Here is a 112,945-nt window from a genome sequence, read left to right on the forward strand (position 1 = left end):
CCGAGCAGCAGTTGCAGCGGCCGCCGCGCCGATTGTGCGATCGCGGTCCATGCGCACAGGCCGAGGGCGGCGACGAACGGCGCCTGATAGCCGAGTTCGTAGGCAAGGTGGTTGCGCTCCGCGGTCCAGATCGACATGCGCAGCGCAGTGCCCACCAGCCCGATAGCGGCAATCGCGCCCCAGTAGGGTCGCCGCCGCTCGAACGCCGACAAGGCGGCCGACATGACGAGGAAGGCGACCAGCAGCGTCAGCGGACTGAGCACCATGAGCGGCTCGAGCGGCGCGCCCCAGTGGATGGCGAGTTCGCAGAGTGGCGTGAGCATGCCGATGAAATAGCTGATGCCGAAGGCGATCACCGGGCGCTGGCCGCGCCCGACCACGGCAATCAGCACATAGGAGACAGCAAACAACCCGGCCACCGCCGTATTGACGATCAACAGGACGACGGTGCCGTTCAACGCGCTCTCCCCCCAAAGGCAGGCCGACCGTGCGACGCGCGAGGGCCCAGGGACGAGGGCGTCGCAGCGTCTGCGGTCATTTCGGATGCCTTCTATCAGCCCGCCGGATGCGTCCGCGAGCCCCACCGCCGCCGCCGGCATGCGATTTGGTGCAAGACTTCCGCCATGCCAATGTCGCGGTGCCATCGTGGCTGTCGGGAAGGGGCTCGGGTGAGACGTTCTGTTCTGTTCGGCGGCGTCGCCGTCGCGGTTCTCGCCATCGCGGGCATCGGTGCCGGCGTGGTGCTGCCCCACATCGCGCAGTCGACGCTCGAGCGCGACATCGCCACGTTCCGGGCCAGCCTGCCACCGGGCGCCAGCCTGACCTATACCCGGGCGACGCCGCATGCGTTCAGCCGTTCGGCGAGCCTCGATGCGGTCGAACTGCGTGAATCCAACGGCAGCACCCTCGCCGCCGGGCATGTGGACCTCGCGCCCGACGGCCCGCACCGTCTGCGCCACCTGCATGCGACGGCAGTGAGCCTGCATGTCGCCTCGGCCACGAAAGACATCACGCTGACCGCCGCCACGCTCGACGGGAGTGACCTGCGCGACGACGCCACCCCGCTGACACTGACGCCTGCATCGTCCGCGACGGTGACCGAGGGGCCGACACCGGCCATGCGCGCCGCCGCCGTCGCGCAGCACCTCTCCGCCGGCACGCTGCGCCTGGACGACGTGCGGGCGACGATCGCGGCGACGGCTGCCGCCACGGACGGCCCGCAGCCGCAGGTGATCACCGCCCGATCGGCCCGACTGACCGCGTTCGGCCCGCAGCAGAGCTCCGATGTGACGATCGACGGGCTGGCCGTCACCGGGCTGAGCTACACCGTGCCTGCCACGCCGCAGCAACTCGGTCCGCAGTTCCAGGTGACGCGCACCGCCTCGCTCAGCCTCGACTCCGCCTCGCTCGAGCACGTCCGGCTGGCCGACGAGGCCACCTATCTGGCCGCCGGACGCAGCGACGGGCCACGCCGGCTCAGCCAGCCCTCCACACTGCATCTGGTCCGGCTGGTGGCCTCGGTGGAGGGCGGCAGGCCGCAAGCACCTCCGGCATCCGGCGAGCTGCGCTTCGGCGACATCCGGCTCATGGAACACGACACCGCCCCGAAAACGCGCAGCGATCTCGATGTCGACGGCATCGACCTGCCGGCCGGGCACCTGCCGGCGCTGATGCCCGGCACGTTCGACGACGGACGCGTGCATGGCGCGCTGATCGCGCGCGGCAGCGGCGACAATGCCACCGGCGTGTTCGACCTGCGGGCCGTCCAGATCTCGTTCGACCATGTCGGCACGCTACGGCTGTCGATGCAGGGGCGCATCGACCCGCACGATCTCGATGCCGGCCTGCCGCCGCACGAGCTGCTGGCCGGCGCGGTCTTCTCCGCCGCCACGCTCGCCATCGCCGATGGCGGCCTGCGCGACGCGCTGCTCAAACGCAGCGCCGCCGCCTCGGGCAGCACGCCGGAGGCCGTCGCCACCCTGCTCTCGGCCCGCGTGCAGGCGATGCTGGCCCCGCTCGGCCAGGCCGGCGCGCGTCTCGCCCCCGGGCTGAGCGCCTTCCTGGCCCAGGGCGGCGCCCTGACGATCGCGGCGCGCCCGGCCCAGCCGATCGCGCTGAGCGCGCTCAATACCGGCTCGATGGACGCGACGATCGGCCTGCTGAACACGCTCGATCTCGACGCCACCCGCACCCCGACCCTGCCGCCACTGCCGCAGTAGCCCCCTATCCCAGCCTCGCTGCGAGAAAATCGACGAACACCCGCACCCTGGCCGGCAGGTTCTGGCCGCCGACGAACACGGCGTGGATGAGCTCGACATCGCCCGGATTGAACGCCTCCAACAGCGGCACCAGGCGGCCAGCGCCGATCTCGGCCTCGACCGAAAAGACACCGACGCGGGCGATGCCGAGCCCGGCCAGCGCGCACTGGCCGAGGGTCTCGCCGTTATTCGCCTCGATGCTGCCATGCACGGCGAGCGCGAAGTCGCGCCCGTCGCGCCTGAACGGCCAGCTCGGTTCGGCGCGGCGGAAATTGAAGTTCAGACAGTCATGCGCAAGCAGGTCCTCCGGCACCAGCGGCGTGCCGCGACGGGCCAGGTAGTCCGGCGAAGCGACGATCACGCGCCGGGTCTCGCCGAGCCGGCGCGCGGTCAGCGTGCTGTCCGGCAGCGGGCCGAAGCGGATCGCCACATCCGCCTCCCCGGCGGCGATGTCGACCACGCGGTCGGTGGTGCCGAGATCGAGCCGGATATGCGGATAGGCCGAGATGAACGCGCCCAGCAGCGGCACCACGGCCAGGCGGCCATGCGCCAGCGCCATGCTGACCCGCAGGCGCCCGCGCGGGGCGCCACGATCGGCAATCGCCTGCTCGGCCTCGTCGAGATCGGCGAGGATGCGTCGGGCGACGCCCAGATACGATCGCCCCTCCGCCGTGGGCGACAGTGCGCGCGTGCTGCGCAGCAGCAGCCGCACGCCGAGCCGTGCCTCGATGCGGTCCACGGCGCGCGCGACGGCGGAGGGGGTGAGGCCCAGCGCGCGGCCGGCGGCGGAGAAGCTGCCGTGATCGATCACGGCAGCGAACAGGCTCAGCGCGCGCGCCCGGTCGGTTCCGTTCACCTTTGCGTCTGGTTCAAAGATGCTTCGCATCGTTTCGGTCTAATCCGGACCGGATGGCCCGTCCATCTTTGCGGACGACATTCATCGACATCGCAAAGGCCGCGTGCATGAAGACCCCTCCCGCGCTCTTCGCCCTCGCCCTCGGAGCCTTCGGCATCGGCATGACCGAATTCACGCCGATGGGGCTCCTGCCGCAGATCGCCGCCAGCCTCGACGTATCGATCCCTCGCGCGGGGATGCTGGTCAGCGCCTATGCGCTCGGTGTCATGATCGGCGCACCGGTCATGACGCTGGGCACCGGCCGCGTCGCGCGTCGCACCCTGCTCATCGGCCTGGCGCTGCTGTTCACCCTCGGCAACGGGCTCGCCGCCCTGAGCCATTCGTATGGTTTGCTGCTGGCCGCACGGGTGATCACCTCGTTCAACCACGGCGCGTTCTTCGGTGTCGGCGCGGTGGTCGCCGCCTCGCTGGTGCCGGCCGAGCGCAGCGCCGGCGCAGTGGCGACGATGTTCATGGGCCTCACCCTGGCCACGGTCGCCGGGGTGCCGCTGGCCACCTGGATCGGCGAGCGGTTCGGCTGGCACGCCACCTTCGGGGTGATCGCGGCGCTCGGCATGGCCATCGTGGCGGCCCTCGCCCTCACCCTGCCCCGGCAGCCCGCGCCGGCGCACGGCAGTGCGCGGGCCGAACTGCGCGTGCTGATGCGTGGCGAGGTGCTGGCGGCGCTGGGGCTGACAGTGCTGGGCTCGACGGCGATGTTCACCGTATTCACCTATATCGTGCCGATCCTGCAACGCGGCAGCCACGCCTCGTTCGGCTTCGTCGCCGCGATGCTGTCGCTATGGGGCGTGGGGCTGTCGGTCGGCAACTGGATCGGCGGCCGCTATGCAGACCGCTCGGTCAACGGCACGCTGATCGCCACGCTGACCGGCCTGGCATTGGTGCTGGTGGCCTTCGCGGTGCTGCTGCCGCATGAGCAGGCGGTGGCGGTGCTGGTGTTCCTGTGGGGGGTGGCGAGCTTCGCGCTGGTCCCACCCCTGCAGATGCAGGTGATGCGTGCAGCCGCCGACGCGCCCAACCTCGCCTCCTCGGTCAATATCGGCGCGTTCAATCTCGGCAACGCGCTCGGCGCCGCACTCGGCGGGGCGATGCTGTCGGCGGGGTTCAGCTATGGCGCGATCCCGCTCGCTGGCGCGGTCACGTCGCTGCTCGGTCTGGGCTGGGTGCTGCTGGGGACGCGACGCCGGGTGGCGGTCTCGTGAGCGGCGTTATCCGATCACCCGGGCGATCGTCGCGACCACCGCTTCCGGCGTGATCAGCCGGGCGCGCTCGAACTGGCGCGGCGTGTCCTTGTGACGGGGGGTGGCCTGTCCCGGACTGTCACGCAGCGTGGCGGAGGTCGGCGTCGACGCTGCTCGACCGGACCGATCTGCGGGCGATACGCGAGGCGGTCGCCAAGCTTGTGACGCTCCAGAACCCGCGCGGCTAGCCCCGCGCGCGCAGCAGACGGGCCTTGTCGCGGGCCCAGTCGCGTTCGGCGATGGCGGCGCGCTTGTCGGCCTTCTTGCGGCCCTCGGCGACGCCGAGCAGCACCTTGGCCATGCCGCGATCATTGAAATGGATGTCGAGCGGCACCAGTGTGGCGCCCTCGCGCTGCACCGCGCCCAGCATCTGGTTCACCTGCTTGGTGTGCAGCAGCAGCTTGCGCGGCGCGCGCGGCTCGAAGCGCGACAGCACGCCGCCCTGGTATTCGGGGATGTAGCAGTTGAACAGCCACAGCTCGCCGTCGCGCTCTCCGGCCCAGGCCTCGGTCAGCGTCGCGCGGCCGTGGCGGAGGCTCTTGACCTCCGGCCCCTTGAGCACGATCCCCGCCTCCATCGTCTCGCGGATGGTGTAGTCGTGACGCGCCTTGCGGTTCTGCGAGGCGATGCCGTGCGCGATCAGGCCGGACTTCGTCTTGTCGGACTTGCTCATCCGGGCAGCGCGACCTCGGGTACGGCACGGTCAGCGGCGCTGGCCAGACCGACCTCGTCCATCGCCTCGCGCACCCGTGCGCGCGCCGCGTCCCCGATCGGTGCGAGCGGCAGGCGCACCGTCTCGGTGCAGCGGCCGAGCAGGCTGAGGGCGTATTTCACCGGGCCCGGATTGCTCTCGACGAACATCGCCTCATGCAGCGCATAGAGGCGCTGCTGGATCTCCATCGCCTCCTGTACCGCGCCCTCGGCCCAGGCCCGATGCACGCGCGCACACAGCCCAGGCGCGACATTGGCGGTGACACTGATGCAGCCCTCGCCGCCGGAGGCGAGGAAGGCGACGGTGGTGGCATCCTCGCCGGAAAGCTGGTTGAACCCCGCCCCGCAGGCGCGGCGGATCGCCAGCGGCCGGGCGAGATTGGCGGTGGCATCCTTCACACCGATGATGTTGGGATGCCGCGCGAGCCGCGCCATGGTCTCGACGCTCATGTCGACCACCGAGCGGCCGGGAATGTTGTAGATCACCAGCGGGATCTCCACCGCATCGGCGATGGTCATGTAGTGACGGTACAGGCCTTCCTGGGTCGGCTTGTTGTAATAGGGTGTCACCACCAGCACCGCATCGGCGCCGCTCTCACGGGCGTGGCGGGTGAGATCGAGCGCCTCGCGGGTCGAGTTCGACCCCGCGCCGGCGATCACCGGAACGCGTCCGCCGGCCTGGCGCACGGTGAGATCGACCACGCGACGATGCTCGGCATGGGTCAGGGTCGGGCTCTCGCCGGTGGTGCCGACGGGCACCAGACCATGCGTTCCCTCGGCGACATGCCAGTCGATCAGCGCTTCCAGCGCCGGTTCGTCGAGCGATCCATCCGTCCCGAACGGCGTGATCAACGCGACGATGGACCCCTTGAACATCCCTCAGAACTCTCCGCTGCGATCCGCGCCACCTGCCGGCGCCGTCGCGAAGCGTGAACCTAGGCAGACACCCCCCGCTCCGCAAGCATTGACCGGCATGCTTGCGGCGGCGGGCCTTCCGCCCGAAGCTGTGCCCGTGCCCAGATCGACCAAGCTCCCGGCGAAACCCGCCCTCCTCGCACTCGTGCTCGGCCTCGCCGCCTGTCAGCCGAATGTTGGCGCCCCGCTGCCGGGCAGTCCGGCCAGCAACGGCGTCACCGTCAACGACGCCCAGCCCGACCCGTCGGTGGCGCAGGCGCTGCGCGACCGCAACTGGGCGCAGGCCCGCGCGCTCGCGGCCCGCGGGGCGGACCCGCTGGCGCCGGAACTGGTCGACTGGCTGCGCCTGCAGACGCCGGATGCGGCCAGTGCCACCGAGATCGCCGCCTTCCTCGACACCCATGCCGGCTGGCCGGGCCGGAGCGTGCTGACGGCACGGCTGAGCCAGGCCCTGGCGGCCGAGCACGACCCGTCGGTGCTGCGGGCCCTTTGCAGCGGTGCGAGACTGGCCGCGACCACGCCCAGCCTGGCGACGCTGACGGCCTGCGGGTCGGTGCTGACGCCAGCGGATGCGGGGTTTGCGGCGCTGCTGCGTCAGGCCTGGATCTCGGGACTCGGCCGGCCGGAGGATGCGCGTGCCTTCCTCGCCCGCTGGGCCGGAGTGGTCACGCCCGGCGATGATGCCGCCCGGTTCGACGCCCTGCTGGCCCGCAACGCGCTGCCGGCCGCCGACGAGATGTCCGGGCGCGTCGATGCGGCGCGGCAACTGCGACTCGCCCTGCGGCGCACGCCGGCGACGGCGGTCACCGCGGCCCAGAGCTTCGTGGCCCAGAGTTTCGCGGCGAGGGGCAATGCCGACCCGGCGCTGCTGCGCGACCTCGCCCACGCCCTGCACCGCCGGGGCAATCTCGATGCGGCCATCGCCCTGTGGTCGGGTCCGGCCGCAGCCCTGTCCGATGCGTCGGCGGGGGCGGAGCGCGGCGCCCTCGCCCGCGACCTGTTTTCAGCCGGACGCGAGGCGGAGGCGCGCCGGATCGCCGATCCTGCATCGATCAGCGACCGGACGGCGCGGGCGGAGCTGCTGTCGCTCGGCGGCTGGATGGCCTGGCGCATGCACGACATCGCGGCCGCCAATGTCGCGTTCGCAGCCCTCGCCCGCACCGCCCGTGCGCCTGCCAGCCTCGCCCATGCCCATTACTGGCTGGCGCGGACCAGCACCGATCGCGCCACCATCGAGGCCGAGGACCAGGCCGCCAGCCTCTATCCGACCACTTTCTACGGCCAGCTCGCCCTCGCCCGCCGGCTGAACGGCGATGCCGCCCCGGCCTTCGACCCGTTCACCACCGCGGGGCTGCGCAGTGCCGCGGCGATGCGGTTCAGCGCCGAACTGGCGCGCGCGCTCGCCGCCCTGCCGCAACCGCAATGGACCCGCGCCCAGGCGCTCGATTTCGCCACCCGCCCCTTCGCCCGGGCCACCGCCCTGCTGGTCGGCTGGGAGCAGACCGTGCCGGCACGCGGCTTCCTGCTGCGTATCGCGATCGACGATACAGACCCGGTCACGCGTGCGATGGCGGCGTCCGAGGCGCTGCATCTCGGCCTGCCGGAGGCGGCGGTGGCAATCTCGCGCATGGTCGGCCGCGAGGGCGTGCCGCTGCTCGATCCGGGCTGGCCCTCGCCCTGGCCGGTGCCTGGCGATCCGGCGCTGCCGCCGGGCCTGGTGGCGGGGCTGATCCGGCAGGAAAGCAGTTTCGACACGCAGGCCAGCAGCCCCGCCGGCGCGCGCGGGCTGATGCAGCTTCTGCCCGGCACCGCCAACGAGATCGCCCGGCGGGACCCGCAGGCCGGCGTGATCCCGCCGGTGAGTGTGGCGATGCTGCTGGATGCGCCGCAGGTCAACATCGCGCTCGGCGAGGCCTATCTGGCCGGGCTGGTGAACCGTTTCTCGGGCAGCCTGCCGGTGGCGGTGGCCGCCTATAATGCCGGCCCGCACCGGCTCGACCTGTGGCTCGGCAGCCCGATGCCGGGGCCGCTGCCGTCCGGCGGCGAGCAGGTGGTGGTCGACTGGATCGAGGCGATCCCGTTCCGCGAAACGCGCGACTATGTCCAGTATGTGCTGGCCAACGCGGCCGTCTATCGCGCCCATCGTGGTGGGCGGCCCTGAGATGGCACGCAGCGACAGGCTTGCCTGGCTGATCGCCTGCGGCTTCGGCAGCGGCCTCGCCCCGCGCGCACCGGGTACGTTCGGATCGCTGCTGGGCCTGGGGATCGGTGGCGTTGTGCTGTGGGCCACAGGCTCGGCCGCAGGCGGCGTCATCGGGCTGCTTGCGGCGGCGGCGGCCGCCACCCTGGCCGGGCTATGGGCGATCGCGCGCGTCTCGGACGGTGACGATCATGGCTGGATCGTGATCGACGAGATCGCCGGCCAGTTGCTGGCGATGCTGCCGCTGGCCGGTCTGGCGGCCGGTCGGGACGTGCGGGTGGCACTGATCGGCGGGGTGATGGCGTTCGTGCTGTTCCGGCTGTTCGACATCACCAAGCCCGGACCGGTGGGCTGGGCCGACCGGCAGCATGGGGGCGCGGGAATCATGGGCGACGATCTGCTGGCAGGTCTCGGGGCGGCGATCGTGCTGGCCGGGCTGCGCTGGCTGGCGGCATATTGGGGCGGGGTCGCATGAGGGACGCGGCCCCGCTGGTGGCGGCACTGATCGCGCGCGGGCTGCGTGTGGGAACCGCCGAGAGCCTCACCGGCGGGCTGATCGCCGCGCGGCTGACGGCGATGGCGGGCGCGTCAGCCTGTGTAGTGGGCGGTTTCGTGACCTACACCGACGCGGCCAAGCACGCGCTGCTGGGCGTGGAGCGCGAATTGCTGGCGGTCGAGGGCGCGGTGAGCGAGGCGGTGGCCTGCGCGATGGCACGCGGAGCACGGGCGCGTCTCGGCGTGGATCTGGCGGTGAGTGCGACGGGCTATGCCGGTCCCCAGGCCGGCCCGGACGGCGAGGTGGGGCTGGTCTGGCTCGCGATCGCGTCTGCCGGCGGAGTGTCGGCGCGACGCTACCGGTTCGGAGGTGATCGGGCGGCGGTGCGCGATGCCAGTGTCGACGCCGCGCTGGCGCTGATCGCCGAGGCAATCGGGGGAGGCAGACAAGAAAACGGCGGACCCGAGGGCCCGCCGTCGATGACCTGACGATCGACCGCCAGATTACTGGGGCTGCGCCGGGGCTTCGGCCGGGGCCGCGGGCGCCGGGGTGTTGGCGGTACGGGCCTGCTGCAGCGACTGCTCGTTCAGGCGCGCCACGGCGGCATCACCCTCGGACTCCTTCGCCATATGCTTGCCCTTGACGTGCTTGGCGGTGTGAGCGTGATGCTTGGTGGCAGCGGAAGCGGCCACCGGGGAGACGGCCAGCGCGGCCACGGCGGCGGCGGCGGCGAACTTGGCGACAATGTTCATGACGATCTTTCCTCTGTTAACCTCAGCCGCGTGCGCGACACACGGCACGGGCCGTTCTGCGGCTCGCATGTCCGACCCAACGGCGCAGGCACCCGCAGGTTCCCGGATAATCGTTACGTCGCCGGCCGTCCATCCGTCACAGGGCGCCGCGCGCCATAGACATCCTCGGCGCGCCTGAGGAAGGCATTGACCATCCGGCGTACCGCTTCGTTGAAGACCACGCCGATCGCGCTCTTGAGGATCGGGTTGCGGAACTCGAAATCGACGAAGAAATCCACCGTGCAGCCCTGACCGGCGGCGGCCGGGGAAAACGACCATTCGTTGTTGAGGTAGCGAAAGGGGCCGTTCTCGTAGCGCACCCGCACGCGACGGGGGCGATCGAGGGCGACGCGGGAGGTGAAGCTCTCGCGGAACGGGCCGAAGCCGATCGAGAGATCGGCGACCAGCTCCGTGTCGCTGCGGCTGCGGATACGCGCACCCGTGCACCACGGCAGGAAACGCGGATAGGCGCCGACATCGGCGACGAGGTCGAACATCTGCTCCGCGCTGAAGGGGAGCGCGCGTTTCTCCGCATAGGTGGGCATCGCTCAGCCGAAACGGGCGAGTCGTGCGGCGCGCAGCTGCGCGAAATCCGAATCGGCGTGATAGGAGGAGCGCGTCAGCGGCGTGGAACTGACCATCAGGAAGCCACGGGCACGGGCCATCGCCGCATAATCGGCGAATTCGTCGGGGGTGACGAATTTCTCCAGCGCGGCATGCTTCACGGTCGGCTGGAGATACTGGCCGATGGTGATGAAATCGACGTCCGCCACACGCATGTCGTCCATCACCTGCAGGATCTCGGGGCGCTCCTCGCCGAGCCCGACCATCAGACCGGACTTGGTGAAGATGGTGGGATCGAGCAGCTTGACCCGATCGAGCAGGCGCAGCGACTGGTAGTAGCGCGCGCCGGGACGGATCGACGGGTACAGCCGCGGCACGGTCTCGAGATTGTGGTTGAACACGTCCGGCTTCGCCGCGACGACGATCTCCAGCGCGCCGGGCTTGCGCAGGAAGTCCGGTGTCAGGATCTCGATCGTGGTGTCGGGCGCGGCCGCGCGGATCGCGCCGATCACCGCGGCGAAATGCGCCGCCCCGCCATCGGGCAGATCATCGCGGTCGACGGAGGTGATCACGACGTGGCGCAAGGCCAGCCTGGCCACCGCATCGGCGACGCGCTGCGGCTCGCCGTCATCGAGCGCTTCCGGCAGGCCGGTGCGTACGTTGCAGAAGCTGCATGCGCGGGTGCAGATCTCGCCCATGATCATCATCGTGGCGTGACGCTGCGACCAGCACTCGCCGATATTGGGGCAAGCCGCCTCCTCGCAGACCGTGGCGAGGTTGTTCTCGCGCATCAGGGCGCGGGTCTCGTGATAGACCGGATGACCGGGCGCACGCACCCGGATCCAGTCCGGCTTGCGCCGGATCGGGTTGTCGGGACGATGCGCCTTCTCGGGATGGCGCAGACCTGCCTGCGTGCCCTGCCCTTCCCGCCGATGATCGATCACCAGTCGCGTCGCCACCGCGCCCGCCCCCCGCCTGATTTCGGCCTAGCAAGTGGACCTGCGGTCGCGGATCGTCAAGCGCGAGCCGCGCCGGAAGAGACGATGGCGGGCCGATCGACGCCGTTGCGTTCCGGCCACAGCAGCCGTTGATGTACGTTCGCGACGAATGGATCGGTCTTGCGCCGAACCACGGGCAGCGCCTATGCGGACGCATGCAAATGCGAGTAATTCTCATAGCCGCCAGTGGCGCCCTCGGGCTCATGTCGGTTCCGGCTCGGGCGCGAGACAACACCGCTCCCGCCACTACCCCCGATGAGACGCAGCAGACCATCGTCGTGCATGGCGTCCAGCGCGGTCCGGTGGCCAAGAACTCCGCCGCCGGCACCAAGACCGACACGCCGATCACCGAGATTCCGCAATCGGTCAGCGTGGTCACCCAGTCCACCATCCGGCTGATGGATGCGCAGAACCTCAACATGCTGATGCGCTATGTCTCGGGCGTGACGCCGGAGACGCGCGGCGGCGATGCGGCGCGCTATGACCTGCTCAGCGTGCGCGGCTTCGACGCCGACACGTACTACAACGGGCTGAAGCTGCTCTCCAATGGCCAGTATGCCGCCCCGCAGGTCGATCCGATGGTGCTGGGGCGCGTCGATGTGCTGAATGGCCCGATTTCGGTGCTGTATGGCCAGGCGGCCGCCGGTGGCGTGCTCGACCAGACCACCACCCTGCCCGAGCCCGGTCCGCTGCATGGCACTTTTGCGGTGGAAGGAGGCAATTTCCGCCATGCGCAGGGGTTCGGCGATGTGTCCGGCTCGCTCGATGCATCGGGCAAGTGGGCCTTCCGCGTCACCGCGGTCGCACGCAGCCAGGACGACCAGACGGATCACACGCGCGACGAGGAGGTGGCGGTCGCGCCCTCGCTGAGCTGGCGACCGGACGAGAAGACCACGATCAATTTCATCGGCCTGTATGAATGGACACCTCAGAGCGGCGGCTACAGCGGCATCCTGCGCGGCATGGACGTCCCGATGGGTTTCTTCACCGGCGACACGAATTTCAACCGCTTCTATCGCACCGAGGGCTCGTTCGGCCTGCAGTTCGAGCGCCGGGTCAATGACTGGCTCACCCTGCGCAGCAACGACCGCTGGTTCCATGTGGCGCTGGATTACCGCAGCGTCTATGCCTCCTCCATCGACACCACCACGCCATACACGATCAACCGCGGCATCGCCGCCTCGACCGAGTGGTCGGACCAGTATGCCTCCGACAACCAGGCGGAGGCGAAGTTCCATACCGGGACGGTCTCGCACACGGTGCTGGCGGGATTCGATTTCCAGCACCTCGACAGCGCCTATGATTCCGGCTTCGGCTATGTGGGCGGTGGGGCCGGCGCAGTGCCGCCGCCGGATCTGAACTGGAAGAACCCGGACTACACGCTCGCGGTGACGCCGCCGGCGAAGACCAAGACCGACGTCACGCTGGCCCAGTATGGCATGTATCTGCAGGACCAGCTCCGCTGGCACCGCTTCGTCCTCACACTGTCGGGCCGGCATGACTGGGCAGGCACCATCACCCGCACGCCCTCCAACAACTCGCGCTCGACCCAGTGGGACAGCGCCTCGACCGGCCGCGCCGGCATCAACTATGTGTTCGCCAACGGGATCGCACCGTATTTCAGCTATTCGCAGTCGTTCAGCCCACTGGCCGGCACGGATGCCAACGGCAAGCCGTTCAAGCCCGAGCGCGGCGAGCAGTACGAGGTGGGCGTGAAATACGCGCCTCCTGGCCGGAACATCCTCCTCACGCTCGACGGCTACGACCTGACCCGCAACAACCTGCTGACCGGCTCGTCGCCGCTCAACCCCTATCTCTATGTGCAGGCCGGCGAGGCACGTTCGCTGGGCATCGAGGCGGAGGCGCGGGCGACGTGGCATAATGTCCAGCTCATCGCCAATTACGCCTACATCAACGCCTACTACACCAAGGACAATACCGGGCTGAAGGGCAAGCGCCTGGCCGCGGTGCCGCACAACGCGGTGTCGCTGTGGGGGATGTACAGCCTGCCGAAGACCGGGCTGAGCCTCGGGGCGGGGATGCGCTACACCGGCAGCAAGCCGAGCGTGGACAACTCCTACTCGGTGGGCGACGTGACCCTGTTCGACCTGGTGGCACGATACGATCTCGGGGTCGCCGACCGGCGCCTGAAGGGCTTCGAGCTGACCGCGAACGTCAACAACCTGTTCGACCGCGCCTATATCGCCTCGTGCTATTACGGCGAGTGGTGCGGACAGGGCTATCGCCGCACGGTAATGGGCGGTCTCGCCTGGCATTTCTAGCAGTCACCGGATGCTGGCGTCGCGCACGACCCTGCTGCTGCTGCATCGCTGGGTCGGGCTCGCCCTGGCGGCGTTCCTGGTCTGCGAGGGGCTGACGGGCAGCGTCATCGTCTTCGACGACGCGCTCGACGCATGGCTGAACCCCGACCTGTTCGACGTGGCCGCGCGACCGGGCCTGCCCCCGCAGGAGCTGATCGACCATATCGAGGCGCAACGGCCGCAGGCGAGCGTGAGCTACATCATCCACCGCCCGCCGCCGGGGCGCGCGGCGGTGGCGTTCCTCTCGCCACGCGGCGGTGCGCCGCTCGCCGAGGACGAGATCTTCGCCGATCCGGCCACCGGCCGCGTGCTGGGCGGGCGGCTGTACGGCGGGTGCTGCGTGTCGCGGCGGGTGCTGATCCCGTTCATCTACCGTATCCACGATTCGCTCGCGCTGGGGGTGTTCGGCCAATGGCTGCTGGGCGCGGTGGCGATCGCCTGGGCGCTGGATTGCATCAACGGTTTCCTGCTGACCCTGCCGCCGCATCTGGTCAGCCGACGGCAGATCGCGCTCAAGCAGTGGCGGCTGGCCTGGACCATCAGCCTCGCACGAGGCGGCATCCGGCGGCTGTTCGACCTGCACCGGGCGGTGTCGCTGTGGCTGTGGGTCGTGTTGTTCGGCATCGCGATCAGCGGCATCTCTCTGACCCTGCCGCGCAGCTTCGAGAGGGTGGTGGCGTATCTGCTGCCGGTCCAGGGTGCCGCGGACGATCCGCCAGCGGCTGACGCGCGACAGCCGGGCAATCTCGACCGGATGGAGGATGCGGCCTGGCACGCGGCGCGTGCGGCGGGCTGGCAGGGCGGGCGGCCCTCCGGGTTGTTCCGGTTCGGCGGAACGACCACCTTCTACTTCAGCCAGGACGGCACGACACGCGGCACTGGTTTCGGCTCATGGCACGTGCGGATCGATGCGTCCGGCCGCACCCAGGTCCTGCATCCGGGCACCGGTCGCGCCGGCGACGTGGTACTCGCCCTGCAACTGCCCTGGCATGACGGACGCCTGATCGGGCTGACGGGACGGATCCTGGTCGCGGTGAGCGGGGTGGCGACGGCGATGCTGTCGGTCACCGGAGTGCTGATCTGGTGGCGCAAGCGCCGTTCCCGCCTGTCGATGGCGCGCCGCCGCCTGGCCGGGAGCGGCGATGCGCTAGGCAAGCGAAGGAAAAGCGACCATAGTGTAAAACGGCTGACGTTGACCGAATGACAGCAAGGCAACAGCCAGCGAACGGACAGACAGCCGGCAAACGGGCTGAGACGATCCCCTGATATGGCCCGGGGAACAAGGAGCCGGCTATGACCCTCATCACGGATCCCCCGGTCCTGAACCTCACCGAATGCGATCGTGAGCCGATCCACCGTCCCGGTGCCATCCAGCCGCACGGACTGCTTCTGGTCGCCGACCGACTTTCACTGGTCGTGGTCGCCTGCGCCGGCGAGGTCGAGGCGCGGCTGACGGATCCGGTTCTCGGCCGTCCCGTCAGCGAGTTGCTGGGCATCCAGGCCGCACACCACCTCGCCCGGCATTTCGCGGACGAGGCGCCGACCGTGCCCGACCCGCTGGTCGTGCTCGACGGCACCATCGCCGGCCGCAGCGAAACCTTCGTGGCGGTGGCCCATCGCAAGGGCGAACAGATCCTCATCGAGCTGGAACCGATGGACGAGGATCCCCGTGGCGCGATGCAGCTCCTCGCCGAGCTGGAGAGCCTGGGGCGCTGGTTCGAGGCGGCGCCGCAGATCGCCTCGCTGTGCGAGCGCGGTGCGACCGCGTTCGGCAGCATCACCGGTTTCGACCGCGTCCTGATCTACCGCTTTCTCGATGACGGTACCGGCCGGGTGGTGGCCGAGACGCGCAGCGACGCGCTGGACAGCTTCCTCAACCATCATTTCCCGGCCGCCGACATCCCGCAACAGGCGCGCGCGCTGTATCTGCGCTCGCTGGCCCGTGCGATTCCGGATGTCGGCTACACGCCCGCCCCGATCCGCCCGGAGAGTTTCGCCGGACTCGATCTGAGCGATACCGGGCTGCGCAGTGTCTCGCCGGTGCATCTGCAATACATGCGGCACATGGAGGTCGGGGCATCGGCCTCGTTCTCGATCGTGTGCGAGGACCGGCTGTGGGGGCTGGTGGCCTGTCACCACGCCATCCCGCGACGTCTGTCGCGCGAGACGGTGCTGCGCGGTGTCGCTCTGGCCGGCGTGCTGGGGCGGCAGATCCGGGCCCGCGAGCAGTCGGGCGCCTATGACGAGCGACTGCGGCTGCGCGAGGCGGTGGAAGAGCTGGCGACGCATTTCGACACCGACAAGAGCAGCGCGGCCTTGTTCGGAGGCATCGGCGACATTCTCGCACTCACCTTCGGCGCGCATGGTTTCATCCATGTGATGGGCGATGACGCCACGGCTTGGGGCATCACCCCGACCGGAGCCGATCTCGAGGGGCTGGTGGCCTGGGCCCGGGACAGCGCGATCGCTTCGCTGACAGCGCAGACTCAGGTGTTGCAGACGCAGTGCCTGTCGGCGCTCTACGCCCCCGCCCTGGCGTGGCCCGACCGGGCGAGCGGTCTGCTGTGCCTGCGCATGCCCAATCCGCACGAACTGCTGATCTGGACGCGGGTGGAGCAGCGCGAGGAAATCGCCTGGGCGGGCAATCCGCACACGGCCGACAAGAGCGATGACGACCGCAGCCTGACGCCACGCGCCTCGTTCGCGACCTGGGTGGAATCCGTGCGTGGCCGCTCGGCAGCATGGACCCAGGAGGAGGTGGATGCGGCGCGGCACTTCCAGCGTCTGCTGGCCAAGGCACAGGACGATCGTGCCGCCGCGCGTCTGAACCGTGAGCTCCAGCGCACGCTCGGCGAGCGCGACGCGCTGCTTCGGCAGAAGGATCTGCTGATGCGCGAGATCGATCACCGCATGCTCAATTCGCTCCAGCTCGTCGGCTCGTATCTGGCGTTGCAGGCGCGCGAGGCGGGGCCGGGGTCGGTGTCCGACCATCTGGTGCAGGCACAGGCGCGGCTAGCGGCGATCGGACTGGTGCACAGGCAGCTCTTCCGCCGCGAACAGACCGACACCGTCGACCTGCGCGTCTATCTCGGCGAGCTGATGCGCGATCTCGGGCAGGCGCTTGGCGGGGAGTGGGCGCCGCATCTCCGCTCGATTCTCACGCCGATCCTGATGACCGGCGACCGCGCCATGCATGTCGGCATCGTGCTGGTCGAGCTGGTGATCAACGCATCCAAATACGCCTATGGCGGCGCGCCTGGTCCGATCGCCGTCACGCTCGGCCGCCAGGGCGGCCAGGTGCGGCTGACGGTGGCCGATCAGGGCGTCGGGCGTGATATCGCCGGAATCGAGGCCGGCGGGGGCGCGACGGGCAAGGGCACGGGCTTCGGCAGCCTGATGGTGCGCGCCACCGTCGCGCGGCTGGGGGGCACCCTCACCGACGACGCGCTGCGGCGCGGACTGAGCCTGACGCTGGTGGCGCCGATCACCGCGCCCGAGCCGTGAGGGCGCTGCTGCGCGAGGCGACGCGGCCGTTCCACGCACGTGTCGATGCGCTCGGCTCCGGGCTCGATTTGCGCACACGCTCGGGATACGGCGCGTTGCTGTGTGCGCACGCCTCGGTGCTGCCCGGGCTGGAGACAGTGCTCTCGGCCGGGCCGGTGCCACCGGACTGGTCGCAGCGTCGGCGGACGGATGCACTGCTGGGCGATCTGAAAGTGCTGGGACTTGCCCCGGGCACGGTGCTCGTGCCTCCCGCACTCGATGATCCGGCGGCCCGGCTCGGGGCGCTGTACGTGATCGAAGGATCCCGGCTCGGCAACGAGGTCCTGCGGCGACAGGTCATCGACGCCTGGCCGGAGGCGCCGGTGGCTTTTCTCGCTCATGGAGCGAATGCCGGCCTTTGGCAGCGCTTCGTCGCATGGCTGGCCACCTTCGCAGCCGACGCTGCGGCTCTCGACGTCGCAGCGCGGGGCGCGGGCGCGGTGTTCGAGCTCTACGAGCGGGCCTTTCTCGAGCAGTTGAGCCGCGCGCGGGAGAATTCAGGCCGCGGCGGTGTCCCTGCCGGATAGGCTGCGCTCGCGACGGGTTCAGATGTGGATCACGCGGCCATAGGCATCAAGCACGGATTCGTGCATCGCCTCGCTCACCGTCGGATGCGGAAAGACCGTGTGCATCAGCTCTTCCTCGGTGGTCTCCAGCGTGCGCGCGATGACGAAGCCCTGGATCATCTCGGTGACTTCCGCACCCACCATGTGCGCACCGAGCAGCTCACCGGTCTTCGCATCGAAGATGGTCTTGATCAGGCCTTCGGGTTCACCCATCGCGATCGCCTTGCCGTTGCCGATGAACGGGAAGCGGCCGATCTTCAGTTCGTGGCCGGCTTCCTTCGCCTTCGCTTCAGTCAGACCCACGGAGGCCACCTGTGGACGCGCATAGGTGCAGCCCGGGATATTGCCGGTCTCGAACGGATGCGGATTCTTCCCCGCGATCGCCTCGATGCAGACGATTCCCTCATGGCTAGCCTTGTGCGCAAGCCAGGGCGGGCCGGCGACATCGCCGATCGCATACACGCCCGCCTCGCCCGTGCGGCCGAAACCGTCGACGACGATATGGGTGCGCTCGACCTTCACTTTGGTGCCATCGAGACCGAGATCCTCGACATTGCCGACGATGCCGGCGGCGACGATGACGGTGTCGACGTCGAGGGTCTCGGATTTTCCACCCGCCTCGACGGCGATGCGCACGCCGTCGGCATGTCTCTCGGGCGTGCCGAGTTTGGCGCCGGTGACGATCCTCATCCCCTGCTTCTCGAATGCCTTGCGGGCGAAGGTGCTGATCTCGGCATCCTCGACCGGCAGGATGCGGTCGAGCATCTCGACCACCGTCACCTCCGCGCCCATGTTGCGGTAGAAGCTGGCGAATTCGATGCCGATCGCACCGGAACCGATCACCAGCAGCCTCTTCGGCATGGCTTTCGGCACCATCGCCTCGCGATAGGACCAGAACCGCTCACCATCGATCTCGAATCCGGGCAGCACCCGGGCACGCGCGCCGGTGGCGAGGATGATGTGCTTCGCATTCAGCGTGGCGGTTGTCTTGCCGTCCTTCTCGACGAGAAGCCTGCCCGGGCCAGCAAGCTTTCCACGCCCATCAAACACCGGCACCTTGTTCTTCTTGAGCAGATGGGCGACGCCCGATGAAAGCTGCTTCGCGACCCCGCGCGAGCGCTTCACCACTTTCTGCAGATCGAAGCCGACATTGTCGGCAGAGAACCCGAATTCGCCGAGATTGTGCAGCAGGTGGTTGATCTCCGACGAGCGCAGCAGCGCCTTGGTCGGAATACAGCCCCAGTTGAGGCAGATGCCACCGAGATGGGTGCTTTCCACCACCGCGACCTTGAGGCCCAGTTGCACACCGCGGATCGCGGTGACGTAACCGCCCGGACCGCCGCCGACGATGATGACGTCGAAAGTCTGCTCGGCCATCTCAGATCACCAGAGTCATCGGGTGTTCGACGACTTCCTTGAATTTTGCCATGAACTCCGCTGCCAGCGCGCCATCGACGACGCGATGGTCGACCGACAGCGTGCAGCTCATCACGGTCGCGATCTCGAGCTTGTCGCCTGAGCGCACCACCGCTCGCCGATCTCCCGCACCGAAGGCGAGGATCGCCGCCTGCGGCGGATTGATGATGGCAGCGAACTCGCGCACGCCGAACATCCCCATGTTGGAGATCGAGAACGTCCCGCCCTGGAACTCCTCGGGGCGCAGCTTGCCGGCACGCGCCTTCTCGATCAGTACGCGCGCCTCGCGGGCGACCTCGGGCAGGGTCTTGCGATCGGGGCTGCGCACGATCGGCGTGATCAACCCATCCGGGATCGAGACGGCGACCGAAATATCCACCTCGTCATAGAGGATGGTCTCGGCGTCAGTGTAGCTGGCATTGACCTTGGGCACGCGACGCAGCGTCACGGCCGCCGCCTTGATCAGCATGTCGTTGACCGACATCTTGAACGCGTCCGGGCCCTCTGCGGGTGAGAGCGCATTGAGCTGCTTGCGCAGATCAAGCAGCCGGTCGAGCTCGACGTCGATGGTGACGTAGAAATGCGGGACCTGCTGCTTGCTCTCGGTGAGCCGGCGCGCGGTGACCTTGCGGATGTTGGAGTTCCTGATCGCCTGATGCGGCGCGGCGATGCCGGTTGCGGTCGCGGGCTTTGCAGCGGCGGCAGCCGGCGCAGCCTCTGGTGCAGACTGGAGGTCGCGGCGCAGGATACGGCCGTTCGGACCGCTGCCTTTCAGCGTCGACAGATCGATGCCCTGCTCCTTCGCGAGACGCCTGGCTAGCGGCGAGGCAATGACCCGCCTGGCAGCGGGCGCTGCCGAGGTGGAGACGGGCTTCGGCGCGGGCGCCTCGGCTTTGACCGGCTCGGGTGCCGGTGTCGCCTCGGGCTTCGACGCCGCGGCCGCGGCCGATTCCGGAACGCTCTCGCCCTGCTCGACGAGAATGCCGATCGGCGTGTTGACGGCGACCGCCTCGGTGCCGTCGGCGATCAGGATCCTGCCGAGGATGCCCTCATCGACGGCCTCAACCTCCATCGTCGCCTTGTCGGTCTCGATCTCGGCGATCACCTCGCCGGATTTCACCGAATCGCCTTCCTTCTTGAGCCAGCGCGCCAGCGTGCCTTCGGTCATCGTCGGCGACAGCGCGGGCATCAGGATGTTGGTGGCCATCTCGCTTGCCCCCTCAGACGATCTTCTTGACCGCATCCACCACCCAGTCGGGCTGCGGAAGCGCGAGTTTCTCGAGATTGGCCGCATAGGGCAGCGGAATGTCGAGACCGGCGACACGCACCGGCGGCGCGTCGAGCCAGTCGAAGGCATGCTCGATCACCTGCATCGAGATTTCCGCACCGATACCGGCGAACGGCCAGCCCTCCTCGACGCAGACCACGCGCGAGGTCTTCTTCACGCTCTCGATGATCGTTGCCGTGTCGAGCGGACGCAGCGAGCGCAGGTTGATCACCTCGGCCGAGATGCCTTGCGCTGCCAGAGTCTCGGCGGCCTTGAGGGCCACGCCGACCATGATCGAGAAGGCGACGATGGTGACATCGGTGCCTTCGCGCTCGATCTTCGCCCGCCCGATCGGCAGGACGAAATCAGGATCGACGGGAACCTCGAAGCTCTGGCCGTAGAGGATCTCGTTTTCGAGGAACACCACCGGGTTCGGATCGCGGATCGCGGCGCGCAGCAGGCCCTTGGCGTCTGCCGCGGAATAGGGTGCGAGCACCTTGAGGCCCGGCACGTGCGCATACCAGCTCGCATAGCACTGGCTGTGCTGTGCACCGACGCGCGAGGCAGCACCGTTGGGGCCGCGGAACACGATCGGACACCCCATCTGGCCGCCGGACATGTACAGCGTCTTGGCGGCCGAGTTGATGATCTGGTCGATCGCCTGCATGGCGAAGTTGAAGGTCATGAACTCGACGATCGGCTTAAGACCGGTCAGCGCCGCGCCCACCGCCATGCCGGTGAAGCCGTGCTCGGTGATCGGCGTATCGATGACCCGGCTGGGGCCGAACTTGTCCAGCAGGCCCTGGCTGATCTTGTAGGCGCCCTGGTATTCGGCGACCTCCTCGCCGAGCAGGAACACGTCCGCATCGGCTTCCATCTCGGCCGCCATCGCATCGCGCAGCGCCTCGCGCACCGTCATCGTGCGGGTCTCGCCCCACTCCTGCTCGGGGGCAGGTGCGGCCAGCGTCGGCGCGCGCTCCGCGGCGCCGGTATCGGCGATCGCCTTGGCCGAACCGGCCTCGGCGACGGGAGCGGCCGGCGACGGAGCCGGCTTCGACGCCTCGGCGGCATCCACGTCCTCGCCGTCGGCGGCGAGCACGGCGATCGGCGTATTGACCGCCACACCCTCGGTGCCCTCCTCGACGAGGATCTTCGCAAGCCGGCCTTCATCGACCGCCTCGACTTCCATCGTCGCCTTGTCGGTCTCGATCTCTGCGATCACCTCGCCGGAGCGGATCTCGTCGCCGGGCTTCTTGAGCCAGCGCGCCAGCGTCCCCTCGGTCATGGTCGGCGACAGCGCCGGCATCAGGATTTCGGTGCTCACCGGATCAGGCCTCCACCAGCACGTCTGTCCAGAGCTCGGAGACGTCCGGCTCAGGGCTGGACTGCGCGAACTCGGCCGCATCCAGCACGATCTTCTTGATCTCGTCCTCGATCGATTTCAGCTCGGCCTCGCTGGTGCCGTCACGCAGCAGGGCCTGACGCACGCGTTCGATCGGATCGTGCTCGGCCCGCATCTTCTCGACTTCCTCGCGTGTGCGGTACTTGGCCGGGTCGGACATCGAATGGCCGCGATAGCGATAGGTCTGCATCTCCAGCAGATAAGGTCCCTTTCCGGCGCGGCAGTGCTCGACCGCGATGCGGGCGGCGTCATGCACGGCTGCGACATCCATGCCATCGACCTGCAGGCCGGGAATCCCCCACGGGCTGCCGTTGCGCGACAGGTCCTTGCTGGCCGAGGCGCGCTCGACGGAGGTGCCCATGCCGTAGCGGTTGTTCTCGATGACGAAGATGCAGGGCAGCTTCATCAGGGCGGCGAGATTGAAGCTCTCGTAGACCTGGCCCTGGTTGGAGGCACCCTCACCGAAATAGGCCACCGCAACCTCGTCGGTACCGCGATACTTGTTGGCGAACGCCAGCCCGATGCCCAGGCTGACCTGGGCGCCGACGATGCCATGGCCGCCGTAGAAATGCTGCTCCTTGCTGAACATGTGCATCGAGCCGCCCTTGCCGTGGCTGTAGCCGCCCGAGCGCCCGGTCAGCTCCGCCATCACGCCCCGCGCCTCCATGCCCGTCGCCAGCATGTGACCATGGTCGCGATAGGAGGTGATGATCTTGTCGCCCTGCTTGAGCGTCATCTGCACGCCGACGACGACGGCTTCCTGGCCGATGTAGAGATGGCAGAAGCCACCGATCAGACCCATCCCGTAGAGCTGTCCGGCGCGCTCCTCGAAGCGGCGGATGAGCGTCATCTCGCGGAAGGCGGTCTTCAGTTCGTCGGGTGTGAGCTGCGGTGCGTTGCTGAGCTCACCCGCATTGGCTGCGATCTTGGTCTCTTGCGGCGCTTCGGCCATCGATTTTCCCCCTTCCCGTCATCGAATGACAGTGCAGAAGGCTGGCATACTCCGCTGCGTGGTTTTGTAAAAGTGGGCCGCGCGGTGTAAATTAGGTCAATTAACGATCTTCAACGGACCCTGACGCGGCTGGTCGCGGCACGGCCGGTGGCATCGATCATCTCCAGATGCACACAGCCTGACCCGGCCGGCGTCCAGGACGGGGCGAGCCCGCCGATCCCGGGCTGAACCCGTCGGTCAAACTGGCCCGGCGACGCTGCTGTCAACGAAGCCCGGCGCGGTCAAACATCGCGGATGAGACCCGGCACCCGGCGCGCCGCTCAGGGCGCCGACCAGTCTCCGGAGCGGCCACCGGACTTGGCGATCACCCGCAGCCGCTCGACGCTCATGCCGCGATCGATCGCCTTGCACATGTCATAGAGCGTCAGCGCCGCGACGGAGGCCGCGGTCAGCGCTTCCATCTCGACGCCGGTGGGGCCGGTGGTGCGCACGGTGGCGCGGATGTCGATCCCCTGGCCGTCGGGGCTCGCGTCGAGCGCGACCTTGGCAGAGCTGATCGGCAGCGGGTGGCAGAGCGGGATCAGCGACGCGGTCTGCTTGGCGGCCATGATGCCGGCGATGCGGGCGGTGGCGAGCACGTCGCCCTTGGGCATGGCGCCCGACAGGATCGCGGCGAGCGTCTCGGGGCGCATGCGGATGGTGGCGGCAGCGGTCGCGGTGCGGCTGGTGGCGGGCTTGTCGCCCACATCGACCATCGCCGCGCGCCCTTCCGCGTCGAGATGGGTGAGGCGCCCGTCACTCATCGGCTCACGTGCCGAGCAGGGCGCGCGTCGCGGCCTCGATGTCGGGCTGGCGCAGCAGGCTCTCGCCGACCAGGAAGCACGACGCACCCGCCCCGGCCAGATGGCGGATATCGGCATGGGTGGCGATACCGCTCTCCGCCACCGCGATGCGGTCGGGCGGCAAGGTCGGCGCCAGCGTGAGCGTGGTGTCGAGATCGGTGACCAGGGTGCGCAGGTTGCGGTTGTTGATGCCGATCAGCGGCGTATCGAGGGCAAGCGCACGCTGCAGCTCGTCGGCATCGTGCACCTCGACCAGCACGTCGAGATCGATCGCCCGCGCGATCTGCAGCATCTCGTGGGCGCGCTCGTCGGTCAGCGCCGCCATGATCAGCAGGATGCAGTCCGCACCCGCGCAGCGGCTCTCGTAGACCTGCCACGGATCGAGAATGAAATCCTTGCGCAGCACCGGCAGGGCGGTCGCCGCGCGGGCCTTCTTGAGATCATCGAGCGAGCCGAGAAAGGACGGCCCCTCGGTCAGCACCGACAGACAGCTCGCGCCGGCGCGCTCGTAGTCCCGCGCGATCGCCACCGGATCGAAATCCGGCCGGATCAGCCCGGCCGAGGGCGAGGCGCGTTTGAGTTCGGCGATCAGGCCCGGACGGCGCTCGGCCGTCGCCTGGAGCAGGGCGGCGGCGAAACCGCGCGGGCGATCCTCGGGCGAGCGCTCGCGCAGCTTCGCTTCCAGCGCCTTCAGCGGCGTATCGAGGCGGCGGCGCTCGACCTCGACCAAGGTCTGGGCACAGATCCGCTCCAGCACGTCCGGCAGGGGAGAGGCAGCCATCGCAGTCGGGGTCATCGGTCTCGTTTCAGCATCCGGTCGAGGCATTGCGACGGTTCAGGCGGTCGCATGGTCGGCCCGGGCGGCGGCCACCCGCGCCCGGAGGCGGCGCAATACGCCCTTCGCCGCCCCGGCGTCGAGACTTTCCGCAGCCAGACCCGCCCCCTCGCGCAGGTCTGCCGCGCGTCCGGCGACGATCAGCGTGGCGGCGGCGTTGAGCAGCACGATGTCGCGATAGGCCCCATGCGCCCCGTCAAGCAGGGCGACGAGGGCGGCGGCGTTATGGGCCGGATCGCCGCCGCGAACGGCTTCCAGCGGCGCGACCGCGAGGCCGGCCTGCTCGGGATGCACCTCAAAGCGACGGACCTCCCCCGCCTCGATCGCGGCAACCTGTGACGGGCCGGACAGGGCGAGTTCATCGAGGCCGCCCGCGCCATGCACGACCCAGGCGCGCTCGGAGCCCAGCGCGGCCAGCGTCTCGGCGAGCGGGCCGAGCCAGCGCGAGTCGTAGACGCCGACGAGCTGGCGGCGCACCCCGGCCGGATTGGCCAGCGGGCCGAGCAGATTGAAGATGGTGCGGAAGCCGAGCGCCCGACGCGCGTTCGCGGCGTGGCGCAGGGCGGGATGGTAGGCGGGAGCGAAGAGGAAGCTCAGTCCGTCCTCGGCCAAGGCGCGCTCGGCGTCGTCATCGGAGCCATCCAGCGAGGCCGCTCCGAGAGCGGCGAGCACGTCGGCCGCACCGGTGATCGAGGACACGGCGCGATTGCCGTGCTTGGCGACCGGAACGCCCGCCCCGGCCACCACGAATGCCACCGCGGTGGAGACGTTGAGCGTGCCGTGCAGGTCGCCCCCCGTCCCGACCACATCAACCGCATCGTGCGGGGCGGCGACGCGGCGCATCGCGGCGCGCATCGCGCGCACCGCGCCGCGGATCTCGTCGGTGGTCTCGCCGCGCAGGCGCAGGGCCATCAGCAGGGCGGCGATCTGCGCATCGTCGAATTCGCCGCGCATGATGGCGCCGAACGCGGCCTCGGCTTCGGCCTCGGACAGGGTCTCGCCGCCGGCGACGGCCGCCAGCCAGGTCTTCGGCGTGCTCACGCGGCTTCGACCAGACGGGAGGCGCGCGCGAGGCGGAGGAAATTCTCCAGCAGCGCGTGGCCGTGCTCGGAGGCGATGCTCTCGGGGTGGAACTGAACGCCGTGGATCGGCAGCGAGCGGTGGCGCAGGCCCATGATGATGCCGTCATCGAGCTCGGCATTGACCACCAGCTCGTCGGGCAGGTCGTCGCGGCGGACGATCAGGCTGTGATAGCGCGTCGCCCGATAGGGGCTGGGCAGGCCGGCGAACACGCCGCTGCCGTCATGCGCGACGTTCGAGGTCTTGCCGTGCATCGGCGTGGTGCGGACCACCGCACCGCCGAACACCTGCCCGATCGCCTGATGGCCGAGACAGACGCCCAGCAGCGGGGTCGGGCGCGGCTGTTCGGCGACCGCGGCGATCAGGTCGCAGCAGATCCCGGCCTCGTTGGGCGTGCAGGGGCCGGGCGACAGCACGATCGCCTCGGGCCGCAACGCCAGCGCCTCGTCGGCCGACAGCGCATCGTTGCGACGCACGTCGCACTCCGCTCCGAGCTCGCCGAGATAGTGCACGAGGTTGAAGGTGAAGCTGTCGTAGTTGTCGATGACGAGGATCATGCCGGCCCCAAGGTCAGGCCGACAAGGCTAGCCCAGATCGGCAGGCAGGTTAAGCACATCAATGAGCGGCCGACGGGATGGCGGCGAGGAACCCGGCCACGGTGTCTTGGATCGGCGTGGTGGCGCGACCGATCAGCCGGCCGAGGGCGCCGCCATCGTCGAACAGCGCTCCGCGGGCGATACCCGCATCGGTGTCGGCGAGGATTTCGGCGAATGTCTGCGGCAGGCCGCCCGCCCGCGCCGCATCGCACAGGGCGTCGGGCGCGATGTCGCGATAGGGGATCGACTCGCCTGTCAGGCGGGACAGGATGGCGGCGAGCTCGGCAAGGCTGAAGGCGGTGTCGCCGGCGAGTTCGTGAATGCGGCTGGTTTCCGTCCCCGAGACCAGTGCGGCGGCAGCGGCGGCGGCGTAATCCGCGCGGCCGGCGGACGAGATGCGGCCCTCTCCTGCTGCGCCGAACAGCACCTGCTGCCGCAGCGCCTCGGGCAGGCGCCAAGTGAAGACCTCGTTATACCAGCCATTGCGCAGCAGCACATGCGGCAGGCCGGAGGCACGGATCAGGGCCTCGGTGGCCCGATGCTCCTCGGCGAGGGCCAGCGGCGAGGTGTCGGCGCGCAGGATCGACGTATAGGCCAGCAGCTTCACGCCACGCGCCTTGGCCGCGTCGATGACGTGGCCGTGCTGGACGACACGCTGGCCGATCTCGTTGCCGGAGATCAGCAGCAGCCGGTCGATGCCGGAGAATGCCGCCGCGAGCGTGTCGGGCCGCGTGTAATCGGCGAGGCGAAGTTCGACGCCGCGCTCGCGCAGGCTGCGGGCCACCTCGCCCTCGGGGTCGCGCACGCCGGCGACGACGGAGCCGGGCGGGACGGTGTCGAGCAGGGTGTCGATGACCAGCCGGCCGAGCTGCCCGGTGGCGCCGGTGATGAAGAGTTTCGGTGCGGACATCGACATGGCTCCTGACGGTCTCGAACTGATACAAACGACCTAGGCGAGACCGCCATGACTGTGAAGGAGGCAGGAATTTGGGACAGGGTGAGGCGTCAGTAACCCATCGCTCGGTCTGTACGGCCATCGCGGCGGCAGGCGCACCGCCCCGGCAGGATCAATGTCCGGTGCGCGACGTGCTCGACCGGGTCGGGGACAAATGGTCCACCCTGCTGCTGTCGGTCCTGGCGACCCGGCCGCACCGGTTCAGCGCCTTGCTGCGCGCGGTGCCGGACATCTCGAAACGGATGCTGACCCAGACCCTGCGCGATCTCGAACGCGACGGGCTGGTCGAGCGGGAGGTATTTCCCACCAAGCCGCCGGCCGTCGAATATCGCCTCACCGCGCTGGGAGCGACGATCCTCGAACCGCTGGGCGGGCTGATGGCATGGGCGGATCGCTCCCACGCGGCGATCCGGGCCGCGCGGGCGAGGTTCGACGCCTTGTCAGGTCTCTAGCCGGGAGAGATCTCCGCCGCCGCCAGACGCCTGGCCTCGTCTGCGGCACGGAACAGGGCGCGGGCCTTCTGGCGGGTCTCTTCGTATTCGGCGGCCGGGTCGCTGTCGGCGACCACCCCTGCCCCGGCCTGGACATGCATCATGCCGTCCTTGAGCAGGGCCATGCGCAGGCCGATGCAGGTGTCCATCGAGCCGTCGGCGGAGAAATACCCCACGCAGCCCGCATAGGTCGCGCGACGTGTGGGCTCCAGCTCGTCGATGATCTCCATCGCGCGGATCTTCGGAGCTCCCGTCAGCGTGCCGGCGGGAAAACCGGCCGCGAGCGCGGTCAGCGCATCCACATCGGGCCGCACCCGGCCGACCACGGTGGAGGAGAGATGCATCACATGGCTGTAGCGCTCGACGGTGAAGCTCTCGGCCACGCGTACCGAGCCGGTGGTCGTCACCCGGCCGACATCGTTGCGGCCGAGATCGACCAGCATCAGGTGTTCGGCGCGCTCCTTGGGATCGGCGAGCAGTTCGGCCTCGAGCGCCGCATCGGCCTCGGGCGTGGCACCGCGTGGGCGGGTGCCGGCCAGCGGGCGCACCATCACCTCGCCGTCGCGCAGCCGCACCAGCACCTCGGGGGAACTGCCGGCCAGCGCAAAGCCGTCGAGCAGGAACAGGAACAGGAACGGGGCCGGGTTGACCCGGCGCAGGGCGCGGTAGAAGGCCAGTGGCGACAGCTCGAACGGGGCGGTGAAGCGCTGCGAGGGCACGATCTGGAACGCATCGCCGGCGGCGATGTAGCTTTTCGCACGCAGCACCGCGGCGATGAAACCCTCGCGGGTGAAGGTCGAGCTGGGTTCGCCCGATACGCCCCGTGCTACGGGCTGCGGAACCGGCCGCGGCAGGGGCGCCTCGAGTGCGGCGCGCGCGGTCTCGATCAGTGAACGCGCGGCGTCGTGCAGCGCCTGCGCGCCCACGCCGCCCAGCACCGGATAGACCGGCGCGGTGAAGGTGAGCTCGTCGCGGACGTTGTCGAAGATCACGAACAGCGACGGACGCATCAGCACACCTTCCGGTACGCCGAGATCGTTGGGCGGCGCGGCAGGAAGATGCTCGAACTGGCGCACCATGTCGTAGCCGAGATAGCCGACCAGACCGGCCGCGATCGGCGGCAGGCCGGCGGGCAGCGGAAACTGCGAGGCCTCGATCAGGGCGGCGAGGCTGTCCAGCGGGCTGGTGACCTCCGGCATGAAGCCGGTGCGCCCCGAGGGGTCGCGGTCGATCATCGCGGCGCCGTCGCGGCACTGCCAGACCAGATCGGGCAGCAGGGCGATCACCGAATAGCGGCCGCGCGCGCTGCCGCCCTCGACGCTTTCGAGCAGGCAGGCCCGCGACGAGGCCTCCGCGAGCCGCCCCGCACCGCCGGGCGCGGTGAGCTTGAGGAAGGCGGCGACCGGGGTGATGAGGTCGGCCGGCAGCGTGGTCCACAGCACGGCTGGGTGGCCGGCTTCGATGGTGTCGATGAAGGCGGCGCGCTGCGCGGCGGCACCGGCCTCGGCGTGAAGGGGTGCGCTCACGGCTGCCCCGCCGCGGAATCGACCAGCTTCTGGTTGATCGAGATCTTCGCCCGCCCCCGCAGCCAGGCGACATAGGACGCGCCGACATCCTCGCCCATCAGGCGGGTCAGCGCATCGCGCGTTTGCCCGTAGAGCAGGCGGTCGGACTGCGGATCGCCCTGCTGCGCGCCGGTGATGGTGGCGACGACGAAGGCATGCCCGTCCTCGACCATGGTGGACTGACCGACCGGGATGTCGAACGCGATCCGCGCCAGCGGGGCCGGCACGCCGGCCGGCGGCACGTTGCGACCGATCGGCGGGCTCTGTTGCACGCTGAGCCCGGTCATGCCCGAATCGTTGATCGCCTGGGCGATGCCCGGACGATGACCATCGGTGCCCTGCGCGCGGGCGAACAGCGCCGCGGCCTGGGTGTTGGCCAGCCGACGCGCCTCCGCCTCACGCCAGCTCGCCAGCACCGCGTCATGCGCCTGTTCGAAGCTGCGTGCCGCCGCCGGGGTGATGGATTCCACACTGAGCGCGAAATACCCGTCATTGCCGACCTGTTCGAGGCTCGGCGGGGCACCCGGCTTGGTTGCGAAGGCCTTGGTGATGATCGCCTGGCGCAGGCTGTCAGGGCCAGGCAGCGGGGCCGGCTCGCCCTCCGGCGTGTTGCCCTGTGCATCGAGCGAGCCGAGCAGCGGGGCGGCGCCGATCTCGGTCGGGATCGCATCGAGCCCGCCGCCGGCGATCGCGTCCTGGAGTTTGGTGGCGCGGGCCGACAGGTCGGAGCCGGCGCGCGCTTTCGCGATCTCGGCCGAGAGATCGGCCTTGGCCTGGTCGAAGGTGGTGGTCTGCGGGGCAACCACGCGGCTCACCTTGAGCACCGCCCAGCCGCCGGCCGTCTGCACCGGGCCGGTGACGGTGTTCGGGCTGGCGGCGAACACGGCGTGGCCGATTTCGGGCGAGGGGAACTCGCTTTCCGGCGCCTCGCTCAGCGAAACCGGGGCCGCAGCGTCGCCGGCCTGTTTCTGGATGTCGGCGAACGAGGCACCCGCCTTCCACGCGGCGGCGAGGCTGGCCATCTTCGCCTGGTCCTGGCCGATCAGGATATCGACCGTGCGCCGCGCGGGCAGGATGTAGCGCGACGAGAGCATGTCATAGGCGCGGTGGATGTCGGCATCGGGGATGGTCATGCCGCGCGCGATGGTGTCGGGGGTCAGCACCACCGCCTGGATGCGGCGGTATTCGGGGCTGCGGAACTGGTCGGCGTGGTTGTCGTACCAGCGCTTCAGCGTCGCCTCGTCGGGTGCCGCGATTGAGGCGGGTGTGGGAAAGGCGATGGTCACGAACGACGCGGTACGGGTGGCACTGGCGTAGGCGAAGGCGTTGTCGATCAACGGCTTCGGCGCCATCACCCCCGCCTGCAGCGCACCGACCAGCGCCTGCGCGGTGAGGTCCTCGCGCATCAGCGACAGCAGCACCGGCTCCGTCATGCCGATCTGGGCGAGTTTCTGATTGAACACCGTGCGGTCGAACTGGCCGTTCGCGCCTTGGAAGGCGGGGATCGCGAAGATCGCATCGCGCAGCGCGCTGTCAGGCACGCGCAGCCCCTTGGCGCGCGCCGCCTGGGTGACCACGGCCTGGCTGACGAGCTGCTCGGCCGCCTGCCGGGCCGCGAGCTGCCGGGTCGGCGCATCGAGGCTGGACGGGTCGGTATTGCGCTGCCGGGCGAGCTGGCCAAGCTGCTGGCGGTAGGCGCGATCGAAATCGGCGACCGGAATCGTGGTGCCGTCCACCCTGGCGACACCGCCACCCGCTGGCGTGAAGATGTTGGTGAGCATGTCGCCGATGCCCCAGCCCGCGAACGCCAGGATGAACAGGATGGCGATGACCCGTCCGACCCAGGTGTCGACGATCGTGCGGCGGAGCGTGGCGAGCATGGAGTTCCAACGGATGGGGGCTGGGCAGGCGAAGGCGCGCACCTTAGAGATGTGCACGGCGGACGGCCAGAGGGCGCCGCCGACACGTTCCGAACCGTCGTTCCATGGGGCAAGAGACCGCGCGCATGACCAAGCTGATCGTCGGCAACTGGAAGATGAACGGCCGCACCGAGGCCGCAGCCTCGCTGGCCCACGCGCTGGTCGCCGGGGCGGACGGGCTGGAGGCGAAGCTGGTGGTCTGCCCGCCGGCGACCCAGCTCGCCGCGGTTGGCGCGATCGTCGCCGGCAGCCCCGTCGGCCTCGGCGGCCAGGATTGCGCGGCCGAAGCCGAAGGGGCGCATACCGGTGACATCGCCGCCGTCATGCTGACCGATCTCGGCGCATCTCACGTCATTCTCGGCCATTCCGAGCGCCGCACCGATCGCGGCGAGACCGACGCCATCGTGCACGCCAAGACGGATGCCGCGATCGCCGCGGGGCTGATCCCGATCGTCTGCGTCGGCGAGACGCTGGCCGAGCGCGAGGCCAATCGCGACGAGGAGGTGATCGACGCCCAGCTCGCCGCCTCGCTGCCCGACGGCTTCGCCGCTGCGGGTGGCGTCATCGCCTACGAGCCGGTCTGGGCGATCGGTACCGGCAAGGCCGCCACCGAGCAGGATGTCGCGACCATTCATGCCATGATCCGCCGCGCTCTGGTCGAGCGCTACGGCGATGCGGGGGCGAAGATTGCCATCCTCTATGGTGGTTCGGTAAAAGCCGCCAACGCCGCGAGCCTGCTCGCGGTGGCGGAGGTCGGCGGCGCCCTGGTGGGCGGCGCCAGCCTCAAGGCCGAAGAGTTCCTCTCCATCGCCCGCGCCGCCCGCTGATCGGGCGCCGGTTTCGCAAGATTGTCTGATCGTCGATGAACACCGTCCTGCTGGTCTGCCACCTTCTCGTCACCCTCGCCCTGATCGGCGTGGTGCTGATCCAGCGCAGCGAAGGCGGCGGCCTGGGAATCGGCACGTCGCAGGGCATGGGCAGCTTCATGTCCGGCCGCGGCACCGCCAACCTGCTGACCCGAAGCACCTCGGTGCTGGCGACGCTGTTCTTCGCGCTGTCGCTGACCCTCGCGCTGATGAACCGTGGCACGGCGGGCGCTGGTGGCCACGATATTCTCGCCAGCCCGCCGCCGTCCGCGCCCGTGCAGACCGCGCCCGCCCCGCCGGCCAATCAGGCGCCTGCCGTTCCGACCCACTGAGCCCGGGCGCGTCGCTCACGCAGAAGATCGAGGGCCATGACCGCCCAGGAGGCGGTGATGGGTGCGACGGCTGCCGAGGGGCGGAGTGGAAAGAGCTTGCCCTGTCCGGGAAGCCATCCGGCCTGTCCGGCGATGACAAGAACCGGGATCAGCGCACAGGCGAGACCGACACCGCAAGACCGCGCGCTGCGCCGCACAGGGCGCACGAGCCGGTCCGACAGCCACAGCGCGACAAGTCCGATGACGATGATGATGAGCGCGAGCGCGAAGATCTGCGCCTGCGGGCCGAGCCCGGACAGACCGGCCACACTGTCGAATTCGTCGTGCAGGAGCGCCGGCAGCGGCAGGGCCGCAAGCCATCTGCGGTCGCCGCGGGCGAACTCGAGACAAGCGACCTCGCACAGCGAGAACCAGACATGCAGCGGGGCGATGAGGGCGCGCAGCAGGACCGCCCAGGCGTACAGGCCCGGGCTCGCGTTGCCTGAGACATGTTCGGCGACCTCGCACAGGCCGAATGTGGCGGCGATCGCCACCAGCCCGTTCAGCCGCCGCGCCGGCGGCATGCGCCTGCGGAAATCGCGGCCGAACACGATCAGCCAGGCGAGCAGCTTCGCACCTTCCTCCCGAAAACCCAGCGCCCAGGGGGCGAGGTGCATCGGCAGGCGCTGAGTCGCCCGGTAGGTCGCGCCGACGGCGATCACGGCACAGAACCCTGCAAGCCCCGATAACAGCAGGTCGACGGCACCGGGCCGCACACCGAAGCGCAGGCTCGACCAGGTCAGGATCGCCGCTCCGACCGCTATCAGGAACAGCAGGGTCACGCAGATCCTCTCCAGGGCGCCTGCGACAGGCGCGCGGCGAGGTGGTCGATGACGGCGCCGACCCGGGCCGGGCGCTGGCCGGGCGGGGTGACGATCCACAGGGCGGCGTCGGGGAGCTGCCAGCCGGTCATCACCTCGACCAGACGGCCGGCCTGCAGATCGTCCCAGATCATGAATTCCGGCGCGATGGACAGGGCGAGGCCGTCGCGCAGGGCGGGCAGCGCGACCTCCGCATTGTTGGTGCGCAGCGGGCCGGACAGCGCGACCGACTCGCTTTCGCCGTCGGCGTTGACGAAGCGCATGCGCTCGGCGGCGGGGCGGTTGGCGTAGCCGACCACGCGATGGGCGGCGAGATCGGCCGGGCGCGCGGGTGCGCCGAAGCGTTCGAGATAGGCCGGCGCGCCGACCAGCGGGCGGCGCACGGCGCACAGACGCCTGGCGCGCAGCGAGGAATCGGCCAGCACGCCGATGCGCAGCGCAAGATCGAAGCCGCCGCCGAGCAGGTCGACCACCGCGTCGTCGAGATGGATGTCGAGGCTGATTTCTGGGAAGGCCTTCATCAGCCCGGGCAGCAGCGGGGCGAGATGGGCGACGCCGAACGAGACCGGCGCGGTGAGCCTGACCAGACCGCGCGGCACGGCGGCCTGATCCAGGGCCGCGGCCTCGGCCTGCTCGGCGGTCTCGAGCAGGCGTGCGGCATCTGCGGCGGCCTGGCGGCCGGCATCGGTCAAAGTAAGGCGATGCGCGGTGCGGTGCAGCAGGCGGGTGCCGAGGCGGGTCTCGAGCCGGGTGACGAGCTTCGACACCGTCCCCTTCGACAGCGACAGCGCCTCGGCGGCACGGGCGAAACCGCCAGTCTCCACCACCTTGGCGAACACAACCCAGGCTTCGAGGTCGGGCAGTCGGCTCATTGCGATCGCGTCCCCGGGGTCCCTATGCTTCGTGTCAAAAACGACAACCTGATCTTTCCGAGGTTTCCATTTACCCGATAACAGGCCGGGACGACATTGCCGCTCATCACCGATCGCGGATCAAGGGAGAGTGTCGATGACCAAGGTACTAGTGCTTTATTACTCGAGCTACGGCCACATCGAGACGATGGCCGAGGCGGTCGCCGAAGGCGCGCGTGCGGCCGGGGCGAGCGTGGACGTCAAGCGGGTGCCGGAGCTGGTGCCCGAGGAAGTGGCGAAGGCGGGTCATTTCAAGCTCGATCAGCCTGCGCCGATCGCGACCGTCGCCGAATTGGCGGCGTATGACGCGATCGTCGTCGGCACCGGCACGCGGTTCGGGCGGCTGTCGTCACAGATGGCGAATTTCTGGGACCAGACCGGGGGTCTGTGGGCGAAGGGCGCGCTGATCGGCAAGGTCGGGGCGGCATTCACCTCGACGGCGAGCCAACATGGCGGCCAGGAGACGACGCTGTATTCGATCCTGAGCAATCTGCTGCATCACGGCATGGTCATCACCGGCCTGCCCTATTCGTTCCAGGGGCAGCTCCAGCTCGATGAGGTGACCGGTGGTTCGCCCTATGGCGCGACCACGATCTCGGCCGGGGACGGCTCGCGCCAGCCTTCGGCGAACGAGCTGGATGGCGCGCGCTTTCTCGGCCGGCATGTGGCGGAACTGGCTGGCAAGCTGACCGCCTGACGTTAGGCTGGGCGGCATGACGCATCGTGCCGCCCTCGCCTGTCTCTGCCTTGCCTCTGTGGGTGCCTCCCCTGCCTCCGGGCAGGATGCGGCGGCGATCGAGCGTGCCTACCAGACACTGCACGCGGCCCGGTTCGTCGACCTGACGCACACCTTCGCACCGGGCATCCCGCACTGGAAGGAGATGCCCGACGAGACCGTCTCGCGAAAATTCACCATCGTGAAAGACGGTTTCAACATCGACGTCTTCACCCATGCCGGGCAATGGGGCACGCATGTCGATCCGCCGGCGCATTTCCACGCCGGGATGACGACGGTGGACCGCATCGATCCACGGCAGTTCCTGGCTCGCCTGGTGGTGCTCGACATTCATGCCCGGGTGGCGACGAACCCCGATACCGTCGTCAGCATGGACGATGTGCGCGACTGGGAGCGGCGGCACGGACCGATCCCCGAGGGGGCGTTCGTGGCATTGCGCACCGACTGGTCGAAGCGCTGGCCGAGCCAGGCGGCGCTGCAGAATGTCGATGCGCATGGGGTGGCGCATTATCCGGGCTGGAGCGCGCCGGTGCTGCATTACCTCTACGAGCAGCGCCACATCACCGCGTCCGGACACGAGACCACCGACACCGATCCGGGCTCGGCGACCACGCATGACGATTACGCGCTGGAGAGCTACGTCCTCGGCACCGGGCATTTCCAGATCGAGCTGCTGACCCATCTCGACCAGGTGCCGGAAGCCGGTGCGCTGGTGATGGTGAGCTTCCCCAAGCCGAAGGACGGATCGGGCTTTCCCGCGCGGGTCGTGGCGATCACGCCGCAGTAAACGCTTTCGTTGCGCGAGCGTTGGGAGCGGATCAGTGCAGCCCGTTGCGGAACGATCATGAAATTCTTCTCCAGAGCCACCAGTGCCGCCGTCGAACCGCTGGAGGCGGTGGTGTCCGCCGGCCGCCGGGCCGGGTTTCATGACTGGGCGCGCGGGGTGCTGGCCGCCGCCTTCATCATCGCGGCGATCTACACGCTGGGCCGGTTTCGCGAGGCGGTGGCGTGGGGGGTGATCCTGGCGATCGTGTTCTGGCCCTGGGCGGGCTGGCTGCGCCGGCACCTGGGCGGGCGGCATGTGGAAACCGTCGGACCGTTGCTGATCGTGGCGGGGCTGGCGGCAGTCTTCCTGGTGCCGCTGGTGGCGATCGGCACCGAAGCGGCGAAGGAAGCGCATTCGGCCATGGACTGGGTCAACAGCGCGCGGTCCGATGGCGTGCCGCCGCCGGCGATCCTCGGCAAACTGCCGTTCGGTTCGAGCCAGGCGGTGCACTGGTGGAGCGAGAACCTCTCCGACCCCGCCGGCGAGCAGCGGCTGATGCATCGCCTGCAGCCGGAGCGTGCGCTCCATCTGGCCCAGTCGCTGGGTCATGAGATGGCCAACGGCACCGTGCTCGCGGCCTTCTCGCTGCTGGTGCTGTTCTTCCTGCTGCGCGCCGGGCCGGAGCTCGAGGACCGCGCGAAGGTGCTGTCGGACCGGCTGTTCGGCGCCACCGGCGAGACGGTGATGACGCATATCGTCGGCTCCGTGCGCGGCTCGATGGCCGGGCTGGTGCTGGTCGGGCTGGGCGAGGGTCTGGTGATCGGGATCAGCTACGTGATCGCCGGCGCGCCGCAGCCGCTGCTGCTGGGACTGCTGACGGCGATCGCCTCGATGATCCCGATGCTGGGCGGAATTGCGGTGGCAATCGCGGCCGTGGTGCTGCTGGCGGTCGGCAAGACAGTGGGGGCGATCGCGGTGGCGGTGTGGGGCATGTTGGTGTTGTTCCTGGCCGACCATTTCATCCGCCCGGTGCTGATCGGCGGCTCGACCAAGCTGCCGTTCGTGTGGGTCCTGCTGGGCATTCTGGGCGGCCTGGAGACCTGGGGGCTGATCGGGCTGTTCGTCGGGCCGGCGGTGATGGCGGTGGTGCATCTGCTGTGGCGCATGGGGTCGAGCCGGGGGATGGACAAGGCCGCCGCCGGGCAGGGCTGATCCGCCGCCCGACTCGCGCGACGGGGGTTCCGGTGCCGGGGCCGGTGCGATATACGGGACGCCCATGACGCGGTTCGTATTCATCACCGGCGGCGTGGTCTCCTCGCTTGGCAAAGGCATCGCAGCGGCAGCACTGGCCGCCCTGCTGCAGGCACGCGGCTATCGCGTGCGACTACGCAAGCTCGACCCCTATCTCAACGTCGATCCGGGCACGATGAGCCCGTATCAGCACGGCGAGGTGTTCGTTACCGATGACGGGGCCGAGACCGATCTCGATCTCGGCCATTACGAGCGCTTCACCGGCGTGCATGCGACGAAGCGCGACAACGCCACCACAGGCCGCATCTATTCCGAGGTGATCGCCAAGGAGCGTCGCGGCGACTATCTCGGCGCGACGGTGCAGGTGATCCCGCACATCACCGACGCGATCAAGGATGTGGTACTCGCCGACACCGCCGATCTGGATTTCGCGCTGATCGAGGTCGGCGGCACGGTCGGCGACATCGAGAGCCTGCCTTTCCTCGAGGCGATCCGTCAGCTCGGCAACGAGCTCGGTCCGGAGCGCACGATGTTCGTGCATCTCACCCTGGTGCCGTTCATCGCCTCGGCCGGCGAGCTCAAGACCAAGCCGACGCAGCATTCGGTCAAGGAGCTGCAGAATGCCGGCATCCAGCCGCAGATGCTGCTGTGCCGCTGCGACCGGCCGATCCCCGACAACGAGCGCGCCAAGATCGCCTCGTTCTGCAACGTGCGCCGCGAGGCGGTGGTCCCTGCGCTGGATTCGGATTCGATCTACGCCGTGCCGCTCGCCTATCACGACGCCGGCATGGACACCGAGGTGCTGCGCCATTTCGGCCTGCCGACCGACACCGCCCCCGATCTGACCGCCTGGCAGCGCGTGGTCGACGGCATCCGCAAGCCCGAGGGCGAGGTGCGCATCGCGGTGGTCGGCAAGTACACCTCGCTGCTCGACAGCTACAAGTCGCTCAACGAGGCGCTGATCCATGGCGGCATCGCCAACAAGGTGAAGGTGCGTGTCGACTGGGTGGACAGCCAGATCTTCGAGCGTCCCGGCACGATCGACCAGCTCGACGGCGTGCACGGCATCCTCGTGCCCGGCGCGTTCGGCGAACGCGGCGCCGAGGGCAAGATCGAGGCGGTGCGCTTCGCACGCGAGCATCGCATCCCGTTTCTGGGCATCTGCTTCGGCATGCAGATGGCGGTGGTGGAATGCGCGCGCAATCTCGCCGGCATCGAGGATGCATCGTCCACCGAACTCGGGCCGACCAAGGCCCCTGTGGTGGGTCTGCTGACGGAATGGGCACGCGGCAACGATATCGAGCGCCGGCGTGCGGGCGGCGATCTCGGCGGCACCATGCGGCTGGGCGCCTACCCGGCCGTCCTCGCCGAAGGCTCACGCATCCGCGACGCCTATCGCGGCGCGGACCGCATCACCGAGCGTCATCGGCATCGCTACGAGGTCAACATCCATTACCGTGACCGGATCGAGGGCGCGGGGCTGAAATTCGCCGGTCTGTCGCCCGATGGGGTGTTGCCGGAGACCGTCGAATATCCCGAGCATCCGTTCTTCATCGGCGTGCAGTATCACCCCGAGCTGCGCAGCAAGCCGTTCGATCCGCATCCGCTGTTCGCGAGCTTCATCGAGGCGTCGATGCGACAGGCGCGGCTGGTATAGTCGTTCTTTTCTGAGGAAAAGAACCAAAGGACTTCTGTCCGTTTTCGGGTGAATGGCGCCGGACAAGGCCCTGCAAGAGAGAAAGAGCCCATGTCTGCCGTCAAGATTCGCGATCTGACGATCGCCAACCACCTGCCCTTCGTGTTGATCGCCGGCCCCTGCCAGATCGAGAGCGCCGCACACGCTTTCGAGATGGCGGATGCGCTGGCCGGGCTGTCGCGCGCGACGGGTGTGGGCGTGATCTACAAAAGCAGCTTCGACAAGGCCAACCGCACCTCGGGCCGTGCGGCACGCGGCATCGGCATCAGCAAGGGCCTCGAGATTCTCGCGCAGGTCCGCGAGCGTACCGGCCTGCCGGTGCTGACCGACGTGCATGACGCCGCCCAGTGCGCGCCGACCGCGCAGGCGGTGGATGTCTTGCAGATCCCGGCCTTCCTGTGCCGGCAGACCGACCTGCTGATCGCCGCCGGCGAGACCGGGGCGGCGATCAACGTCAAGAAGGGGCAGTTCCTGGCACCCTGGGACATGGCCAACGTCGCGGCCAAGATCGCCGATACCGGCAACGAGCGCGTGCTGCTGTGCGAGCGCGGCGCGAGCTTCGGCTACAACACGCTGGTGTCCGACCTGCGCGCACTCCCGATCATGGCGCGCAGCGGCTACCCGGTGGTGTTCGATGCCACCCATTCGGTGCAGCAGCCCGGCGGACAGGGCAGCAGCTCGGGCGGCCAGCGCGAGTTCGCGCCCGTCCTCGCCCGCGCGGCTCTTGCCGTGGGCGTGGCGGCGGTGTTCATCGAGACGCACGAGAACCCCGACGCAGCACCTTCGGACGGCCCGAACATGATCCCGTTGCACGAGATGGAAGCTCTGGTGACGCGGCTGAAGGCCTTCGATTCGCTGTCAAAAGCAGGCTAGACCATCCGCGACAGTGCCGCCGCGAGCAGACAGGCCTCAACGATGACGGTCAGCAACCACCGCATCGACATATAGCCGGGCGGCAGCGCGTTCCGACGCGTGGCATAGGCTTCCACCGCCCCGGTCATCGCAAACCCGACCATCAGCACCAGCAACCCGACAAAGGGCGGCATAAGAATGCCGATCAGCAGCGACGCCCATCCTGCCAGCGCCGGCAGTACGCCCAGCATCAGCCGCCACCGCGCGAGCCGTCGGCTCGCCTCGGTGCTGCGTGGACTCGCCAGCGCGATGCCCCAGTGCACCGCGCCGATGAAGCTCAGGGTGACGGCTCCGTAGCCAAGCAGCGCCAGGCACAGCTTGGGGACACGAACCTCGCTCGGGATTGCGACCAGAGCGGTCGACATCGCCACCACCGGCAGCGCACCGGCGAGGCCGAGCGCGTAGGCCAGCAGCGGCGTTCCACGTCGGAGCCAGGCCAGGGCCGACATGCCCCTGGCAAGCGACATGTTCGCCGTCGCCGATCGGTCTGGGGAAGCGGGATCGGACATTCGTGACAGCGACAGTCGCGGGTGATGCGGTCTGAAATGCTCGGACCGTGACGATGATGATAAGCGCGGCGGCAGCCCAATCGTTGCGTCACCAGGAGCCGGGGTGGCGAATTTCGCTCGCCCGCACCTTGCGATGCGCCGCCAGTCTGGCAGAAAGACGGGCGCGAACAGAACCGAAGGACATCGCCCCCATGAGCGTCATTGTCGATATCGTCGCCCGCGAAATCCTCGACAGCCGCGGCACGCCGACCGTGGAGGTCGATCTCGAGCTCGACAGCGGCGCGGTCGGCCGTGCGGCGGTGCCGTCCGGCGCCTCGACCGGCATCCACGAGGCCGTCGAACTGCGCGACGGCGACGGCGCGCGCTACAACGGCAAGGGCGTGCTCAAGGCGATCGAGTTCGTCAACACCGAGATCCTCGACGCGGTGCGCGGCCATGACGCCACCCAGCAGATCGCCCTCGACGACAAGCTGATCGCGCTCGACGGCACACCCAACAAGGGCCGTATCGGTGCGAATGCGATCCTCGCCGTGTCGCTGGCGGCCGCGAAGGCTGCCGCCGAGGAGGTGGGCCTGCCGCTCTACCGCTATGTGGGCGGCGTGTATGCGCGCACCCTGCCGGTACCGATGATGAACATCGTCAATGGCGGCAAGCATGCCGACAACCCGATCGACATCCAGGAATTCATGATCCAGCCGGTGGGTGCGGCCTCGGTGGCCGATGCGGTGCGAATCGGCTCGGAAATCTTCACAGCCCTCAAGAAGGGCCTCTCGGCGGCCGGCCACAACACCAATGTCGGTGACGAGGGCGGTTTCGCGCCGGGGCTGAAATCGGCCGACGAGGCACTCGGCTTCATCACCCGCGCCGTGGAGAAGGCCGGCTATCGGCCGGGCGAGGACGTCACCTTCGCGCTCGACTGCGCGGCCACCGAGTTCTTCAAGGACGGCGTCTACGATCTCGAGGGCGAGGGCAAGAAACTCAAGCCCTCGGAGATGGTGGCCTATCTCGCCGATCTCGCCGCCCGCTACCCGATCGTCTCGATCGAGGATGGCTGTTCGGAGGATGACTGGGAAGGTTGGGCGGAGCTTACCGCGACGCTGGGCAGCAAGCTGCAGCTCGTCGGCGACGATCTGTTCGTCACCAATGCCGAGCGCCTGGCGCGCGGCATCGAGGCGAAATGCGCCAATTCGGTGCTGGTGAAGGTCAACCAGATCGGCACGCTCACCGAGACGCTGGAGACGGTCGAGATGGCGCACCGCGCCGGCTACACCACGGTGATGAGCCACCGTTCCGGAGAGACCGAGGACGCGACGATCGCCGACCTCGCGGTGGCCTGCAACTGCGGCCAGATCAAGACCGGCTCGCTGTCGCGCTCGGATCGCACGGCGAAATACAACCAGCTCATCCGCATCGAGCAGCAGCTTGGCCGCGCGGGTCGCTATGCCGGCCGCTCGATCCTCAGGCGCGGCTGACCCGTCTCGGCATCCGGTCGCTGTTGCAGCCGCGCAACAGCGACCGGGCAAATCCGACAAGGACAGCCATGCCAGCCGTTCGTTAACCCACCGTTTCATGAAAATGTCGTAAGTGCAGGATGTTGCGGCGAGGAGTGGGACGGCTGTGTCGATCACGCGATATATCAAGCGCAAGGTCCGCGCCGCTGTCCCGCCGGCGATCTTCCTCGCCCTGGTCGGTTATTTCGGCTGGAACGCGTTCCAGGGTGCACATGGCCTGCGCAGCTACGAGGGCCGGTTACAGATGCTGGCCCAGGCACAGGCCGCACAGACGGACTCGCTTGCACTGGAAGCCGCCTGGCGCCGCCGCGTCGCCGGCCTGCGCGACAACGGACTGGACGCCGACACGCTGGACGAGCGCGCCCGTGCGATGCTCAACCTCGCCGAGCCGAACGAGATCGTGATCCCCTACGGCCGCGACAAGCTCTACTAGGCGCAAGGCGCCTGGAACGGCCATCTGGCGCGCGTTTGCTGTGCTCCGGTGCTCACGGCCATCAAGGCCGCTCCGCGCCGGTGCTCGCAAGCCTCACGCCATCTGACCCTTCCAGACGCCTTACGCTCCGTCGCGGAGGGAGCTGTTGATCCTCTCAGGGTCTCAGAAATCGACTTCCAGCGAGGCCAGCACGGTCGCGGGGGCAGCGAGATAGGCGGTGTCGGCGCCGGGGCTGCCGACGATGCTGCCATCGGCGATCGAAGAGTAATAATGCTTGTCGAACACGTTCATCGCGCCCAGGCGGGCGATGAGCGGGTGATTCGCCACATGCGTCGCGTAGCGGGCACCGAGGTCCAGCGTGGCATAGGCCGGGGCGAAAGAGTTGTTGGTGTCGGTGGCGGCGCGGTCGCTCTCGTAATGCACGGTCGCGGTCAATGCGAGGCCGCGCAGCATGGCAGGGTGCCAGTCGAGCGTGACGTCGCTCTTCCATTGCGGCACGCCGACGATCAGCTTGCCCGAAGTGGCCGGGTTGCCTGAATTCCGCAGCCGGGCATCGATATAGGTGACGCCACCGAGCACGCTTAGTGAACTCAGCACTTCGCCCTGCGCGAACATTTCCGCGCCCTGATCACGCTGCTCGCCGACCACCTGGAAGATCCCACTCGCCGGCGTGGTGGCATAGGGACGGGTCATCCGGAACAGATCGGCCGTCAGCAACAGCCGCGACAGCGGGGCGTATTTGACCCCGGCCTGGACCATCTCGTCGTGATAGGGGGCGAGGAAAGCGCTGGCATTGCGGGCATTGGAGGGCGCCTGGTCGCTCTGCTCGACGCTGCTGGCGTAGGTGACATAGGCCGTGACCTTCGCCGTCGGCGTCCAGATGCCGCTCACCGTCGGGCTGAACGCGCCATCGGTGCTGAAGCGCGAGGTGGTCGCGTCCTTCGCATTGAAGCTCTGTGAACGCAGGAAGCTCTCGCTGAACACGGCCTGGATCGCCCAGTGCGGATCGATATGCAGCGTGTCGCCCTCGATGACCGATTGCTGGCGCAACTGGCCAGCGAGATACTGTCCGCCGGTCGGCGGCCGCGCGACGGCGGGAAAGATCACCGGGTCGGCGAGACTGGAGCGGCCGAGCGTCACCGCGATCGAGTTGCGGTAGTTGTACTGGTCGTTGATGAAGCCACTGGTCGCCAGCGTGAGGTCGTTGCGGAGGCCGAAGAGCCGCACATGGCCGTTGAGCGAGGCCTCGTTGCTGCCGACGGTGAAATGCGGCACGGCGGTGAAGTTCTTCGTCACCGTCATGTCGCCGCGATCGTCGGTCAGCGTGTTGGTGATGCCGTAGAGGTTGCGCTGCGCGTCCTGATACAGACCGCCCATCTCGAAGCGCCAGTCCGGCCCGAAATCATGGATCAGCTTGAGCAGGCCGGTGTCGGTGACCAGGTTGGTCCCTGCCCCGGGCTGGCCGAGTCCGCGCCGGGTCGGGTCTGGCGCGGGCGGCAGGACGGTGGAGTGGTTGGTGGCACTGGTGGACGAGCCGTCATAGACGATGCTGCCGGGCAGGCCGTAGCCGCTGTCCTCGTAATGGCTGCCGTTGATCTGGATCACCGTCGCGGGATCGAGATGGATGTCGAGCGCGCCGCTGCCCAGCGTGCGGTTGGCAGTGCTGCCGCGCACGTAACTCTCGCCCTCGCCATGCACGACATCGAGCCTGTAGCCGAGCCAGCCGATGCGGCCGCCGAGATCGGCTTCCGAGGTGAACAGCCCGTTGCCGGCATAGCTGCCGACGAGCCGGGCAAGACGCGTCTCGGTCGGCCGCTTGAGGATGTAGTTGAACACGCCGGCCGGGGTCTCGGGCCCGTACAGCGCGCCGCCGACGCCGTTGAGCACTTGCACGCTCTCGAGATTCTCGACCGGCACGGCCGTGGTGCCGATGATGTTGAGCCCGTCGAGCCGCGTGTTCTGGGCGATGGTGCCCTGGAAGCCGAGCGATTGCGGGCGCGACACCTCCAGTCCCTGCTGGTCGCGCACCTGCACCGAGGGAAGTTCGCGCAGCGCGTCGTTGAGGGTGCGTATCTGCTTGTTGATCAGCAGGTCCTGCGGAATGACGGTCACCGACATCGGTGTGGTCAGGATCGGCATCGGGCCGAGCGGCCCCATCGCGGCAGTCGCCGTGTGGAGTTGCGCCTGTGCGGCATAGGGCTGTTGGCCGCGCACGACGATGTGCTCCGTGGCGCCGGATGCGGACGGTTTGCGGGTCCCGTCATCGGCCCGGATCTCGGTGGTGATGCCGGTGGTGGCGAGCAGAAGCGCGGCCACGCGGTATCCGAACGTGAGCGCCATGATCTGTTGTTCCGCATCATTGCCACCCGGCGCTTGCCGGGCGTGGCTCAGTGTCGCGATAGTGGCGGCGAAGCGCAATGGGACAGGCACGCAATGGACCGGACCATCATCACCGACCATAACGGCGTGCACACCGAGGTGCATTATCATACCAGCGGGCCCGTCGACTGGGCGACCCGGTGGCATCAGATGCACGCGCCCGCTTTTGCCGACTGGGTGCTGGCAGCGCTGCTCGTGATGTGGGCGGCGCTGTATGTCCTGCCGTCCCTGGTGGCACGCCTCCGCGGTGTGCATGCGTTTGGCGCGGTGGTGCTGGTCAATCTGCTGCTGGGCTGGACCATGCTGGGCTGGGTCGTCGCTCTGACCATGGCGCTGGTGATGGAGCGGCGTGCCGATTACGAGATGCGGGTCATGGCCTACAGGGCCTGGGCTGACGGGCAGACGGCGATCGAGCGACGGGCATGAAAAAACCCCGCCCGGCACGGGCCGGGCGGGGTCTGGATCACGCGAGGGGCACCGATCTTACTTGATCTTGGCTTCGCGGAACGCGACGTGCTTGCGCGCGACGGGATCATACTTCCGCATCTCGAGCTTTCCGGTCTGGGCACGCGCGTTCTTCTTGGTGACATAGAAATAGCCGGTGTCGGCGCTCGACACGAGCTTGATCTGGATGGTGTTGGTCTTCGCCATGGCTCTTGCCTCGCGCTGTTCGGCCCGTTCAGCCTGCGCCGTGGGCCCAGCGCGCCTTAAGGGTGTTGGATATACAGGGCGCGGAACATGCTCATCCAGACTGCCCGCGTCAAGCAGAACCTGCCACAAGACCGTTCATGACCAGTGCCGATACCCCTCCGTCCGCCTTAAAGCCTCCTTCGTCGATGATCAGCGTGGAGGAGGCACGGACCCGAATCCTTGCCCCCCTCGTGCCGGTCGGCACCGAAACCGTGGCCCTGGGCGAAGCCTGGGGGCGGGTGCTGGCGCGTGAGGTGGTGGCCCGGCTCGACAACCCGCCCGCCGACGTCTCGGCGATGGACGGCTACGCGGTACGCTCGGCCGACACGCGGGCCGGCACAGCGCTGCGGTTGATCGGGTCGGCGCCGGCCGGACATCCGTTCGGTGGCGAGGTCGGGCGCGGCGAATGCGTGCGCATCTTCACCGGCGCCGTGGTGCCGAACGGGGCGGATTCGATCCTGATCCAGGAAGACGCGACCCGTGAGGGCGAGGCGGTGATCGCCAGTTGCGAAGCTCCGACGGGGCGCCATATCCGCCGCCGCGGACAGGATTTCGACCGTGCCAGCGTGCTGCTCGCCCCGGGGCGTCGTCTGGGCGCACGCGACATCGGTGTCGCCGCGGCCGCCAACCATCCGTTCCTGACCGTGCGGCGCCGGCCTCGCATCGCGCTGCTGGCCACCGGCGACGAGATCGCGCTGCCTGGCGAACCGATCGGCCCGGGCGGCATCGTCAGTTCCAATTCGCTGATGCTGGCGGCCTTGATCCGCGCCGCAGGCGGGGAGCCGGTGCTACTGCCGCTGGCGACGGACGACAACGACGCCATCGGCGCGACTGCGCGCGCGGCGGCGGGAATGGACATGCTGCTCACCATCGGCGGCGCTTCCGTGGGCGAGCACGATCTGGTGCGCACGGCCCTCGCCGCGGAGGGGCTGACACTGGACTTCTGGAAGATCGCCATGCGGCCGGGCAAGCCGCTGATGCACGGACGCCTCGGCAGCGGCCAGCCGGTGCTGGGCCTGCCCGGCAATCCGGTTTCGGCCATGGTGTGCAGCGTGCTGTTCCTGCTGCCGGCGCTGGCGCGTCTGTCGGGCACCGGGGATGAGGGACCGACACCGGTCGAGGCAGTGCTGGAAGAGGGCGTGGGGGCCAACGACCATCGCGCCGATCATCTGCGCGCGCGGCTGTCGGTCGGGCGGGACGGAACGCTGCTGGTGCGCGCGTTTCCACGTCAGGATTCGGCCATGCTGCGACGGCTGGCGGAGGCGGAGGCACTGATCCTGCGTCCGCCGGGCGCGGCCGCCCTGCCCGCCGGCGCGACGGTGCAGATCCTCCGCCTTGATGGCTACGGGCTGTAGCGCCCCGCCCGGATGGCGGCGAATCGCTTGACGCACGGATGGGAACCGAAATAGAACATCGATCAGGTTGCCGGTTTGTTCCTTGACGCTGCCGGTGTCAGGAGAGCCGTCGGCGTGTCGCCAGAGGATCTCGATGCTCACCCGCAAGCAGCACGAATTGCTGATGTTCATCGACCGGCATCTGCGGGAGACCGGGTTCTCGCCGAGTTTCGACGAGATGAAGGACGCGCTGAACCTGCGCTCGAAATCCGGCATCCATCGGCTGATTTCCGCTCTCGAGGAGCGCGGGTTCCTCAGCCGTCGCCACCATCGGGCGCGCGCGCTCGAGGTGGTGCGCATGCCGGACTACGACACCCCCAGGCCGCGCGCCTCGGTGCTGCCGACGATGACCGAGTTGCGCGAGCGCGGGCTGGGCGCGAGCTACGACCCCTTGCCCGGCACGCAACGGCCGGCGGACATCACACCGGCACCGGTGCGACTGCCCGAGCCCGCCCTGGAAGCGGCGAGTTTCACGCCCAACGTCATCCGCGGCGATTTCTCCTCGCGGCTGCCCGGCGTGCGCGTCGCCGAACAGGCGAGCGCGATCGCGGTGCCGCTCTATGGCCGCATCGCCGCCGGTCAGCCGATCGAGGCGCTGCGCGACAGCGGCAGCCAGATCGAGGTGCCGATCGCGCTGCTCGGCAATGGCGAGCACTATGCCCTGGAGGTGGCCGGCGATTCGATGATCGAGGCCGGCATCCTCGATGGCGACACCGTGCTGATCCGCAAGGAGGAAGCTTCCGAGAATGGCCAGATCGTCGTCGCCCTGATCGACGACAGCGAGGTCACGCTCAAGCGTTTGCGCCGTCGGGGGGCAGCGATCGCGCTGGAACCGGCCAATCCGAACTACGAGATCCGCGTCATCCCGGCCGACCGTGTGCGTGTGCAGGGGCGTCTGGTCGGGCTGCTGCGCCGCTACTGAACCGGCTCAGGGCGTAAATCCCCACTCGGCCACCGCGTTCGCGTCCACCCGGTCGAGCCGGGGGATCTCGGCCAGTACCCGCACCCGCCCCCACGTCTCGATCGCGCGCCGGTTGGCGACGTCCGGCGGCCCGCTGAGCACCACCCCCGCGACGGCGATCCCCCGCCTGCGCAGCGCCTCGAGGCTGAGCAGGGTGTGGTTGATGGTCCCCAGCGTGGAGCGCGCGACCAGCACCACGGGCAGGCCGAAACGCTCGATCAGGTCGATCATCAGCGTCTGCCCGTCGATCGGCACCATCAGCCCGCCCGCCCCTTCCACCACCAGGGGACCGTCGCCCGGCGGCAGGCGCAGGGCGGCAGGATCGAGCGTGATGCCTTCGGCACGGGCTGCATCCTGAGGTGAAAGCGGGGCGGCGAGCGCAATCACCGGCGGATGCACGGCAACGCCGGCCAGTTCGGCCACGGTGGGCGTATCGCCAGCCTCGTCGGCGAGCCCGGTCTGGATCGGCTTGAAATAGCTTGCCCCCAGCGCGCGGGCGAGAATGGCGGAGACCAGGGTCTTGCCGATGCCGGTATCGGTACCGGTGACGAACACGCCCGGCCGCGGCGGCCGGCGCCACAGCCCGGTGCCGATCCTGTAGCCCACATCGCCGCCCGTGGCGGCGTCGAGACGGCGCATCGCCGCGCGCAGCCGCGCAGGATCGGGGCGGGCATTGCCGATCGCCGCGCCGATGCCGCGCAGGTCGCGCAGGAAGGCGCGCGCGCCTTCATGGGCGACGGCGATGTCGGCCGCCTCCCACACCCCGCCGGGTCCGGGCCATTCGGCCTGCAGCGTGCCGGTTTCCGGCCAGTCGGGAAGGCCGGCACCCCACGCGGCGCGCCAGTCGGCGAGGCTGCCGTCGAGCAGCGTGGTCAGCGCGATGCGTCCGCCCGGGGCGAGACGTGCGGCGAGTGCCGCCAGCGTGGCGGCGCGGTCGGGCAGCCATTGCCACACCAGGGAGCCACAGACGAGGTCGAACCGGCCGTCGAGGGCGGCGATCGCGCGGGGATCGGCAGCGTCGAGACGGCGGCGGTCGAACGCGCCCGGCAGCGTGCGCAGCCGCGTGCCGATGCGCTCCAGCATGGCGGGCGCGAGATCGGTGACGGTCCAGTGGACCGACACGCCGAGCCCGGCCAGACGCGGCGCGAGGGCTTCGGTGAGCAGCCCGGTGCCGGCGCCGATCTCGAGGATGCGGAGTGTGGCGGGCCTTGGCGCAGCGGCGCGATACAGGCCGGTGATGCGTTCGGCGAGACGACGCGCCACCACGCGCTGCAATCCGGCATGGCGGTCATAGTCGGCGGCGACGGCACCGAAGCTGGCGGCGATGCGCGCGGTCACAGCCCGGCCCCCAGGGCGAGAATCGCATCGGCGCACAGGCGGGGCGCGGTCAGCGGCAGCAGATGGCCACCCGGGATCTGGCGCAGCGCGTCGCCGAAGCAGGCGAAGGCATGCGCCCGGGTGATCAGCGCGTCATCGACGCCCGCCAGGGCTGCTTTCGGCCCGGTGAACGACGCCCACTGCGCCCGCATGTCGGCATCGATCAGCAGGCACAGATCGTCAGCCAGCCGCTCGCCTGCGATTGTGGGGGGCGGCTCGGCAAGGCCGGCCGCACCCTCGCCCTGCCCGGCGCGGAACGTGGCAAGCACCTCCGCGGGCGCGGTCTCGAGGCGGGCCAGCATGCGCGTCGGCAGCCGGCCCGGGACGCCGGCGGGGAAATCGGGACCGGCACAAAATCTGGCAAAGCCGTTGATCGACAGCATCGCGCCGGGCGGATCGCGGGGCGCGTCGGCCAGCAGATGCAGCATCCCCATCGAATGTCCGACCGCGACGGTACCGGCGCGCGGCCCCTCGGGCCACGCCTCGGTCACCGACGCGCCGAAATAGCCGCGTTCGGCGCAGGCGACGATCGCCGACCCGGCCGGCAGGCAGGCGACCACCCCCTCCCAGAACGATGCATCGAACCCCCAGCCATGGAACAGCATCACCTTCATCAGGCCAGCACCTCGAGCAGGCGGTCGATATCTGCCTCGCCATGCACGCAGGAGAGCGCGAGGCGCAGACGGGCGGTGCCAGGCGGCACCGTAGGCGGACGGATGGCGACCGCCAGGATGCCGGCCGCCTCCAGCCTGGCCGCCAGCGCCAGCGCCCGGTCCGCCTCGCCCACCGCCAGCGGCACGATCTGGGTCGTGGACGCCCCCGTGTCATGGCCGAGTGCCGCCAGCCCGGCGCGCAGCCGGTCGGCGAGACCGGCGAGGTGGGCGCGTAAGGCATCGAGCCCGGGCAGGAGATCGAGCGCGGCATCGAGCGCGCCGAGCACCGGCGGCGGCAGGGCGGTGGTGTGGATCACCCCCGAGGCGCGGTTGAGCAGGAGGTCGCGCAGCCTGCGCGTGCCGGCGACATAGGCGCCGAACCCGCCCAGCGCCTTGCTCGCCGTGCCCATCACGATCTCGTCCGGCGCCGGTTCGCCGATCGTGCTGAGCCCGGCCCCGGCGGGGCCGAGCACGCCGGTCGCATGCGCCTCGTCGAGATAGAGGATGGCGCCGAACTCGGCGGCGATGGCGCGCAGTGCGGCCAGGTCGGCGCGGTCGCCATCCATCGAGAAGACGGTCTCGGTCAGGATCAGGCGCGCGCCCTTGCGGTCGGCACGGGCGGCGAGCAGCGTGCGCAGATGGTCGAGATCGTTGTGCCGGAAGCGGATTTCCCGCCAGCCGGCGGCACGGCAGCCCTGATGCAGCGAGGCGTGCACCAGCCGGTCAGTGAACACCAGCGTCTCCCCCGCGCCGTCGAGCAGGCTGGCCAGCGCAGGCAACACGGTGGCATTGGCCTGCCATCCGGAGGCGAACAGCAGTGCTGCCTGGCGCTGCTTCAGCGCGGCGATCCGCGCCTCGACCGCCTCGTGCGCCTCCAGCGTGCCGCTCACCAGCCGCGAGGCGCGCGCGCCGGTGCCGAAACGATGCGCCCAGGCGGCGGCCCGCTCGGCGAGCAGCGGATGACGGGCGAGACCGAGATAGTCGTTCGACGACAGGTCGAGCAGCAGCCGTCCGTCGCGACGCAGATGGCCGGGTGGGTCGAGCGGCTGCGGCGGGTCGAGCGGACCCACGCGGCGGCGCAGGCCGGAGGTCTCGAGACCGGCGAGACAGGCATCGATGGCACTGTCGAGGCGGATCGGAGACGGGCGGTTCGGGTTCGGGCAGGGGGAGATCGTCACGCGGCCCTTCCTGCCAAACCGGCCCGGCGGAGGCAACGCCGAGCCGCCCGGTCCGAGCCGGCGCGACACCCGACACCTTGTCGTTCACCTATGGCAGCCGGGGCGGGGATTTGCGACACCGTCGCGCATGACCGACCCACGCCCGGCCCTATGGCTTCCCTACGAGCAGATGAAGACGGCGCCGCCGCCACTCCAGGCCGCCTCCACGCAGGGCTGCCGCATCGCGCTGGAGGACGGGCGGGTGCTGGTCGACGGCATCGCCTCGTGGTGGACGGCGGTGCACGGCTACAACCACCCCCATATCGCGGCCGCAGTGCGCGATCAGCTCGCGGCGATGCCGCATGTGATGCTGGGCGGGCTGGTGCATGCGCCGGCGTTGCGCCTGGCCGAGCGGCTGGGAGCGATCACGCCCGGCGACCTGCGGCACGTGTTCTTCGCCGAATCGGGCTCGGTGGCGGTCGAGGTGGCGATGAAGATGGCGCTACAGCTGTGGCGCAACCGCGGCATCGCCGGGCGCGAGCGGTTCCTCGCCTTCTCCGGAGGCTATCACGGCGACACGCTGGCGACGATGTCGGTCTGCGATCCCGAGGAGGGCATGCATGCGCTGTTCGCAGGCAGCCTCGCCCGGCAGGTGATCGCGCCGCTGCCGCGCGACGGGGAGGACAGGCAGCGCTTCGACACGATGATCGGCGCGTATGCGCATGAGTTGGCCGGGGTGCTGGTCGAGCCGCTGGTGCAGGGCGCGGGCGGGATGGTGTTCCACCCGCCGGAGGTGCTGCGGCGTGTGCGCGCGGCCGCCGACCGGCACGGGCTGCCGCTGATCGCCGACGAGATCTTCACGGGTTTCGGCCGCACCGGAACGATGTTCGCCTGCGAGCAGGCCGGCATCGTGCCCGACATCATGACCGTCTCGAAGGCGCTGACCGGGGGCACCATGGCGCTGTCGGCGGCGATCGCGCGCCGATGGGTGTTCGAGGCGTTCTGGTCCGACGATCCGGCGCACGCGCTGATGCACGGGCCCACCTATATGGGCAACCCGCTCGCCTGCGCGGCGGCGAGCGCCTCGCTGGACCTGTTCGAGCGCGAGCCGCGGCTCGAACAGGCGGCGGCGATCGGCCTGGCACTGGAGGCGGGGCTGGCCCCCTGCCGGGCGATGGCGGGAGTGGTGGACGTGCGGGTGCTGGGCGCGATCGGGGTCGTGCAGCTTGCCCCCCCGGTCGATCTGGCAGCGATCAAGGCCGCGCTGGTGGCGGCCGGCGTGTGGGTACGGCCGTTCCGCGACATCCTCTACCTCACCCCGGCGCTGACCATCTCCGAAGGCGAGCTCGATGCGCTGTGCGGCGCGGTCCGCCGCGTGGTCAGGGCACGCGGGTAAGCCCGGTCCCGCCGCTCTCCGCCCAGGCGGTGGCGGCGGCCTCGTCCGTCTCGCGCGCTTCCACCCAGACGCGCCGGCCGTCGGTGAATTCCTCGCATTTCCAGAACGGGGCGGAAGTCTTGAGCACGTCGATCAGCAGCTCGGTCGCCGACAGGGCGGCGCGGCGGTGCGCGGCCGCGGCCGCGGCGAGCACGATCGGCGCGCCGGGTTCGAGACGGCCGATGCGATGGATGATCGTGCAGGCCAGCAGACCGAAACGCGCGGTCGCCTCTCCGGCGATCCCGGCAAGCGCCGTCTCGGTCATGCCCGGATAATGTTCGAGATGCAGGGCTGCGAGATCGTCGGTGGCCGACGTGCGCACCGTGCCGAGGAAGCTGGCGACACCGCCGCAATCGCGCCCGGCGCGATGCTGGAGATCGGCGAGTTCCGCGCCGGTATCGAAGGGCGCGCCCTGCACCCGGATCAGAGGCGGGGGGCGCTCAGCCACCGGTGACCGGCGGGAAGAAGGCAATCTCGTCGCCCGCCTCGATGGCCGCGTCGGGGCCGATGAAGCGCTGGTTGCAGGCCGCGCGTACACGCCGGCCGGGGGCGAAGGCGGCCACCCATTGCGGGCCGCGATCGCACAGGGCGGCGACGAGCGCGTCGATACGCGCCGGCTCGGGCAGCGCGACACACTCCTCGGACCGGCCGAGCTCTTCGCGCAGCCAGGCGAAGTAGCGGACCCGGACCTGGGGGGCGACCGCGTCTATTTCTGCACCTTGATGGTGGTGACGGTGCCGTCGGGATTGATGACGGTCGCGGTGCCGTCGCCGTTGGGGATCACCACCTTGCCGCCCGCATGGCCGCTCGACGGCAGCGCATTCTTCGGCACGGTGGGCATCGCCGGCAGCGGTGCGACGCGTGCGCTCGGCACGTCGAGGTCGCTGCCGCCGCCGGAGAAATCATTGGCACCCATCGACAGGCTCTCGCCGGGGGCGAGGGCATTCTGTTTGCCGCCACCGGGCACGTTGCCCAGAAGCGGATTGTAGCCGCCGGCACCGCCCAGCGGATGCGAGGCGACGTCCTGGAGGGTCGGGAAGGGCTTCGGCGGCCCGGGCCACACATTGCCGGGCTCCGGCATCAGCGGCGGCGTCGATACGCCGCGGCCATGCACGAGGTCGAGCGTCTCGCCGCTGCCCTGCACATCGTTCGGGTTGAGTCCCGGCGCAAGTCCGGTGTCGCGGAAGAACTTGCCGGCGCCCGAACAGCCGCCCAGGCCGACGCACAGCGCCCCGCCGACGGTCAAGCCGAGCATCCTCAACGAAACCTGCCGCATTCAAGCCCCTCATGTTGTCGCCGAAACTGCCCGCATCGACCGCACGGCTGCATCCGCGAAACGACCCCTCAGCAAGTGCCATCGGCACTGGTTGCGGTCAACCGCAGGTCGCGGCGAGCCACGCGGCGACGGCACCGGCATCGTCGAGTGGCAGGCAGGTGCCACACCATCCCGCCGCCCGCATCGCCGCCGGCGCGTCGGTGATCAATGTGGCGATGGACGGGTCGTCCTGCCAGAGCGGGTCGCCACCCGGTTGCGACAGCCGTGCGGCGCGGCAGATCTCGGCGCGCGGGATCGACTCGGCGCCAAATCCCTCGACCAGCACCAGATCGACCGGGCTGAGGCGGCCCAGCAGCGCGGCGAGGCCCGGCGGGTGCTCAGGCCGGCCACCATGCAGCGCCCAGCCTGAGCGTCCGGCAACCAGCGTCTCGTGCGCCCCGGCGGCGCGGTGACGGAAACTGTCCTTGCCCTCGATGTCGAGAGCGAGCGGCTTGTGGCTGTGCTTGATGGTGGACACGCGCAGGCCGCACGCGGCCAGGATCGGCAGCACCGCCTCGATCAGCGTGGTCTTGCCGCTGCCGGAGCGGCCGACCAGGCCGACGACACGCATCGCCGCGGATGACGTCAGCGCGCGACGGTGCCGCGGGGGGCGACGGCGCCGAGATGGCGCAGCGCCGAGGTGAGGTAGTCCCAGCCGGTGACCAGTGTCGCCCCGGCCGCCGCCCACAGCACGACGCTGCCGAGCAGGGCGATGGGCAGTCCGTCGAGCCCGAGCAGCCGCGCGGTCTCGTCGCCGGCCAGTAGCATGCCGATCGCCACCATCTGCAGGCCGGTCTTCCATTTCGCCAGCCGCGTCACCGGCAGGGTGATGCGCACGCCGCCGAGATATTCGCGCAGGCCCGAGACGAGGATCTCGCGCAGCAGGATCAGGATCGCGGCGTAGAGCCCGCCCCAGGGCAGGCGCTGGGCGGCGGCGAGCACCATCAGCGACGCGCCGACCAGCAGCTTGTCGGCGATGGGGTCGAGCATGCGGCCGAGATCGGATTGCTGGCGGCGGGCGCGGGCGAGGTGGCCGTCGAGATAGTCGGTGATGCCGGCGATCACGAACACCAGGCAGGCGGCGGCATCGCCGACCGGCGTGCGCCACATCACCAGCCCGACCAGCAGCGGGACCGCCACGATCCGCAGGATGGTCAGTACATTGGGCAGGTCGGAGAGCATGGCTCCCGCAGTCTAGCGCGACGGACGGGTATCAGTCACGCCAGCCGGGATGGAAATGCGCATACACCGTGCGCGCTGTCGCCTTGTTGATGCCGGGAGCGGATTCGAGGTCGGTGAGGCCGGCCTGACGGACGCCACGGGCGGAGCCGAAATGGTTGAGCAGGGCGCGCTTGCGGGCCGCGCCGACGCCGGCGATCTCGTCGAGCTCGCTCTTCACCAGCGCCTTGGACCGGCCCGCGCGGTGGGTGGTGATGGCGAAGCGGTGCGCCTCGTCGCGCAGGCGCTGGAGGTAGTACAGCACCGGGTCGCGCGGCGGCAGCTGGAACGGCGGGCGTTCGGCGGTGTGGAACCACTCGCGGCCGGCATCGCGATCAGGGCCCTTGGCGATGGCGACCAGCTTCACATCGGTCACGCCGAGATCGTCGAGCACCGAGCGCACCGCCGAATACTGCCCCGCGCCGCCGTCGATGAGCAGGATGTCGGGCCAGTCGGTGCGCGGTGGCGGCGCGCCGTCGCCCTCCGCCTCGCGCGCCGCCTGCTCGCGCAGGGCGCGGCCGAAGCGCCGTTCCAGCACCTCGCGCATCATCGCGAAATCGTCGCCGGGGGTGATCGGGCCCCGGATGGAATACTTGCGATAGGCGTTGCGGATGAACCCCTCCGCGCCAGCGACCACCATCACGCCATAGGCGTTGGTGCCCATGATGTGGGAGTTGTCGTAGATCTCGATGCGCTCCGGCGAGGCCGGCAGGTCGAACAGTTTCGCGACCCCGTCGAGCAGGGCCGCCTGCCCCGCCCCCTCGGCGAGCTTGCGCTCCAGCGCCTCGCGGGCATTGGTCGCCGCATGGTCGAGCACGGCGCGCTTCTCGCCGCGCTGCGGTTGGGCGATCTCGACCTTCCGGCCGGCCTTGAGCGCCAGCGCCTCGGCGATCAATTCCTGCTCGTCGATCGGGTGGCTGGTCAGGATCTGCGGCGGCGGCGGCTTGTCGTCGTAGAACTGGGCGAGGAACGCGGCCAGCACAGCACCCGGCTCCGCGCCTTCGGCATGCGAGGGATAATAGGCGACATTGCCGTTGTTGCGGCCGCCGCGGATGAGGAACACCTGGATGCAGGAACGCCCGGCCATCTGCCACAGCGCCACCACGTCGGTGTCGTCGAGGCTCTGCGGGTTGATCACCGAGCTGCCCTGGACGTGGGTGAGCGCGCGGATACGGTCGCGCAGGGTGGCGGCGCGCTCGAACTCCATCGCCTCCGCCGCCTGCTCCATCTGGGCGGCGAGTTCCTTCTGCACGCTGCCGGCGCGACCCGACAGGAACGCCTTCGCCTCGGCGACCAGGGTGGCATATTCCGCCTCGCCGATGCGGCCGGTGCAGGGCGCCGAGCAGCGCTTGATCTGATGCAGCAGACAGGGGCGCTGGCGCGAGGCGAGCACGGAATCGGTGCAGGAGCGAAGCAGGAACAGCCGCTGCATGGCATTGACCGTCTCGTTCGCCGCCCAGGCGGAAGCAAAAGGGCCGAACAGCGTCGCCTTGTCGCTGACCGGTCCGACGAGCGTCTGGCGCCCCTGCCGCCCGCCGCCGCGCTGCCCGCGATACTTGGCGATCTGGGGGAAGGCATGATCGCCGGTCAGGATCAGGTAGGGGTAGGATTTGTCGTCGCGCAGGATGATGTTGTAGCGGGGCTTGAGCCGCTTGATGAGGTTGGCCTCCAGCAGCAGCGCTTCCGCCTCGGTATGGGTGGTGACGATCTCCATCGACGCGGTCTGCGAGACCATCAGCCGCAGCCGCTCGTCGAGCCGGGCGAGCTGGGTGTAGTTGCCGACCCGCTTCTTCAGGCTCCGTGCCTTGCCGACATAGAGCGCCTCGCCGCGCTCATCGAGCATCCGGTACACGCCTGGGCTGAGCGGCATGGTCGCCAGTGCCCGCTCGATCACCGTCACGCCACGCGCACCGGGCTCGGAGGCGCCGGACTCTGTCGGGACGGTCTCGTTCATCGCCGTGACCTAGGCGCGCCCCGCTCCGGACTCAAGTCCCACAGACCGCCGCCGTGAACAAAACCGGACCTTTCATTCATCCACGACTCCTGTGGATAAAGCTGTGGGTTCGCGGTCGATAAGGGGTGTTTCAGCCCGCAAACCGGGGCTCCGCACGGCATTGCATGTTTTTTGTGCATATCAGTCAAGTATCTGATTTTAAATCATAATTTTTCGTGAGATTGACTGAGTATGACGCTGATATTGCAAAATCGTTGAAAATCCAGCGAGTCAAGCCGCGCCGTGGACAAAATCGCCGGGACGCGGTTCGGACGGCTCCTCGCGGCAAGTGGCTGATATGCCGACGAGTCAATCCGCTGCGTGGCGGATAATCTCGATTCCGACCGACTCGAGCTCGGGAAACACATCGAGCTTCTCGATGCGCACCCGCACCTTGCTCACCCGCGGGTCGGCCAGGCAGCCGGCGGCGACCCGCTCGGCCAGGGTTTCCACCAGGCGCACATGGCCACGGGCGACGATGTCGCGCACCATCACCACCACCGCCTCGTAGTCCAGCACCCGCTCGAGATGGTCGGGACCCGGCGCCAGCCGGCCGGCCGCCGCTTCCGGATCATCGACCTCGAGCCACAGATTGACCCGGATGCGCTGGGTCCGGCCATGCTCATGCGCGTAGACGCCGATCTGGGCCGCCAGCATCATGTCGCGCAGGAACACCGTCCGCATGCGTCCACGCCGCATCATTCGACCGCTCCTGCACCGTCTCCGGGCGCCCATTGCAGATGCTGGCCGCCATCGAGGGCCAGCATCTGCCCGGTCACCGACGGCAGCGCCAGCAGGGCGAGAGCTGCGCGCGCCACCTCGTCCGGATCGGTGCCGTGGCGCAGCGGCGTGCTGGCACACTGGCGCTCGAACTGTGCGAGGCTCTGGCGCGGCGATGGCAGTGCCGGACCCGGCCCGATCGCATTGACCCGGATGCGCGGCGCCAGCGCCAGCGCCATCGTCCGCGTCAGAGTCCACAGCGCCGATTTCGACACCGTGTAGGAGATGAAATGCGGGGTCAGCGACCAGACCCGCTCGTCCAGCATGTTGAGCACCATGCCGCGCGCACCCTGAGGCAGCGCCTGCGCGAAGGACTGCATCAACACGAAGGGCGCCCTCAGATTCGGCTCGAGATGACGGTCCCAGCTCGCGCGGTCGGCATCGTGCCACTCGTCGCGCTCGAAGACCGAGGCGTTGTTGACCAGGACGCCGAGCGGGCCGGCGCGCCCGACCAGTGGTGCGACTTCGTCCTCGCGCGCGAGATCGGCCCCGAGCAGGGTGCAGTCCCGCCCCAGCGCGGCAATCCGCCCGGCCAGCGTCTCGGCCTGTGCCGCCGAGCTGCGGTAATGCAATACGATGTCGAACCCCGCCCCCGCCAGCGCCAGCGCGATCGCGCCACCCAGCCGTTGCGCGCCGCCGGTGACCAGCGCGCGGCGGGGGATCAGGGGATCGATCGGATCAAGCACGGCGGGCCATCAGCGCGGCCGCCAGCGTGCCGTCATCGAGCGCATCGAGCGCACCGCCCATCGGCACCCCCTGCCCGACCCGGCTGACCAGCGGCGCCTCGTCCAGGGTGGCGAGCCGGTCGGCGAGGAAATGCGCCGTCGTGGCACCATCCACCGTTGCACCCAGGGCCAGGATCACCTCCCGCACGCCACCTGCCTCGATGCGCGCCAGCAGGGGCGCGATGTTGAGATCCTCGGGGCCGGTGCCCGACAGCGCCGACAGCACCCCGCCCAGCACCTGATACACGCCGCGATGCACCGCGGCGCGCTCCAGCGCCCACAGATCGCCCACCCCCTCGACCACGCAGACCAGCGAACGGTCACGCGACGGGTCGGTGCAGATCCGGCAGGGGTCGGAAGTGTCGAGATTGCCGCAGGTGGTGCAGGCGCGCACCGCACGCGCCGCGTCGCCGAGGGCGGCCGCCAGCGGCAGCAGGCGCTGCTGGGGCTCGGACAGCAAGGCCAGTGCAGCACGGCGCGCGGAGCGCGGGCCGAGACCCGGCAGGCGCGAGAGCAGCGCGATCAGGCGTTCGATCTCCGTCATGCTTCTTTTTCTAAAAAAAAGAAGCAAAAAGACCTTTGTCCGTCGGGTCATGACGCGCGCCACGCACACGGGACCAACGGGCAAAGGTTTTTTGGTTCTTTTTTTCAAAAAAGAACATCAGAACGGCAGCGAGAAGCCCGGCGGCAACTGCAACCCACCGGTCGCCGACTGCATCTCGGCGGAGGTTTTCTCGTCGAGATGACGCTTGGCCTCGGCATGCGCGGCGACGATCAGATCCTCGAGCATTTCCATCTCGGCCGGATCGGCAAGCTTGGGATCGATCTTCACCGACTTCAGCACGCCCTTGCCGCTGAGGATGACGCGCACCATGCCTGCGCCGGCCTCGCCCTCGACCTCGAGCGATTCGAGGCGGGCCTGCATTTCGGCCATCTTCGCCTGCATCTGGCTGGCCTGCTTCATCAGGCCGGCAAGGTTCTTCATCTCACGCGTACTCCATCGGGTCTTCCGGATCGTAGATCGGATCGTCCTCGCCGACCGGCGCGCCGGAATCCTCGGCGAATCGCGGCTCGAACGCGAGGGCGGGTGCGAGGATTTCCGGCGGCAGGCCGTATTCGTCAAGCGAGGCGTCGCGCACCGGGCCGACCGACGCGCCAGGAAAGGCGGCCAGGATCGCCTGCACGAGCGGATGCACGCCGGCCTGTTCGTGACGGGTGCGGGCGAGGCTCGCCTCCTGCTCGGCGAGGGTCGGCTCACCGGGTGCTGCGGAAAAGGCGATCGTCCAGCGCAGGCCGCTCGCCTCGCTGAGCAGGGCGGCGAGGTTCTGGCCGAGGTCGCGCGGGGCGGCGGGCTGCACGCGCAGCTCGATCACCGGCGGTGCGAAGCGCACCAGATGCGCGGAATGGCGCAGATGGCCGTGCAGCTGCGCCTGCCGCTTCGTGGCCACGAACGCCACCACCTCGCGCCAGCTCGACCACAGCGACGGTGCCGGGGGCGCGGGAGCGGGGGCCGTCTGGGCACGGACCTCGACGCCCCCGGCATCGGGCGACTCGCCCACGGCGCGCAGCCGGGCGACAGGCGCACCCGACGGCGATGAGGCGGGGCCCGGCGGGGCGGACGTCGACGGGGCGCCCGCGCCGTCGCCGCGCGCGGTGAGCTGGCGCACCAGATCGCCCGGGGTCGGCAGGTCGGCGACGAAACACAGCCGAACCAGCACCATCTCGGCGGCGGCGCGGCGGTCGGGGGCCTGTTCGATCTCGCCGATGCCCTTGAGCACCATCTGCCACAGCCGCGCGATCACCGGCACCGACAGACACGCGGCCAGCGCGGTGCCGCGCACGCGCTCGGCCTGCGGCAGCTCGGCGCTCTCGCGCAGGGCCGGCAAGGTGCGCAGCCGCATCACCACATGCAGCGCGTCGAGCAGGTCGGCGAGCAGCACGCCCGGGTCGGCGCCGCGCGCATAGGCGTCCGACAGCAGGCCGAGTGCCGCGGCGGCATCTCCGGCCACCACCCGCTCGAGCAGATCGAACACCAGTCCGCGATCGGCCAGGCCGAGCATGTCGGCGACCTGGGCGGCGCTGACCGGCCCGCCGCCCTCCTGCTGGGCGATGGCCTGGTCGAGCAGCGAAAGCCCGTCGCGCACCGAGCCGTCCGCGGCCCGGGCGACGAGTGCGAGCGCCTCCGCCTCGATCGCCACGCCCTCGCGCCCGGCGATGGCGGCGAAATGCGCCGCAAGCTGTTCGGCCGGCACTCGGCGCAGGTCGAAGCGCTGGCAGCGAGACAGCACGGTCACAGGCACCTTGCGCAGTTCGGTGGTGGCGAAGATGAAGGTCACGTGGGCGGGCGGTTCCTCCAGCGTCTTGAGCAGCGCGTTGAACGCGTTGCGCGACAGCATGTGGACCTCGTCGATGATGAACACCTTGGCCCGCGCCTGCATCGGCCGGAACCGGGTCGCCTCGATGATCTCGCGGATGTCGTCGACACCGGTATGGGACGCGGCGTCCATCTCCATCACGTCCGGGTGGCGGTCAGCGAGGATCGCGGTGCAGTTGGCGCACACCCCGCATGGATCGGCGGTCGGACCCCCTTGCCCGTCCGGGCCGATGCAGTTCAGCGCACGGGCGATGATGCGGGCGGTGGTGGTCTTGCCGACGCCGCGCACGCCGGTGAGCATGAAGGCATGGGCGACGCGGTTCATTGCGAAGGCGTTGCGCAGCACGCGCACCATCGCTTCCTGACCGATCAGGTCGGCCAGCAGGGTGGGGCGATATTTGCGGGCCAGCACCCGATAGGGGGTCGCGGCGGCGGCTTGTGGCGGCGGGTCCCCGAACAGCCCCGGACCGGCCTCCTGAGGCATCGGCAGGGAGTCGGGATCGGTCCCGAATTCGGTGTCGGACAGGAGATCGCCCCTCTCGCTTGAGGGCCTGCGGACGCCCGGTGAAGGGTAGGAGGCCGGACACCGACCCGAGCGGTACCCGTTGCGGCTGCTTCCTTCCGGACCTGACCGAGTTGGCGAGGCGCACGTCCGACGCCGACCTCCCGAGACAGCCTATAGCATGCGTCACGGCCGCGTGCACCCCCTCTGGCGCTGACGGACGGTCGGATTAGAGTGACCACGATGAGCGATTTCTTCGAGACCGGTACGGCGTTCGTGCTGGACAGGGTTCTGGACCGTGCCGGCAACGAGCGCCGTGATGCGGAATTCGCAGCCGGGCTGCTGCAGCACCCATCGACGCTGTTCGTGGTGCTGCGCGCCGGCGAGCCGCTGCTGCACGGCACCGAGGACGCCCCTGCCCTGCGCCTGCTGGCCCGCGAAGACATAGCGATCGAGACATCCGACGCCGTGTTCCTGGGTCTGCACCCCGACAGCGGACGTGCGATCTTCGCGTTGGCCGCCGGGGCGGCGGTGATGACCGGGGCGGGCTGGTTCGCCGGTTTGCGGGTCGCGCTGCTTGCACTCACCGAGCCGGAGGCCGCGCTGGTCGCGCATGCCGCCGCCCTGCTGCACTGGCGCGCGCAGACGCGGTTCTGTTCGTTCTGCGGACATGGGCTGGAGGCGCCTCCCTCCGGTCTGGTGCTGCATTGCCCGTCCTGCGGGCGGCAGCATTTCGCCCGTACCGACCCGGCGGTGATCATGCTGGTGCGCCATCGCGACGCCGACGGGATCGAGCGCGCCCTGCTCGCCCGTTCGCCACGCTTCGGCGAGCGGCGCGTGCTGTCGACGCTCGCCGGTTTCGTCGAGCCGGGCGAACGGCTGGAGGATGCGGTCCGGCGCGAGGTCGCCGAGGAGGTCGGCGTGGCTGTCGGCGAGGTGCGCTACCACTCCTCCCAGCCCTGGCCGTTCCCGGCCCAGATCATGCTCGGCTTCACCGCGCTGGCCGAGGATCGCGCGCTCACCCTCGATCCCGAGGAGATCACCGAGGCGCACTGGCTGACCCGCGCCGAGATCGTCGCGCGGCGGGACGCGGCGGGAGCGGAATTCATGCTGCCCGGCACGATTTCCATCGCCCGGCGACTGATCGAGGACTGGCTCGCCGCCGCCTGACGGCAATGGTCAGGCGACCATCACGCCCGCACGGAGCGGCGTTCAGCCCAGCCGGGCGACGATGTGGTCGGCGACACGCAGCGCATTGGCGATGATGGTCAGTGTGGGATTGACCGCGCCGATCGAGGGGAAGAACGAGGCGTCGGTAACGTAGAGATTGTCGAGTTCATGGGCGCGGCAGTCGCGGTCGAGCACCGAGGATGCGGGGTCGGCGCCGAAGCGCAGCGTGCCGGCCTGGTGAGCGGTGCCGCCGATCGGGGTCTTCTTGCCGAGATAGAGTTCGCGCTGGAACAGATGCGGGTGCAGGTCGATCGCGTCGCACATCAGCTCGAGCTTGTGCTTGAGGCGCCTGAGACCTTCCATGTTGGTCTCGGTCAGGTCGAGATGCACCTGGTTGTCGCGGTAGAAGACGCGGTTTTCGGGCAGCGGCAGATCCTCGGCAGTGAGCCAGAAATCGACCGAATGGCGTGCCATCATGTCGAACGGCTTCTTCGGCAGCCATTGCAGGAACGACGGCAGGCCCTCGCCATGCACCTCGGTGCCGTCGGACTTGCCGACCATCTGGATATGGCCGAGCGGGAACTCCCAGTCGTCGGCGCCATGGTAGAAATCGTTCAGCCCCAGCGTCTTCTGGAACCGCGTGGGGTTCGGCTGCTTCGACAGCGCCATCAGGGTCAGGTTGTTGTGACGCATGTAGTTGCGCCCGACCTGGCCGGAGCGGTTGGCGAGCCCGTGCGGATGGGTGTCGTTGCCGGAGCGCAGCATCAGCAGCGCGGACGACAGCGCGCCGCAGGCGACCACCACGAGATCGGCGGTGAAGACCTGGCGGCGCCCGTCGGCGGTTGCCTCGACGCCGGTGATCTCCCGGCCCGACGGGCTGGTCAGCAGGCGTTCGACATAGGTGTTGGTGAGCAGGGTGAGGTTGTCATGCGCGCGCAGGGCGGGGTCGACCGCCATCACCTGCGCATCCGCCTTGCCATCGGTCGGGCAGGGATAGCCGTCGAACGCATCGCAGCGCACGCAGCGGCTGCCGGGCAGCACGCGGCCTTGCGTCTCACCCTCCGCCTCGTCGAGCAGCACGCCGACCGGCAGATGGAACGGGCGGTGGCCGAGCTTCGTGAGATCGTCGAACAGTTTCTGGATGCGCGGCTCGTGGCTGACCGGCTTGTAGGGATAGGGCTTCCGCGACGGCGGCTCGGTCGGGTCCTCGCCGCGCAGGCCGTGTACGTGGAACAGCTCTTCCGCCGACTGGTAATAGGGCTCGAACTCGTCGTAACCCACCACCCATTCCGGCGTGACGCCCTCCGGATGGCGGACGGCGTGGAAATCGCTTTCCCGCAGGCGGAACAGCACCGAGCCGTAGAATTTCGAGTTGCCGCCGACGAAATAGTGCAGGCCGGGGTGGAATTCGTCGCCGTTGCTGCTGCGCCAAGTCTCCGGCGCCTGATAGACGCCGTCGACGAACACCTTCTGCGAATCCCAGTTGTCGCGGCCGCGCACCAGATAGTCGCCACGCTCGATCAGCAGGATCTTCTTGCCGGTCTGCGCCAGCCGCCAGGCCATCGAGCCGCCGCCGGGCCCTGAGCCGATGATGATGACGTCGTAACGCGTGTCACTCATCGGCGATCAGACCCTTTCAGAAGGAACGGAACGAGGAGGCGGGATAGACGCCGAGAATGTCGAGATCGGCGGCGAAATAGCGCAACTCGTCGAGCGCGTTGGCCATCGGCGCGCTGTCGGGATGGCCTTCCACGTCGCACAGGAACTGGGTTGCGGTGAAAGCGCCGTCCAGCATGTAGCTCTCCAGCCGGGTGAGGTTCAGACCGTTGGTCGCGAAGCCACCCAGCGCCTTGTAGAGCGAGGCCGGCAGGTTGCGGGTCCTGAACACCAGTGTGGTCATCATGGTTCCCCCCGCCGCGCCGATCGGCGCGGCGACACCGTCGGCATCGGGACGCGCACAGATATAGAAGCGGGTGGTGTTGTGCGCCTCGTCCTCGACATTGCGGCGCAGGATGTCGAGCCCGTAGAGTTCCGCGGCGAGTGCGGAGGCGATCGCGGCATCGGCGGGATCGCCTCGCGCGGCGATCTGCTCGGCGGCCAGCGCGGTATCGGCCTCGATCACCGGGGTGAGGCCCAACTCGGCGATCAACCGGCGCACCTGACCCATCGCCACCGGGTGGGTGTGCAGGCGCTTCAGCCCGTCGATGGTGGCCCCGGGGATCGCCAGCAGGCAGTGCTCGACGCGCTGGAAATGCTCGCCCACGATGCGCAGGCCGGAGGTCGGCAGCAGCGCATGGATGTCGGGCACCCGGCCGACCAGGCTGTTCTCGCAGGCGAGCATGCCCAGGCCCGCGCGACCGGAGCGCACCGCCTCGATCGCCGCCTCGAAGCTCGCACACGGCACCGTTGGATGGCCGGGCAGCGCGGTGCGGCAGGCAAGGTCGGAATAGGCGCCGGGCACGCCCTGGAAGGCGACAGGAGGCAGGGTCATGCCGGCGCTCCGGCAGGTGTTGGCCGTCGCGCGAACCAGGCACGGGCGCGGACGAGATCGGCCTCGGTATCGACACCGAACGGGGCGGCTGCGACACGGGCGACGGCGATGCGCATCCCGGCCTCGAGCGCACGGAGCTGCTCGAGCTTCTCGCGCCGTTCCAGCAGCGATTCCGGACACGCGACGAAGCGCGCCAATGCTGCGCGGCGCCAGGCGTACACGCCGATATGGTGCCAGAGCGGCCCCGCCCCCCAGGGGATCGGCTGGCGGGAAAAATACAGCGCCCGGGTGGTCGCCTCGCCCTCGGCAAAGGCGCAGGCGATCTTGACCACGGACGCGGCGGCGGCCTCGTCTTCGGTGTGGATCTCGGCGGCCAGGGTGGCGAGGTCGATCGCGGGATCGGCGAGGGCGGCCAGCACCGCGCGCAGGTCGGCAGCCGGCATCTGCGGCAGGTCGCCCTGAAGATTGACCACCACGTCGAAACGTCCCTCGGGATCGTGGCTGGCGAGTGCCGCATGCACACGATCCGAGCCCGACGGCAGCGCGGGGTCGGTCAGCACCGCAAGGCCACCTTCCGCCTCGACGATGCGGACGAGTTCGGGCTCGGCCACCGCCACCAGCACCGGACCGATCGCCGCCTCGCGCGCGCGATCGAGCACGTGCAGCAGCATCGGGCGGCCGGCGATCTCGGCGAGCGGTTTGCCGGGCAGGCGGGTGGAGGCCATGCGTGCGGGAATGACGGTGATCGGGTTCATGGCTCGGTCCGGCTGGCTGGACAGGGTGGTTCGGCTGGGATTGAAGGGGCCGGAGATTACGCAGGGCGCGGCTGCCTGCGCAAACCGGGCAATGAGGGGGAACGACGCGATGAGCCTGGCCGGGATCGAGACCGAGCGCCCCGATCCGACGCTGGCCGCGGCCCTGGCCGCGGTTGAGGCGGCCGGGGCGGCGATCCGGCCGTGGTTCCGGCGCCGGCTGGTGGCGGAGACCAAGGACGACCTCTCCCCCGTCACCCGCGCCGATCGCGACGCGGAGGCGGCGATGCGGCGCGTGCTGGGCGAGGCGTTCCCGATGGACGGCATCCTCGGCGAGGAAAACGGGCTGGAGCGGGAGGAGGCGCGAAGGTGCTGGGTGATCGACCCGATCGACGGCACCCGCGCCTTCATCACCGGCCGGCCGAGTTTCGGCGTGCTGCTGGCGCTGCTGGAGGACGGGGTGCCGAGCCTGGGCATCATCGACCAGCCGGTGACCGGCGAACGCTGGATCGGCCGACGTGGCTGTCGCACGCTGTTCACCGGACGGCTCGGTGGCGAGGCGGCGACGCGGGCCTGCGGGTCGCTGGCCGAAGCCGAGCTGTCGGCGACGGCACCGGCGATGTTCGACGCGACCGGCCGCACCCGCTTCCAGCGGCTCGAATCGGCGTGCCGGCGCGTCTATTGGGGCGGCGACTGCTACGCGTACGGTCTGCTCGCCCTGGGCTGCATCGATCTCGTCGCCGAGCAGGACCTCAAGATCTGGGACTGGGCGGCGCTGGTGCCGGTGATCGAGGGGGCGGGCGGCGTCATCACCGACTGGCAGGGATCGGCACTGCGTCAGGGCTGCGCGGGCGACGTGCTCGCGGCGGGCGACCCTGCCCTGCATGGCGCGGCCGTCGCCAAGCTTGCGTCCGCGGGAGGCGCGCCATAGGCTGCTCGACGGTGACGTATACGACAATCCCGGCAAAGACCGGAGCGTAGACGGCTTAGCTGCCTGGTCCTGCCTCCGCGGCGGACCTGGCGGGCCAGGGAGTGAAAGTCGATGAGTTTCCTGCTGTATCTCGGCAGTTCGGCCAGGAATCCAGAGGCAGCGGGGAGGCGCGCTGGGGCGCCGGTAGGCGAGGCGGAGTACAGCTACCGCTTCCTGCTCGATGCCTATCGCGACATGCTCGCCGAGACCGAAACGGTCATCGAGATCGACGATCCGGCCCAGGCCGACCGCTATCACGTTCATTTCACGGCGCTGGGCGAACCCTGCACGCTGCTGGCATTCTGTCCGCCGAACCTGGCTCCGGTCGGGCTGGCCTGTCCGACCGTGTGCCTGTTCGCCTGGGAGTTCACCACCCTGCCGACCGGCGGCTGGAGCAAGGATCCGCGCGAGGATTGGCGGCATGTGTTTCTCGCCCATGGCCGCAGCATCGCGATGTCGGAATTTGCGGCCGCGCAGGTGCGTGCCGCGATGGGCGATTACTGCGAGGTCGCGGCGATCCCTGCCCCGGTCTACGATGCCTGGGCCAGTGTCGAGCCAAGGCGGATGACAGACGGGCAGGCCCGGGTCTTGCGCATCGGCGCCGGGGTCGTGCGCGACACGCGCCTCACCGGCATCGGCCAGACCGCCCCGTTCTGGCCACTGCGGGACGCGCCGGCGCTGCAGATCCCGCCAGTGCCGCCACTGACCGTTCCGCCGGCCCATGTGCCCGATGCCCTGCTGCATCCGGTCCACGAGATCGTATTCGACGGAATGGTGTTCACGACCATTTTCGCGCCCAAGGATGGGCGCAAGAACTGGCGCGACCTCGTCAGCGCCTTCATCTGGGCCTTCCGCGACACCGCGGACGCAACACTGGTGGTCAAGATCATCCATCGCGAGCCGGAGTCCTTCCTGCCGCATTTCGAGAACCTGCTGTTCAAGTGCGGACCGTTCGCCTGCCGGGTCGTCGCAATCGGCGCATGGCTTGACGACGATCAGATGCGCGACCTCGCCTCGGTGAGCGACATCATCGTCAACACCTCGCATGGCGAGGGCATGTGCCTGCCGCTGGCGGAGTTCATGAGCACCGGTGCACCGGCGATCGCACCCGACCACACCGCAATGGCCGACTACATCACACCCGACAACGCCTTCATCGTGCGCGGTACGCTCGAGCACAACGTCTGGCCGCACGATCCGCAGGCGATGTTCCGTACCATGCGCTATCGCATCGAGTGGGACAGCATCGTCGAGGCATATGAATCCGCGGCGGCAATGCTGAAAGGACCACCGGAGCGCCGGCTGGCGATGTCGCACGCCGCCCGACAGACGATGCACGATTACTGTTCGCGAGCCCGGATCGGCAAGACGCTGCGCCGGTTCCTCGGTACGGCGTCATTCGCCGAGACGCCGGAGGAGGTCTGATCATGCTGATCCTCGTCTACGCGCCGACCAATTCGCGGACCATCGCGCGCGATCTCGGTCGCGCGGAATACAGCTATTATTTCGTGCTCAAGGAATTCCGGCCGCTGCTCGAGCAACTCGGCATCGTCATCGAGATCACCGATCCGGAGCACGAGGTCGACCGTATCCACAACGCCGCGATCCGTCGCGGCATCGATTGCGTCTTCCTGTGCTTCGCGCCACCGCATCTCGTGCCGGGTGGCCTCGTCTGCCCGACGGTTCCGGTGTTTGCCTGGGAATTCGACACGCTTCCGAACGAGACGTGGTCGGACAACTGGCGCGACGACTGGAGCGCCCTGCTGCGCCGTGTCGGACAGGCGATCACGCATAGCAGCTTCACCGTCGACGTCGTGCGAAATGCGCTGGGCCGGGCGTATCCGATCGTGAGCCTTCCGGCTCCGGTCTGGGACCGTCACGCGGCAGCCTACGATCCGACGCGCAACAGCGTGCTGACACCACCGACCCTGCTGAACGTTCGCGGTCGCATCATCGACAGCGCCACCTTCGACCTGGCCCCCTACACCTGTGCGGCGCGTCGGCGCGACGGGCAGGCCGAGTTGCCGGGCAGCCGGCGCGAGCGGGCTCTCACCCATGCCGTAACCCTCTCGGGCGTGATCTACACGGCGATCTTCAACCCGAATGACGGGCGCAAGAATTTTTCCGACATGATCGCAGCCTTCGGCTGGGCGCTGCGCGACGAGCCGCGCGCCACGCTGGTGCTCAAGGCGACCAACCGCAAATGCGAGGGCGCGCTCAAGGCAATGGTCGAGGAGTTCGCCAAGGTGCAGCCCACGCGCTGCCGGATGGTGATCATCGACGGGTTTCTCGAGGAAAGCGAGTACGCGCGGCTGCTCGAGATCTCGACCTACGCGCTCAACACCTCGCTCGGCGAAGGCCAGTGTCTGCCGCTGATGGAATACATGAGCGCGGGCAAGCCCGCCATCTCGCCGGCGCATACAGGTATGCGGGATTACATCAGCGAGGCCAACGCCTTCGTCGTGCGCAGTTCGCTCGAACCGTTTCACTGGCCCCACGACCCGCGCGAGGCGATCCGTACCCGCAGGCACCGGATCGACCTCGAATCCCTGCTCGGCGCCTATCGGGAGAGCTTTCGGGTCGCCACGAGCGACGCCGCCAGTTATCACCGCATGGCGAGGGCCGCGCATCACGGGCTGCGCGCGCACTGCTCGCGGCAGGTGGTGCTCAAGCAGCTGACACGCTTCCTCGATCGGGTCCGTCACCGACCGGGTTCTGTGACCCATGTCAGCTCGGCGCCTGAACCTCAGACTCCGGATGTGGTGCGGCTGCGATCGGGACAGGATGGCGGCCGCGCAGCGTCGCCATGGCAGGCCCTTGCCGATGCCGGCTCGGCGGACTGAGGTGGCCGCCCCGCCACCTCCCTGCCCTGCCCCGGGCAATGCGCGTGGGCGGATCGCCGAGATCGACGTGCTGCGCGGGGTCGCCATCCTGATGGTGCTGATGCAGCACATGCCTGACAATCTGCTTTACTGGAGCAGCGCGTTCGGCACGTTCCTGTCGCGCTACGGACAAGGCTGGACAGGGGTCGATCTGTTCTTCGTCATCTCGGGCTTTGTCATCACACGCGTTCTGCTCCCGGCTGTGGAAGGCGCGCCTCGCGGAAGCGGTCTCGGGCTGTGCGTGGCATTCTATCGTCAACGGGCCTGGCGGCTGCTGCCGTCAGCATGGCTGTGGCTTGGCCTGATCCTGCTGGGCTGCGTGGTATTCAACCGTTCCGGCGCATTCCGCTCCGTTGAGGCAAACGTTTCGGCCATCGTCGCGGCCCTGCTCAATCTGATGAATTTCCATGAGGCGGAGACATTCGGGCGTGGCGATAGCGGCCTGGTGTTTCCGTATTGGAGCCTGTCGCTCGAGGAGCAGTTCTATGCGCTGCTGCCGATAGCGCTGTTGACGCTGCGCGGATGGGTCATGATCCCGCTGGCGGCCATGCTGCTGAGCTGCGTTCAGGTCGTCACACCGCTTGGCATGATGACACGAACCGGCGGGTTGGCCTGCGGCGTACTGCTCGCCTGGGGGTTCAGGCACCGGCCGGCAGTGATGGCGGCGCTGCGTCCCGACGCGCTCGCCGCGCTCGGCGCACGCCGCATCGCCTTGCCAGCCGCGATCGTGCTGCTGCTGGTGCTGCTGGGCTCGGAAACGTTGCGGATCGTCTCGTTCCGGCTGTTGCCGATCACACTGCTGGCGGGGTGTCTGGTCTGGGTCGCGGCCTATGACCGCGACCTGCTCATGGCGGATGGCTGGCTGCGCCGCGGGCTGGAATGGGTGGGCCTACGATCCTACTCGCTGTATCTCGTCCACATCCCGGTCTTCGCCTCGGCGCACGAACTGGTCTTCCGCTTTGCGCTCCAGTCGTCCCACCCGAAACATCTCGGGTCATGGCTGTATGTCGTGGGTACGCTCGTCGCCTGTCTGGTCGTCGCCGACCTCAATTACCGGCTGGTCGAGCTCCCGACCCGGTGGCGCGCCCGCCGTCAGTCGCCGCACGCCCTCCCTTCCCTTCGCGAAACGGTGATCGCCCGATGAGCCAGACCCTGACCCCGATGGACATTCGAACGCCACCGCCGGAAGACGACGAGCTGGCACATGTCGGGCTGCACGCGATCAGCCTGCATGGCTGGTTTCGCGCCGATCTCGGTCAGCTCTACCCGGGCTTTCCGGTCGGGCCTGAGGATGTGGTCGCCGATATCGGCTGCGGCGATGGCGGCGCGAGCCTGTTCTGCGCCCGGCAGGGGGCGCGGGTGATCCTGTCGGATCTCGACGCCGACCGGCTGGTCCGTGCTGGTGCCCGCGTCGCCGCCGTAGCGCCGGGCCGGGTCGAGACCAGGCACGGCAACGGCGAGGCGCTGCCGATCGCGGATGCTACGGCCACGCGCACGATCTGCATGGAAGTCATCGAACATGTGGAAGATCCCGACGCTCTCACCGCCGAGCTGTTCCGCATCACCCGTCCGGGCGGACTGCTGCTGCTCGCCTGCCCGCATCCGCGTTCCGAGGCCGTGCAGCAGGAGATCGCGCCGCCGTCCTATTTCGCCCATCCCAACCATATCCGCATCCTGCAGCCCGAGCACACTGTTCAGCACCTTGCCAATGCCGGCTTCGAGATCGTGCGGACCGACACCTACGGGTTCTACGAGGCCGTCTGGTGGGCGATGTTCTGGAGCACGGGAGTCGAGCTTGGCGAGCGTCATCCCGTCTTCGATGCGTGGGCGACAACCTGGAAACTGATGCTGCAGACCAAGGACGGGTTGCGCGTGCAGCGCGCGCTCGACAGCGCGCTGCCGAAGAGCCAGGTCGTCATCGCGCGCAGACCAGCCTGACGCTGACCTACGTTGGCGGCCGCGGCAGGATGAGGTAAGGCCGACCCTCCCTCCGGGCCGTCTCCGGACGGGGATGCGGAGGTATCATGTCCGACCTGCTGTCCTTTCCCCGCGACCGCATCAAGGTGCTGCTGCTGGAAGGTATCCATGACACCGCGGTCGAGTGGCTGGCCGCGCATGGCTATACGCAGGTCACCCGGCTGAAGGGCGCGCTCGAAGGTGAGGCACTCGCAGAGGCGCTGGCGGGCACACATATCGTCGGCATCCGCTCGCGCACGCAACTCACCGAAGCGGCCTTCGCCGCCGCCGACCGACTGGTCGCGGTGGGCTGCTTCTGCATCGGCACCAATCAGGTCGATCTGGGTGCGGCACGCAGGCGCGGAATTCCGGTGTTCAATGCGCCGTTCTCCAACACCCGCTCGGTCGCCGAGCTGGTGATGGGCGAGATCGTGATGCTGATGCGCGGCATCGTCGGCAAGTCCAATGCCGCGCATCAGGGCGGCTGGGACAAGTCGGCGGCCAATTCGTGGGAGGTGCGCGGCAAGACGCTCGGCATCGTCGGCTACGGCAATATCGGCAGCCAGCTCTCGGTGCTGGCGGAGGCCTTCGGCATGCGGGTGATGTATTATGACATCACCGACAAGCTCGGCCATGGCAACGTGATCGCCGCCGCCAGCCTCGAGGGGCTGCTTGCCGAGAGCGACGTGGTCAGCCTGCACGTGCCTGAGACGCCCGAGACGGAAGGCATGTTCGGCGCGGCCGAGATCGCGAAGATGAAGCCGGGCAGCTTCCTGATCAACAATGCGCGCGGGATGGTGGTCGACCTCGATGCGGCGGCGGCGGCGCTGCGGAGCGGACATCTGCTGGGCGCGGCGATCGACGTGTTCCCGGTCGAGCCGCGCTCCAACGCTGACCGCTTCACTTCGCCGCTGCAGGGCCTGCCCAACGTCATCCTCACCCCGCATATCGGCGGCTCGACGGCGGAGGCGCAGGAGCGCATCGGCGTCGAGGTGGCCCGCAAGCTGGCCGAGTATTCCGACACCGGCGCGACCTCCGGCGCGGTGAATTTCCCGCAGGTGCAGCTTCCGGCCTCGCCGCGCGGCACGCGCTTCATGCACGTGCACCGCAACGCGCCCGGCATCCTGCGCCGGATCAACGACGCGTTCGCCGATGCGGGTGCGAACATCGCCGCCCAGTATCTTCAGACCGATGGCGAAATCGGCTATGTGGTGGTGGAAGCCGAGCTCGAGCGCGGCACCGACCGCGAGTTGCTCGACACCATCCGCGAACTGGACGGCACCATCCGGGCGCGGCTGCTGTATCGGGAAGACTGAACCCGCACACCGGGAGAAAGCGGATGCCCCTCGTCGAACTCGAGATCGAGCAGCGCCGGCGCTCGCTCGGCGGTGGGCTGGAGGTGGGGCGCGTGCTGCCTTTCGCGCGGCGGCGGATGGTCGGGCCGTTCGTGTTCTTCGACCATATGGGCCCGATCGACCTCGCGCCCGGCACCCATCACGGGCTCGACGTTCGCCCGCACCCGCATATCGGGCTGTCGACCATCACCTATCTGTTCGCCGGTGAGGTGATGCACCGCGATTCGATTGGTTCTGAGCAGGCGATCCGGCCTTCGGAAGTCAACTGGATGACCGCCGGGCGCGGCATCACCCACTCTGAACGCTTCGAGCGCGCGCAGCGGGTCGGCGACCACCTGCACGGCATCCAGGCCTGGGTGGCACTCCCGGTGGGCGACGAGGAGGCCGAGCCCTCCTTCACCCATCACGAGGGGGCGGACCTGCCGCAATGGAGCAGCGACGGCGTCCACGGGCAGCTCATCGCCGGCGAGGCCTACGGGCTGCGGGCCGGCGCGCGCACCCATTCGCCGCTGTTCTACGCGCATCTCGACCTGGAGGCGGGTGCGAGCGCGGAGATCCCCGCAGGCCACGCCGAACGTGCGGTCTATGTCGCGACCGGCAGCGTCGAGCTCGGCGACCGCACCGTGGCTGCGGGCAGGATGGCGGTGGTGGCCGGACATGCCTCGCGGCTGCGGGCTCTGGAACGATCGACGGTGATGGTGCTGGGGGGTGCACCGCTCGGTGAACGGTTCCTGTACTGGAACTTCGTCTCGTCGTCGAAGGACCGGCTGATACAGGCGGCGTCGGACTGGAAGGCGGGGCGGATGGCGCTGCCCCCGGCCGACCACGAGGAGTTCATCCCCCTGCCTGACGACCCGCTGCCGTCGCCGACGCCGATGTGAGCGGCGTGGCCGGCGCGAGTTCCGGATCGGTGCTGCGCGCCAGCAGGGCGAGGCCGCCGGCCAGCGCGATCGCTGACGCCACCACATAGACATGCGCCGGCCAGAGCGGGTTGCCGTCGAATGCGTTGAGCCAGCTCAGCAGCGCCGGTGTCGTCGCCCCGCAGGTGGCGACCGCCAGCGCATAGACCAGTCCGAACCCGGTGGCCCGCTCGGCGGGCGCAAACGCGGTCAGCATCGCCAGCAGCAACGGCGCGAACGGCATCGCGCCGACCAGCCCGATCAGCGACTGTGCGATCGCCAGCACCCCCCAGCTCCGGTCCGCCGCCGCCCAGGCATAGAGCGGCTCGCAGATCAGCATCGACCCGAGCAACGCGACGATGGTCAGCGTCCGCGCACCGAGCCGGCGGGTGAGGATCAGCCCTGCGATCATGCCCACCACCGAAGATGCCAGCCCCAGCGCCATCGCCGCCATCGCCGCACGCGGATGCATGCGCAGCACGGTGATGCCGTAGGTCACGCCATAAGCGCGACCATAGGCCATCGACGTGGTGCCGAGCATGGTGCACAGCACCAGCGCGTGCCGTGCGCCGAGCCGGGTTTCGCTCTCCGCTGCACTGCGGCCCACGGTCTCGCCGACATCGAGCCCACGCCGCAGCCACAGGCCGAATGGCACGATCGCCAGCCCCGCGGCCAGCGCCACCCGCCAGCCCCAGGCATAAAGAGCGGCCTCCGACAGCCAGGCGGACAACACAAGGCCGACACAGACCCCGGTCGTGGCGGCGGCGTTCTGGGTGATGAACTGCAGCAGCACCAGCCCCATCCGCCGCCCGGGCGGTGCAATGTCGAACAGTGCGACCGAGGCCGGCCCGACCTCGCCGCCGTCGGAAAAGCCCTGCAGCAGCCGGCCGGCAATGGTGATCGCGGTGGCGATCCAGCCGATCCGCCCATAGCCGGGGCAGAACGCCACCATTGCGGAGCCCAGCCCCATCAGCCCGAGGCTGGCAAGCAGTGCCAGCCGGCGTCCGCGCCGCTCCGCCACCCTGCCGAGCGCGACCGCACCGAGCGGACGGGCGATGAACGAGATCGCGAATGCGCTCCACGCCACCACCGACTGGCTCGCCGCTCCGCCCTGCGGCAGCAGGGAATGGCCGATCATCGGCGCGAAGGTGGAGAAGACGAGGAAATTGTAGAATTCGAGGAAATTGCCGAGCCCGACCGCGAGGGTCTTCCTCCGGGTCACGCCCGGATTCGTGTCGCGGCGCACGGGCCTTGCAGTCATGACGCACCGTCCCCCGCCGGCGCGGCCTCCCAGGGCAGGCACAGCGCCATCCTGATTTCTTCGGCCACCACCTCCTTCAACCAGACCACGCCTGGATCGGCCACCCCGTCGCGATTGGTCATGAGCGCGATCTGAAGCGCCGGGATCGCCACTGGCGCCTCCGACAGCGACAGTGCCGGCGAGACCGCCGCCATCGACCGCGCCGCATAGATCGGCACCGTACCAACCGCCCGCATGCCGATCAGGAACGCCGGCAGGGCGGAAAAATGCGTCACCGCCGACGCCACCCGGCGCTCGCGCCCGATTGCGCGCAACGCGAGATCGACCGGCCCGTCGCGGCGCGCGCCGGACGCCAGCACATGCGGTAGCGCAAGGTAGGACTCGAGATCGAGCGGCAGGCACACGCCGCAGGCCTCGGCATCGAGGATGCAGGCGAAGCGCACCGATCCGAGCATGTCCTGATGCAGCCGCGTCGGCCGGCTCGACAACGTGCCCACCCCGATTTCCACGGCACGCGATTCGATCAGCGCCGGCAGCTCGGCGTCGCTGCATTCGCGGAACCGCACGCTGACCTGCGGGGCGAAATCCAGCAGCCGGCGCAGGATCGCCGGGCCGACCGCCGACTCGAGCCCGGCCACCAGCCCGAGCACGAACTGCCGCCGCGCGCGGCGCGGGTCGAACCGCGCATCACCCAGCATGGCCTGGCGCAGCAGACCGACCGCCTCTGCCACCGGCTCGGCCATCGCCAGCGCGCGGCGGGTCGGCACCATGCCGTCGCGGCGTGATCGGATGAACAACTCGTCGCCGCACAGCAGCCGCAATCGGCGCAGCGACGCGCTGACTGCGGACTGGGTCAACGAGAGGTGGTCGGCGGCTTGGCTCACGCTGCCCTCGCGGAGGATGGCCAGGAAAGTGAGGGCAAGGTTCAGATCGATCCGGCGTCGCGATGAAGCGCGATCGACCCCCGGATCTATATGAACTGCATTCATAGTTCCCATGATGAGAAACAATTTGAACGCATTGTTGCGCGAATGCAAATCTTTCGGAAAGCGGACGATCAGAGCCGCGACACAAACGGGACAGACACGTCGGCCAGACCTCACCTCCGTGGAGAGACAACGTGCCGAGATTTTCGCGTTACCGATCAGGCCTGGTCGCCACCAGCACGAGACTGGGCGCCTGCGCCGCACTGCTGCTCGCCTCGACCGCCCTCGCCGGTCACGCCCATGCACAGCACGCGCCCGTCAAGGCCGCGCGTCCGGCAGGCAAGGCGAAGCCGGCTTCGGCCTCGCGCTATCATTCGGATTTCCTCGAGCACAGCCATGTCGATCCCGGTCAGACCGAGATCATGGTCCATGCAGGGATCGGCAGCGCCAACGGCGTGACCAACACCACGCCGGGTGGTGGCCTGATGCCCAAGCAGACCGCCCCGATCTCGATCAGCGCCGTCACCCGCGACTACATCGCCAAGCAGTCGCCGACCTCGAACCCGATCGCGCTCGTCAAGGCGCTCCCCGGCGTGGTGTCGGCGAGTGCCGATCCGCTTGGTCAGACCTCGACCTATCTCTCGATCCGCGGGCTTGACCAGACCGAGATCGGCTTCGTCTACGAGGGCGCGCCGATCAGCGATTCAATCAACTACACGCCGTTCACCCAGAACGTCGTCGATACCGACAACATCGCCCGCGTCACCATCACCCAGGGTGCGCCCGACCTGACCGCACCGGTCTACAACGAGGCGGGTGGACTGATGTCGATCACCCTTCGGCCCGCACAGCAGAAGACGGGCGGCACGCTCGATGTCAGCGGCGGCTCGAAATCGCTCTATCGCACCTTCCTGCGCCTCGATTCCGGCGAGCTCGGCCAGAGCGGCATCCGCAGCTTCGTGTCGTTCTCGGCCAGTGGCAACGACCAATGGCGCGGTGTGGGCACGCAGCGCAAATACCATCTCGACGCTCAGGCGATCCGCGAATGGGGCGACGGCAACTCCGCAGCCCTGATCGTGTCGTGGGACGACTATTTCGCCAACTCGTTCCGCAATCCGACGATGGCGCAGTGGAAGCAGTACGGCAGCGGCTTCAACTATACCGGCGGCTACACGCCAGGCGCGATCTATTCGGCAAGTCTGAACACCTACACACGTGATTCGCTGTTCGTGATCGCGCCGACGGTGTTCCGTCTGACCGACGAGCTCACCCTGCATGCGACGCCGACCTTCGCACGCTTCAACGAGTACTACGACAGCGGCACCACGCTGGCCAACAACAGCTATTTCGGCAACCAGCTGGTGAACCTCAACCTGCCTTACACCACCAAGGGGGTTGCGACCGTGCAGAGCATCAACCCGGTGCCGCAGCGCACCGGCATCCTCAGCACGTATCTGACCTGGGAGCACGGCCACAACACCTTCCAGGCCGGCACGGTCTATTCCTATCTCGATCTCGACGAGCCGATCTATTATGGAGTCGCGGATTTCCAGGGCGGGGTCGCCAACCGCTATCTCGACCACAATATCCTGATGCCGGATGGCAGGAAATACGCCACCCTGGACATGAACTTCATCCAGCAGCTCAACAGCCCGTTCGTGTTCGACACGCTCAAGCTGTTCGGCAACCGGCTGTCACTGAGCGCGGGGCTGAAGATGGTTCTGGTGAGCCGCTATTCGACCAACCTGATCCCCGGCGCGGTCTATCATCACGGTGCGAGCTACGACCAGCCGCTGCCACAGGTCGCGATGAGCTGGCAGCTCGGCCCGCACGACCAGATCTACGCCGATGGATACACCACCTATCGCGCCCCGGCCTCGGTTCAGGTCTATGGACAATTGTTCTCGTCGTCGAAGCCGACGGCGGTCTCGGTGGTCAATCCGCTCAAGGGCGAATACACGATCGGCGAGGAGCTCGGCTGGCGCCACTACGGCCTGGTCAACATCACCGCCTCGTTCTTCAACTACAACATTACCAACACACAGGTGAAATCCTACCTCTATGTCAACGCGATCCCGCTGCCGATCCCGCTGGAGGCGGGCGGCAAGACATCGCGCGGCGTGCAGGCGGAGATCGGGCTGCGGCCGTGGCACCATTTCAGCCCCTATGTCTCGGCGCAATACCTGCACGCGACGATGGACAACAATTTCAACGCCGGCGCCGACATCCTGCCGACGGCTGGGAAGGTCGCGGTGCTGAGCCCGAAATTCACCGGGGCAATCGGGCTGTCCTATGACGACGGCACGTTCTTCGGCAATCTCGCCGCGAACTACGTCTCGAGACAGTACACCACCTTCATGAACGACGAGCATATTCCCGGCTACGCGGTCGGCGATCTGACCGCCGGCTATCGCTTCCACAGCATCGGCCCGGCCAAGCATCCCCAGGTACAGCTCAACATCGCCAATCTGGGCGGCTCGGCCTACCTGTCCGGGCTTGCTGGCGCTACCGCCAATGCCAAGGCCACCCAGGGTATCTACGGCCACACCGTGAGCGGTGTCGCGCCCCTCTACATCGTCGGCGGCGGACTTGCCGTCGTCGGCTCGTTCACCACCGGTTTCTGACGGAGACGGCTTCGATGCGCCATATCGCCCTGTCCGCCGCCTTCGGCTGCGCGACCTTCGGCCTCGCTTCAGCGGCCCACGCCGCCTGGCCGCCAGCCGAGGGCCGCGGCAGCTGCGCGGTGAGCGTGCAGAAGGATGTGCCGGCAACCATGCGCGACGGCACCATTCTTCGCGCCGACGTCTATACGCCGAAGACCGATGCCAAGGTACCGGTGATCCTGATGCGCACCCAGTACGGCAAGAGCGAGGCCCAGGTACAGCCCTCGCGCTTCCAGTCGCCGGACTGGTTCGCCTCGCACTGCTATATCGTGGTGATCCAGGACATCCGGGGGCAGGGCAAGTCGTCCGGCAGGTTCTATGAATATCGCTACGATCGCGACGACGGCTACGACACGGTCGAGTGGGCGGCGAGACTGCCGGGTGCGGACGGGCGCGTCGGCATGTATGGATCGTCCTATGTGGGTGCGACGCAATGGCTTGCCGCCACCGCCTCGCCGCCCTCGCTGAAGGCGATCGTGCCGTCCAACACCGCATCGGACTATTACGATGGCTGGACCTACGAGGACGGCGCCTTCCGCCTCGCCTTCATCGAGCCGTGGATGGCCGAGACCATCGCTTCCTCGGCGGCCGCCAACCGCGGAGATGCGGCGCTGGCGCTGCAGCTCTACACGGACGGATCAAACCCGTCGCTGATGATGCACGAACTGCCCTACGACAAGGTGGCTGCCTTCCATCCCGGCGATGCGGCGGTGGCGCCCTACTTCTTCGATGCGGTGGCGCATCCGCTGCGCGATGGCTACTGGAGGGCGTTCGACATACGCTCGCGCTATGCCAAGGTGCAGGTCCCGGTGCTGGCGTTCGACGGCTGGTACGATTCCTTCATCACCGGCGCGCTGGAGAACTTCAACGGTGTGCAGACGCAGGGGGGCACGCCGATCGCCCGCAACAACCAGCGGATCGTCATCGGCCCGTGGGAGCACATCGCCTGGGGGCGGCCCGGTTCGATGGTCAGCCCGCGTCTGCATGCGATCGGACCGGTGGCGAACAGCCCGGTGAACGAGCTGATGCTCGGCTGGTACGACCATTTCCTCAAGGGCATCGACAATGGCATCGCCACCGGCCCGCGGGTGGACTACTTCACCATGGGCGAGAACCGCTGGCACACCGCCACCGCCTGGCCGATCCCCGGCACCCAGTATCGCACCTTCCATCTCGCCAGCCGGATGGGCGCGAACTCGGTGATGGGCGACGGTGCATTGCTCGATGTCCCGCCCGCCACCGCGCCGGGCCGTCCTGCACCGATCAAGGTGGCGTTCGGCGCGGCGGCGGACCCGGCCCGGCTGAGTGCCGAGACCGACAGCTTCGTCTATGATCCGGCCAATCCGGTGCCCAGCCTGGGCGGTCACTCCTGCTGTGCCTGGTTCAGCGGCAGCCAGGGCCAGTTCGACCAGTCGGCCCTCGAACAGCGCGGCGACATCCTCGTCTACAGCACCGATCCGCTCTCGGAACCGATCGACGTGACGGGCCCGATCACGGTCGAGCTCTACGCCGCCACCACTGCGAAAGACACCGATTTTACCGCCAAGCTGGTGGACGTGTTCCCCGACGGCACCGCGATCAACGTCGCCAACGGCATCCAGCGCGCAGCGGTGCGCGACAGCCTCGAACATCTGTCGCCGGTCACGCCGGGCGCCGTGACCCTGTACCGGATCAAGGTCTGGCCGACCTCGAACCTGTTCGCCGCCGGCCATCGCATCCGGCTGGAGATCTCGTCGAGCGACTATCCGCAATTCGCACCCAATCCCAATACCGGCGCACCGTTCGGCACCACGTCGGCGAGCATCAAGGCAACGCAGACCATCTATCACGACGATGCCCACCCCTCGGTGCTGATCCTGCCGGTGATCCCGGCCGGCGCCGCCGGCGCGGGTGCCGATGCCGCGCCGCTGAAATAGCCGAACCGGCGGTCACCCGCGGGCGTTTGACAGCCCGCAACGGGTGGGGAGGGTGCGGGTGACGCGCTGGCAGCGGATCGTTTCGCGGATCGTCCGGCGCGTCTGGTTCCGCGCCGCGCTGATCAGCCTGTGCGGCGTGTTGGTCGCGGCCCTTGCCGGGGTGGTCGCCCGCTTCGTGCCGTTCCGCGTGGCGGGAAATCTTGGCCAGAACGCCGTCGACTCGATCCTCGAGATCATGGCATCGAGCATGCTGGCCGTAACGACCTTCTCGATCAACGCGATGGTCACCGCCTACAGCTCGTCGACACAGACCGCCACACCACGCGCGACACAACTGATGGTCGACGACCCGACCTCGCAGAACGCACTGTCGACGTTCCTCGGCGCGTTCGTGTTCTCGGTGGTCGGCATCATCGGCCTGCAGACCGGCATCTATGGCGAACAGGGGCGGGTGATCCTGTTCGCCGGCACGGTGCTGCTGGTCGGCGTCGTTGTGGTCACCCTGCTGCGCTGGATCGCCCACATCACCATCTTCGGGCGGCTGGCGGACGTGATCGACCGCGTCGAACACGCCGCGGCAGAGGCAATGCGCCGCTTTGCAGAGGACGCGCGCATCGGCGGACTGCCGGCGGTGGCGATCCCCACACAGGCGGAGAGGGTGTGCGGCAACACCACCGGCTATGTCACACATGTCGACCTTTCGCTCCTGGGCAGGCTGGCCGACTCGCACGGGCTGACCCTGCATGTGGTCGCGACCCCGGGCGTGATGGTCGACCCGCTGCGGCCGCTGCTGCATGCGATGGCCGAGGACAATGCGACCCGCCCGAACCTCGACGACGAACTGCGCGGCAGGCTCGTCTCGGCGTTCAGCATCGAGCGCCATCGCAGTTTCGACCAGGATCCGCGCCTGGGGCTGATCGCGCTTGGCGAGATCGCCAGCCGCGCCCTCTCACCCGCGGTCAACGATCCCGGCACGGCCATCGAGGTGATGAATGCCCTGCTGCGCGTGCTGCTGCTGCTGCCGGCCGAGGAGCCGGACCAGGACGAGCGCGCGCAGCGTCCTGCGGTGCATATTACCCGGCCGGTGATCGGCGAGATGATGGAGGACGCCTTCCGTCCGCTGCTGCGAGACGGCGCCAGCATGATCGAGGTGATGCTTCGCGCCAGCGGCACGCTCGACGCGATCCATCGCAACCTGCCGGTGGCCCGTTCGGCGGCGATCGCCTACGCCGCGCGACTGCGCAGCTCGGCCGTCTCGGCAATCGAGTCGCCCGCATCGCGCGACGAGTTCGAGGCCGCGCACGACAGGCTCTGGGCCGGCCGCGGCTAGACCCCTTTCAGGCGAGCAGATCGCGCCAGCCCGGCTCGCGATTCATCACCGCGGCGACGAAGCCGCAACGCGGCACCACCTTGAGCCCGCGCGCGCGGACGTCGTCGAGCACGGCCGCCACCAGCGCACGACCAAGCCCCCTGCCCTTCGCCGCCGCCGGCACCTCGGCATGGATCAACACGATGCGCCCCGCCGCCTCGTCCAGCCGGTAGTCGATGAAGCCGAGCCCGTTCTCGCTCGGCAGTTCGTAGCGCGATGCGGTGCGATTGTCGGTGAGCGACATGTTTTCCTCCCTGCTCCTCACCAACGATATGGCGATGCAGCAGATGGATCGCTAGGCTGCGAGTCATGAACGTCGTCGATCCGCAAGCCCCGCGCCTTTCACCGCTCGCCGCTCTCGAAGCCCAGGTCAGGCAGGATCTGGAGCGCGTCGCCTACCCCGCGCCGCTCTGGGTGCCGCCGCGCACGGCCGGCGGTGCGCCGGTGCTCGATGTCGCCATCGTCGGCGGCGGCCAGGGCGGACTCGGCGCCGCGTTCGGCCTGATGCGCGAGCGCATCGTCAACATCCGCATCTTCGACCGCGGCGAGCCGGGGCTGGAGGGTCCATGGGTGACCTTCGCGCGCATGCTCACCCTGCGCACGCCCAAGCATGTCACCGGACCCGATGGCGGCATCCCGTCCCTCACGCCGCAATCGTGGTTCGAGGCGCGCTACGGGGCGGAGGCATGGGAGACGCTCGACAAGATCTCGCGTCATGACTGGCAGGACTACCTGCGCTGGTTCCGCGCGGTGCTGTCGCTGCCGGTGCAGAACCACAGCGAGGTGGTCGATATCGAGCCGGCGACCGACGATACGGGCGACCGCATCCTCAGGCTGTCCGTGCTGGGCCCCGACGGCCCGCAAACCCACTACACGCGCAAGGTCGTGCTGGCGACCGGTATCGCCGGCAGCGGAAGATGGCAGATCCCCGCTTCGATCTCGCAGGCCCTGCCCGAAGACCGTTATGCACATACCGCGGCCGAGATCGATTTCGAGCGCCTGCGCGGCGCGCGCATCGCGGTGCTGGGCGCCGGCGCCTCGGCGTTCGACAATGCCGCCACCGCGCTGGAGGGCGGCGCTGGTTCGGTCACGCTGTGTCTGCGTCGCCGGGTGATTCCGAGCGTCAACCCCTATCGCTGGATGGAACAGGCCGGATTCCTCGGCCACCACGCCGAGTTGCCGGATCGGCTGCGCTGGGAGTTCATGCGCCACATCTTCGATCTCAACCAGCCGCCGCCGCAGGACACGTTCTGGCGCTGCCGCAGGCACACCAATTTCTCCTTCCGCACCGGTGCGCCGTTCCTCGACATCCGCATGCAGGGCAACGAGGTCATCGCCACCCTGCCGGAGGGCGAGTTGGCATTCGACTTCCTCATCGTCGGCACCGGTTTCGAGGTCGATTTCGCGCAGCGCCCCGAGACCGCCCGCTTCGCCGGGCAGATCGCCCTGTGGCGCGACCGCTACACGCCCGAACCCGGCTCGGAACATGCCCTGCTCGGCACCTATCCCTATCTCGGCGACGCGTTCCAGTTCGTCGAGCGCGATGCGGGAGCGGCGCCGGAGCTGGCCGACATCCACAATTTCACCTTTGGCGCCACGCCGAGCATGGGTCTGTCGGGCGCGTCGATCAGCGGCATGAAATACGGCGTCGCCCGACTGGTCAGCGGCATCGCCCGTGACCTCTATCGCACCGACGCCGAACGCCATCTTGTCAGCCTGCGCGCCTATGAGACGCCCGAGCTCACCAGCCTCGACCCTCCTGTGTGTTGACTGTGTCTGGAACGGCCATCTGGCGCGCGTTTTCTCCGCTTCGCTGCTCACGGCCATCAAGGCCGCTCCGCTGCGATGCTCGAAAGCCTCACGCCATCTGACCATTCCAGACACAGTCAACGACGAGTTCTTTCAGGCGGTTCGATGGGTGACAGACCCCACCGAACCCACCCGAAAATTCCAGACGTCTTTTTGATTCTTTTTCTTCAGAAAAAGAAGAGCTACGCCGAAATCCGCGTCTGCGACGCACCGCCCTGATCCTCGAGGAAGCGGGCGAATTCCTTCGGCACCACATGCCAGAAGCGCGGCAGAACGCGTTCCCATTCATGCAGCAGCAGGGCCGCATATTTGGAAGAGGTCTCGCGCGCATGCGTCTCGACCAGGCCGCGCAGCTTTTCCTCCCAGCGCCCCGGCGTCACGCGTGACCAGCCGATGGTCTCGGCATTTGCCAGGGTGGAGAACCTGTCTTCCGGATCGTAGACGAAGGCCATGCCACCGGTGAAACCGGCGCCGAAATTCTCGCCGATCTCACCGAGGATCGCGACGACGCCGCCGGTCATGTATTCGCAGCCATTCGATCCGCAGCCCTCGACCACAGCTGTCGCACCGGAGTTGCGCACCGCGAAGCGCTCGCCGGCCTGACCTGCGGCATAGAGCTCGCCGCTGGTCGCCCCATAGAGCACGGTGTTGCCGATGATCGCGTTCTCGTTGCTCACCAGCGTCGAGGATGGCGCCTGGCGCACCACGATGGTCGCCCCCGACAGTCCCTTGCCGACATAGTCGTTGGCGTCGCCGATCACCTCGAGCTTGAGGCCGCGTACGGCGAAGGCGCCGAGCGACTGGCCGGCGGAGCCGCGCAGGCGCACCGTGATGTGGCCTGGTGCGAGCGTGGTCATGCCGAAGCGGCGCACGATCTTGCTGCTCAGCCGCGTGCCGATGGCACGATGCGTGTTCTGCACGTTGTAGTGCAGCTGCATCTTCTCGCCGTGCTCGAACAGCGGCTTCGCATCGATCACCATCTGCGCGTCCAGCGTGTCCGGCACCTCGTTGCGGCCCTCGCGGGTGCAGTAGCGGGCATAGGGTCCGGGATCGGCCTGGGCGAGCAGCGGGTTGAGATCGAGATCGTCGAGATAGTCCGCACCGCGGCTGACCTGATAGAGCAGGTCGGTGCGACCGATGATGTCGTCGAGCTTCGCATAGCCCAGCTCGGCGAGGATGTTGCGCACGTCCTCGGCGATGAACGAGAACAGGTTGATGACCTTCTCGGGCGTGCCTTCGAACTTGGCGCGCAGCGCGTCGTCCTGAGTGCACACGCCGACGGGGCAGGTGTTGGAATGGCACTGGCGCACCATGATGCAGCCCATCGCCACCAGCGAGGCGGTGCCGATGCCGTATTCCTCCGCGCCCAGCATCGCCGCGATCACCACGTCGCGACCGGTCTTGAGGCCACCGTCGGTGCGCAGCTTGATGCGATGGCGCAGACGGTTGAGCATCAGCACCTGATGCGTCTCGGCCAACCCCATCTCCCACGGACCGCCGGCATACTTGACCGAGCTCTGCGGGCTCGCGCCGGTGCCGCCCGAATGACCGGAGATCAGGATCGCATCGGCCTTGGCCTTGGCCACACCTGCGGCAATGGTGCCGATGCCTGCGCGCGCGACGAGCTTCACACAGACCGTCGCATCCGGATTGATCTGCTTGAGATCGTAGATGAGCTGCGCAAGATCCTCGATCGAATAGATGTCGTGATGCGGCGGCGGGCTGATCAGCGTCACCCCGGGCGTCGCATGACGCAGGCGCGCGATCAGCTCGGTCACCTTGAAGCCCGGAAGCTGGCCGCCTTCGCCGGGCTTGGCCCCTTGCGCGACCTTGATCTCGATCTCGCGACAGTCGTTGAGATACTGCGCGGTGACGCCGAAGCGACCCGATGCGATCTGCTTGATTGCCGAGGAGGCGTTGTCGCCATTGGCGCGGGGACGCGCACGGGCCGGATCTTCGCCACCCTCGCCTGAGTCAGAGCGCGCACCGATGCGGTTCATCGCGATCGACAGCGTCTCGTGCGCCTCTGGGCTGAGCGCGCCGAGCGAGATGCCGGGGGCCAGCAGGCGCTTGCGGATCTCGGTGATGCTCTCGACGTCTTCCACCGGGATCGGCTTGCGCTTGGAGCGGAAGCCGAGCAGGTCGCGGAGTGCCACGGGCGGCTGCCGGCGCACGGCCTCGGCATAGCGGCGATAGACGGTGAAGCTGTCGGTCGCACACGCAACCTGCAGCGTGTGAATCAGCGATCCGTCGAAAGCGTGCGTCTCGCCCGAGCGGCGCATCTTATAGAAGCCGCCGACCGGCAGGGTCACCACCGCATGATCCCAGGCCTTCGCGTGCCGTTCGAGCACGTTGCGGGCGAGGCCGGTCAGCCCGATGCCGGAGATGCGCGACTGCATACCGGGGAAGAATTCCGCCACCAGCGCGCGCGAGAGGCCGATCGCCTCGAAATTGTAGCCGCCGCGATAGGAGGCGACGACCGAGATGCCCATCTTGGACATCGTCTTGAGCAGGCCCTTGTCGATCGCCTTGGCATAGCGCTTGACGGCAGCGGCGAGCGAGAGATCGCCGAACAGGCCGCGACGATGCCGGTCGGCGATGCATTCCTCGGCAAGATAGGGATTGACGGTGGTGGCGCCCACCCCGATCGCAACCGCGATCGCATGCACATCCATGCAGTCGGCGACACGCACGTTGAGCGATGTGAAGGTGCGCAGCGAGGTGCGTACCAGATGCGTGTGCACCGCGGCCGTCGCCAGGATCATCGGCACCGCGGCACGCGTGCGATCCTGCGCCTCGTCGGTGAGGAAGACATGCGTGCAGCCTTCGCGCACCCGCTCCTCCGCCTCGCGACGGATGCGGTCGAGCGCCTGGCGCAGGCCGATCGCGCCCTCGGCGACGGCGAAGGTGCAATCGATCGTGCAGGCCTCGTCGCCGACGAAATCGCGTAAGGCCTGATAGCCGGCATTCGACAGCAGCGGGCTGTCGAGCTGCAGCAGGTCACACTGCTCGGCGCTTTCGGCGAGGATGTTGCCGAGATTGCCCAGCCGGGTCTTCAGACTCATCACCCGGGTTTCGCGCAGGCTGTCGATCGGCGGGTTGGTGACCTGGCTGAATGCCTGGCGGAAATAGTGATGCAGGCCGCGATAATGTGCCGACAGCACCGCGAGCGGCGTGTCGTCACCCATGCTGCCGATCGCCTCCTGCGCGGTCTCGACCATCGGGTGCAGGATCGCCTCGAGCTCCTCCAGCGTGATGCCGGCGGCGAGCTGGCGGCGGCGCAGTTCCTCGGCGCCATACAGCGCCGGCTGCGCGGCGCCTGCATGCACCACGCCGTCGATGCGGCGGATGTTCTTCACCCACGCACCGAACTCATGTCGCGAACACAGCATGTCGAGCACCGCGTTGTGCTCGTAGAAACGCCCATCCGACAGGCGCACGGCGATCATCTGCCCCGGGCCAAGCCGCCCACGCTCGGCAATGTCGGCTTCCATCACCTTCACCATGCCGGTCTCGGAGCCGACGATCAGCAGGCCCTCGCGGGTGCGCGTATAGCGCAGCGGGCGCAGCCCGTTGCGGTCGAGCCCGGCCACGACCCATTCGCCATCGGTCGCACAGATCGCCGCCGGCCCGTCCCACGGCTCCATCACCGCGTTGCAGTAGCGGAAGAGGTCGTCATGCGCGCGGTGCTCGCCCGGCACCCTGGCCTCGTCGTCATGTGCCACGCAGCCGGGCACCAGCAGCGCCTTGGCCATCGGCGCATCGCGCCCGGCGATGGTGAGCAGCTCGAAGACGTTGTCGAGCGAGGCGGTGTCGGAATTGCCCGCCTGCACCACCGGCTTGATGTCCTCGATATGCGCATCGAGCCCCGGATCGGCGAGCCGCGTCTCGTGGCTCTTCATCCAGTTGGTGTTGCCGGAGATGGTATTGATCTCGCCGTTATGCGCCACGCGGCGGAACGGCTGCGCGAGCTTCCAGGTCGGGAAGGTGTTGGTCGAGTAGCGCTGGTGATAGATCGCGAAGCGGCTGACGAAGCGCGCGTCGCGCAGGTCGGGATAGAAATCCGTCAGGTGCTCGGCAAGGAACATGCCCTTGTAGACCAGCGACCGGCATGACAGCGAGCAGATGTAGAGCTCGCCAAGCTGGCTGGCGATCGCCTGCTTCTCGATGCGACGGCGGATGATGTAGAGGTCGCGCTCGAACTCGGCCTCGTTGCGGCCCAGCGCGTTGCGGATCATGATCTGCTCGATCTCGGGCCGGGTGGCGTTGGCCTTCTCGCCGATCACGCGGGTGTCGATCGGCACCTGACGCCAGCCATAGATCGCATAGCCGAAGGCGAGGATCTCGGTCTCGACGATCTGCCGGCAGCGCTCCTGCGCAGAGAGATCGGTCTTGGGCATGAACACCATGCCGACCGCGATCTGCCGGCCGTCGGTGACGTCGCCAGTGGCGGTGATCGCATCGGCGAAGAAATCCTGCGGGATCTCGACATGGATGCCCGCACCGTCGCCGGTCTTGCCGTCGGCATCGACGGCGCCGCGGTGCCAGACCGCCTTGAGTGCCGCGATGCCGGCCTCGACCACATCGCGGCGCGGCGTGCCGTCGAGCGCGACGATGCAGCCGACGCCACAGGAGTCGTGCTCGTCCTCGGGGTGGTAGAGCCCGGCCAGGCGCCGTGCATTGTCGGACCAGCCGGAGACGAACGCCGCCCCGCTTTCTGCCGACATGTCGTGATTGGTCCCGTCCATCGCGCTCACTCCGCCACCAGCATGGCATTGGCCTGGCCGGCCGACATCGCCTGTCCGTTGATGAAATCGATGATTTTCGCCGCCGAATCGCGCCCGTCGCGGATCGCCCACACCACCAGCGACGCGCCGCGCACGATGTCGCCGGCCGCGAACACGCCGGGCAGCGAGGTCATCGTCGTGCTGCGGTCCACCTTGAGCGTGCCCCAGCGGCTGACCTCCAGTCCCGGCTCGTCCCACAGCTGGGGCAGTGCCTCGGGATCAAAGCCGAACGCCTTGATGACGAGCTGCGCGGGAACCGTGAAATGGCCGTTCTCGACCGGCTCCACCGCCTGGCGGCCGGTGGCATCACGCATGCCCAGGCGCATCTGCAAGGCGCGCACGCCGCTGACCCGTCCGCCGGCGCTGTCATCGCCGACGAAAGCCTCAGGTTGCGCCAGCCAGACGAACTCGACACCCTCTTCCTCGGCGTTCTTCACCTCGCGCAGCGAGCCGGGCATGTTGAGCCGGTCGCGGCGATAGAGGCATTTGACCGATTTCGCGCCCTGGCGGATCGCGGTGCGCACGCAGTCCATCGCGGTGTCGCCGCCGCCGAGCACTACCACGTCCAGTCCGGCCGCGTTGAGACTGCCATCGGCATGGGCGGCCACCTCGTCGCCCAGATTGGCGCGGTTGGACGCGGTCAGGTAATCCAGCGCTGGCACGATACCGTCCAGCCCGCTGCCCGGGCCGCCGATGTCGCGTGCGGCATACACGCCGGTCGCGATCAGCAGCGCGTCATGGCGCGCGCGCAGGGCTGCAAAGCCGATACCGGTCTCGTCGTCGACCATGCCGCCCACCACCGGGCGCCCGAGATGGAAGGTGATGCCGCTCGCCTCGAGATGCTCGCGCCGGCGCAGCACGATCGACTTCTCCAGCTTGAATCCCGGGATGCCGTAGATCAACAGGCCGCCGACGCGGTCGTAGCGGTCATAGACATGCACCTGGAAGCCCTGCTTGCGGAGCTGCTCCGCGGCCGCCAGGCCGCCGGGGCCGGCGCCGATGATGCCGACGCTCTCCGGCCGCTCGGCGACCGGGGCGATCGGCTTCACCCACCCCTCGTCCCAGGCATTGTCGGTAATGAAGCGCTCGACGGCGCCGATGGTGACGCTCTCGAATCCCTTCTCGATGACGCAGTTGCCCTCGCAGAGCCGGTCCTGCGGGCAGATGCGGCCGCAGATCTCGGGAAAATTGTTGGTCGCCGAGCTGACCTCATAGGCCTCCTGCAAGCGCCCCTCGGCGGCGAGCTTCAGCCAGTCGGGGATGTTGTTGCCGAGCGGGCAATGCACCGAGCAGAACGGGATGCCGCACTGGCTGCAGCGCGAGGCCTGCGCCTCCGCCTCCGGCAGGGCGAAGTCGCGGTAGATCTCCCCGAAATCGGCCCGACGATCCGCCACGCCGCGTTTCGGCGGCTGGCGCTGCGGCCGCGAGACGAATTGCAGCATGCGGTCCGTCATCGTCGGTTTCCTTCTCCCGTCTGGCTATCGTGGCAACATTATGACCCTAAACAAAACGTCTTTTTTATAAAAGACAGCAGTACTGACTTATGCGGCGGCATTTGCGAGGAGCAGTTATGCAAGCGTCGCATCTGCAGCCCTCAGAAAGGTCCGTTTCGGACCTATCAGACGTCAGACCGGCACCTGCACCTGTGTGCCGGGCTTGCGGAACCGCTCCAGGTAGCGTGGCACCACAGCTTCGATCGGGGTGGGCGTGATGCCCAGCGCCGCCAGGCCGGGAGCGCCCGCGGTGGGGACATTGTCGCGCGACAGCATCGCAAGCTGGTCGGAGGTCAGCGGAGGGTTGGGCAGCAGGCCGAGCACCGCCGCCTGGAATTTCGCCACCGCCGCCGGCACGCCGACCAGCGGCCGCGAGCGCCCGGTCTGTCGCACGATCCAGCCCAGCAGCTCGCGCATCGTCAGCACCTCCGGTCCGCCCAGCTCCCAGATCCCCGGCGGATGACCGGGCGCGGTCAGCTCGGCGATGGCATCGGCCACGTCGCCCACATAGACCGGCGCCAGCCGCGTCGCGCCGGACACCACCGGCATCACCGGCAGCAGCCGCGCCATCGAGGCGAAACGGTTGAAGAAATCGTCGCCCGGCCCGAACACGATCGACGGCCGTACGATGGCGGCGGGGGGAAACGCCGCCGTCACGGCGCGCTCGCCGGCCGCCTTGCTGCGCCCGTAGCGGCTGGGACTGGCCGGGTCGGCGCCGATCGCCGAGACCTGCACCAGCCGTTCGGTGCCCGAGGCGGCGGCCAGCTCGGCGATCCGTCCAGCGGCGCGATGATGGATGCGGTCGAAATCGCCGCGCCGACGCTCGGCGAGGATACCGACCAGATTGACCACCACCCTCGCGCCGGCGACGCATTCGGCCAGCGAGGCGTCGTCGCCAAACGCGCCATAGACCGGCACCACCTGCCCGACCCGGCCCATCGGCCGCAGCCGCGCGGCCAGCGCGGTGTCGCGCCCGGCGACGCGCACGGTATAGCCCGACCCCGCCAGACGCTGGACGACATGCCGGCCGATGAAGCCGCTGCCACCGAAAACCGTCGCCACGTCCCGCGCCATCGATCCCGTGCTCCTTTGCATCCATCGACCCATCGCATGACGGGCCATCTGCGTTGCCTAGCAGAATTTGCGTGCGGGGGGCATTGACGACCACGTCCGCGCCGGTTACATCGCCGCCCCACCACCCCGGCGGCTTCTGGTTGCCGGGTTGCCCCTCAGCCCAGGTGGCGGAATTGGTAGACGCGCAGGTTTCAGGTACCTGTGGCCGAAAGGTCGTGGAAGTTCGAGTCTTCTCCTGGGCACCAGCTTACAGAACGCGGCGGACGGGCGCGGGGGTATGAGCACCACCCTGTTCGTTCCCCGAGCCGGCGGCATCGTGACCATCCATCTGCATCGCAACGACCTGCCGGACGGCATCGAATTCGCTCCCGTGGTGGCGGTCGACACCGAGGCCATGGGGCTGAACCCGAACCGCGACCGGCTCTGCTTGGTGCAGCTCTCCTCGGGCGACGGCACCGCCCATCTGGTGCAGATCATCCCCGCCGCACATGGCGGCACCGACTGCCCGAATCTCAAGCGTCTGCTGGCCGATCCCGGCACGGTGAAGCTGTTTCATTTCGCCCGCTTCGACGTGGGCCTGCTGCAGGCCAGCCTCGGCATCACGGTCGCCCCGATCCGCTGCACCAAGATCGCCGCCAAGCTGACCCGCACCTATACCGAGCGCCAGGGCCTGCGCGAGCTGTGCCGCGACCTGCTCGGTGTCGAGATCAGCAAGCAGCAGCAGACCTCCGACTGGGGCGCGGCCGACCTCACCCCCGAACAGCTCGCCTATGCCGCCTCGGACGTGCTGCACCTTCATGCGCTGTGGGCGCGGCTCGAGGGCCTGCTCATCCGTGAGGGCCGGCTCGACCTCGCCCAGTCCTGTTTCGACTTCATGCCGGCCCGCGCGCGGCTCGACCGGCTCGGTTACGACCTGCCCGACATCTTTGCCCATTGATCGCCCGCTTTGCGCCTGGCGGGGCACGGGCCTAGTCTGCGCGCCATGAGTTCCACCCGATTCAGCCCCGATGGCGGCGGCGGCGCGTCGTCCATGACTGGCGCAGCCGCGCCGTCTGTGCATGGCGCAGCCGCGCTGCCTGTGCATGGCGCAGCCGCGCCGGGCCGCTCGGCCGATCTCGCCGTGGCCCTCGACGTGATCGACGCCCAGTCCACCGGCATCGCAGCACTGCGCGCCGCATTGTCGGCCGGACCGGTCGCCTCGCCACTGGCCGCCGCCTTCATCCGCGCCGTCGACATCATCGCCGCCCTGCCCGGCCGGGTGATCACCTCCGGCATCGGCAAGTCGGGCCATGTCGCGCGCAAGGTGCAGGCCACGCTGGCCTCCACCGGCACCCCGGCCAGTTTCGTGCATCCGTCCGAGGCCTCGCATGGCGATCTCGGCATGGTGTTGCAGGGCGATGCCGTGATCGCGCTGTCGAATTCGGGCGAGACCGCGGAGCTTGCCGATCTGGTCGGCCATACGCGCCGCTTCGCCATTCCGCTGCTGGCGATCACCTCGCGCCCCGACTCCACCCTCGCCCGCGCCGCCGACATCGTGCTCGCCCTGCCACCGGCGGCCGAAGCCTGCCCGATCACCGCCGCGCCCACCACCTCGACGACGATGCAGATGATGCTCGGCGACGCGCTCGCCGTCGCCCTGCTGCGGCGCCGGGGCTTCACCGCCAACGATTTCGGCGTGCTGCATCCGGGCGGCCGGCTCGGCGCGGGGCTGAAACGGGTCGGCGAGCTGATGCACGCCGGCGAGGCTCTGCCGCTCGGCCATGCCTCGATGACGCTGCCCGACGCGGTGGTCATCATGACCCGCAAGGCGTTCGGCTGCCTCGGCGTGCTCGATGGCGAAGGCCGCCTGGCCGGGCTGATCACCGATGGCGACCTGCGCCGGGCGCTCGACCGCGACCTGCGCACGCTGGACTGCGCTGCGGTGATGAACACGGCCCCGCGCACCACCACCGCCGACACGCTGGCCGTCGAGGCATTGCGGCAGATGAACGACGGGCGCACCCGCATGGGCGACGACGGTGCGGGACGCCGGCCGATCACCTCGCTGTTCGTGCTCGACGATGCCCGTCGGCCGGTCGGCATCCTGCATATCCACGACCTGCTGCGGGCGGGCGTGGCATGAACCAGATCTCCGGTCCCCCCAACCCCGGCGGTGAACGCGATGCCGACATCGCCCGCCGTCGCCTCGGCCTCGCCGACCGGCGCGACGCGATGTCTCGGCTGCGCGCCGCCCCGGCCCCCGGCGACCTGGCACGCCGACGCATGCTGCTGCGCTACGGCAAGTTCGGCCTGCCGGCGGTCGCGCTGCTGCTGCTGGGAGCGATCGCGGTCTGGCCGGAAATCAACCGCCAGCTCACCCTCGCCTCGGAGACCGCCCGCGACGTGGCCGCCGTGCGACGCGACAGCGGCCGCATGCTGTCGCCGCACTACAGCGGCATCGACAGCCATGACCGCCCCTACACCATCACCGCCCATTCCGCCCGGCAGATGGGTCAGAACCGCATCGATCTCGACGCACCGGTGATGGACATGAGCAGCGGCACCGGCTGGGTCCTGCTGCACGCCGATCGCGGCACGTATATGCAGGACAGCAATCTCCTGGCTTTGACAGGCAACGTCACGCTGTATCGCGACGACGGCGTGATCGCCAATTCCCCCGACACCGTCGTCGACCTGCGTGGCGACGTCATTGCCTCGCAGGACTGGATCCACGCCGACGGCCCATTCGGCGTGCTCGATGCACAAGGCTACATGCTGGCGCAGAATGCCGGTGTGGCGCAGTTCGCCGGTCCGGCGCGCCTGGTGCTCAACAACGACCATGTCGCCCAGGCATCGGATGCGGCACCGGATGCCGCCCCCCGCGCGGCGACCGGCACCCGTGCCGGCTCCGGGACTATCCCTGCGGCACGCAATCCGACACAAGCATCCCACCACACGCCGCACGCAACCCATGCGCACGGCCATGCCCATCGCAGAGCCGGACCGCACCACCGATGATCCTGTCCCGATCTCCTGTCGCCCTCGCGCTGGTCGCGACCGGATGGGTGGCCCTCGCCCCCGTCCGGTGCGCCCGCGCCCAGCAGATCGACCTCTCGCATGGCGGACAGATCACCGTGTCGTCGGCCGGCGGCATGCAACTCGACCAGCACGCGCAGACCGTCACCTTCTTCAACCAGGCGCAGGCGACCCGCGGCAACGTCACCGTCACCGCAGACCTGCTGCGCGCCTACTATCGCAAGAAACCCGAAGCCGCCGGCCCGGCTGGCACGCATCCGACCAAGGAGGCCGCCACCGGCGCGATGATGGGCGCGCTGCCGGCAACGTCCGCGCCCGGCCAGCCACAAGCCGCGGTCAAGACGCAGCTCCAGCCCGCGCCCGGTCCGGCCTCGCCCTCGCCCGCCTCGCCCAACCCGGCCTCGCCGGGCGGCATCGCCAGCGGCGGCCTGCCCGGCACCGCGCCGCTGGCCACACCCGCCACCCATATCAGCGACAATCCGGGTGGCGACGATGCCGGATCCAACGAGATCTACCGTCTCGAGGCGATCGGCCATGTGCATATCTTCACCGCCACCGACCAGGCCTTCGGCGACCATGCGATCTACGATATGGACCGCGCCGTCATGATCATGACCGGCCACGACCTGCGCCTGATCACCCCTCAGGACCTGATGACGGCGCGGGATTCGATGGAATACTACCCGAACACCCGCATGTCGGTCGGCCGCGGCGACGCTTCCGTCACCACGTCGGACGGGCGACGCATCTCCGCCGACGTGCTGGTCGGCTACAGCGACGCGCCCGACCAGAAGCAGCCGGCGAAGACCCCTGCCGATCCGAACACCCAAGGGCAGGACCCGCTCGCCAGTTCCGGCAAGCTGCGCCGCGCCGATGCGTTCGGCCATGTGGTGGTGCGCACCGCCACCGAGACCATCACCGGCGACAAGGGCGTCTACACCCCCGCCAGCTCGGTCGCCCGCATCGCCGGCAACGTCCACATCACCCGCGGCCAGAATCAGCTCAACGGCGCGGCGGCGGTGATCAACATGAAGACAGGCATCGCCACCATGACCCAGGCCCCCGGCGGCCGGGTCGAGGGGCTCGTGGTGCCCAACGACAATACCGGCGGCGGCCAGGGCATCAGCAATGGCGCGGCCCCTGCCGGCAAGGGGCGCAGCAAGTGAGCCACCACGCGATGACCGACGAGAACGACGCGCCCGCGCGGGCGGCGCTTCACGAATACGAGCCGGAAGCCGGCCTGCGCGCGCACAATGTCTGCAAGACCTACAAGCGTCGCGCCGTGGTCAACGACGTCTCGATCGGCGTGCGCCGCGGCGAGGCGGTCGGCCTGCTCGGCCCGAACGGAGCCGGCAAGACCACCACCTTCTACATGATCGTCGGTCTGGTCCGTCCCGACACCGGCTCGATCACCCTCAACGGTGCGGACATCACCGACCTGCCGATGTATCGCCGCGCCCGCATGGGCGTGGGCTACCTGCCGCAGGAGGCGTCGATCTTCCGCGGTCTCAACGTCGAGCAGAACATCATGGCGGCGCTGGAGGTGGTCGAACCCGACGCCGATACCCGCGAGGCGATGCTCGACGAGCTGCTCGGCGAGTTCGGCATCTCGCATCTGCGCCGCTCGCCCTCGCTCGCCCTTTCGGGTGGCGAACGCCGCCGCCTCGAGATCGCCCGCGCGCTGGCCAGCCAGCCGCATTACGTGCTGCTCGACGAGCCGCTGGCCGGCATCGACCCGATCGCGGTCGGCGAGATCCGCGACCTCGTCAGCCACCTCAAGGACCGCGGCATCGGCGTGCTGATCACCGACCACAACGTGCGCGAGACGCTGGAGATCATCGACCGCGCCTACATCCTGCATGGCGGCCAGGTGCTGATGGAAGGCACCCCCGACGCGGTGGTCGCCAACGAGGATGTCCGACGGGTGTATCTGGGCGAGAACTTCTCGCTGTAATCGCCCGTTGACGCCGGGCAGTGGCGACCGGAACCTGAGCGTTCTCGCAACGTAACGGGAGTTCCGCTCATGCGGCCACGCCGCGTCCTCGCCTGTCTCGCAGCGCTCATCGGTGGCTGTCTTGCCGCGAGGGCGGCGCCCGCACCCTCGCTGGTCATTCTCGACAACGACTTCAACGGACCCGGCGGGACCAACATCCAGTCGGTGATCCCGCTGCTCGCCTCGCCTTCGGTCAAGGTGCTCGGCTTCACCGTGGTCACCGGCGATGGCTGGGAAAACGCGTCGTCGGCGCATCTGCGGCGGCTGCTGGAACTGATCGGGCACACCGACGTGCCGGTGCATGACGGGGCGGTCTATCCGCTGCTCAATTCTCCTGCGCGGGTGCGCGCGCATCAGATCCTCTATGGGGAGATGCCCTGGAAGGGTGCGTGGGGACGGCATGGGCCGATCACCGATGCGGCCATGGTGCAGCCGCCGGTGGGCGCGATGGCGGATGGCACGCCGACATTCGCCGCCGATCCGGAGCCGGCGGCGATGTTTCTGATCCGCATGGTGCATGCGCACCCGCATCAGGTGACGATCCTGGCCGCCGGGCCATTGACCAACCTCGCGCTTGCCGCGCGCATCGATCCCGAGTTCGCCTCGCTGGCGAAGGACTTCGTGATGGTGGGCGGTCTGGTGGACAGCAACCTCGTCTCGGTCAACGGCAACCCGTCGTTTTCCGACGACTTCAACATGGTCTTCGATCCGGAGGCAGCGCATATCGTGCTGACCCAGAACTGGCCGAAGATCACTGTCATCGCCGGTGTCTCCGGCCATGTGATGCTGAGCAGGGACGATGTCGCCGCCATCGCCACCGCACACCCCTCGCCGCTGACCACCTACATGGCGCGCTTCTATGACCCGATGCCGCTATGGGACGAGATGGCGGCCGCGATCGTCGCCGACCCGACCCTGATCACCAAGACGCAGTCGCTCTACATGGACGTCAGCACCACCGAAGGCATGTTCTATGGCCGCACCAGACTGTGGCAGAAGGACTATGCCCCGCGCGACGCCGGCGTCCGCGCGGTGGACTACGTGGAGGGTGTGGACGATGCGCGGTTCGCCCGGGCCTTCCGCGATGCGGTTGCCGCCCTGAAATAGCCGGGCTGGCAGCACGCCCGCTTCGCGGCGATACTGGCGCACCGATGTCGATCGCACCCAGGCTCGAGTTCCGGCAGACCCAGAACCTCGTCATGACGCCGCAACTGCGTCAGGCGATCAAGCTGCTGCAATACTCGCATCTGGAGGTCGCCGCCTTCGTCGAGGAGGCGCTGGAAAGCAACCCGCTGCTCGACCGCGACGAGCGCGACGACGAGGGCGGTTTCGAGGCCGAACTTCCTGGGACGGAACGCGATCGCGCCACCGCCGCCGGGAGCGGGGACATCGCCACCCAGGTGGAGTCCGGCGCCCTGCCCGAACGCAACGCCGCCCCGCTGGACGGGTCGGAGGTCGATTTCTTCGGCGAGACCGCGCCCGGCGAGGCGATGAGCGACGGCTATGGCGGCGCCGGCGGCGAGACCGCGTTTTCCGGCCCGGCCGGCGCGGCCCCCGAGGAGGACTGGATCGACAGTCTCGCCGAAAGCCGCCCGCCACTGCGCGAGCATCTCGCCGCCCAGCTCCGGCTTAACATCCACGACCGGGTGGAACGGCTGATCGGCGCGCAGATCATCGCCCAGCTCGAGCCGTCGGGGCGGGTGAGCGTGACGGATGAGGAGTTCGCGACCGCCCTTGGCACCCCGCTCGCGCAGGTGGCGGCGGTGCGTGCGAAGCTGATGCGTTTCGACCCGGTCGGCGTGCTGGCCCCCGACCTGCGCACCTGCCTCGCGGTGCAGCTTGCAGAGCGCCGCCGGCTCGACCCGGCGATGTCGACCCTGCTCGACCATCTCGACCTGCTGGCCGCGCGCGACATGCGCCGACTGATGGGTCTATGCGGGGTGGATGCGGAGGATCTGGCAGACATGCTGGCCGAGATCCGCCGCCTCGATCCCAAGCCCGGCGCGGACTGGTCGGACGCGCCGGCGCAGGTCGTGCAGGCGGATGTGCTGATGCGGCGACTGCCGGACGGCTCGCTGGTGGTGGAGATGAACCCGGACACGCTGCCACGCCTGCTGGTGCGCGAGGGCTGGTATGCGCAGATCGCGGTCCGCGCCACCCGGGAGCAGAGGGCCTTTCTCGCCGACCAGCTCGCCCAGGCGCAATGGCTGGTGCGTTCGCTCGCCCAGCGCAGCCAGACCGTACTCAAGGTCGCCGCCGAGATCATGCGCCGTCAGGAAGCGTTCCTCGCCCACGGCATCTCGCGGCTGCGCCCGCTCATCCTGCGCGACATCGCCGAGGAAGTGGAGCTGCACGAGAGCACCGTCAGCCGGGTCACATCGGGCAAATACATCGCCACCCCACGCGGCCTGTTCGAGTTGAAGTTCTTCTTCACCACCGCGATCGCCGCGACCGGGGACGGCGAAAGCCACTCCGCGGCCTCCGTGCGCGAGCGTATCCGCACGCTGGTGGATGGTGAGCCTCCTGACGACATCCTGTCCGACGACGCGATCGTGGAGATTTTGCGCAAGGAGGGCGTGGACATCGCGCGCAGAACCGTGGCCAAATACCGTGACGCGTTGCGCATCCCCAGTTCGGTGCAGCGCAGGCGGATCAAGGCCCTCGTTTCCTAGGCGTCTCCTAGGCGCGTCGTGATCCCGCCGCCCGGCGTCAGTGTTCGCGGCATTCCCGTCCGGGTGACGGATCAGGCGCACTCCACGAGGTCCGATCGGACAGGAGTGTCGAAGATGCAGATTACAGTCGCCGGCAAGCAGCTCGACCTGAGCGAGGCCCTGCGCGAGCGCGTCCAGCGTCATCTCAACCAGATCGCCGACAAGTATTTCGATCATGCCATCGAGGCCAACGTGACGTTCTCGAGGGCGCGCAGCTTCTTCACCTGCGACATCAACGTGCATGCCGGGCGTGGCCTGCTGATGCGTGGCGAGGGCGAGGCCTCGGATGCGCACGGCGCCTTCGATGACGCCGCCGAGCACATCGCCAAACGCCTGCGCCGCTATCGCCGCCGGGTCAGCGACCATGCCCGCGACCTCGCCCGCGAGCGCCGTCCGGAAATCGGCCGCCAGTACGTCCTCCAGCAGGACGAACCCGCCGCCGCACCCGACCTGCCCGCCTCGAGCACCGGGCTGAACGGCAGTACCGGTCCGTTCGCCACAGTGATCGCCGAGATGCCGGCCGAAATCGCCACGCTCACCGTCAGCGAGGCGGTGATGCGCATGGACCTGACCGCCCAGTCGGTGCTGATGTTCCGCAACAGCTCGAGCACCGAAATCAACGTCGTCTACCGCCGCGGCGACGGTCACATCGGCTGGATCGACCCCGGCGCCACCCTCAACTAGGGTCGTCGCGCGCTGGCGGCCATCCCACGGCGCTGACGCGACGCCGCTGACCTACCAGCACACGACGACGCTTCATCGGGCCAAACCCGGAAGGCACGAGGCTCCGTTCAGGGCTGTGTCCGAAGTGGTGAGATGGCGTGTCTCGCCGAGCATCCGAGCGGAGCGGCCCGGGGGGCCGTGAGCACCGAAGCACAGGCGAGACGCGTCAGATCGCCGCTTCGGACGCAGCCCTGAATGGAGGATCAGTGGACGCGGGCGGGGACCATCTCATTCTCCTGGATCGCGGCAATCGCCAGATCCTCGGTTTCGGCGAGCGCCATCGGGGTGCCGTCCGCGGCGTGGATGGCGAACGCCGCCTCGCCCTCGACATGCACCGACTTGACGTAGGCGAGCTGAGAGACGCCCAACCCCTGCAACTCGTGCGGAGTGAGGTGGCGCACGTCGATCACCGTCTGGTTGCGCAGCCCCATCACTTCCCCTCCTCCAACGTGCCGAGCTCGACCACGCCTGCCTCGGCAGGCGTCGAGTGTACCACCAGGCCGCGCGTGCGCCGCGCCGGCGGCGTCGCCAGCGGGCGCTGGCCGATCTCGATATGCTTGACCCTCACCTCCGGCTGCGGACGGTGCAGGTCGATATGCAGCAGCCCGCTGTCGAGCCAGGCATGGCCGACCTCGATGTTCTCCGCCAGCACGAAGGCCCGCTGGAACTGCCGTGCGGCGATGCCGCGATGCAGGAACACCCGTCCGGAAGCGGCATCGTCGCTCTGACGGCCGCGGATCACGAGCTGGTTGTCCTCCTGCGTGATCTGCAGCTCGGTCATCGAGAAACCGGCCACCGCGAGGGTGATCCGCAACCCGGTCGCGCTGAGTTGCTCGATATTGTAGGGTGGATAGCCGTCACCGGCGCTCTTGGACGCTCGTTCGATCATCTGCTCGAGATGGTCGAAGCCCAGAAACAGCGGCGACGTGAACAGTCGCGTCGACATCTTCCCTCCATGCCTCCCCATCATCGAGCGAGACCGAACGGAACCCGAAACGGCATTCCGACCCCTCCTATATGGGCAGAATGACACGCCGCGGCAAGGCTCGGGCTTGCGCGCAGGACCGTTGTCGCTACATCACCGGGCATGTCCGAAACCGAACCGACCGACGCCGAGCTGCTGGAAATCCTGATCGCGCCGCACCCCACCCTGCGTGCCAGGGCCCGTTCCGTCGCCCCGGGCGAGCTCGACGCCATCCGCGCCCTGCTGCCGGCGATGTATGCCACCATGTACAAGGCCCCCGGCATCGGCCTCGCCGCGCCGCAGATCGGCCAGTCCCGGCGCTTCGCCATCGTCGATGTGGCGGACGGCGACGAGCGCCGGCCCATCACGCTGATCAATCCCGAGATCGTCGCCCGGAGCGAGAGCCTCGCCGTCCACGAGGAAGGCTGCCTGTCGATCCCCGACATCTATGCCGAAATCACGCGTCCCGAGCACGTCACCGTACGCTATCTCGACGAGCAGGGTGCTGCGCAGACCCTGTCGGCCGACGGGCTGCTCGGCGTGTGCCTCCAGCACGAGATCGACCATCTGGACGGGGTGCTGTTCGTCGATCATCTCTCCGCGCTCAAGCGCAACATGCTGATGCGCAAGCTCGCCAAGAACCTCAAGGGGCGCTGAGCCGGTGCGCCTCGCCTATCTCGGCACCCCGGACTTCGCCGTGCCGGCCCTGCGTGCGCTGCATGGGGCGGGGCACGAGATCGCCGCCGTCTACTGCCAGCCGCCGCGTCCGGCCGGCCGCGGCCAGACGGAGCGGCGCTGCCCGGTGCAGTGCGTCGCCGAGGAGTTGGGCCTCGCGGTGCGCACCCCTGAGCGCCTGCGCGGCGATGCGGACGTGCAGGCGGCGTTCGCCGAACTCGGGCTCGACGTCGCCGTGGTCGCCGCCTATGGCCAGATCCTGCCACGCGCGATGCTGGCCGCGCCCAGGCTCGGCTGTCTCAACATCCATGCCTCGCTGCTGCCGCGCTGGCGCGGCGCCTCGCCGATCGCGGCCGCGATCCGCGCCGGCGACGCCGAGAGCGGCGTGACGATCATGCAGATGGAGGCCGGGCTCGACACCGGCCCGATGCTGGCCGCCGAGACGGTGCCGATCACGCCGGCGACCACCGGCGCGATCCTGCACGATCAGCTCGCCACCCTCTCCGCGCCGCTGATCCTGCGTGTGCTCGCCGATCCGCCGCCGCCGGTCGTCCAGCCGGCCGACGGCGTGACTTACGCGAAGCTGCTCAGGCGCGAGGACGGCATCATCGACTGGACAAACGACGCCGCCTCGATCCTGCGCCAGATCCGCGCCTACGATCCGTGGCCCGGCACCCAGACCCGGCTCGACGGCACCGTGCTCAAGATCGGCGATGCCGAAATCGCGCCCGTCGAGACCCTGCAGCCTGCCGGTACCGTGCTCGATGCCCGGCTGACCGTCGCCTGCGGCACGGATGCAGACGGGCGACCCACCGCCCTGCGTCTGCTGCGCCTGCAACGCCCGGGGCGGGCGATGATGCCGGCCGACGCCTATCAGCGCGGCCAGCCGATCGCTCCCCTCACCCGGCTCGGCTGAACATGGACCCCCTCGATGCGCCCACCCACCGGCTGTGGGCGCTGCGGATCGAATATGACGGCCGCCCGTTCATCGGCTGGCAGCGCCAGAGCCCGCGTGGCGAGCGACGCGACGCGGCGGGAGGCGACGGTGGAAAGCCGTCGGTACAGGAGGTGCTGGAAGCCGCCGCCGCTTGTCTCGACGGTGGTGTCCCGCCCGCGTCGACGGTCGCCGGACGCACCGATTCCGGCGTCCACGCCACCGGCCAGGTCGTCCATCTCGCCCTGCCGGCGCAGTTCTCGGCCCATGCCGTGCGCGAGGCGCTGAATTTCCACCTCAAGCCGCATCCGGTGGTGGTGCTGGACGCCGCCCTGGCGCCCGATGGCTTCAACGCCCGGTTCTCGGCCACCGGCCGGCGCTATCGCTACACCATCCTCAATCGCCGCCCGCGTCCCGCTCTGGAGGAGGGCCGGGTGTGGCACGTGCGCCATCCGCTCGATGCGGATGCCATGGCACAGGCCGCGTCGCTGCTGCTCGGCCGGCATGATTTTTCCACCTTCCGCGCTGCCTCCTGCCAGGCCAGCTCACCCGTCCGCACGCTGGACCGCCTCGCGGTGACCCGCACCGGCGAGCACCTGACGATCGAGGCCGCGGCGCGGTCTTTCCTGCACCATCAGGTCCGCAACATGGTCGGCTCGCTGTCGTTTGTCGGACTGGGGCGCTGGTCGGTGGCCGAGTTCGCCCGTGCCTTCGCCGCCGCCGACCGCCGCGCCGGCGGCCCCACCGCCCCGCCGGACGGGCTGGTGCTGACCGGCGTCGCCTACGATCCGGATCCGTTCGCCGGCCGGTAGCGCTCCATCAGCCCCCCTCGGAGCCGCACAGCCGCAATCGTGACGTCAACAGCTCTCCGGCGGCTGGCTTACGTCGCCGGCTAGGTCGCGAGACTCTCGGCCGCCGCTTGGCAGATCACGCCGATGGCGATATCGGCCAGCATTAGCCACACCGCCGGCCAGGTCATCGCGGCGGTGTCGCCCAGACCGAGCCGGATCGCCCGCCAGTCCAGCCACATCGCCCACCCCCAGACCACCAGCATCACCCACAGCCGGAGCCAGCCCGGGCAGGAGGGGATCAGTCCGGGCAGCAGCGCCGGCAGCAGCAGTGCGATCTGAACCACATTGCACCAGTTCCAGACCGTGATCATGCGGGCCCAGCCCGCCGCCAGCCGGGCGCGCCGCAGCACGACCTCGCTGAACGCGGCAAAACCCAGCCAGGCGACCAGATCGGCGAGCAGCATGCGCCCGATCGTGTCGGCACCGTCGCCGCCGAGCAGCGCGGAGAGCGCGATCAGGGGCATCGCACAGCCCAGGGCAAGAAAGCTCAGCCGCGCCCGGCGCCCCAGATCCCCCTGGTCGAGGCGCGCCGCCCACCGGCGCGGACGGTCGACCGCCAGCGCGAGCGAGGCACGCAGCGGATCGCCGAAGGCCACACGCACGCGCGACATCCGGATCAGAACCGCCAGTCCCCGGCGGCGTCCTGCTGCGCCGGACGAGGTGCTGCAGCACTGCCACCGTCCGTCGCGTCGACGGCATCGTCCTCGACCTCCACATGCGGCACCAGGGGGCCGCGCAACTGCGGCAGCAGCCGCTCGCCGGCCAGCCCGAGCAGGGTCATCACCGCCACCAGTGCGACCACCAGCACACCGGCGCGGAGCCGGCCGATGCGCAGGCCATGTCGCGCGATGAACCAGTGCATCCAGGCCCAGTATCCGACGGCCGACAGCACGAACACGCCGCTGGCCAGCCCCGCCGGCGCCCCAGCCTCGGTCAGGATCGCGGCGACCAGCAAGGCGAGCGCATAGACCGGCAGCATCAGCCACTCGCACCACAGGTTCGCCGCGGCGAAGCGGGGCCAGAACGCGCGGCGTCCCCACAGACGCGACAGCGCCTCGGTCAGCACCGGCGGGGCGAGCAGCGAACAGGCGGTCAGCGCCATCATCGGCAGCGCCACGCCGCCTCGATGCATGAGCACCAGCAGCAGCCCGACTCCCAGCCACATCGCCGCCCAGGGCGCGATCGCCTCCAGCACCGCCTCGCTGTCATCGCCGAAGCAGGCCAGACCCTCGCGGCGGCCACGCGCGATCATTAGCATGCCGAGCAACTGCCGCCCCGGCACCTCGCCGCGGCCCGGCCGCCTCCTGCCGGGGGGCGTGGCACTCATCGCGCGGCCTCCGCCGGCCGGGTGAGGAAGTCGTGCAGCAGCCGCGCATAGATCGCGCTCAGCCGCTCGAGATCGTCGAGCGAAACCTGTTCGTCCGTCTTGTGCATCGTCGCACCCACCAGTCCGAATTCGGCCACCGGGCAGAGGCTGGCGATGAAGCGCGCATCCGAGGTGCCACCGCCGGTGTCGAGCCTTGGCCGCCGCCCGGTCTCGGCCTGCACCGCATCGGCGAGCAGCCCGACCAGCGGACCCGCCGGCGTTCGGAACGCCTCGCCGCTGATCGCGATCTCGGCGAGACAGCCATGCGCCTGTGCGACCGACGCGATCCAGTCGCGCAAGCTTGCCCCCGTGTGATGGTCGTTGAAGCGGATGTTGAACCGCGCCCGCGCGCGGCCCGGGATCACGTTGCCCGCCGGGTTGCCGACATCGATGCTGGTGAACTGCAGCGAGGACGGCGCGAAATCCGCACTTCCCTCGTCCAGCACGCGGCCGCGCAGCTCGGCGATGCAGTCCAGCAGCCGGTGCACCGGATTGTCGGCCAGGTGCGGATAGGCGACATGACCCTGCACGCCGGACGCGACAAGGGTCGCGTTGAGACTGCCGCGGCGGCCGTTCTTGATCATTTCGCCGAGCACCGACGGATTGGTCGGCTCGCCGACGATGCACCCGTCCGGAACGATGCCGTGGACGCGCATCCACGCCACCACGCGCACGGTGCCGTCCTGGGCCGGCCCCTCCTCGTCGCCGGTGATCAGCAGGCTGACGGTGCCCGGCAGCGCGCCTGCGCGCGCGACCGCGGCGACGAAGGCGGCGATCGCGCCCTTCATGTCCACTGCCCCGCGCCCGATCAGCACGCCATCCTCGACCACGCCGCCGAACGGATCCGCGGTCCAGGCATCGTCCCCCGGCGGCACCACGTCGGTATGGCCGGCGAAGCACAGATGCGGCGCCCCGCTGCCGCGCCGGGCGAACAGGTTGGGCGTCTGCGCACCGGCCGGGCCGAACGGCAGCAGGGTGACGCTGAAGCCCAGCGCCTCCAGCCAGCCGGCAAGGGCCGCCTGGGCGCCGCCGTCGCGCGGGATGTCGCCCGCCATGTCCGACCGGCAGGCGAGCAGCGCGCGCGCCAGCGCGACCGGATCGGCGAGCTCGGGCGCCGCGAGCGGGACCGGCTCAGTCACGCAGCAGATCGTTGATCGCCGTCTTCGACCGGGTGCGTTCGTCCACCCGCTTGACGATCACCGCGCAGGCCAGCGACGGGCCGGTCCCCGACAGCGGCGGCAGCGCGCCCGGCACCACCACCGAATAGGGTGGCACCCGGCCGGTGAACACCTCTCCGGTGGCGCGGTCGACGATCTTGGTCGACGCTCCGATGAACACCCCCATCGAGATCACCGAGCCACGCCCGACCACCACGCCCTCGGCGATCTCCGAGCGCGCGCCGATGAAGCAGTTGTCCTCGATGATCACCGGCCCCGCCTGCAACGGCTCCAGCACGCCGCCCAGGCCGACACCGCCGCTGATATGGCAGTCGCGTCCGACCTGTGCGCAGGACCCGACCGTCACCCAGGTGTCGATCATCGTGCCGCTCTCGACGCGGGCGCCGACATTGACGAAGCTCGGCATCAGCACCACCCCGGGTGCGACATAGGCCGAGGCCCGGACCACCGCGCCGGGCACCGCCCGCAGGCCAGCCTCAACGAAGCGCTGCTCGTCCCAGCCGGCGAATTTCAGCGGCACCTTGTCATAGAACGCGCCGCCCGCCTGGCCGGCGAGCACGACGCTGTCATTGAGCCGGAACGACAGCAGCACGGCCTTCTTGAGCCACTGATGGACCACCCAGCCATCCGCCTGCGGCTCGGCGACGCGCAGCCGGCCCGAATCGAGCCCGGCCAAGGCCGCCTCAACCGCCTCGCGCGCCTCGCCGCCCGTGCGCGCCGACAGGGAGGCGCGATCCTCCCACAGCGCATTGATGACGGGCTGAAGCTGTCCGGCCAGCACAGCGCTGCCTGCGGCGTCGGAGGCATCGGTCGGATGTCGGGAATCGGCGGTCATTCGAACAAGGTCCTGAAGGCGATCTGGAGGTGATCGGGGCATGAGCGGTCTGCCTGCACCCGCATCGCTGCGGCGTCCGGCGGCGGGGACCATGCGCAAGCAAGATGGCGAAGGCAAGGCGTTTACCGTTGCTTCATCCTCTTCTGCCTACGATGCCCCGGTCAGAGACTGACACCCGCCGACACACCTCAACCAGCAACGGGGCCCCGTGCGCATCATACCCGTCCTCCTCCCGCTGTCCGCGCCCGCCACCGCCCGGGCGCCGGAGCACGCGCAGTGGCCCTGATCCCGCCGCGCCGGCGCCCGCCCGCCCTCGGCCGCCCCTCCGCGCCGGCCGCCAGCCTGGCCACCTCTCCCGGCGCCGACTCCGGCCAGGGCATCTCCGATCGCCGGGTTCCGGCCCTGCTGCACGCCGCCGTGCTGGAAAGCCGCGCCCGCTGGCGCGACATGGTGCAGTTCGCCGCCGAGTTCGTCTTCGAAACCGATGCGCAAGGGCGCTTCGTCTATCTCTGGCCGCCGGTCATCCTCGGCTGGCAGGCCAGCGCGCTGCTCGGCACGCCGGCCGGTGCCCTTCGCGCCCACCCGCATCACGACCCCGATCCGTTCGCGCCGGAGGTGCGCCTGCGGGGCGTCGGGATCGGCCTGCGCGAGGCCACCGGCGGGATGCGGATGCTGTCGTTCACCTGCGGCCCGGCCACCGTGGACGAGGAAGCCGCCAGCCTCAGCGGCCTGCCCGCCACTGCCCACGCGACCGGACGCGGCGTGCGGGGCTTCGCCACCCTGATGCCTGTTTCCGCCACGACCGGCCCGCGCCATGCCGGACCCGCCTCCACCGACGACCCTCTGCCCGACCTCGCCGCGCTGCTGTGGCGCATGCGCGCCCAGGTGCTGCCGTCCGCCATGGTTCAGACCGCGCTGCACGGTACCCTGCAGATGGTGGAAAGCGCGGGCATCGCCCTGCTCCAGACCGCCACCCCGCCGGGCAGCGACGACACGCAGCCTCTGCTGTTCGCCGATTTCCCCGAGACCCTCGCCACACCGCGCGCCCGCCTGCGCCACCATGCCGGCACACTGCCACGCGAACTCGCCGAGATGCTCGAATCCCGCTGCACCGAGCTGATCGCCCCAGGCGGTCCCGCCTCGCATACCAGGCTGGTGCAGCATGGATGGCAGGTGCTGGTCTGCGGCGCGCCGAGCGGCTTCGGCAGCCTCGCCGCCCTCGCCATCTGGCGTCCGGACACCGCGCCGGACTGGACGGAGGACACCATCGCGCTGGTCTCCGCGATTGCCGCCGTGACCTGCTCCGCCGTCGAACAGGAACAGCTTGCCCGCGAGATCAGCCGGCAGACCCGCGGCGATGCGCTGACCGGGCTGCTGTCACGCGATGCGTTCCGCGAGGAGGTGGAGCGCCGTTTCGAACGCCTCGATCGCGGCGGTCTTCCCGGCACGCTGGTTTATGCCGACCTCGCGCGCTTCCGCGAGATCAATCAGCGCATCGGCCCGGAGCGGGCGGACGCCCTGCTTCGCCAGACCGCGCTGATGCTGCGCGACGCGGTGCGCGCCTCCGACCTGGTCGGCCGCCACGCGGGCGACGTGTTCGTCCTCTGGCTCGACGGCGCCGACCGTTTCGCCGCCGCCGAACGCGCCGAGCATCTCTGCCGCAGCGGTCTGCCGCCGGACGCCGCCGACGGCATGACGACCCTGCTGCCGACCCTGCCCGAACTGTCGATCGGCATGTCGCTGCGCGCTCCGCGCAGCTTCGAGACCTTCGAATCCCTCAGCCAGCGCGCCCTCGCCGCCCTGACCGACACCAAGCGCCAGCCGGGGCGGAATCGGAGTCGGTGGACCATGTCCACCACCGACCCCTGACGCCTCCAACCCTGTCTGTGACTGGGCCTGGAACGGCCATCTGGCGCGCGACGGCTGCGCGCCAGTGCTCACGGCCATCAAGGCCGCTCCGCTCCGGTGCTCGCCGTCACACGCCATCTGACCGTCCCAGGCCCAACCACAGACAGGGTTTCACCCCAGGCGCCACGCCCGCGGGAAAACGGGCTGAACGTGTCTGGCGGGCTCAGGTGGCGTGAGGCTTTCGAGCATCGCAGCGCAGCGGCCTTGGTGGCCGTGAGCAGCGAAGCGCAGAAAACGCGCGCCAGATGGCCCCTCCAGGCGCGTTCAGCTCACGGAACGGATGAGGGTGCCGGGGCCGGCGGGGGTAAACAGCTCCAGCAGACAGGCATGCGGGACGCGGCCGTCGAGGATCACGGCGGCACTCGCGCCGCGCTGCACCGCCTCGATGCAGGTCTCGACCTTCGGGATCATGCCGCCCGAGATCATGCCGTTGCGGATGCCCTCCTGCGCGTCGGCGATGCTGAGTTCCTCGATCAGGCGGCCGTTGCTGTCCAGTACGCCGGGCACATCGGTCAGCATCAGCAGCCGGGTCGCATGCAGGGCGGCGGCGATCGCGCCAGCCGCACTGTCGGCGTTGATGTTGTAGGTCTCGCCGTTGGTGCCGATGCCCACCGGGGCGACCACCGGGATCAGGCCCGAGCCCGACAGCGCGTGCAGCACGCGCGGATCGACCGATTCCGGCTCGCCGACGAATCCCAGATCGAGCACGCGCTCGATCTGGCTGTCGAGATCGCGCACCGTGCGGGTCAGCTTGCGCGCCCGCAGCAACCCGGCATCCTTGCCCGAGATGCCGACCGCCAGCGCCCCCGCCTGGCTGATCAGCCCGGCCACCATCTTGTTGACCGTACCCGCCAGAACCATCTCGACCACGTCGACCATCGCCGCATCGGTGATGCGCAGCCCGTCGACGAAGGTGGACTTGATCTCCAGCTTGCTGAGCATGGCGTTGATCTGCGGGCCGCCGCCATGCACCACCACCGGATTGACGCCGACCGTCTTGAGCAGCGCGATGTCATGGCCGAAGGCCTCCGACACCGGCCCGCCGGCCATCGCATGGCCGCCGTACTTGACCACGATGGTGTCGCCCACATAGCGGCGCAGGAACGGCAATGCGCGGGCCAGCACCTCGGCCTGCTGTTTCGCCGCCGCCAGCGATTCGTCACTCAAGCTCATGAGTTGGCCTCGTGTCTCAGCTTGCCGGCAGGGCAAGTCGGGTGATGGTGGCGCGCAGGGTCTCGATCCCCCTGCCCGTCTCCGCACTGGTGCTGACGATCGCCGGATAGGCGGCCGGATGACGACCGACCAGGGCGCGTACTTCCGCCTGCTTGGCGGCGAGAGCAGCCGGCTTGACCGAATCGCATTTGGTCAGCACCGCCTGGAACAACACCGCCGCCCGATCGAGCAGCTTCATCGCCGCGACGTCGCTGTCCTTGATCTCCACCCGCGCATCCAGCAGCAGGAAAACCCGCTCCAGCGTGGTGCGGCCGCGCAGGTAGTTGAACATCAACCCCTGCCAGTCCTCCTTCACCGATTTCGCCGCCTGCGCGTAGCCGTAACCAGGCATGTCGACCAGCACCAGACGCTCGGCGAGATCGAAGAAATTGAGCTGCTTGGTTCGTCCAGGGGTCGACGATGCCCGCGCCAGGGTACGCCGTCCGGTCAACGCGTTGATCAGCGACGACTTGCCGACATTCGAGCGCCCGGCGAAGGCGATCTCCGGCAGCACGGCCTCGGGAAGCTGGTCGAGACGCTGGGCGGCGTAGAAGAAGCGGCATTCGCGGGCGAACAGCAGCCGCCCGGCCTCGCGCTCCTCCTCACCGTAGGCCTCCTCGCCACCCGCATCGAGAAACCCGCCGAATTCGGGCGACGCCTCGCTCACGCGTGCCGCCTCAGCCCTTGGCCGGGGCGGACTGCACGGTCTTGCCCTCGCCCGCGACGCGCTTCTGGATGAACCATTGCTGCACCGCGGTCAGCAGGTTGTTCCAGCAGTAGTAGATCACCAGGCCGGCCGGCTGTGCCGCCATGAAATAGGCGAAGATCACCGGCATCAGCATGAAGATGCGCGCCTGCATCGGGTCCGGCGGCGGCGGGTTCAGCCGCTGCATGGCGAACATCGTCCCGCCCAGGATGATCGGCCACACGCCGATATGCAGGGCGGCGACATAATGCGTCGGATCGAACGGCAACAGACCGAACAGGTTGAACAGATTGGTCGGATCGGGGGCCGAAAGGTCATGAATCCAGCCGAAGAACGGCGCATGCCGCATCTCGATGGTGCCGTAGAGCACCTTGTAGAGACACCAGAACACCGGGATCTGCACCAGCATCGGCAGGCAGCCGCTGACCGGATTGATCTTCTCCGTGCGATAGACCTGTAGCATTTCCTGCTGCTGACGCGCTGGGTCGTCCTTGAAGCGCTCGCGCACGGCGGCGACCTTCGGCGCGATCAGCTTCATCTTGCTCATCGAGCGGAACTGCTTGTTGGCGAGCGGGAAGAACAGAGCCTTGACGATCAAGGTGAAGCCCATCAGCGCCAGGCCGAAATTGCCGAACACCGTGTTGAGCCAGTCGAGCACGAAGAAGATCGGCCGGGTCAGGAACGCGAACCAGCCGAAATCGACCGCCTTCCAGAAATCCGCCACATGCAGCTGCGACTGGTAGGTATCGAGCAGGTGCACTTCCTTCGCGCCAGCAAAGGCATGGCTGAGGAAACGCGCCGTCGCACCGGGCGCGGCACTCAGCGGCGACTGTGTGGTGAAATCGACCTGGTAGGTGCCGGCCGCATGCTCGCCCTCGCCGTCGATGTGACGGAAGCTGCCGGTCATCGGCACCGGACTGTCGGGCAGCAACGCCGTCAGCCAGTACTTGTCGTTGATGCCGGCCCAGCCGCCGGTATCGCCGGCGCTGAACGCCACCCCGCCATGGGCGTCGGCGTCCTTGACCAGGCTCTTGTAGTCCTTCTGCTGGAGGCGGCCGTCGAAGATGCCGATCGCACCCTCGTCGCCGCCGACCAGGAACCCGCCCGAGGCGTCGACCGGCGCATACAGGCGCGAGACGCGCGACCACGGGAACACGGAAATCGGCGCCGCGGTGTGGTTGTCCACCTGCTGGTCGACGCCGAACATGTAATTGTCGTCGATGCTGTAGATGATGCGGAACACCACCCCCGCACCATTGTCCCACGACAGCGTCAGCGGATGGCCAGGCGACAATGCGTCGCCATCGGCCTTCCAGACGGTGCGGCTGTCGGGCACTGCGACGCCGCCGGCGGCACTCCAGCCGAACTGGATGAAATTGGGCTGCTTTTCCGACCCCGGCTCGAGCACGCGCACCAGCGGCGAATCGGCCTTCACCGTCTCGTGGTAGTCCTTGAGCACCAGGTCATCGAGGCGGCCACCGACCAGATTGATGCTGCCATGCACGCGCGGCGCGTCGATCGGGATGCGCACATCCGCCTGCGGGGCCTGCGCGATCGCGGCCGGATTGGTGCCCGACGCGTCCTGCACCGCACCCGGCACCTGCCCGGGCGGCGTGGCCGTGGTCGAGCTCGCCTCGACCTGCTTGGCCGTCTGATGCGGCTTCGGATGCGGCATCACCCACTGGAAGACCGCCAGGATGGCGACTGACAGCACCATCGCCAGAATGAGCCGCTTGTTGTCCATGATCCTGCGGTTACCGCTCGTCGTTTGAAGAGGAATTCAGTCCCGGCCGGTGCCGGGCACGGGGTCATATCCACCGTCGCACCAAGGATTGCAACGCAGGATGCGCCAGCCGGCCAGACCCGCGCCCCGGATCGCGCCATGGGCGGCGATCGCCTCGCGGGCATAGCAACTGCAACTCGGATGAAAACGGCACCGTCCGCCAAGCAGCGGCGACAGCGTCCATTGGTAGACGAGCACGGCGCCATCGAGCATCCGCGCCAGCGGCGTCATCGGGACGTGACACCCGTCTTGCGCAACGCGCGGCGCAGGTCGTCGAGCAAGGCACGAAAGTCTCGCGAACGGGTGCCGTCGCGGCCGATCAGCACCAGATCGTGCCCGTCGAGCACGCCGCCCTCACGCAACGCCTCGGCGGCGACGATCGCAGCGGCCGCGCGCAGCCGACGCTTGGTGCGGTTGCGCACCACGGCATTGCCGACTTTCTTGGTGACAGTGAAACCGACCCGCAGCGGGCCGTTCTCGTCGCGCTGATGCGCCTGGAGCACCAGCCCCGGCATGGCCGCCTTGCGGCCCGAGGCGGCGGCGTGCAGGAACTCCGCACGTCGCTTCAGCCGGGCAGGCGCCGTCATTTCGGTCGCCCCGCCCGGAACCGAACTCAGGCGGACAGGCGCTTGCGGCCCTTGGCGCGGCGGTTGGCGAGCACCTTGCGGCCGCCGACGGTGGCCATGCGGGCGCGGAAGCCGTGGCGGCGCTTGCGGACCAGCTTCGAAGGTTGATAGGTGCGCTTCACGGCGGCACTCCTGAGATACGAACGAGACGATTGACAACACGACAGGCCCGGCGCGATCCGCACCCGGCGAGAGCGGCGGCTTATAGGCGGCGGGTGCGTCCGGCGTCAAGAAACATCGGGGCACACGACACCATGGCCATGACCCTGTACGGCATCACCCAGTGCGACACCGTCAAGCGCGCCCGCGCCTGGCTGGGGGCGCATGACATCGCCTACGTGTTCCACGACTACAGGAAGGCCGGCATCGATCGCGCCACGCTCGAGGCCTGGGTGGCGGCGGAAGGCTGGGAACGCATCCTCAACCGCGCCGGCACCACCTTCCGCAAGTTGCCGGAGGCGTCGCGCGAGGGGATCGATGCCCCCAGGGCGATCGAACTGATGCTGGCCCAGCCCTCGATGATCAGGCGCCCGATTCTCGAGACCGGTCGCGAGCGACTCGTCGGCTTCCGGCCCGAAACCTATGCCGCCGCGCTGGAGACGGCATGAGCGTGCTGCGGCGGCTGGTCCCGCTGGCCGGGCTGGCGGCGATGACGGCCGGGCTGCTGGGAGCGCTGGTGCGCGGACGCTCCTCGGCGACGGCGCTGACCCGGGAACGCGATGCGCTGGTCGCGGAACGTCGCCGGCTCGTGCACGATCTGCGCGGCCATCTCTCGCCGATGATGATGGTGTCGGAGCGCCTCGCCACCCACACCGATCCGTCGGTGGCACGCCTGGCGACGCTGATGCTGGACCGGGTCGAACGTGCGAGCGCGTCGCTGCGCCGTTAGCCTCAGTCGCGATGCTTCTTCGGCAGCATCTCGTCGTGACGATGCACGAACACCGACATCAGCAGCCCGAAGCCGAGCATGACCATCAGCATCGCCGAGCCGCCCCAGGAGACCAGCGGCAGTGGCACCCCGCCAACCGGAATCGCCCCCATCACCATCGACAGGTTGACCAGGCAGTAGAGAAAGAAATTCATCGAGATGCCGAGCGCGAGCAGCCGTCCGAACGG

At 69.0% G+C, this 112,945-nt stretch carries 108 protein-coding genes, 1 tRNA gene and 1 other RNA gene (2 of these 110 cut by a window edge); 50 read left to right on the top strand and 60 right to left on the bottom strand.

What is annotated here, in order from left to right:
- Positions 1-458, bottom strand: the start of a protein-coding gene (locus FHR90_RS02600; RefSeq protein ID WP_176626057.1) for a GGDEF domain-containing protein. It extends 736 nt beyond the left edge of the window; 458 of the gene's 1,194 nt are visible here — the first part of the coding sequence; its start codon is at positions 456-458; its stop codon lies beyond the left edge, outside the window.
- 210 nt (positions 459-668) lie between these two features.
- On the opposite strand from FHR90_RS02600, the gene FHR90_RS02605 reads away from it, so the two are divergent.
- Positions 669-2,219 (top strand): hypothetical protein, encoded by a 1,551-nt coding sequence (locus FHR90_RS02605; protein ID WP_183274709.1) that lies wholly within the window; start codon positions 669-671, stop codon positions 2,217-2,219.
- Between the two features lie 4 nt (positions 2,220-2,223).
- Here the strand turns inward: FHR90_RS02605 and FHR90_RS02610 are convergent, their stop codons facing one another.
- Entirely contained in the window at positions 2,224-3,114 is an 891-nt protein-coding gene (locus FHR90_RS02610; RefSeq protein WP_266152647.1) for a LysR substrate-binding domain-containing protein, read from the bottom strand.
- A gap of 107 nt (positions 3,115-3,221) precedes the next feature.
- On the opposite strand from FHR90_RS02610, the gene FHR90_RS02615 reads away from it, so the two are divergent.
- A complete protein-coding gene (locus tag FHR90_RS02615; protein ID WP_183274711.1) occupies positions 3,222-4,376 on the top strand; it encodes an MFS transporter in 1,155 nt (384 codons plus the stop codon).
- A 223-nt stretch (positions 4,377-4,599) separates the two neighbouring features.
- Here the strand turns inward: FHR90_RS02615 and smpB are convergent, their stop codons facing one another.
- Positions 4,600-5,088, bottom strand: a complete 489-nt coding sequence (smpB, locus tag FHR90_RS02620; RefSeq protein WP_176625847.1) for an SsrA-binding protein SmpB — start codon at positions 5,086-5,088, stop codon at positions 4,600-4,602.
- Entirely contained in the window at positions 5,085-6,002 is a 918-nt protein-coding gene (dapA, locus tag FHR90_RS02625; RefSeq protein ID WP_176625849.1) for a 4-hydroxy-tetrahydrodipicolinate synthase, read from the bottom strand. The genes smpB and dapA overlap by 4 nt, the downstream gene beginning before the upstream one ends.
- Positions 6,003-6,138: 136 nt before the next feature.
- Here dapA and FHR90_RS17710 point away from each other — a divergent pair, with 136 nt between their 5' ends.
- Genes FHR90_RS17710 through FHR90_RS02640 form a run of 3 tightly spaced genes read left to right on the top strand, consistent with a single transcriptional unit; the run spans position 6,139 to position 9,225 of the window.
- Positions 6,139-8,202 carry a transglycosylase SLT domain-containing protein gene (locus tag FHR90_RS17710; protein WP_183274712.1) on the top strand — a complete coding sequence of 688 codons (2,064 nt, stop codon included), beginning with the start codon at positions 6,139-6,141 and terminating at the stop codon, positions 8,200-8,202.
- A gap of 1 nt (position 8,203) precedes the next feature.
- A complete protein-coding gene (locus tag FHR90_RS02635) occupies positions 8,204-8,716 on the top strand; it encodes a phosphatidylglycerophosphatase A family protein (RefSeq protein ID WP_176626920.1) in 513 nt (170 codons plus the stop codon).
- Positions 8,713-9,225 carry a CinA family protein gene (locus FHR90_RS02640; RefSeq protein ID WP_183274713.1) on the top strand — a complete coding sequence of 171 codons (513 nt, stop codon included), beginning with the start codon at positions 8,713-8,715 and terminating at the stop codon, positions 9,223-9,225. Before FHR90_RS02635 ends, FHR90_RS02640 begins: the two co-directional genes overlap by 4 nt.
- Positions 9,226-9,240: 15 nt before the next feature.
- Here FHR90_RS02640 and FHR90_RS02645 read toward each other — a convergent pair whose 3' ends face one another.
- The 3 genes from FHR90_RS02645 to lipA all read right to left on the bottom strand — a co-directional run bounded on the left by FHR90_RS02645 (position 9,241) and on the right by lipA (position 11,051).
- On the bottom strand, positions 9,241-9,489 hold the full coding sequence (locus FHR90_RS02645; RefSeq protein ID WP_176623259.1) for a hypothetical protein: 249 nt from the start codon (positions 9,487-9,489) through the stop codon (positions 9,241-9,243).
- A gap of 113 nt (positions 9,490-9,602) precedes the next feature.
- Entirely contained in the window at positions 9,603-10,073 is a 471-nt protein-coding gene (locus tag FHR90_RS02650) for a type II toxin-antitoxin system RatA family toxin (protein ID WP_176623257.1), read from the bottom strand.
- A gap of 3 nt (positions 10,074-10,076) precedes the next feature.
- Complete coding sequence (lipA, locus tag FHR90_RS02655) at positions 10,077-11,051, bottom strand: lipoyl synthase (protein ID WP_176623255.1); 975 nt, start codon at positions 11,049-11,051, stop codon at positions 10,077-10,079.
- A gap of 242 nt (positions 11,052-11,293) precedes the next feature.
- Here lipA and FHR90_RS02660 point away from each other — a divergent pair, with 242 nt between their 5' ends.
- The 4 genes from FHR90_RS02660 to FHR90_RS02675 all read left to right on the top strand — a co-directional run bounded on the left by FHR90_RS02660 (position 11,294) and on the right by FHR90_RS02675 (position 17,481).
- A complete protein-coding gene (locus FHR90_RS02660) occupies positions 11,294-13,372 on the top strand; it encodes a TonB-dependent siderophore receptor (RefSeq protein ID WP_176623253.1) in 2,079 nt (692 codons plus the stop codon).
- Positions 13,373-13,382: 10 nt separating this feature from the next.
- Positions 13,383-14,615, top strand: coding sequence for a PepSY-associated TM helix domain-containing protein (locus FHR90_RS02665; RefSeq protein WP_176623251.1), 1,233 nt, complete (start codon positions 13,383-13,385; stop codon positions 14,613-14,615).
- A gap of 89 nt (positions 14,616-14,704) precedes the next feature.
- On the top strand, positions 14,705-16,915 hold the full coding sequence (locus FHR90_RS02670; RefSeq protein WP_183274714.1) for a histidine kinase dimerization/phosphoacceptor domain -containing protein: 2,211 nt from the start codon (positions 14,705-14,707) through the stop codon (positions 16,913-16,915).
- Complete coding sequence (locus FHR90_RS02675) at positions 16,912-17,481, top strand: biliverdin-producing heme oxygenase (RefSeq protein WP_176623570.1); 570 nt, start codon at positions 16,912-16,914, stop codon at positions 17,479-17,481. The genes FHR90_RS02670 and FHR90_RS02675 overlap by 4 nt, the downstream gene beginning before the upstream one ends.
- Positions 17,482-17,499: 18 nt before the next feature.
- Here FHR90_RS02675 and lpdA read toward each other — a convergent pair whose 3' ends face one another.
- The 9 genes from lpdA to FHR90_RS02720 form a co-directional block, all read right to left on the bottom strand.
- The gene (gene lpdA, locus FHR90_RS02680; RefSeq protein WP_176623568.1) at positions 17,500-18,897 is read right to left on the bottom strand and encodes a dihydrolipoyl dehydrogenase; all 1,398 of its coding nucleotides are present in this window, start codon (positions 18,895-18,897) and stop codon (positions 17,500-17,502) included.
- A 1-nt stretch (position 18,898) separates the two neighbouring features.
- Positions 18,899-20,143 carry a pyruvate dehydrogenase complex dihydrolipoamide acetyltransferase gene (locus FHR90_RS02685; protein WP_176623566.1) on the bottom strand — a complete coding sequence of 415 codons (1,245 nt, stop codon included), beginning with the start codon at positions 20,141-20,143 and terminating at the stop codon, positions 18,899-18,901.
- Between the two features lie 13 nt (positions 20,144-20,156).
- A complete protein-coding gene (locus FHR90_RS02690) occupies positions 20,157-21,527 on the bottom strand; it encodes a pyruvate dehydrogenase complex E1 component subunit beta (protein WP_176623564.1) in 1,371 nt (456 codons plus the stop codon).
- Positions 21,528-21,531: 4 nt separating this feature from the next.
- Positions 21,532-22,557, bottom strand: a complete 1,026-nt coding sequence (pdhA, locus tag FHR90_RS02695; RefSeq protein WP_176623562.1) for a pyruvate dehydrogenase (acetyl-transferring) E1 component subunit alpha — start codon at positions 22,555-22,557, stop codon at positions 21,532-21,534.
- A gap of 320 nt (positions 22,558-22,877) precedes the next feature.
- Positions 22,878-23,360, bottom strand: a complete 483-nt coding sequence (moaC, locus tag FHR90_RS02700; protein WP_176623560.1) for a cyclic pyranopterin monophosphate synthase MoaC — start codon at positions 23,358-23,360, stop codon at positions 22,878-22,880.
- A gap of 4 nt (positions 23,361-23,364) precedes the next feature.
- On the bottom strand, positions 23,365-24,180 hold the full coding sequence (gene trpC, locus FHR90_RS02705) for an indole-3-glycerol phosphate synthase TrpC (protein ID WP_246329990.1): 816 nt from the start codon (positions 24,178-24,180) through the stop codon (positions 23,365-23,367).
- Between the two features lie 54 nt (positions 24,181-24,234).
- Complete coding sequence (trpD, locus tag FHR90_RS02710; protein ID WP_183274716.1) at positions 24,235-25,275, bottom strand: anthranilate phosphoribosyltransferase; 1,041 nt, start codon at positions 25,273-25,275, stop codon at positions 24,235-24,237.
- Positions 25,272-25,871, bottom strand: a complete 600-nt coding sequence (locus FHR90_RS02715) for an anthranilate synthase component II (protein WP_176625234.1) — start codon at positions 25,869-25,871, stop codon at positions 25,272-25,274. The genes trpD and FHR90_RS02715 overlap by 4 nt, the downstream gene beginning before the upstream one ends.
- Before the next feature lie 58 nt (positions 25,872-25,929).
- Positions 25,930-26,820: an SDR family oxidoreductase gene (locus FHR90_RS02720; RefSeq protein ID WP_218062108.1), complete on the bottom strand. Its 891-nt coding sequence runs from the start codon at positions 26,818-26,820 to the stop codon at positions 25,930-25,932.
- Between the two features lie 167 nt (positions 26,821-26,987).
- Between FHR90_RS02720 and FHR90_RS02725 the strand changes: the two genes are divergently transcribed.
- The gene (locus tag FHR90_RS02725) at positions 26,988-27,317 is read left to right on the top strand and encodes a winged helix-turn-helix transcriptional regulator (RefSeq protein ID WP_176625230.1); all 330 of its coding nucleotides are present in this window, start codon (positions 26,988-26,990) and stop codon (positions 27,315-27,317) included.
- On the opposite strand, the gene trpE is transcribed toward FHR90_RS02725, so the two are convergent.
- Together trpE and FHR90_RS02735 are read right to left on the bottom strand one after the other, a co-directional pair.
- The gene (trpE, locus tag FHR90_RS02730) at positions 27,314-28,882 is read right to left on the bottom strand and encodes an anthranilate synthase component I (protein ID WP_183274717.1); all 1,569 of its coding nucleotides are present in this window, start codon (positions 28,880-28,882) and stop codon (positions 27,314-27,316) included. The genes FHR90_RS02725 and trpE overlap by 4 nt on opposite strands.
- Entirely contained in the window at positions 28,879-30,801 is a 1,923-nt protein-coding gene (locus FHR90_RS02735) for a peptidylprolyl isomerase (protein ID WP_176625990.1), read from the bottom strand. Before FHR90_RS02735 ends, trpE begins: the two co-directional genes overlap by 4 nt.
- Positions 30,802-30,926: 125 nt before the next feature.
- Here FHR90_RS02735 and tpiA point away from each other — a divergent pair, with 125 nt between their 5' ends.
- Together tpiA and secG are read left to right on the top strand one after the other, a co-directional pair.
- The gene (gene tpiA, locus FHR90_RS02740; protein ID WP_183274718.1) at positions 30,927-31,667 is read left to right on the top strand and encodes a triose-phosphate isomerase; all 741 of its coding nucleotides are present in this window, start codon (positions 30,927-30,929) and stop codon (positions 31,665-31,667) included.
- 35 nt (positions 31,668-31,702) lie between these two features.
- Positions 31,703-32,038: a preprotein translocase subunit SecG gene (secG, locus tag FHR90_RS02745; RefSeq protein WP_176626076.1), complete on the top strand. Its 336-nt coding sequence runs from the start codon at positions 31,703-31,705 to the stop codon at positions 32,036-32,038.
- On the opposite strand, the gene FHR90_RS02750 is transcribed toward secG, so the two are convergent.
- On the bottom strand, positions 32,011-32,859 hold the full coding sequence (locus FHR90_RS02750; RefSeq protein ID WP_176626078.1) for a hypothetical protein: 849 nt from the start codon (positions 32,857-32,859) through the stop codon (positions 32,011-32,013). The genes secG and FHR90_RS02750 overlap by 28 nt on opposite strands.
- Positions 32,856-33,770 (bottom strand): LysR family transcriptional regulator, encoded by a 915-nt coding sequence (locus tag FHR90_RS02755; protein WP_183274719.1) that lies wholly within the window; start codon positions 33,768-33,770, stop codon positions 32,856-32,858. The genes FHR90_RS02750 and FHR90_RS02755 overlap by 4 nt, the downstream gene beginning before the upstream one ends.
- Positions 33,771-33,906: 136 nt before the next feature.
- Here FHR90_RS02755 and wrbA point away from each other — a divergent pair, with 136 nt between their 5' ends.
- From wrbA to kdsA, 5 genes are all read left to right on the top strand, one after another.
- On the top strand, positions 33,907-34,506 hold the full coding sequence (gene wrbA / locus FHR90_RS02760) for an NAD(P)H:quinone oxidoreductase (RefSeq protein ID WP_176622083.1): 600 nt from the start codon (positions 33,907-33,909) through the stop codon (positions 34,504-34,506).
- Positions 34,507-34,522: 16 nt separating this feature from the next.
- Positions 34,523-35,332 (top strand): cyclase family protein, encoded by an 810-nt coding sequence (locus tag FHR90_RS02765; protein WP_176622084.1) that lies wholly within the window; start codon positions 34,523-34,525, stop codon positions 35,330-35,332.
- A 57-nt stretch (positions 35,333-35,389) separates the two neighbouring features.
- Positions 35,390-36,523 carry an AI-2E family transporter gene (locus FHR90_RS02770; RefSeq protein ID WP_176622085.1) on the top strand — a complete coding sequence of 378 codons (1,134 nt, stop codon included), beginning with the start codon at positions 35,390-35,392 and terminating at the stop codon, positions 36,521-36,523.
- A gap of 64 nt (positions 36,524-36,587) precedes the next feature.
- On the top strand, positions 36,588-38,219 hold the full coding sequence (locus tag FHR90_RS02775; protein ID WP_176622086.1) for a CTP synthase: 1,632 nt from the start codon (positions 36,588-36,590) through the stop codon (positions 38,217-38,219).
- A 90-nt stretch (positions 38,220-38,309) separates the two neighbouring features.
- Complete coding sequence (kdsA, locus tag FHR90_RS02780) at positions 38,310-39,131, top strand: 3-deoxy-8-phosphooctulonate synthase (protein WP_176622087.1); 822 nt, start codon at positions 38,310-38,312, stop codon at positions 39,129-39,131.
- On the opposite strand, the gene FHR90_RS02785 is transcribed toward kdsA, so the two are convergent.
- Positions 39,128-39,637 carry a DUF3429 domain-containing protein gene (locus FHR90_RS02785; RefSeq protein ID WP_176622088.1) on the bottom strand — a complete coding sequence of 170 codons (510 nt, stop codon included), beginning with the start codon at positions 39,635-39,637 and terminating at the stop codon, positions 39,128-39,130. The genes kdsA and FHR90_RS02785 overlap by 4 nt on opposite strands.
- Before the next feature lie 233 nt (positions 39,638-39,870).
- On the opposite strand from FHR90_RS02785, the gene eno reads away from it, so the two are divergent.
- Positions 39,871-41,151 (top strand): phosphopyruvate hydratase, encoded by a 1,281-nt coding sequence (gene eno, locus FHR90_RS02790; protein ID WP_176622089.1) that lies wholly within the window; start codon positions 39,871-39,873, stop codon positions 41,149-41,151.
- Positions 41,152-41,296: 145 nt separating this feature from the next.
- Positions 41,297-41,623, top strand: a complete 327-nt coding sequence (locus FHR90_RS02795; protein ID WP_176622090.1) for a septum formation initiator family protein — start codon at positions 41,297-41,299, stop codon at positions 41,621-41,623.
- Between the two features lie 162 nt (positions 41,624-41,785).
- On the opposite strand, the gene FHR90_RS02800 is transcribed toward FHR90_RS02795, so the two are convergent.
- Positions 41,786-43,963, bottom strand: a complete 2,178-nt coding sequence (locus tag FHR90_RS02800; protein WP_176622091.1) for a TonB-dependent receptor — start codon at positions 43,961-43,963, stop codon at positions 41,786-41,788.
- Positions 43,964-44,056: 93 nt separating this feature from the next.
- Here FHR90_RS02800 and FHR90_RS02805 point away from each other — a divergent pair, with 93 nt between their 5' ends.
- Entirely contained in the window at positions 44,057-44,428 is a 372-nt protein-coding gene (locus FHR90_RS02805) for a superinfection immunity protein (protein WP_176622092.1), read from the top strand.
- A gap of 57 nt (positions 44,429-44,485) precedes the next feature.
- Here the strand turns inward: FHR90_RS02805 and rpmG are convergent, their stop codons facing one another.
- On the bottom strand, positions 44,486-44,653 hold the full coding sequence (rpmG, locus tag FHR90_RS02810) for a 50S ribosomal protein L33 (protein WP_114728317.1): 168 nt from the start codon (positions 44,651-44,653) through the stop codon (positions 44,486-44,488).
- Positions 44,654-44,838: 185 nt separating this feature from the next.
- On the opposite strand from rpmG, the gene FHR90_RS02815 reads away from it, so the two are divergent.
- Positions 44,839-46,047: a molybdopterin molybdotransferase MoeA gene (locus tag FHR90_RS02815; RefSeq protein ID WP_176622093.1), complete on the top strand. Its 1,209-nt coding sequence runs from the start codon at positions 44,839-44,841 to the stop codon at positions 46,045-46,047.
- A 133-nt stretch (positions 46,048-46,180) separates the two neighbouring features.
- Positions 46,181-47,008 (top strand): transcriptional repressor LexA, encoded by an 828-nt coding sequence (gene lexA, locus FHR90_RS02820; RefSeq protein ID WP_176622094.1) that lies wholly within the window; start codon positions 46,181-46,183, stop codon positions 47,006-47,008.
- Positions 47,009-47,014: 6 nt separating this feature from the next.
- Here lexA and bioD read toward each other — a convergent pair whose 3' ends face one another.
- From bioD to FHR90_RS02835, 3 genes are read right to left on the bottom strand one after another with little or no spacing between them, the layout of a single operon-like run.
- Positions 47,015-48,385, bottom strand: a complete 1,371-nt coding sequence (gene bioD, locus FHR90_RS02825; protein ID WP_183274720.1) for a dethiobiotin synthase — start codon at positions 48,383-48,385, stop codon at positions 47,015-47,017.
- A complete protein-coding gene (locus tag FHR90_RS02830) occupies positions 48,382-49,038 on the bottom strand; it encodes an alpha/beta fold hydrolase (protein ID WP_183274721.1) in 657 nt (218 codons plus the stop codon). Before FHR90_RS02830 ends, bioD begins: the two co-directional genes overlap by 4 nt.
- Positions 49,038-50,255, bottom strand: a complete 1,218-nt coding sequence (locus FHR90_RS02835; protein WP_408871420.1) for an aminotransferase class I/II-fold pyridoxal phosphate-dependent enzyme — start codon at positions 50,253-50,255, stop codon at positions 49,038-49,040. The genes FHR90_RS02830 and FHR90_RS02835 overlap by 1 nt, the downstream gene beginning before the upstream one ends.
- Before the next feature lie 127 nt (positions 50,256-50,382).
- On the opposite strand from FHR90_RS02835, the gene FHR90_RS02840 reads away from it, so the two are divergent.
- Positions 50,383-51,630 carry an adenosylmethionine--8-amino-7-oxononanoate transaminase gene (locus FHR90_RS02840; RefSeq protein ID WP_183274722.1) on the top strand — a complete coding sequence of 416 codons (1,248 nt, stop codon included), beginning with the start codon at positions 50,383-50,385 and terminating at the stop codon, positions 51,628-51,630.
- Here the strand turns inward: FHR90_RS02840 and FHR90_RS02845 are convergent.
- The 12 genes from FHR90_RS02845 to ffs all read right to left on the bottom strand — a co-directional run bounded on the left by FHR90_RS02845 (position 51,614) and on the right by ffs (position 60,742).
- Entirely contained in the window at positions 51,614-52,117 is a 504-nt protein-coding gene (locus FHR90_RS02845) for a molybdenum cofactor biosynthesis protein MoaE (RefSeq protein WP_266152648.1), read from the bottom strand. The genes FHR90_RS02840 and FHR90_RS02845 overlap by 17 nt on opposite strands.
- Positions 52,110-52,379, bottom strand: coding sequence for a molybdopterin converting factor subunit 1 (gene moaD, locus FHR90_RS02850; RefSeq protein ID WP_176626210.1), 270 nt, complete (start codon positions 52,377-52,379; stop codon positions 52,110-52,112). Before moaD ends, FHR90_RS02845 begins: the two co-directional genes overlap by 8 nt.
- Complete coding sequence (locus FHR90_RS02855) at positions 52,376-52,924, bottom strand: hypothetical protein (protein WP_176626204.1); 549 nt, start codon at positions 52,922-52,924, stop codon at positions 52,376-52,378. Before FHR90_RS02855 ends, moaD begins: the two co-directional genes overlap by 4 nt.
- Positions 52,925-53,042: 118 nt before the next feature.
- Positions 53,043-53,555 (bottom strand): molybdopterin-guanine dinucleotide biosynthesis protein B, encoded by a 513-nt coding sequence (gene mobB / locus FHR90_RS02860; protein WP_176626206.1) that lies wholly within the window; start codon positions 53,553-53,555, stop codon positions 53,043-53,045.
- A 14-nt stretch (positions 53,556-53,569) separates the two neighbouring features.
- Complete coding sequence (gene pgsA / locus FHR90_RS02865) at positions 53,570-54,166, bottom strand: CDP-diacylglycerol--glycerol-3-phosphate 3-phosphatidyltransferase (RefSeq protein WP_183274723.1); 597 nt, start codon at positions 54,164-54,166, stop codon at positions 53,570-53,572.
- Between the two features lie 31 nt (positions 54,167-54,197).
- Entirely contained in the window at positions 54,198-56,156 is a 1,959-nt protein-coding gene (uvrC, locus tag FHR90_RS02870) for an excinuclease ABC subunit UvrC (RefSeq protein ID WP_183274724.1), read from the bottom strand.
- A 348-nt stretch (positions 56,157-56,504) separates the two neighbouring features.
- Entirely contained in the window at positions 56,505-56,894 is a 390-nt protein-coding gene (gene folB, locus FHR90_RS02875) for a dihydroneopterin aldolase (RefSeq protein WP_246329991.1), read from the bottom strand.
- The gene (locus tag FHR90_RS02880) at positions 56,894-57,661 is read right to left on the bottom strand and encodes an SDR family oxidoreductase (RefSeq protein ID WP_183274725.1); all 768 of its coding nucleotides are present in this window, start codon (positions 57,659-57,661) and stop codon (positions 56,894-56,896) included. The genes folB and FHR90_RS02880 overlap by 1 nt, the downstream gene beginning before the upstream one ends.
- Positions 57,654-58,244: a recombination mediator RecR gene (gene recR, locus FHR90_RS02885; protein ID WP_183274726.1), complete on the bottom strand. Its 591-nt coding sequence runs from the start codon at positions 58,242-58,244 to the stop codon at positions 57,654-57,656. Before recR ends, FHR90_RS02880 begins: the two co-directional genes overlap by 8 nt.
- A gap of 117 nt (positions 58,245-58,361) precedes the next feature.
- The gene (locus FHR90_RS02890) at positions 58,362-58,685 is read right to left on the bottom strand and encodes a YbaB/EbfC family nucleoid-associated protein (protein ID WP_176626900.1); all 324 of its coding nucleotides are present in this window, start codon (positions 58,683-58,685) and stop codon (positions 58,362-58,364) included.
- Position 58,686: 1 nt separating this feature from the next.
- A complete protein-coding gene (locus tag FHR90_RS02895; protein WP_183274727.1) occupies positions 58,687-60,558 on the bottom strand; it encodes a DNA polymerase III subunit gamma/tau in 1,872 nt (623 codons plus the stop codon).
- Positions 60,559-60,644: 86 nt separating this feature from the next.
- Positions 60,645-60,742, bottom strand: an RNA gene (ffs, locus tag FHR90_RS02900) — signal recognition particle sRNA small type.
- Between the two features lie 77 nt (positions 60,743-60,819).
- Here ffs and nudC point away from each other — a divergent pair.
- Complete coding sequence (gene nudC / locus FHR90_RS02905) at positions 60,820-61,746, top strand: NAD(+) diphosphatase (RefSeq protein ID WP_176624320.1); 927 nt, start codon at positions 60,820-60,822, stop codon at positions 61,744-61,746.
- A gap of 42 nt (positions 61,747-61,788) precedes the next feature.
- Here nudC and FHR90_RS02910 read toward each other — a convergent pair whose 3' ends face one another.
- From FHR90_RS02910 to FHR90_RS02920, 3 genes are read right to left on the bottom strand one after another with little or no spacing between them, the layout of a single operon-like run.
- Entirely contained in the window at positions 61,789-63,366 is a 1,578-nt protein-coding gene (locus tag FHR90_RS02910; protein ID WP_176624318.1) for an FAD-dependent oxidoreductase, read from the bottom strand.
- Positions 63,367-63,382: 16 nt separating this feature from the next.
- On the bottom strand, positions 63,383-64,237 hold the full coding sequence (locus tag FHR90_RS02915) for a prephenate dehydratase (RefSeq protein ID WP_176624316.1): 855 nt from the start codon (positions 64,235-64,237) through the stop codon (positions 63,383-63,385).
- Positions 64,234-64,992, bottom strand: coding sequence for a 3-deoxy-manno-octulosonate cytidylyltransferase (locus FHR90_RS02920; protein ID WP_176624314.1), 759 nt, complete (start codon positions 64,990-64,992; stop codon positions 64,234-64,236). Before FHR90_RS02920 ends, FHR90_RS02915 begins: the two co-directional genes overlap by 4 nt.
- A gap of 109 nt (positions 64,993-65,101) precedes the next feature.
- Here FHR90_RS02920 and FHR90_RS02925 point away from each other — a divergent pair, with 109 nt between their 5' ends.
- The 7 genes from FHR90_RS02925 to FHR90_RS02955 all read left to right on the top strand — a co-directional run bounded on the left by FHR90_RS02925 (position 65,102) and on the right by FHR90_RS02955 (position 73,033).
- Positions 65,102-65,920 (top strand): inositol monophosphatase family protein, encoded by an 819-nt coding sequence (locus tag FHR90_RS02925; RefSeq protein ID WP_183274728.1) that lies wholly within the window; start codon positions 65,102-65,104, stop codon positions 65,918-65,920.
- A 111-nt stretch (positions 65,921-66,031) separates the two neighbouring features.
- Positions 66,032-67,384: a glycosyltransferase gene (locus FHR90_RS02930; RefSeq protein WP_176622762.1), complete on the top strand. Its 1,353-nt coding sequence runs from the start codon at positions 66,032-66,034 to the stop codon at positions 67,382-67,384.
- Positions 67,385-67,386: 2 nt separating this feature from the next.
- Positions 67,387-68,802 carry a glycosyltransferase gene (locus FHR90_RS02935; RefSeq protein WP_176622764.1) on the top strand — a complete coding sequence of 472 codons (1,416 nt, stop codon included), beginning with the start codon at positions 67,387-67,389 and terminating at the stop codon, positions 68,800-68,802.
- Between the two features lies 1 nt (position 68,803).
- A complete protein-coding gene (locus tag FHR90_RS02940) occupies positions 68,804-69,985 on the top strand; it encodes an acyltransferase family protein (RefSeq protein WP_176622766.1) in 1,182 nt (393 codons plus the stop codon).
- Complete coding sequence (locus FHR90_RS02945; RefSeq protein ID WP_176622768.1) at positions 69,982-70,779, top strand: class I SAM-dependent methyltransferase; 798 nt, start codon at positions 69,982-69,984, stop codon at positions 70,777-70,779. Before FHR90_RS02940 ends, FHR90_RS02945 begins: the two co-directional genes overlap by 4 nt.
- An 86-nt stretch (positions 70,780-70,865) precedes the next feature.
- Positions 70,866-72,113, top strand: coding sequence for a phosphoglycerate dehydrogenase (gene serA, locus FHR90_RS02950; RefSeq protein WP_176622770.1), 1,248 nt, complete (start codon positions 70,866-70,868; stop codon positions 72,111-72,113).
- A gap of 23 nt (positions 72,114-72,136) precedes the next feature.
- Positions 72,137-73,033 (top strand): pirin family protein, encoded by an 897-nt coding sequence (locus tag FHR90_RS02955; RefSeq protein ID WP_176622772.1) that lies wholly within the window; start codon positions 72,137-72,139, stop codon positions 73,031-73,033.
- Here the strand turns inward: FHR90_RS02955 and FHR90_RS02960 are convergent.
- Both FHR90_RS02960 and FHR90_RS02965 read right to left on the bottom strand, forming a co-directional pair.
- A complete protein-coding gene (locus FHR90_RS02960; RefSeq protein WP_176622774.1) occupies positions 72,987-74,312 on the bottom strand; it encodes an MFS transporter in 1,326 nt (441 codons plus the stop codon). The two genes, FHR90_RS02955 and FHR90_RS02960, sit on opposite strands and share 47 nt — an antisense overlap.
- Positions 74,309-75,310: a LysR family transcriptional regulator gene (locus FHR90_RS02965; RefSeq protein WP_338082144.1), complete on the bottom strand. Its 1,002-nt coding sequence runs from the start codon at positions 75,308-75,310 to the stop codon at positions 74,309-74,311. Before FHR90_RS02965 ends, FHR90_RS02960 begins: the two co-directional genes overlap by 4 nt.
- Positions 75,311-75,432: 122 nt before the next feature.
- On the opposite strand from FHR90_RS02965, the gene FHR90_RS02970 reads away from it, so the two are divergent.
- Genes FHR90_RS02970 through FHR90_RS02980 form a run of 3 tightly spaced genes read left to right on the top strand, consistent with a single transcriptional unit; the run spans position 75,433 to position 81,147 of the window.
- Positions 75,433-77,862 carry a TonB-dependent receptor gene (locus FHR90_RS02970; RefSeq protein WP_176621953.1) on the top strand — a complete coding sequence of 810 codons (2,430 nt, stop codon included), beginning with the start codon at positions 75,433-75,435 and terminating at the stop codon, positions 77,860-77,862.
- Positions 77,863-77,876: 14 nt separating this feature from the next.
- Positions 77,877-79,817, top strand: a complete 1,941-nt coding sequence (locus tag FHR90_RS02975; protein WP_176621952.1) for a CocE/NonD family hydrolase — start codon at positions 77,877-77,879, stop codon at positions 79,815-79,817.
- Positions 79,818-79,875: 58 nt separating this feature from the next.
- The gene (locus tag FHR90_RS02980) at positions 79,876-81,147 is read left to right on the top strand and encodes a DUF2254 domain-containing protein (RefSeq protein ID WP_176621951.1); all 1,272 of its coding nucleotides are present in this window, start codon (positions 79,876-79,878) and stop codon (positions 81,145-81,147) included.
- A 7-nt stretch (positions 81,148-81,154) separates the two neighbouring features.
- Here FHR90_RS02980 and FHR90_RS02985 read toward each other — a convergent pair whose 3' ends face one another.
- Complete coding sequence (locus FHR90_RS02985) at positions 81,155-81,430, bottom strand: GNAT family N-acetyltransferase (RefSeq protein ID WP_176621950.1); 276 nt, start codon at positions 81,428-81,430, stop codon at positions 81,155-81,157.
- A gap of 65 nt (positions 81,431-81,495) precedes the next feature.
- Between FHR90_RS02985 and FHR90_RS02990 the strand changes: the two genes are divergently transcribed.
- Positions 81,496-82,956, top strand: coding sequence for a flavin-containing monooxygenase (locus tag FHR90_RS02990; protein ID WP_176621949.1), 1,461 nt, complete (start codon positions 81,496-81,498; stop codon positions 82,954-82,956).
- Between the two features lie 221 nt (positions 82,957-83,177).
- Here FHR90_RS02990 and gltB read toward each other — a convergent pair whose 3' ends face one another.
- The 3 genes from gltB to FHR90_RS03005 form a co-directional block, all read right to left on the bottom strand.
- Entirely contained in the window at positions 83,178-87,722 is a 4,545-nt protein-coding gene (gene gltB, locus FHR90_RS02995) for a glutamate synthase large subunit (protein ID WP_176621954.1), read from the bottom strand.
- 26 nt (positions 87,723-87,748) lie between these two features.
- Entirely contained in the window at positions 87,749-89,236 is a 1,488-nt protein-coding gene (locus FHR90_RS03000; protein ID WP_176621948.1) for an NAD(P)-dependent oxidoreductase, read from the bottom strand.
- A gap of 171 nt (positions 89,237-89,407) precedes the next feature.
- Positions 89,408-90,349, bottom strand: a complete 942-nt coding sequence (locus tag FHR90_RS03005) for a complex I NDUFA9 subunit family protein (RefSeq protein ID WP_176621947.1) — start codon at positions 90,347-90,349, stop codon at positions 89,408-89,410.
- Between the two features lie 158 nt (positions 90,350-90,507).
- Between FHR90_RS03005 and FHR90_RS03010 the strand changes: the two genes are divergently transcribed.
- The 9 genes from FHR90_RS03010 to hpf all read left to right on the top strand — a co-directional run bounded on the left by FHR90_RS03010 (position 90,508) and on the right by hpf (position 98,752).
- Positions 90,508-90,594: transfer RNA gene (locus FHR90_RS03010), tRNA-Leu, on the top strand.
- A 32-nt stretch (positions 90,595-90,626) separates the two neighbouring features.
- Positions 90,627-91,286, top strand: coding sequence for a ribonuclease D (locus tag FHR90_RS03015; RefSeq protein WP_176621946.1), 660 nt, complete (start codon positions 90,627-90,629; stop codon positions 91,284-91,286).
- 93 nt (positions 91,287-91,379) lie between these two features.
- The gene (locus tag FHR90_RS03020) at positions 91,380-92,471 is read left to right on the top strand and encodes a KpsF/GutQ family sugar-phosphate isomerase (protein ID WP_183274730.1); all 1,092 of its coding nucleotides are present in this window, start codon (positions 91,380-91,382) and stop codon (positions 92,469-92,471) included.
- Positions 92,468-93,346, top strand: a complete 879-nt coding sequence (locus FHR90_RS03025; RefSeq protein WP_183274731.1) for an LPS export ABC transporter periplasmic protein LptC — start codon at positions 92,468-92,470, stop codon at positions 93,344-93,346. The genes FHR90_RS03020 and FHR90_RS03025 overlap by 4 nt, the downstream gene beginning before the upstream one ends.
- Positions 93,343-94,530, top strand: a complete 1,188-nt coding sequence (locus FHR90_RS03030) for a hypothetical protein (protein WP_183274732.1) — start codon at positions 93,343-93,345, stop codon at positions 94,528-94,530. The genes FHR90_RS03025 and FHR90_RS03030 overlap by 4 nt, the downstream gene beginning before the upstream one ends.
- 11 nt (positions 94,531-94,541) lie before the next feature.
- Positions 94,542-95,318: an LPS export ABC transporter ATP-binding protein gene (lptB, locus tag FHR90_RS03035; protein ID WP_176623741.1), complete on the top strand. Its 777-nt coding sequence runs from the start codon at positions 94,542-94,544 to the stop codon at positions 95,316-95,318.
- A 69-nt stretch (positions 95,319-95,387) separates the two neighbouring features.
- On the top strand, positions 95,388-96,464 hold the full coding sequence (locus FHR90_RS03040; RefSeq protein ID WP_176623743.1) for a nucleoside hydrolase: 1,077 nt from the start codon (positions 95,388-95,390) through the stop codon (positions 96,462-96,464).
- Between the two features lie 44 nt (positions 96,465-96,508).
- Positions 96,509-98,029: an RNA polymerase factor sigma-54 gene (rpoN, locus tag FHR90_RS03045; RefSeq protein ID WP_176623745.1), complete on the top strand. Its 1,521-nt coding sequence runs from the start codon at positions 96,509-96,511 to the stop codon at positions 98,027-98,029.
- A 114-nt stretch (positions 98,030-98,143) separates the two neighbouring features.
- The gene (hpf, locus tag FHR90_RS03050) at positions 98,144-98,752 is read left to right on the top strand and encodes a ribosome hibernation-promoting factor, HPF/YfiA family (protein ID WP_176623747.1); all 609 of its coding nucleotides are present in this window, start codon (positions 98,144-98,146) and stop codon (positions 98,750-98,752) included.
- Positions 98,753-98,994: 242 nt separating this feature from the next.
- Here hpf and FHR90_RS03055 read toward each other — a convergent pair whose 3' ends face one another.
- Both FHR90_RS03055 and FHR90_RS03060 read right to left on the bottom strand, forming a co-directional pair.
- Complete coding sequence (locus FHR90_RS03055) at positions 98,995-99,222, bottom strand: DUF1150 family protein (protein WP_176623749.1); 228 nt, start codon at positions 99,220-99,222, stop codon at positions 98,995-98,997.
- Positions 99,222-99,737, bottom strand: a complete 516-nt coding sequence (locus tag FHR90_RS03060) for an Hsp20 family protein (protein ID WP_176623751.1) — start codon at positions 99,735-99,737, stop codon at positions 99,222-99,224. The genes FHR90_RS03055 and FHR90_RS03060 overlap by 1 nt, the downstream gene beginning before the upstream one ends.
- Positions 99,738-99,878: 141 nt before the next feature.
- Here FHR90_RS03060 and def point away from each other — a divergent pair, with 141 nt between their 5' ends.
- From def to truA, 3 genes are read left to right on the top strand one after another with little or no spacing between them, the layout of a single operon-like run.
- Positions 99,879-100,412, top strand: coding sequence for a peptide deformylase (def, locus tag FHR90_RS03065; RefSeq protein ID WP_176623753.1), 534 nt, complete (start codon positions 99,879-99,881; stop codon positions 100,410-100,412).
- A gap of 4 nt (positions 100,413-100,416) precedes the next feature.
- Complete coding sequence (fmt, locus tag FHR90_RS03070) at positions 100,417-101,346, top strand: methionyl-tRNA formyltransferase (RefSeq protein ID WP_183274733.1); 930 nt, start codon at positions 100,417-100,419, stop codon at positions 101,344-101,346.
- 2 nt (positions 101,347-101,348) lie between these two features.
- Complete coding sequence (gene truA, locus FHR90_RS03075; RefSeq protein WP_183274734.1) at positions 101,349-102,176, top strand: tRNA pseudouridine(38-40) synthase TruA; 828 nt, start codon at positions 101,349-101,351, stop codon at positions 102,174-102,176.
- Between the two features lie 80 nt (positions 102,177-102,256).
- Here the strand turns inward: truA and FHR90_RS03080 are convergent, their stop codons facing one another.
- From FHR90_RS03080 to dapD, 4 genes are read right to left on the bottom strand one after another with little or no spacing between them, the layout of a single operon-like run.
- Positions 102,257-102,817, bottom strand: a complete 561-nt coding sequence (locus FHR90_RS03080) for a hypothetical protein (protein ID WP_176625914.1) — start codon at positions 102,815-102,817, stop codon at positions 102,257-102,259.
- A 14-nt stretch (positions 102,818-102,831) separates the two neighbouring features.
- Complete coding sequence (locus FHR90_RS03085) at positions 102,832-103,542, bottom strand: hypothetical protein (RefSeq protein ID WP_176625912.1); 711 nt, start codon at positions 103,540-103,542, stop codon at positions 102,832-102,834.
- On the bottom strand, positions 103,539-104,720 hold the full coding sequence (dapE, locus tag FHR90_RS03090; protein ID WP_266152651.1) for a succinyl-diaminopimelate desuccinylase: 1,182 nt from the start codon (positions 104,718-104,720) through the stop codon (positions 103,539-103,541). Before dapE ends, FHR90_RS03085 begins: the two co-directional genes overlap by 4 nt.
- Positions 104,713-105,594, bottom strand: coding sequence for a 2,3,4,5-tetrahydropyridine-2,6-dicarboxylate N-succinyltransferase (dapD, locus tag FHR90_RS03095; protein WP_176626738.1), 882 nt, complete (start codon positions 105,592-105,594; stop codon positions 104,713-104,715). Before dapD ends, dapE begins: the two co-directional genes overlap by 8 nt.
- A gap of 276 nt (positions 105,595-105,870) precedes the next feature.
- Between dapD and FHR90_RS03100 the strand changes: the two genes are divergently transcribed.
- Positions 105,871-107,463 (top strand): diguanylate cyclase domain-containing protein, encoded by a 1,593-nt coding sequence (locus FHR90_RS03100; protein WP_183274735.1) that lies wholly within the window; start codon positions 105,871-105,873, stop codon positions 107,461-107,463.
- Positions 107,464-107,766: 303 nt separating this feature from the next.
- Here the strand turns inward: FHR90_RS03100 and argB are convergent, their stop codons facing one another.
- From argB to rpmH, 6 genes are all read right to left on the bottom strand, one after another.
- The gene (gene argB, locus FHR90_RS03105) at positions 107,767-108,675 is read right to left on the bottom strand and encodes an acetylglutamate kinase (protein ID WP_176624187.1); all 909 of its coding nucleotides are present in this window, start codon (positions 108,673-108,675) and stop codon (positions 107,767-107,769) included.
- Between the two features lie 16 nt (positions 108,676-108,691).
- Complete coding sequence (yihA, locus tag FHR90_RS03110; RefSeq protein WP_218062056.1) at positions 108,692-109,294, bottom strand: ribosome biogenesis GTP-binding protein YihA/YsxC; 603 nt, start codon at positions 109,292-109,294, stop codon at positions 108,692-108,694.
- Between the two features lie 97 nt (positions 109,295-109,391).
- Entirely contained in the window at positions 109,392-111,164 is a 1,773-nt protein-coding gene (gene yidC, locus FHR90_RS03115) for a membrane protein insertase YidC (protein ID WP_176624191.1), read from the bottom strand.
- A 36-nt stretch (positions 111,165-111,200) separates the two neighbouring features.
- A complete protein-coding gene (yidD, locus tag FHR90_RS03120) occupies positions 111,201-111,416 on the bottom strand; it encodes a membrane protein insertion efficiency factor YidD (RefSeq protein WP_456305509.1) in 216 nt (71 codons plus the stop codon).
- Positions 111,417-111,430: 14 nt separating this feature from the next.
- Positions 111,431-111,790: a ribonuclease P protein component gene (gene rnpA, locus FHR90_RS03125; RefSeq protein ID WP_176624195.1), complete on the bottom strand. Its 360-nt coding sequence runs from the start codon at positions 111,788-111,790 to the stop codon at positions 111,431-111,433.
- A gap of 26 nt (positions 111,791-111,816) precedes the next feature.
- Positions 111,817-111,951 (bottom strand): 50S ribosomal protein L34, encoded by a 135-nt coding sequence (gene rpmH / locus FHR90_RS17330; protein WP_150040004.1) that lies wholly within the window; start codon positions 111,949-111,951, stop codon positions 111,817-111,819.
- Positions 111,952-112,083: 132 nt separating this feature from the next.
- Here rpmH and FHR90_RS03135 point away from each other — a divergent pair, with 132 nt between their 5' ends.
- A complete protein-coding gene (locus FHR90_RS03135; protein WP_176627184.1) occupies positions 112,084-112,437 on the top strand; it encodes an ArsC family reductase in 354 nt (117 codons plus the stop codon).
- Positions 112,434-112,718 carry a hypothetical protein gene (locus FHR90_RS03140; protein WP_183274736.1) on the top strand — a complete coding sequence of 95 codons (285 nt, stop codon included), beginning with the start codon at positions 112,434-112,436 and terminating at the stop codon, positions 112,716-112,718. Before FHR90_RS03135 ends, FHR90_RS03140 begins: the two co-directional genes overlap by 4 nt.
- A gap of 2 nt (positions 112,719-112,720) precedes the next feature.
- Here the strand turns inward: FHR90_RS03140 and rodA are convergent, their stop codons facing one another.
- Positions 112,721-112,945: the 3' end of a rod shape-determining protein RodA gene (gene rodA, locus FHR90_RS03145; RefSeq protein ID WP_176625004.1), read on the bottom strand. Its footprint extends 927 nt past the window's final position; 225 of the gene's 1,152 nt are visible here — the last part of the coding sequence; the start codon falls outside the window, past its right edge — the gene reads right to left on this strand; it ends in the stop codon at positions 112,721-112,723.

The organism is Endobacter medicaginis (assembly GCF_014192375.1).
GTDB classification, from domain to species: Bacteria; Pseudomonadota; Alphaproteobacteria; order Acetobacterales; family Acetobacteraceae; genus Endobacter; species Endobacter medicaginis.

Excerpts from the sequence above, each read along its gene's own strand:
- FHR90_RS02615 (WP_183274711.1), top strand. The coding sequence starts at position 3,222 with ATGAAGACCCCTCCCGCGCTCTTCGCCCTCGCCCTCGGAGCCTTCGGC.
- smpB (WP_176625847.1), bottom strand. The coding sequence starts at position 5,088 with ATGAGCAAGTCCGACAAGACGAAGTCCGGCCTGATCGCGCACGGCATC.
- dapA (WP_176625849.1), bottom strand. The coding sequence starts at position 6,002 with ATGTTCAAGGGGTCCATCGTCGCGTTGATCACGCCGTTCGGGACGGAT.
- FHR90_RS02635 (WP_176626920.1), top strand. The coding sequence starts at position 8,204 with ATGGCACGCAGCGACAGGCTTGCCTGGCTGATCGCCTGCGGCTTCGGC.
- FHR90_RS02640 (WP_183274713.1), top strand. The coding sequence starts at position 8,713 with ATGAGGGACGCGGCCCCGCTGGTGGCGGCACTGATCGCGCGCGGGCTG.
- FHR90_RS02645 (WP_176623259.1), bottom strand. The coding sequence starts at position 9,489 with ATGAACATTGTCGCCAAGTTCGCCGCCGCCGCCGCCGTGGCCGCGCTG.
- FHR90_RS02650 (WP_176623257.1), bottom strand. The coding sequence starts at position 10,073 with ATGCCCACCTATGCGGAGAAACGCGCGCTCCCCTTCAGCGCGGAGCAG.
- FHR90_RS02660 (WP_176623253.1), top strand. The coding sequence starts at position 11,294 with ATGTCGGTTCCGGCTCGGGCGCGAGACAACACCGCTCCCGCCACTACC.
- FHR90_RS02665 (WP_176623251.1), top strand. The coding sequence starts at position 13,383 with ATGCTGGCGTCGCGCACGACCCTGCTGCTGCTGCATCGCTGGGTCGGG.
- FHR90_RS02670 (WP_183274714.1), top strand. The coding sequence starts at position 14,705 with ATGACCCTCATCACGGATCCCCCGGTCCTGAACCTCACCGAATGCGAT.
- lpdA (WP_176623568.1), bottom strand. The coding sequence starts at position 18,897 with ATGGCCGAGCAGACTTTCGACGTCATCATCGTCGGCGGCGGTCCGGGC.
- FHR90_RS02685 (WP_176623566.1), bottom strand. The coding sequence starts at position 20,143 with ATGGCCACCAACATCCTGATGCCCGCGCTGTCGCCGACGATGACCGAA.
- pdhA (WP_176623562.1), bottom strand. The coding sequence starts at position 22,557 with ATGGCCGAAGCGCCGCAAGAGACCAAGATCGCAGCCAATGCGGGTGAG.
- moaC (WP_176623560.1), bottom strand. The coding sequence starts at position 23,360 with ATGAGTGACGGGCGCCTCACCCATCTCGACGCGGAAGGGCGCGCGGCG.
- trpC (WP_246329990.1), bottom strand. The coding sequence starts at position 24,180 with ATGGCTGCCTCTCCCCTGCCGGACGTGCTGGAGCGGATCTGTGCCCAG.
- FHR90_RS02715 (WP_176625234.1), bottom strand. The coding sequence starts at position 25,871 with ATGATCCTCGTCATCGACAACTACGACAGCTTCACCTTCAACCTCGTG.
- FHR90_RS02720 (WP_218062108.1), bottom strand. The coding sequence starts at position 26,820 with ATGTCCGCACCGAAACTCTTCATCACCGGCGCCACCGGGCAGCTCGGC.
- FHR90_RS02735 (WP_176625990.1), bottom strand. The coding sequence starts at position 30,801 with ATGCTCGCCACGCTCCGCCGCACGATCGTCGACACCTGGGTCGGACGG.
- tpiA (WP_183274718.1), top strand. The coding sequence starts at position 30,927 with ATGACCAAGCTGATCGTCGGCAACTGGAAGATGAACGGCCGCACCGAG.
- secG (WP_176626076.1), top strand. The coding sequence starts at position 31,703 with ATGAACACCGTCCTGCTGGTCTGCCACCTTCTCGTCACCCTCGCCCTG.
- FHR90_RS02755 (WP_183274719.1), bottom strand. The coding sequence starts at position 33,770 with ATGAGCCGACTGCCCGACCTCGAAGCCTGGGTTGTGTTCGCCAAGGTG.
- wrbA (WP_176622083.1), top strand. The coding sequence starts at position 33,907 with ATGACCAAGGTACTAGTGCTTTATTACTCGAGCTACGGCCACATCGAG.
- FHR90_RS02765 (WP_176622084.1), top strand. The coding sequence starts at position 34,523 with ATGACGCATCGTGCCGCCCTCGCCTGTCTCTGCCTTGCCTCTGTGGGT.
- FHR90_RS02770 (WP_176622085.1), top strand. The coding sequence starts at position 35,390 with ATGAAATTCTTCTCCAGAGCCACCAGTGCCGCCGTCGAACCGCTGGAG.
- FHR90_RS02775 (WP_176622086.1), top strand. The coding sequence starts at position 36,588 with ATGACGCGGTTCGTATTCATCACCGGCGGCGTGGTCTCCTCGCTTGGC.
- kdsA (WP_176622087.1), top strand. The coding sequence starts at position 38,310 with ATGTCTGCCGTCAAGATTCGCGATCTGACGATCGCCAACCACCTGCCC.
- FHR90_RS02785 (WP_176622088.1), bottom strand. The coding sequence starts at position 39,637 with ATGTCGCTTGCCAGGGGCATGTCGGCCCTGGCCTGGCTCCGACGTGGA.
- eno (WP_176622089.1), top strand. The coding sequence starts at position 39,871 with ATGAGCGTCATTGTCGATATCGTCGCCCGCGAAATCCTCGACAGCCGC.
- FHR90_RS02800 (WP_176622091.1), bottom strand. The coding sequence starts at position 43,963 with ATGGCGCTCACGTTCGGATACCGCGTGGCCGCGCTTCTGCTCGCCACC.
- FHR90_RS02805 (WP_176622092.1), top strand. The coding sequence starts at position 44,057 with ATGGACCGGACCATCATCACCGACCATAACGGCGTGCACACCGAGGTG.
- rpmG (WP_114728317.1), bottom strand. The coding sequence starts at position 44,653 with ATGGCGAAGACCAACACCATCCAGATCAAGCTCGTGTCGAGCGCCGAC.
- FHR90_RS02815 (WP_176622093.1), top strand. The coding sequence starts at position 44,839 with ATGATCAGCGTGGAGGAGGCACGGACCCGAATCCTTGCCCCCCTCGTG.
- lexA (WP_176622094.1), top strand. The coding sequence starts at position 46,181 with ATGCTCACCCGCAAGCAGCACGAATTGCTGATGTTCATCGACCGGCAT.
- FHR90_RS02830 (WP_183274721.1), bottom strand. The coding sequence starts at position 49,038 with ATGAAGGTGATGCTGTTCCATGGCTGGGGGTTCGATGCATCGTTCTGG.
- FHR90_RS02840 (WP_183274722.1), top strand. The coding sequence starts at position 50,383 with ATGACCGACCCACGCCCGGCCCTATGGCTTCCCTACGAGCAGATGAAG.
- FHR90_RS02855 (WP_176626204.1), bottom strand. The coding sequence starts at position 52,924 with ATGCTCGGCTTGACCGTCGGCGGGGCGCTGTGCGTCGGCCTGGGCGGC.
- mobB (WP_176626206.1), bottom strand. The coding sequence starts at position 53,555 with ATGCGTGTCGTCGGCCTGGTCGGCCGCTCCGGCAGCGGCAAGACCACG.
- pgsA (WP_183274723.1), bottom strand. The coding sequence starts at position 54,166 with ATGCTCTCCGACCTGCCCAATGTACTGACCATCCTGCGGATCGTGGCG.
- uvrC (WP_183274724.1), bottom strand. The coding sequence starts at position 56,156 with ATGAACGAGACCGTCCCGACAGAGTCCGGCGCCTCCGAGCCCGGTGCG.
- folB (WP_246329991.1), bottom strand. The coding sequence starts at position 56,894 with ATGCGGCGTGGACGCATGCGGACGGTGTTCCTGCGCGACATGATGCTG.
- recR (WP_183274726.1), bottom strand. The coding sequence starts at position 58,244 with ATGACGGAGATCGAACGCCTGATCGCGCTGCTCTCGCGCCTGCCGGGT.
- FHR90_RS02890 (WP_176626900.1), bottom strand. The coding sequence starts at position 58,685 with ATGAAGAACCTTGCCGGCCTGATGAAGCAGGCCAGCCAGATGCAGGCG.
- FHR90_RS02895 (WP_183274727.1), bottom strand. The coding sequence starts at position 60,558 with ATGCCTCAGGAGGCCGGTCCGGGGCTGTTCGGGGACCCGCCGCCACAA.
- nudC (WP_176624320.1), top strand. The coding sequence starts at position 60,820 with ATGAGCGATTTCTTCGAGACCGGTACGGCGTTCGTGCTGGACAGGGTT.
- FHR90_RS02910 (WP_176624318.1), bottom strand. The coding sequence starts at position 63,366 with ATGAGTGACACGCGTTACGACGTCATCATCATCGGCTCAGGGCCCGGC.
- FHR90_RS02915 (WP_176624316.1), bottom strand. The coding sequence starts at position 64,237 with ATGACCCTGCCTCCTGTCGCCTTCCAGGGCGTGCCCGGCGCCTATTCC.
- FHR90_RS02920 (WP_176624314.1), bottom strand. The coding sequence starts at position 64,992 with ATGAACCCGATCACCGTCATTCCCGCACGCATGGCCTCCACCCGCCTG.
- FHR90_RS02925 (WP_183274728.1), top strand. The coding sequence starts at position 65,102 with ATGAGCCTGGCCGGGATCGAGACCGAGCGCCCCGATCCGACGCTGGCC.
- FHR90_RS02930 (WP_176622762.1), top strand. The coding sequence starts at position 66,032 with ATGAGTTTCCTGCTGTATCTCGGCAGTTCGGCCAGGAATCCAGAGGCA.
- FHR90_RS02935 (WP_176622764.1), top strand. The coding sequence starts at position 67,387 with ATGCTGATCCTCGTCTACGCGCCGACCAATTCGCGGACCATCGCGCGC.
- FHR90_RS02945 (WP_176622768.1), top strand. The coding sequence starts at position 69,982 with ATGAGCCAGACCCTGACCCCGATGGACATTCGAACGCCACCGCCGGAA.
- serA (WP_176622770.1), top strand. The coding sequence starts at position 70,866 with ATGTCCGACCTGCTGTCCTTTCCCCGCGACCGCATCAAGGTGCTGCTG.
- FHR90_RS02955 (WP_176622772.1), top strand. The coding sequence starts at position 72,137 with ATGCCCCTCGTCGAACTCGAGATCGAGCAGCGCCGGCGCTCGCTCGGC.
- FHR90_RS02960 (WP_176622774.1), bottom strand. The coding sequence starts at position 74,312 with ATGACTGCAAGGCCCGTGCGCCGCGACACGAATCCGGGCGTGACCCGG.
- FHR90_RS02965 (WP_338082144.1), bottom strand. The coding sequence starts at position 75,310 with ATGGGAACTATGAATGCAGTTCATATAGATCCGGGGGTCGATCGCGCT.
- FHR90_RS02975 (WP_176621952.1), top strand. The coding sequence starts at position 77,877 with ATGCGCCATATCGCCCTGTCCGCCGCCTTCGGCTGCGCGACCTTCGGC.
- FHR90_RS02985 (WP_176621950.1), bottom strand. The coding sequence starts at position 81,430 with ATGTCGCTCACCGACAATCGCACCGCATCGCGCTACGAACTGCCGAGC.
- FHR90_RS02990 (WP_176621949.1), top strand. The coding sequence starts at position 81,496 with ATGAACGTCGTCGATCCGCAAGCCCCGCGCCTTTCACCGCTCGCCGCT.
- gltB (WP_176621954.1), bottom strand. The coding sequence starts at position 87,722 with ATGTCGGCAGAAAGCGGGGCGGCGTTCGTCTCCGGCTGGTCCGACAAT.
- FHR90_RS03000 (WP_176621948.1), bottom strand. The coding sequence starts at position 89,236 with ATGACGGACCGCATGCTGCAATTCGTCTCGCGGCCGCAGCGCCAGCCG.
- FHR90_RS03005 (WP_176621947.1), bottom strand. The coding sequence starts at position 90,349 with ATGGCGCGGGACGTGGCGACGGTTTTCGGTGGCAGCGGCTTCATCGGC.
- FHR90_RS03015 (WP_176621946.1), top strand. The coding sequence starts at position 90,627 with ATGAGCACCACCCTGTTCGTTCCCCGAGCCGGCGGCATCGTGACCATC.
- FHR90_RS03020 (WP_183274730.1), top strand. The coding sequence starts at position 91,380 with ATGACTGGCGCAGCCGCGCCGTCTGTGCATGGCGCAGCCGCGCTGCCT.
- FHR90_RS03025 (WP_183274731.1), top strand. The coding sequence starts at position 92,468 with ATGAACCAGATCTCCGGTCCCCCCAACCCCGGCGGTGAACGCGATGCC.
- FHR90_RS03030 (WP_183274732.1), top strand. The coding sequence starts at position 93,343 with ATGATCCTGTCCCGATCTCCTGTCGCCCTCGCGCTGGTCGCGACCGGA.
- lptB (WP_176623741.1), top strand. The coding sequence starts at position 94,542 with ATGACCGACGAGAACGACGCGCCCGCGCGGGCGGCGCTTCACGAATAC.
- FHR90_RS03040 (WP_176623743.1), top strand. The coding sequence starts at position 95,388 with ATGCGGCCACGCCGCGTCCTCGCCTGTCTCGCAGCGCTCATCGGTGGC.
- rpoN (WP_176623745.1), top strand. The coding sequence starts at position 96,509 with ATGTCGATCGCACCCAGGCTCGAGTTCCGGCAGACCCAGAACCTCGTC.
- hpf (WP_176623747.1), top strand. The coding sequence starts at position 98,144 with ATGCAGATTACAGTCGCCGGCAAGCAGCTCGACCTGAGCGAGGCCCTG.
- FHR90_RS03055 (WP_176623749.1), bottom strand. The coding sequence starts at position 99,222 with ATGGGGCTGCGCAACCAGACGGTGATCGACGTGCGCCACCTCACTCCG.
- FHR90_RS03060 (WP_176623751.1), bottom strand. The coding sequence starts at position 99,737 with ATGTCGACGCGACTGTTCACGTCGCCGCTGTTTCTGGGCTTCGACCAT.
- def (WP_176623753.1), top strand. The coding sequence starts at position 99,879 with ATGTCCGAAACCGAACCGACCGACGCCGAGCTGCTGGAAATCCTGATC.
- truA (WP_183274734.1), top strand. The coding sequence starts at position 101,349 with ATGGACCCCCTCGATGCGCCCACCCACCGGCTGTGGGCGCTGCGGATC.
- FHR90_RS03085 (WP_176625912.1), bottom strand. The coding sequence starts at position 103,542 with ATGAGTGCCACGCCCCCCGGCAGGAGGCGGCCGGGCCGCGGCGAGGTG.
- dapD (WP_176626738.1), bottom strand. The coding sequence starts at position 105,594 with ATGACCGCCGATTCCCGACATCCGACCGATGCCTCCGACGCCGCAGGC.
- argB (WP_176624187.1), bottom strand. The coding sequence starts at position 108,675 with ATGAGCTTGAGTGACGAATCGCTGGCGGCGGCGAAACAGCAGGCCGAG.
- yidC (WP_176624191.1), bottom strand. The coding sequence starts at position 111,164 with ATGGACAACAAGCGGCTCATTCTGGCGATGGTGCTGTCAGTCGCCATC.
- yidD (WP_456305509.1), bottom strand. The coding sequence starts at position 111,416 with ATGCTCGATGGCGCCGTGCTCGTCTACCAATGGACGCTGTCGCCGCTG.
- rnpA (WP_176624195.1), bottom strand. The coding sequence starts at position 111,790 with ATGACGGCGCCTGCCCGGCTGAAGCGACGTGCGGAGTTCCTGCACGCC.
- FHR90_RS03135 (WP_176627184.1), top strand. The coding sequence starts at position 112,084 with ATGGCCATGACCCTGTACGGCATCACCCAGTGCGACACCGTCAAGCGC.
- FHR90_RS03140 (WP_183274736.1), top strand. The coding sequence starts at position 112,434 with ATGAGCGTGCTGCGGCGGCTGGTCCCGCTGGCCGGGCTGGCGGCGATG.